This window comes from Mesorhizobium sp. C399B, assembly GCF_030323185.1.
Lineage (GTDB): Bacteria > Pseudomonadota > Alphaproteobacteria > Rhizobiales > Rhizobiaceae > Mesorhizobium.
The window spans coordinates 1,649,575-1,759,493 of sequence record NZ_CP100472.1 but is presented as its reverse complement, the minus strand read 5'-3'; the positions used below and the strand labels follow the sequence as shown (position 1 = coordinate 1,759,493).

The window sequence follows — 109,919 nt, the reverse complement described above, 5'->3', positions numbered from 1 at the left end:
GCCTGCGTTGGGCGCGCCGCATTGCGCTCAGGCCGGCAGGTCGGTGGGCGGATTTGATCCGTTTCCCTTGGCGCCACCCAGCGTGGACAGAGCGCTCAGCAGTTTCGTCCGGTCCTTGCCGATCATGAGCACGCCGCTGTCGGGCGCCAGCAGCGCCGAGAACGGAAGCATGGCAGCGCCGATCGAGGAGGCCTCAGGGCCGAATTGCCCCGACACGATCTCCGGCGCCACGATGCCGATTGCGCTGGCCTGGTTGAACTGGGTCTGCACCCTTGCCAGCAGTTCGAGATGGATCGGCCTGGGCAGGATCGAGTCGAGAACGATGGCCTCGATGTCGATGATGGAGGTGATGGCGATGATCGCCTCGACCAGCGCGCTCGCACAATCGTCGATCCATTCGAACAGCGGCACGCGCGCTTCGGCTGGCAACGGATCGAGTTCCCGCACACGATTGATCACCACGCCGCGCGACCTCAGGTGATTGACCAGCACATAGATCGAGGCGCGATGCAGCAGGCTCTGGTAGCGCGTAGGCTTCGCCGCCACCGAATCGAGGCTTGAGGGCGAGACCGGCAAGGGTCCGAGGGCAGCGCTGTTGCCATGCGGCCCGGTATGGACCCTGCCGCCTTGCACCAGGCCGCCGCCGACAAAAGTGTCGATCGAGATGTGCATGAAATCGCGAAAGCGGGCGCCGGCGCCCTGGACAAGTTCGGCCAGCGCCGCCGACGTGGCGTCGTTTTCCACGAACACCGGCGTCTTCGCCGGCGTGGCAAAGCATGTCGTCAGGTCGATCGCCTCCCAGCGGCTGCCGAGATCGTCGGGAAAGCCGAGTTCCTCGCTCCAGCCGCCGAGGAAATAGGGTGAGGCAATGCCGACGCCGACGATGCTGGCATCGCCAACCCCATCCACCAGCTTTTCGAAGGTGGCCAGCGCCATATTGCCGGCCTTCAGCACCAAATCAGGATCGGGGAAGCGGTATTCGTGCGACTCTCTTGCGCGGATTTCACCGGCGAAGTCGACCAGAACGGCTTCAAGCGCACGCCGGCCGATCTTGATGCCGACGCTGTAGATGCGCTCCGGCGTCAGCCGGTACAGCGTGGAGGGCGAACCGCGCTGCCCGAACCTTTTTCCCACTTGCTTTACGAATCCGGAAGATTCCAGGCCGTCGACGATGGCAGCGACGGCCGCCGGCGTCAGGCTTGCCGCGCGCGCCAGATCGGACTTGGAGGCTTCCTTGAGGCGACGGATGGCGTCGAGCACGAAACGCTCATTATAGTGCCGAACTTTGACAGAATTGCTGCCTTTCCCTGACAAAACCCGCACACTCCCCAAATGTCCCGTTCCCGGCGCGAAGCCCGCAAACCACCTGCGGCCGAGCGCACCCTGCGGTGCCTATGTTGGCGGCGACAGTGCGCGTCGGAACCATGGAAGTCAATTTTGCCGTTGCGCCTTTGCGCTATTTAATATAGCAAATTGAAAAAATAACTAGTCAGGGAGGAGACGTGCTGCACTCGGGCACACAAAGCGAAGCCGACGCTGCGGTGGTGCGGGCTGTTCCTGTTGCCCTGGTTCAGGCGACGAAGGCTTTCGGCGGCACGATTGCGCTCAAGGACGCCTCCTTCGAATTGCGCTCGGGCGAGGTGCTGGCGCTGCTTGGCGAAAACGGCGCCGGCAAGAGCACCTGCGTGAAGCTTCTGGCCGGTGTGCATTCTCCCACCAGCGGTGATGTCGAGGTTGACGGCAAATCAGCCGTCTTCCATTCGCCGCATGACGCGCAAGCGGCCGGCATTGCGGTTATGCACCAGCATCCGGGCCTGTTTCCCGATCTGTCGGTGGCGGAGAACATCTATCTCGGCCACATGCCGCGCGACCGCTTTGGCGGCATCGACAATGCCGCCATGCTGGCCGGCGCCCGCAAGGTGCTGGCTACCGTCGGGCTCGACGTGCCGGCGGCAACGCGGCTGGGAACACTGCGTACCTCTGAACAACAACTGGTCGAGATCGCCCGCGCGCTGTCGCTGGATGCCCGCGTGCTGATCATGGACGAGCCCACGGCGGCGCTGTCACAGCGCGAGGTCGAGCGGCTGTTTTCCGTCGTTGCCGATCTCAGGCTGCATGGCGTGGCGATGATGTTCGTCGGCCACCGCATGGATGAAATCTTCCGCATCGCCGACCGCATCGCCGTGCTGCGCGACGGGCGCCTGATCGGCGTCAAGCCGAAAGCCGAGCTTGGCCGCGCTGCCGCCATCAGCATGATGGTCGGGCGTGAAGTCACCGACCTCTATCCCGAACGGCGCCATGCCTCAGGCGCGCTGGTGCTGGAGGGGAAGGGACTTTCGCGCGCCGGCGGGTTTGCCGGTATCGACCTCAAGCTTCACGCCGGCGAGGTGCTGGGGCTTGGCGGCCTGGTCGGCAGCGGACGCACCGAGATTGCGCGCGTGCTGTTCGGTATCGACCGGCCCGACGCCGGCGAAATCCTGATCGACGGCAAGCCCGTGCAGTTCGCCTCGGCGCGCGACGCCATGGATGCGCGCATCGCCTATGTGTCGGAAGATCGCATGGGCCAGAGCCTGGTGATGGATTTCTCCATCCTCGACAATGCGGTGCTACCTGTTCTCGACAAGGCCGCACAACGCGGTCTCTACGGCACCGACCGCGCCATCGGTCTGGTGGCGGACTGGCTGAAGCGCATGAAGCTGCGCTTTTCCGGCTACGGGCAGCCGGTGAAAGAGTTATCCGGCGGCAACCAGCAGAAGGTGGTGCTGGCCAAATGGCTGCGCACCGAGCCGCGCGTGCTCATCCTCGACGAGCCGACGCAAGGCATCGATGTCGGCACCAAGGCGGAAGTGCATGCAATGATCGCTGACCTTGCCGCGCAAGGCATGGCGATCCTGCTGATCTCGTCAGAGATGCCCGAGCTGATCGGCATGTGCGACCGCATTATCGTGTTGCGCGAAGGCCGCCAGACTGCCGAGTTTTCGCGCGGGCAAGCCACGCAGGAAAAGGTACTGGAAGCGGCGACCAGGACCGATGAACGTGCCGGCCAGGCAGCGCAGATAGAACGCGCCGCCGAGGAGGAAAAGGCAAAAGGACCGTTCGATTTTCTGAAGCGGCGGGAATTCGGCCTGCTTGCGGCGATGCTCGCCGTCGCCATTCCGGTCACCATCATCAACCCGCGCATGGTGAGCGCGGCGAACCTCACCGCTGTGTCGATGGACGCGGCCTTGCTGATTGTCGCCGCACTGGCGCAGATGCTGGTGCTGATCACCCGCAACATCGACCTGTCGATCGCAGCTGTGATCGGCCTCTCCGCCTATATGGCGGCCAGCATGGTTCAGGCCTATCCCGGATTGGACATCGGCATCGGCCTGATCACCGCCTGCGCGGTCGGCGGCTTTGCCGGACTGCTCAACGGCCTTGTCGTTACCAGGGGAAAGATCCCGGCCATCGTCGTTACGCTGGCTTCGATGTCGATCTTCCGCGGCTTCAACTCGATCTGGGCGGCGGGCGACCAGGTCAGCGCCGACGAAGTCACGCAAGCCTGGCTCGACATGACCGGGCTGAAGATCGCCGGCGTGCCGCTGATCGTCGTCATCGCTATTGTCATCCTGTGCGCCGGCTATGTGCTGCTCTATCGCACCGCAACCGGACGCGAGCTGTTTGCCACCGGCTCCAACCCGGACGGCGCACGGCTGATCGGCATTCCGGTCGACCGGCGCATCCTGCTGGCCTTCGGCATGGCCGGCCTGCTTGGCGGCCTGTGCGGGGCGCTGTGGGCATCGCGTTACGCCACCATCGATGCCCGCGTCGCGCTCGGCTTCGAGCTCACCGTGATCGCCTCCGCCGTGGTCGGCGGCGTCGCCATCCGCGGCGGCTCGGGCACGCTGCTCGGCATCATCCTTGGCGCGCTCACGCTCTTGGTCATCAAGAACGGGCTGACGCTGGTGCGTGTCGACCCGCTCTGGCTGCAGGGCGTCTATGGCCTGGTGATCCTGGTTGCCATCGGCATCGACACCTTCATCGCGCGGCGTGCCGAACAGGCAAGACAGGCGAGGGCGAGATGAGAAAGTTTATCCGCTCGATCGACTTCTGGGATCTGCTGCTGGCGACCGCCTGCCTCGCTGTCTTCGTCTATGCGGCGGTCTTCGTGCCGAATTTCGTTTCCGGCTTTAACCTTTCTCAACTGGCGGCGAGCGCCTCGGAAAAGGCGTTGCTGATCCTGCCGATGACGCTGCTCATCATCACCCGCGAGATCGACCTGTCGATCGCCTCTGTGCTGGCGCTGACATCCGTGGTGTTTGGCCTGCTCGTCCAGGGCGGCGTGCCGACGCTCGCGGCCATTCCGCTGACGCTGGTCTTCGGCGGCCTGCTCGGCGCCTTCAATGGCTATCTGGTTTCAGGGCTGGGGCTGCAGTCGCTGGTGGTGACGCTCGGCACCATGGCGCTCTATCGGGGCATTGGCTACATCCTGCTCGGCACCGGTTCGGTCAACATATTGCCGCCGGCGGTCGTCGATTTCGGCATCAGCAATCTGCCGGGCACACAAATCCCGTGGACCATCGTGCCGTTCCTGCTGCTGGCGCCGATCTTCGCGGTGGTGCTGCAGAAGACGCCGACCGGCAAGCGCATCTATGCGCTCGGCGGCAGCCCCGAAGTGGCGCGCTATTCCGGCATCGATACGCGCAAAATGGTGCTGAAGCTGTTCGTCGTTTCGGGCATGGTCGCGGCCATCGCCGGCATCGTCTATACCGCGCGCCTCTCCAACGCCCGCGCCAACAATGCGCTCGGCATGGAGCTCGATGTCATCACCATCGTGCTGCTCGGCGGCGTCAGCGTCTTCGGTGGTAAGGGGCGGCTCACGGGGGTCATGCTGGCGCTGCTGTTGATCGCCATCATCCGAAATGTGCTGGCGCTCAACCAGATCGGCGGCGACGCTCAAGGCATGATCATCGGCCTGCTTCTGATCGGCTCGCTGCTGGTCGGCAATTACTGGCGCTCCCTGGAGGAGCGGCTGTCAAGATCGCGCGTCCTGCGCGAAACCAAGGGGTGATCTCGGGCCCCTTTCTTCAAGCCCGAATTCTGACGGAGGAGACACAATGAAAGCGTTTAGAATAGCCCTGCTCGCATCCGCGGTTCTGCTTGCGCCGGCCTCGCTGGCATACAGCCAGGAATGCGCCAAGGAACCTGTAACGGTCGGCTTCCTGCCCAAGCTCGACACCGATCCCTACTTCAAGGTGGCTTTCGGCGGCGCCGAGGAGGCTGCGAAGGAAATTGGCGGCACCGCCACCCAGGTCGCCCCGTCGCAGGCGACGGCCGAGGCACAGATCGAATTCATCAACAGCCTTGTGTCGCAGAAGGTCGGGGTCATCGCTATCGCCGGCAACGACGCCAATGCGGTTGCGCCTGCGCTGAAGCGCGCCGTTCAGCAAGGCGTCCGGGTGATATCGTACGATTCCGACGTCGCGGCCGATGCGCGCGCGGTGTTCGTGAACCAGGTGAAGGGCGACAGTCTGGCCGAAATGATGCTGGAAAGCGCATTCAACCTCAGCGGCGGCGAAGGCGAGTTCGCCATCCTGTCGTCGACGCCGACGGCGACCAACCAGAACGCCTGGATCGACTTCATGAAGGCGAAGATGGCGGCAGAGCCGAAATACGCCAAGATGAAACTGGTGCAGGTCGCCTATGGCGAGGAGAGCGAGCAGGTCAACCAGCAGCAGGCCTTGGCGCTGGTGCAGGCGTTTCCGGATCTCAAGGTGATCATCGTGCCGGCAGGCATTGGCCTTCCGGCGGCCGCGCGCGCACTCGAGGAAGCCGGTATGATCGGCAAGGTCAAGCTGACCGGCCTTGCGCCGGCCACTTTGATTTCGAAATACATCAAGGATGGCGCTGCCCAGGATATCTGGTGGAATGTCACCGATCTCGGCTACCTGTCCTATCAGGCGGCCCAGGCGCTAGCGCAGTGCAAGATCACCGGCAAGGAAGGTGAGAAGTTCACGGCGGGCAGGCTCGGCGAATACACGATCGGGGCCAGCGGCGAACTGATCCTTGGCCCGGCCAAGATCGTGACGCCGGAAAACCTGGCCGAGTTTAAGTTCTAAGCCTCCCAAGGCCCGGCGGGCGCCGGTTCAAGCCGGCGCCCGCTCGTTCAATTGTCAGTCGAAAAGCGTGAGGGCGACGATGAAACTCTTGCTGGCAGGCGAGACCTTCGCGGCGACGACGTCGGTCGCTGCCGGCGGCGACGTTCTGACAAGTGCGACATGGGTGAATGGCGCGACGGCCTTCAATGCCGCCCTTGCCGCAGAGGGCATAGCGGTGACGCAGATCGGTGGCGATCGCTGTGCGGCCGAATTTCCGTATGACCTCGACGCGCTGGCCGAATACCAGGCGGTGGTGATCTCCGATGTCGGCGCGCTGACCTTGCTGGTCACGCCGGAGGCCCGCGCCGGGCGCATCGGCGTCAACCGCCTCGACGTCCTCAAGGCCTATGTCGAAGGCGGCGGCGGGCTGATGCTGGCCGGCGGCTATATGGGGTTCCAAGGCATGTTCGGCACGGCGCGTTTCCACGACACCCCGGTCGAGGACGTGCTGCCCGTGCGCTGCCTGCCATTCTCGGACGGGCTGGAAGTGCCGCAAGGCCTGCAGCCGTCGATCCTTCAGGCGTCGCATCCGATCCTTGCCGGTGTCGCGGGTCCGTTGCCGCCGATCCTCGGCATGAACAAACTCGATTTTAGGCGCGACGGCTCGTCCCAGCTTCTGGCGACCTGCCATTATCGCGGCACGGACTGGCCGCTGCTTGCGGTTCGTGAGCATGGCCGTGGCCGCACCGTCGCGTGGGCGACCGACATCGGCCCACACTGGCTGTCGCAGGACTTTTTGGGATGGCCGCTCTACGGCAAGCTGATGGGCAACGTCGTGCGCTGGCTGGCCGGCAAGGATTAAGCCTGGCGTGTTTGTAGGGCAGCTAGTCCGGCTTGCTGCTCAACGCTTCGCGCAGCGCTTGGATCCGCCGATTCAAGGCATCGAGATCAGCCATCGTCATGCCCGAGCGTTCGATCAGGGTTTCGTTGAGGCAGTTGCACTGGACGAGCAGCGCGCGGCCGGCAGGCGTCAGGTCGACCTGCACTTGGCGCTCGTCCGTCTGGCTGCGCTGGCGGGTGACGAGACCGGCCTGTTCCATGCGCTTCACCAGCGGCGTGATGGTGCTCGATTCCAAAGCGAGCCTGTGCGCAATCGAGCCGACCGACATCCCGCGGGCTTCGGCAAGTGCGTTCAGCACGAGATATTGCGGATAAGTGATGCCCATCTCGTCCAGCATGGGCTTGTAGGTGCGATTGATTGCCATGCTGGTGGCGTAAAGCGTGAAGCAGAGCTGGTTGTCCAACGGGAGAGGCACGAGGCATTCCTTTAGCCGACTGAGCACATCAATATGTACCACGAAAAATGATATCGCGATACATATTTTCTGTAGACAAGGATTTGGACCTGCGCTAGTCGTATGGTTATCGCGATATTGATTATCGCGGAAGCAATCAATGGAGAGCGAGATGACCAAGCCCGGCAGCAGCACGATCACCACCAAGGACGGCACCGAAATTTTCTACAAGGATTGGGGAACGGGACAACCCATCGTCTTCCATCACGGCTGGCCGCTGAGCAGCGACGACTGGGACGCCCAGATGCTGTTCTTCCTGTCCAAGGGCTACCGCGTCATTGCCCATGACCGGCGCGGCCATGGCCGCTCGACCCAGACCGATACCGGCAACGAGATGGACACCTACGCCGCCGATGTCGCGGAGCTTGCAGCGCATCTCGACCTCAAGAACGCCATCCATGTCGGCCATTCCACCGGTGGCGGCGAAGTGGCCCGTTATGTCGCGAAGTACGGCTCCGGCGGCCGTGTCGCCAAGGCCGCATTGCTCGGCGCGGTGCCGCCGATCATGCTGAAGACGGCGTCCAATCCCGGCGGCCTGCCGATCGAGGTGTTCGACGGTTTCCGCTCCGCCCAGGCAGCCAACCGCGCCCAGTTTTTCCACGACGTCGCGGCCGGCCCGTTCTACGGCTTCAATCGCCCCGGCGCCCAGGTGTCGCAGGCTGTCGTCGAGAATTGGTGGCGCCAGGGCATGATGGGCGGCACCAAGGCGCACTATGATTGCATCAAGGCGTTCTCGGAAACCGACTTCACCGACGATCTGAAGGCCATCGACGTGCCGGTGCTGGTCATGCATGGCGACGACGACCAGATCGTTCCCATCGCCGACTCCGCCCTGCTCTCGGTCAAGCTGCTCAAGAAGGGCGAGCTCAAGATCTACAAGGGCTTCCCGCATGGCATGGCGACCACCCATGCCGATGTCATCAACGCCGACCTGCTGGCCTTCTTCCAGGCCTAGAATCGTCCACCTGGATAGGCAAAGCACCCGCCGTCAGGCGGGTGCTTTTGGTTTCGTCGAAATGTCAGCGGGACAGTGCCTACTTATCGAGAAAACCAGTGATCAGCTTGACGGTGTCTTCGGGGTTTTCCTCCATGATCCAGTGACCGGAGGCGGGCACGATGCCGCCCGTTACATCGGTCGCAACAAGCCGCAGGAGATCGGCCTGCGTAGTGCCAGCGGATTTTTCACCGCCGACAGCCAGTAGCGGCATGGTCAGTTTGCCGCCGGCGGCAAGCATCGCCTGGTTGTCGATCGCGTCCTGGTCAAACGCCTTGAACTGCTCGAAAGCGTCATGCATCGCATGCGGGCGGGCATAGAGTTTGGCGTAGTGCCTGCGCGTCGCCTCGTCGATCTTCTTGGGGTCAGCCGACAGCTCGTTGTAGAAGCGGTCGAGATAGATGCGCTCGCGTCCCGCGACCAGCCGCTCCATATCAGGGCCGCGGAAGTTGAAGTGCCAAAGCAGCGGGCTTTGCTTGATCTTTTCCCAGTCGCCTATGCCGGGCAGCGGCGCGTCGATGATGACCCATTTGGTGATGCGCTTGGGATACTGAGCGGCAAGCGCATAGCCGACCATGTTGCCGATGTCGTGCGTGACCAGGTCGGCCTTGTCGATCTGCAGCGCATCCAACACGCCGACGATGTCGACGGCCTGGTTCTTCTTGGTGTAGCCGGCTTCCGGGTGGGCGGACAGACCCATGCCGCGCAGATCCGGCACGATGACAGTATGGTCCTTTGCGAGCGCGACGGCCGCCGCGCCCCACATGTCTCCGGTATCGGCAAAGCCGTGCAGCAACACGACGGCGGGACCTTTGCCGCCGACGCGCACATAGAGTTTGGTGCCGTTGGTTTCGACGGACTGCGTCTTGAAACCCGGCGGAAAGGGAACGATGCGTGCCGTCGCCGGCAAGGTAACAAGAAGCACACCCAATACGGCCAATACGATCTTGCGCATGTCATCCCCCAGAGACGTCGAAGGCCCCAAGCCTTCGTTGATGACTATCTCTAGCAGGCTTTTCAACCAGCGCATGGTGAAAGAATCACAGAGGGCGCAGCAATGCCGCGCCCTGCGTCAAATCCGCAAAATCGACCGGTTTTATCTGGCCGCCGCTTGCGCCTTCCTGGCTTCCTTCATGTTGGGCAGGAACACCGTCAGCAGGCCGAGCAGCGGCAGATACGAGCAGATCTGGAAGACGAAATCGATGCCCTTCATGTCGGCGACGACGCCGAGCACGGCGGCTGCAATGCCGCCCATGCCGAAGGCGAAGCCGAAGAAGATCCCGGCGATGGTGCCGACACGTCCCGGCACCAACTCCTGCGCAAACACGACGATGTTGGAGAAGGCCGAGGACAGGATCAGGCCGATCAGCACCGTCAGCACCATCGTCCATTCGAAATTGGCGTAGGGCAGCGCCAGCGTGAACGGCAGCACGCCGACGATCGAGAACCAGATCATCGCCTTCTGGCCGTAGCGGTCGCCGAACGGTCCGCCGAGCAGGATGCCCAGCGCCGAGGCGCCGAGGAACAGGAACAGCATGACCTGGCTCATCTGCACCGACACGCCGAACTTATGGATGGAATAAAAGGTGTAGTAGCTGGAGAGCGAGGCGATGTAGGCGTTCTTGGTCAGCACCAGCAGCGTTAGCACCGCCAGCGCTCCCATCACCTTCTTGCGCGGGAAGGGGGAGACGAAGCTTGCCGCCTTGCGATTGCCCTGCGCGGCGCGCATCCGGCTGTACCAGCCGCCGACCCGCGACAAAACGATGATGCCGATCAGAGACCCGACGGCGAACCATGAAATGCTGGTCTGGCCGAAGGGCACGACGATGAAGGCAGCGAGCAGCGGCCCCATCGACTGGCCGAAATTGCCGCCGACCTGGAACAAAGATTGCGCCAGGCCAAAGCGGCCGCCGGAGGCAAAGCGGGCAATGCGCGAGGATTCCGGATGGAAGATCGCCGAGCCGATGCCGATCAGCGAGGCGCCGACCAGAAGCAGCGCATAGTGGCCGGCATAGGCGAGCACGATCAGGCCAATCAGCGAGGACGCCATTCCGTAGGGCAGCGAATAGGGCATTGGCCGCTTGTCGGTGATCATGCCGATGACCGGCTGCAGCAGCGACGCCGTGACCTGGAACGTGAAGGTCAAAAGACCGATCTGCCAGAAATCGAGACCGTAGTTCTCTTTCAGCAGCGGATAGATCGCCGGCAGCAGCGATTGCATGATGTCGTTGATGCCGTGGCAAAAGCTCACCGCCAGAATGACGGTGAAGGCGGTCGCCTGGGCTGAAGGGAGGCTGGCGCTTGGCTGCGGTGCAATGCTGGTGGCTGTCGTATCGGTCAAGGCAGGCTCCGAGGTCTTTTTGGCGGGTGTTTGCCCGCGGGCAGGCTTGGCGGCCGCTCCCGCGGACCGCCTTAAGGACGCTCGTCTGAAGCGCTTGGGCGACCTGCGGAGCGCCTTGGGGATGGCTGCCTTATAAGCCGCTTGCCAGGCGACTTCTTTCGTGGTTTGGTCCAATAGTTTCGCAAGTGGGCCATAGCCGATGCCACATGGCAGGGACATCTTCCGCGCCGGCAATGCCGATCTCGGCCGATTGCACGAAAGCCGCTGGCAGTGGCTGGAGGAGGTTTCCGGGCCGGCGGTGGCTTTGCCGACCGAATATCCCGACGGTTACCTCGTGCCGCAACACCGCCACAGCCGCAGCCAGCTGCTGCATGCGCTGGTCGGTGTCGTGCTGGTGACGACCAGGTACGGGCGCTGGATGGTGCCGCCCGACCACGCAATGTGGATACCGGCCGGCACCGAGCATTCTGTCGAAATGCTGGGCGACGTCTCGATGCGCTCGGTCTATGTCATGCCGGGCGCTATCCCCGGCCTGCCGGAAGGTTTGCGCGTCGTCGGCATCACCGAGCTGATGCACAGCCTGATCGTCGAATCGGAAAAGCTGCCGCAAGGCAGCGAACTGGAAGGCCGCGGCGGGCTGATCATGAACCTCTTGCTGCACGAGATCCCGACCTTGCCGGAACGGCCGCTCGGGCTGCCGTTCCCGTCCGACCCGAAGCTGGCGGCGCTCTGCCGACGCTTTGTCGCGGCACCTTCGCCGCACGCCACGATCGACGAGTGGGCGGATGCCGCAGGCATGAGCCGCCGTTCGTTCACCCGCGCCTTCCAGCGCCAGACCGGACTGTCCTTGTCGACTTGGCGCCAGCAGGCCTGCCTGTTTGCGGCCCTGCCCAGGCTCGCCGATGGCGAGCCGATCACCAGGGTGGCGCTCGACCTCGGTTATGACAGCGTGCCGGCATTCATAACCATGTTCAAGCGCATGCTTGGCGCCTCGCCGCGCGGCTATATGCGCGGCGCCCGCGACGAAGGCATGCGGCGGGCTCAGCCTCGACTTGAGGCCCCGGCGCTGTAGCGCCAGGAAAAGCCCGCAGTACTTTGCCGTAGGCCCTAGTCCAGCTGAACGCCGCTGGCCTTGACGATCGGTTCCCATTTGGCGAGTTCGGCCTTCACATGCACTCCAAGCTCTTCCGGGGTGGAGGCCACGATCGAGGCGCTGAACTGGGCCATGCGGGCGATCACATCAGGGTCTTTCAGGGCTTCAACTGCCGCCTTCTGAAGAACGGCGACGGCCTCCGGCGGCGTGCCTGCGGGCGCGAACAGAGCGTTCCAGCTGTAGGTTTCATAGCCGGGAATGGTTTCGGCAATGGCCGGTATGTCGGGGAAGGAGGGAACGCGCTCCTTGGTGGTGACGCCAAGCGCTCTCAGCGTCCCGCTCTTGATATGGCCCGATGAAGAGGGGAGGTTGTCGAACATCATCGGCACCTGATTGCCGATAACGTCGTTCAAGGCCGGTCCGGCGCCCTTGTAGGGAATGTGCTGCATGCTGACGCCGGCCATCGTCTTGAAAAGCTCGCCGGAGAGATGGAGCGGGGTGCCATTGCCTGATGAGGCGTAGGCATATTTGTCCGGGTCCTTCTTCAGCATCTCGATCAGTTCCTTGACGTCCTTGGCAGGGAATTCAGGGTTCACGACCAGGACGTTTGGCACCAGCACGAGCAACGATATCGGCGCAAAATCCTTCTCCGCATCGTAGGGCTTTGTCTTCAGGATCAGCGGGTTGAGCGCGTGGGTTGCGACCGTGCCCATCAGGATCGTGTAGCCGTCCGGTTCGGCTCGGGCGACCTGGGCAGCGCCGATGCTGCCCCCGGCGCCGCCGACATTTTCGACGACAATCTGCTGGCCCAGCTTTTCGGACATCTTGTTGGCGACTAGGCGCGCGACCAGATCCGTCGAGCCACCGGCGGAAAAGGGGACAACCATGGTGATGGTCCGGTCCGGAAAATCGGCGGCCCAGGCCGCCGGTACTGAAAGGGTGGCTGCAATGGAAACCGCGAGCCCGAGCAAAGTCCTACGCCGCATCTGCTACTCCTCCGTTGATTGGAGGGGCAGTATGGCCATGGTGAACTCCTCGCACAATGCAACCATGGACTGACTGCCCGCCTCAGGAGATCGGGCTTGACACCGATGCTTCGGTTGGCGTGCGCGAGAACGCCTCACCCCTCAGTTCAATCAGCCTTGGTCCAGCTGAAAACAAGCCATTTGTATCGTGACGTCTCTTCAGGCTCGGCCGTGTAGGTCATCTGCATGTCGCCGCCCTCGGTGTAGATGTCGAGCCTGGGTGCCGTGTCCAGTTCGAGCCACACGGAATCGTTCTTGAACGACCATGTCCCGCACCAGACGCAAGGCCCCGATGCCGGGTCACCCGGTTGGTGAAAATTGTAGCGGCCGTCCGCCGTGATCTCCAGATAGTCGAAGGCGCCATAAAAGGCGGTCACAGTCTGCTGAAATTCGGTTGCAGCCGCTTCCTGGTCGGGCTTCGCCGGCTCTTTCAGATCACGCGGTGGCCGGATTGCGGACCCTGCGATGCTCCATTTGCCGATGAAATCCTTTTCGGTGGGAAGATATTCCGTTTGCGCCTGCGCGGTCGAAACCGGAGCGATTGTCGGCGCATAGGCCGCGCTGGCGATGCCGATTGCGAGAAGCATTCCTGCGATGCCTGCAGCCTTGATTCGATTGCGCATCAGCTGGCTCCTTTCACGACGGTTTGGGGCAGATTCCAAAAACGAGATTACCCCCGAGCCAGGCCCGGGGGCACGCTTTTGGGCAACATGGATTAATCGAACAGGCTCGACACGGACTCTTCGGTCGCTGTGCGCGAAATCGCCTCGCCCATCAGGTCGGCGATGGAGATGACGCGGATATTCGGGGCGTCGAGCACGCCTTGCGTCGGCTGGATGGAATCGGTGATCACCAGTTCCTGCAGCTTCGAGCCGCTGATGCGGGCGACCGCACCGCCCGACAGCACGCCGTGGGTGATATAGGCGGTGACGCTGGTAGCGCCGTTGGCGAGCAGCGCATCGGCGGCGTTGCACAGCGTGCCGCCGGAATCGACGATGTCGTCGATCAGCAGGCAATCCTTGCCGGCGACCGCGCCGATGATGTTCATCACTTCGGATTCACCGGGACGTTCGCGGCGCTTGTCGACGATGGCCAGTTGTGCGTCGAAGCGTTTGGCGAGCGCGCGGGCGCGCACCACGCCGCCGATGTCGGGCGAGACGACGACGACATTGGCAAGCTGTTTGTATTTTGCCTTCACGTCACGGGCCATCACCGGCACCGAGAACAGATTGTCGGTCGGAATGTCGAAAAAACCCTGGATCTGGCCGGCATGGAGGTCGAGCGTCAAGACGCGGTCGACGCCGGCGCGGGTGATCATGTTGGCGACCAGCTTCGCCGAGATCGGTGTGCGGCCCGAGGCCCGGCGATCCTGCCTGGCGTAACCGAAATATGGGATGACCGCGGTGATGCGCTTGGCCGAGGAGCGCATGAAGGCATCGATCATGATGAGCAGTTCCATCAGATGATCGTTGGTCGGGAACGAGGTCGACTGCAGGATGAAGACATCCTCGCCGCGCACGTTTTCCTGGATTTCGACGAAGATTTCCTGATCGGCGAAGCGTCTGACGCTGGCCTTGCCCAGCGGGACATTGAGATAGCGGGCGACCGCTTCGGCCAGCACCCGGTTGGAATTGCCCGCGAAAAGCTTCATGCACCGTTCCTGGCGAAGGATGGGGAGGTCCTCTTAATCGGGCTTGTAGCGAGCCGTGCCGGTATTGCAAGCCTCGTTGACGGGAATCCGCCGGCTAATCTCAAAAACGTCAACAGTGAACGGAAGCCGGTAACAGGCGGATCAGCCGGCGCTGCCGCCGAGCCAGGCCGCGAACTGGTCGATCGTCTGGTCGGCGACCGCCTGCATGGTAGCGGGTGCAACCGCGGGCCAGCCTTCGGCGGCATTGACCGAGGGCGCCTTCTGCTGGCCATTGATGCGGTGTAGCCGGTTGCCGGCGGGGTCATAGACGTCCCAGACATAGATAACGGTGGTGTCCTTGCCTTCCGTCATCGTCGAGAAGTAGCCCTTCAGCACATGGGTGGCGGCTTGGTCGGCGCTGCCGGCAAGGGTGATGCCGCGCTGCTTGGCGCGTGTCTGCAGTTCGGCCGTCAGCGGCGTTGCCGCTTCCACCGAGGCGCCGACGATCGGCGCGATCTGCAGCCGGGTCTTCGACAAAGCGGCGGCGCTCTGCGCGGGGTTGGCGGGTGTCGTGGCGCCGACGGCCGGCGCTGGTGTGGCGGCGGGCGCAATGCCCGGGGCAGCCAAGGGCTGAGCCGAGGCTGCCGGCGGCGTGATGGCGGACGGCTCAAGGACGTCCTTGGCGTTGGTGCAAGCGGCTAGCACAAGCGCTGCGAGCAATGACACGGTCGTCACATGCGATCGTCTCATCTGCCCGAAAACTCCTTAGTCGTGAACGCCCCCGCGTGGACCAACCATTATGGATTCACTGTACGATCAAGTCGAGATCATGGCGTGAAAGCGGCTTCGGCTGGGATTCGGTGGTCAGGTAGGTGCGGCCAAGCGTCATCGCCGTCTCGGTTTCGGAGTCCATGATGATCATGTGCGCGAACAATGTCATGTTGGGCGCGATCGGCTCGGGATTGCCCTGGTAGAACATCGGCATGTCCATCCAGGACGGGGTGAAGCGGGCGCCGACGGAATAGCCGCAGGCATTCAACCGATGCTTGGTCAGGCTGTGCGCCTCCAGCGTGCGGGCATGCGCGTCGAAGACGTCGCCGAAGGTGTTGCCGGGCGTCATCGCCTTCTCGACCGCCAGAAGAGCCGCGCGGGCGGCGTCGAACAGCTCCTGATGACGCTTCGACGCCTTGCCGGTCAGCACGGTGCGCATCATCGGCGCGTGATAGTGATGGAACACGCCGGCCCATTCGAGCGTCAGCTGATCGTTCTTGGTCAGCTTGCGGCGCCCGGCCTTGTAGCGGCAGAGCAGCGCGTCGATGCCCGAGCCGATGATGAATTCATTGGCCGGATAGTCGCCGCCGCCGGCAAACACCGCGCCCTGCATGGCGGCAAGGATCAGCGCTTCGTCGCCGCCCTGCTTGATCAGCGGCAGGGCCGCTTCGAGCGCGTCGTCGGAAAGGTTGGCGGCCTTTTCGGCCTTGGCGATTTCAGCCGGGCTCTTGAACAGGCGCAGACGGCCGACAATACCGGAGGCGTCGGCGATCTGGCCGAAGGTCTGCAGCTGCTCGTCGACGCGGCGGCCATTGAAGGCGGTCAGGCCATGGGTGTCGTATTCGACGCCGATGCGAGCGCCGAGGAGATTGAGGTCGTTGAGCAGGTTGCGCAGGTCGACCGCCGGGTTGGCGCCGTCGCGGTCGGTCCACAGCACGATGTTGTCGATGATCGATGTGTGGCGCGCCTGGCGCAAATCGGCCGAGCGGGTGAGCAGCACCATAGAGCCGTCAGCCTTCATAACCAGGCACTGGAAGAAACAGAAGCCGAACGTGTCGTAGCCGGTTAGCCAGTACATGCTCTCCTGGGCGAAAAGCAGTACAGCATCGAGCTTCTTTTCCGTCATCTCGATCATCAACCGGTCACGCCGGGCGTCAAATTCCGACCGTTCGAAATGCAGCGCCATTATCCGTTCTCCAAAACAATTGCCGAAACCTGCCGACCGTAGTCCGGTTCCTTGCGATGCGTCGCGCGCCGGTAGGAAAAGAAGAGATCCTCCTCAGCATAGGTGCAGCGGCCAAGCCCCTGCGCGGTCACGCCAGCCTTCTTCAGCCGGTCGACCGTATAGAGGTTGAGATCGAACATTGCATGCGCCGGATTGGCCGAAGGCGCGAAATAGCCGATGTTTTCGGCATCGGCTTCGACGAAACGGGCGACGAATTCCGGCCCGACCTCGTAATTGTCGGGGCCGATCGAAGGACCGAGAACCGCAATGATGCGCTCACGGCGGGCGCCAAGGCTTTCCATCGCGGCAATGGTGTTTTCAAGCACGCCGGTAAAAGCGCCCTTCCAGCCGGCATGCGCTGCGCCAATGATGCGCGCTTGAGCATCGGCGAACAGCACGGGGCCGCAATCGGCCGTCGAGGCGCCGATGGCGATGCCCGGCCGGTCGGTGACGATGGCGTCGGCCTTGGGCCGCGGGCCGGGAAAGGGTTCCCTGGCAATAACGACATCGGGCGAGTGGACCTGATGCGCGGTCAGGAGATGGCTGGCCGGCACACCCATCCAGGCAGCGACGCGGCGGCGGTTCTCGGCGACCAGCATCTGATCGTCATCCGAGCCGGTGCCGATGTTAAGTCCCTGATAGATGCCGCCGGAGACGCCGCCGATACGGGTGAAATAGCCATGGCGTATACCTCGCGGCTTGGCCGCTTCCAGCAGCGGCGAGCGAACAGGATCCGGTTTGGTCTGATTCAGCATGGATGGGTTTGTTGTCCGCGCCGGCGTTTTCGTCAAGGCGAAGTTCGGCCGAGTGATTGCGACAGTGCTGCCGCGTCGACTTTGCATTGGCCAAAAGCAGGCATGCGACCATAGGCGGCGTCGCGGGACGGCTTGTAACGATCTCTGAGGGTCAGACTGGCTGATGCGGCAGGATTTTCAGGATTTTGAACAGCGTGCCCATGCCGTCGGATCCGGCCAGGCGCTCGACAGCATCGGCAATGGTTTGTCGTGCCTCTTGGCTTGCCTGGCTGCCCAACTGGCCAGCTCGCTCAAGCAATCCCATGCCAAGCAGAAAGTCGCCCTGCGTCGCCAATTCCACATCGAGGCCATGTGCCCGCACGACGGCGGCCAGTGCAGCGAAGTCGACATGGGCGGTGAGATCGGCTTCGCCGGGATTGGCCAGCACATCTTCGGGGGCGTGCCTGCGCACGGCCTGCAATGTGTCGCCGAAACCGGGCTGGAGATGGCCGTAATCGGGGAACAGCCCGGCGCCGCCGTGGTCGGCTATGCGTTCGGCAATGGTCGCCATCAGTGCCGCGCGGGCCGGTGCTATTTCGAAAATAGAGCCTTGTGGCGCCTCGGCGGCGTCTTCCGGCAGCAGCGTCGCCTCGACGGAGCCGGCGCCGGCGAAGAAGCTCAACTCGTCTGAGACGTCAAGGCCGATCACCCGTTCGCGCCAGCCGGCGCCGGCGCGGATGAACTGGCGGATCGGCACAGCGTCGAACAATTCGTTGCCGACAATCAGCAACGGCGCCTGCGGTAGTGTGGCGATGGTTTCGTGCCAGCCGAGCTCAACCGAAGTTTCGGCAAGCGTCTGCTTCTGGATTTCAGTCAGCCGCGGACTGGTCTCGACCAGGGCGAAGGAGGCTCCGGCGGCGATAGCCGGATCGAGCCGCGTCAGGGTGCGAAGCATGTCCTTCATCAGCGTGCCGCGGCCAGGCCCGATCTCCGCGATGGTGACCGGCAGGGGTCGGCCGATCGCCAGCCAGGCCTGATAGAGCCAGACGGCGACGAGTTCGCCGAACATCTGGCTGATCTCGGGTGCGGTGACGAAGTCGCCGGCGGCGCCGAACGGCTCGCGCGTGGTGTAGTAGCCGTCGCTGGGATCGAACAGGCAGAGCGCCATGTACTCGTTGACGGGGAGGGGGCCGAGCGCGCCGATCAGGTCGACGATGCGGGTCTTCAGCCGTGTCATGCCGGCTGTGGTTGCGGCGCCGGTTTGGCTGTGGCCATCGCCCAGATGCCGGCCAGCACCATCGGCAGCGACAGCACCATGCCCATGGTGAGCCAGCCGCCGAGGAGGTAGCCGAGCTGCTGGTCGGGCTCGCGGAAGAACTCTACGAAGATGCGTGACAGGCCGTAGCCGCAAATGAAGGCGCCGCCGACAAAGCGCGGCGTCTTCAGCTTCAGCCGCGAATGGGTGAGGAAGCGCAGGACCAGGAACAGCACCGCGCCCTCGAGCAGCGCTTCGTAGAGCTGGCTCGGATGGCGAGGCTCCAGGCCCGCGACACAACCCGCCACGGTCTGCTGGAGACGCTCGTTGCAGAAGACGACGCCCCACGACACGTCGGTCACGCGACCCCAGAGTTCGGCATTGACGAAGTTCGCGATGCGGACGAGGCCGAGCCCGACCGGCACGCCGGCTGCCACCACGTCGAACAGCGTCCAGGTGCGGATGCCGCGCTTGAGGGAAAACAGCGTCATGGCGAGGATGACGCCAAGCAGGCCGCCATGGAACGACATGCCGCCCTGCCAGACGGCGAAGATGTCGAGCGGGTGGTCGATATAGCGCTTTAAATCGTAGAAAAGCACATAGCCGGTGCGTCCGCCGAGCACGACGCCGACGGCGGCCCAGACGATGAAATCGTCGAGGTCGATCGGCTTCATCGGCAAGACGCCATCAGGCCACAGCCTTGTGTTGGTGACGAGCCGCTTGGCGTACCACCAGGCGAACAGGATGCCGACGATATAGCCGATGCCGTACCAGTGCACAGCCAGCGGGCCGATCTGAACCAGGATCGGGTCGATGTTGGGGAAGGACAGCGACGCCATCGGCAGCGGGAAATAGTCGTTCAACAGGATCTCCTGGGAGGGCTCGCGTTAGGGCGCGGACCATGCGGCAGGGTTTTGGCGGGGTCAAGGCAAGGTGACGACAGCCTGATCGTCAGAGATAATGGGCTCAACCCTGCGGCTTGCCGGCGACCAATTGCCTGAGCGCATCGTTGATCCTGTCTTGCCAGCCGGGGCCATCTTCCTGGAAATGGTCGAGCACGGCGCGATCGATCCTGATCGAGACAAGCTCGCGAACGTTTGGTGCGGCGGAGGGTTCGCGAATGGGAGGCGCGGGTTTCTTGACCGGCTTGAAGGCCGCTTCAGCGGCTTCCATCGGATTGGTCGGTCGGCGCGGGGGCGTTGCCATTGGTTGATCCTGAATGAGAGTGACTCTTGCCTGGAGCAAGTCGTGAGGAAAACTAGGCCGCTGGTCTGTGAAGACCAGTAACTTCACTTGGTTCTCTCTGCCATTGCCCTGTATTTGGCTTCAAGCCTGTCCAGCACCTCGTCGCCAGGCTAGACCCGGCCCGCACTGGCATCCGAAATGCCCTTTGCGAGTGCTGCATCGAGTGCTGCAAAGCGCTTCTCCAAGTCCGCACTGTCCGTCACGGCAACCGTCGTTCCAAGAATCCATTTGCGATAATAGCAATCTGTCGGCCGGACCGTGAGCCAAATCGCGTCCGACATGAAGCCGCACCAGCTTCAACGTTCTTGCATTCCGCAGGCAGTGCCACTACGTCAATTCCAGCAAGCGAGGATTTGCCATGTCGACCGGACCGAACCGCATTCTCGATGAATTCGCCAAGCTGATGACCGATGCCGCGGGTGCCGCACAAGGCGTGCGCCGCGAGGTGGAGACTGCCTTCAAGGGGCAGGCCGAGCGCATCCTCAACACCATGGATGTGGTGCAGCGCGAGGAGTTCGAGGCTGCCCGCGACATGGCTGCCAAGGCCCGCGAAGAAAACACCAGGCTGGCCGCCCGCATCGATGCGCTCGAGGCCAGGCTTGCCGAATTGACCGGACAGGCCGCACCTGTGGCTGCGGCAAAGCCCAAAGCAAAAAAATAAAATTTGAACTTTTCCACAAAGCACAATCCGAAAAAATGCTTTGCCGTGAATCGTTTACCGGCAATGCATGAATCTTTGTGACAGCGCCTTTCCACATGCTGATGACGCAGTGCGAAAAATTAGGCTGTTCACGCGACTCCCGATCAATAGACTGAATTTGTTGCATGATTCGGAGCAGGGTCATGCGGCCGGGCGGTGGGGTCCGGTCCGGGGTCTTTGTGTCGTGAAGTCCTGGCCGTCCGAGTTCAAGACAAGATTGTTCGTCGTGTGTGCCCCGCGGAGCGTGTGGCGCTCCCCTGAACACAGGAAGCATTCCATGGAACTTCTCGAACTCGAATTCTCCCGCGAAATCCATCCGGTGGATGTCATCGAGCAGGTCGCCCATAACAATGACTGGTCCTTCGAACGGGCCGGCGATGACGAAATCTCGATCTCGGTTGCCGGCAGCTGGACCGATTATCACGTCTCCTTCTCGTGGATGGAGGACTTCGAGGCGCTGCATCTGGCCTGTGCTTTCGACATCAAGGTGCCGGAAGCCCGCGCGCTGGAAGTGATGCGGCTTTTGTCGCTGATCAACGAGCAGATGCTGTTTGGCCATTTCGATCTCTGGGAGCAGGAGGGCGCGATCATGTTTCGCCAGTCGCTGCTGCTCGCCGGCGGGGTCGAACCGTCGAGCCAGCAGGTCGAGGTGCTTTTGTCGTCGGCGCTTGAAGCCTGCGAGTGCTATTTCCAGGCCTTCCAGTTCGTTGTCTGGTCGGGAACCTCGGCCAAGGATGCGCTGGCCGGCGTCCTGTTCGAGACCTATGGCAACGCTTGAGCTTCCATGAGTTCGAGCAGCGCGCGCAAGCCCGAGATCAGCTTTGCCGATTTTGATCGTGTCGACATCCGTGCCGGCACGATCGTCGAGGCCGAGCCTTTCCCCGAGGCGCGCAAACCCGCCTTCAAGCTGAAGATCGATTTCGGCCCTGAGATCGGCGTGAAGAAATCCTCGGCACAGATCACGAAATACTATGCGCCGGAAACGCTGGTGGGACGGCAGGTGTTTGCGGTGGTGAATTTCCCGCCGCGCCAGATCGGTCCGTTCATGTCGGAAGTGCTCACGCTCGGCTTCCCTGATGAGGAAGGCGCCGTGGTCCTTGGCGCCATCGAGCGCAAGGTGCCGGACGGCGGCAGGTTGTTTTAGGAAGATTGCGTCAGGCGGCCAGCTTGCGCCTTGTGCTCAGCGCCTCTTCGACCGTGTCCATGAACATTTCGGCGCAGGCTTTCCAGCTGTAGCGCATGGCGCGTTCGCGCGCCTCGGCGCGGTCGACATTGAGCGCGGCGAGCGAGGCCTCGCGCAGATCGGTCGACACCGCGCCGCCGATGCCGTCGCCGACAATGTCGATCGGTCCGGTGACCGGATAGGCGGCCACCGGCGTGCCGCTGGCCAGCGCCTCGATGATGACGTTGCCGAACGTGTCGGTGCGGCTGGGGAAAACGAAAACATCAGCCGAGGCGTAGATCTCGGCCAGCTCATCGTTCGGGCGATGGCCGAGGAAGTGCGCCTGCGGGTACTTCGCCCTGAGCCTAGCCAGTTCCGGTCCTTCGCCGACGATCACCTTGCTGCCGGGCAGGTCGAGATCGAGGAAGGCGCTCAGGTTCTTCTCGATGGCGACGCGGCCGACGCACAGGAATACCGGGCCGGGAAAGCCGAGGTCCTTCTTCTTGTCCGGGCGGAAGTGATCGGTGTCGACGCCCCGCGTCCACGGCCTGAGCTTGGTGAAGCCTCGCGACGCAAGGTCCTCCGCCAGCGACTGGGTGGCGACCAGCGTGCCTTGTCCCGAATTGTGGAAATCACGCAGCCAGCGATAGGCCCAGCTCTCCGGCACCGGCAGGCGGGCGCTGAGATATTCGGGAAAGCGGGTGTGATAGCTGGTGGTAAAGGGACGGCCAGCATTGCGGCAATAGCGCCGCGCCATGATGCCGAGCGGGCCTTCGGTGACGATATGGATATGGTCGGCCTTGCGAGCCTCGATCAGCCGCGCGACATGACCGGGCGTGGTCAGCGCCAGCCTGATGTCGGGGTAGGTCGGCAACGGCAAGGTGCGAAAGATATTCGGGGTCAGGAAGTCGACCGCAACGTCGAAGGTTTTCAGCGTTTCGGTGAGCCGCTCCAGCGTGTGGACGACGCCGTTGACTTGCGGCCGCCAGGCGTCGGTGACCATCAGGATGCGCATGGCGGTCCTTTGCTCGGGTCGACGGTTGCCTTGATGCGATAGCGGTACGGGCCGGCTGCCCTCGCTTCGCTCCACCGCACCCGGGCATGCACGAGGTCGAAGTAAGGCGGCTGAGCCGAATCAACTGAGGTCGCGCGCTTCATGCGCGCTCTTGACCATGGTTTCATGACGGGCGGATGAAGGTGGTTTTTGGCCGAGCCCGCCTTCCAGATCATGCTTTGGTCAGGCGGGCACCTTGATCACCGCCCGCAGGCCGCCGAGCGGGCTGTCTTCCAGCATGATGTCGCCGCCATGGCTGCGGGCAATATCGCGGGCGATAGAGAGACCAAGGCCGGTGCCGCTGGCGTCGAGGTTGCGCGCCTCGTCGAGCCGCACGAACGGTTTGAACACGTCCTCGCGCTTTTCCGGCGGGATGCCCGGACCGTCATCGTCGATGGTGACGACGAGTGAGCCGCGGCCGTGATCGGCGCTGATCTCCACCGTCTTGGCATAGCGCAAGGCATTGCCGGCGACATTGGACAACAGCCGGGCGAAAGCGTGCGGGCGCACATGCACGTCCGGATCACCGGCAAGCACGGTCGATAGCTTGCGCTTGTGCAGCGACGCCTCCTCGCCGAGCTTTTGGAAATAGGCCTCGAGATCGAAATGGCCGGCATCTTCCGACGCTTCGCCGCGGGCAAAGGCGATATAGCCTTCCAGCATCGACTGCATGTCGTCGATGTCCTGGTTGAGCGCGGCCTTGGTCTCGGGCTTGCCGCCAGCCAGCGCCAGCTGCAGCTTGAAGCGGGTGAGGATGGTTCTGAGATCGTGGCTGACGCCGGTCAGCATGGCGGTGCGCTGTTCCAGCTGGCGTTCGATGCGCTCGCGCATCTGGATGAAGGCAAAGCCGGCCCGTCGAACCTCCTCGGCGCCGCGTGGGCGGAAATCGCGCGGCATCGGCCGGCCCTTGCCGAAGCTTTCGGCGGCCTCGGCCAGAGACAGGATCGGCCGGATCTGGTTGCGAAGGAAGGGGATGGCAATCGTCAGCAGCACCAGTGACGTCCCGACCATCCAGATCAGGAAGATGTGGGTGTTGGAGGCATAGGCCTGGCTGCGGCGCACGAAGACGCGCAGCACCTTGCCCTCGAGCTGGATGCGGACCTCGACGATGTTGGAATTGCCGACCGTGTCGATCCAGAACGGGCGGTTGATCTGGCGGGTGATCTCGGTGGAAAGGACGTCGTCAAGGATCGAGAAGAAGGGCTTGGGTCCAGGCGCCGGCAACGGGTCGGGCGGCAAGAGGTCGACCTTCAACTGCATGCGGTCCTGGGCGATGCGGATGATGTTGGCGTAGTCGCCATCATGCGGATAGGTCTCGATCATGTCGATGATCGCGGCGATGTCGCGCACGGTGGCCTGCGACAGGCGCTGCGTCACGGTTGCCCAGTGGCGTTCCATGAAGTCGAAGGCGACGACCGACTGCAGAAGGATCATCGGCGCGATGACGATGATCAGCGAGCGGGCATAAAGCCGCTTGGGCATATAGAACGCAACCAGCCGCCAGAACCGCTTCCAGGCACGCGGCATTGCTTTCAGCGCGCGTGATACGCGCGCGCCAAAGCCGCCTTGTTCCGGCCGTTCCAGTTGCGTGGTCGCCATTTATCCTTCCGCTGGGTCAATGGCCGCTGGTCGATGGCCACATATCTATGGCCAAAGGGCGGCCGTCAGCGGCATTCTATTCCACGCTGAGCCGATACCCAATACCGCGCACCGTCTGCAGCCAGACCGGATTGGACGGATCGCGCTCGATCTTGCGGCGCAGCCGGTTGATCTGAACGTCGATGGTGCGCTCGCCGACTTCCGAATCGTCACCGACAAGCTCATGGCGCGGGATGGTTTCGCCGGCCCGCGCGGCAAAGATCGCCAGGATCTCCTGCTCGCGGTCGGTCAGCTTCAGAGCCTCGCCGCCCCGCTTCAGCTCGCGCCTGGCGATCTGGAAGGTGTAGGGGCCGAAGACCAGCTGCTCGACCTTGGGCGTCGTCGCCGGGCCGCCGCGGCGCAGGATGTTGTTGATGCGCAGGATCAGTTCGCGCGGGTCGAAGGGCTTGGGCAGATAGTCGTCGGCGCCGGCCTCGAGCCCGGTGATGCGGCTGTCGGTTTCCGATAGCGCGGTGAGCATCAGGATCGGTACGTTCTTCTCCGCCCGCAGCGCCTTGGTGAGGTCGACGCCGGTCTCTCCGGGCATCATGACGTCGAGGACAAGGAGGTCGAAGTCGAGCCCGGCGAGCTTGCGCCTGGCCTCGCCGGCATTTCCGGCGACAGTGACGCGAAAGCCATTTTCGGTCAGATACTGCTTGAGCAAATTGCGGATGCGGGTGTCGTCGTCGACCACAAGCAGATGCGGCGCGTCATCGTCCGGCGCCGTCGGCTGGTCCACCCTCTCAATGGTCTCCATGACTTTTCCCTGACATGTTTGCAGGCACAATGTCGATCTGCGCCCTTAGTTCCGGATTGACCATGGCTTCCAGGAATCGTTCGATCAAGGGACGCTCGCTGGCTCCGGAATCTTCCAATGCAGCACGGATGCGGCGTGACTGTGGCCGCGCCAGGGCCAGCGCCAAGGCGCGGCCCTTGGCTGTCGGATAGAGCTCCCGCTGGCGGCGGTCGCGCGGACCCTGCAATTGGACGACATGGTCGGTGTCGATCAGCTGCTTGAGCACCCGCGCCAGGCTCTGCTTGGTGATCTTGAGCACGTCGAGCAGTTCGGCGACCGTCAGTCCCGGCCGGCGGTTGACGAAATGCAGCACACGGTGATGGGCGCGGCCAAAGCCGTAATCGGCCAGGATTTGGTCCGGATCGGAAGTGAAATCGCGATACGCAAAGAAGAACAGTTCGATGATGGCGAAGTCGATGCCGTCCTCGTCGGTGATCGGTGTCTTGATCGGTTTTCCGGCAGCTGGGCTTCGATCCGTCATCATTTCTCCGTCCATAGAGGGAAATTATGTCAGTACTATTGACGTAATTTCCCCGCAATGGTAATTTTTGACAAGCTTTTCGGGTGAATGCGAACGAAAAGGCAAGGGAGTGCGGTTTTTCCGGAACTTCCTGAGTTTGCCAGAGTTCGATTCTCCGCTTACGCTTCAAGGGCCGCCCGACGCGGCTGTCGCGCAACAAAAAACAACACTAATGATGTGCGGGTCGCCGCCCGCGGGAGGTTTCCATGGCATCCGTTCCCTTCGACCAACTGGACGGCTTCATCTGGATCAACGGCGAGTTCGTCAAATGGGCCGACGCCAAGATCCACGTGCTGACCCACGGCCTGCACTATGCCAGCGCCGTCTTCGAGGGCGAGCGCGCCTATGGCGGCGCCATCTTCAAGCTCAATGAGCACACCGAGCGTCTGCATGAATCGGCGCGCCTGCTCGGCTTCAATATTCCCTATTCCGTGGCCGAGCTCAATGACGCCTCGACCACGCTTCTGAAGAAGCAGGGTTTCCAGGACGCCTATGTCAGGCCGATCGCCTGGCGCGGCAGCGAACAGATGGGGGTGTCGGCGCAGAACAGCCGCATCAACTGCGCCATCGCCATCTGGCAATGGCCGAGCTATTTCGACCCGGCGCAGAAGCTCAAGGGCATCCGTCTCGATCTGGCGGAATGGCGCCGGCCCGATCCGCGCACCGCGCCGTCGAAGTCGAAGGCCGCCGGCCTCTACATGATCTGCACCATGTCCAAGCATGCCGCCGAGGCCAAGGGCTATGCCGATGCCATGATGCTCGACTGGCGCGGCCAGGTCGCCGAAGCAACGGGCGCCAACATCTTCTTCGTCAAGGATGGCAAGATCCACACGCCGAAGCCCGATTGCTTCCTCGACGGCATCACCCGCCGCACCGTCATCGGCCTCGCCAAGGACCGCGGCCTTGAAGTCGTCGAGCGCGCCATCAGGCCTGAGGAACTCGAAGGCTTCGAACAGTGCTTCCTCACCGGAACGGCAGCGGAAGTGACGCCGGTCTCCGAGATCGGTCCGTACCGATTCGAGGTCGGCGAGATCGACAAGACTTTGATGAACGACTATTCTGCTGCGGTGCAACCTAAGCATGCGATAGCCGCAGAATAACGAAAGTCACAGCTTTTTTCGCAAGCAGGGGCGGTTTTGAGGCCGGCCCCTTTATTTCAGCATCTGTGCATTTGACTTTCGTACAATTCAGCGTCTCATGATGGTGTCGGCCCGGGAGGCTGGCAGCTATGGAGGGACTAGGTACATGGATACGAATACGCTCATTGCGCTCGTTGTACAGGTAATTGCAGGTGTTGTCGGTGGTCAGGCGGTCGGCGTTGCGCTGAAGAATGCGGCGATGGGCCAGTTGACCAAAATCCTCGGCGGCGCGGTTGGCGGCGTTGGCGGGGCGGCGATCCTCGGCAGCCTGCTCGGCGGCACGGCCGACCCGGCAGCGGCTGCAACGGCAGCGGGCGGATTGGGCGATACGCTGAACCTCAAAAACCTGCTCGGCGGCGCCGGCGGCGGCGCCATCCTGACCGGCATCATCGGTGCGGTCATGGGCGCGATGAAGAAGTAAGCCAACTAGATCATTCACCGTTTCACGGCGAATGATCTAGTTTGTTGTTTTACGCAATTCCGGACGGAAAACCGCTTTACACTTTTCCTGGAATTGCTTGAGACTGAGGCTTCGTCAAATGGGCGGCCGTTGGGCCGCCCATTTCTGTTTTAGGACGGACTGTTTGCCTTTCAGCAGTGGACGGCCTTCGCCCGCGCCTCTACATCACGCTGGAACAGCGAAAGGACAATCATGGGTCAGCTCAATGCCGGCATCGTGCCGGTCACGCCTTTCCAGCAGAACTGCACCATCCTGTTCGACATGGATGACAAGCATGGCGTCGTCGTCGATCCGGGCGGCGACATCGACAAGGTGCTGGCGGTGCTGAAGGACAATGCGATCACCGCCGCTGCGATCTGGATCACCCATGGCCACATCGATCACGCCGGCGGCGCCATGGAGCTGAAGGAAGCACTCGGCATCGAGATCATCGGCCCGCACGAAGCCGACAAGCTATTGCTCGACAATCTCGAGAACCAGGGCCAGCGCTACGGCATTGCCGGGGCGCGCAACTGCGTGCCCGACCGGTTTCTCGCAGAGGGCGAGACGGTTTCGTTCGGCTCACATATGTTCGAGGTGCTGCACTGCCCCGGCCATGCGCCCGGCCATGTCGTATACTACAATCGCGCGGCGAAGTTCGCTCATGTCGGCGACGTGCTGTTTCGCGGCTCGGTCGGGCGCACCGACCTGCCGGGCGGCGACCATGCGGCGCTGATCGCCTCGATTAAGAACAAGCTTTTGCCGCTCGGTGATGAGATCGGCTTCATCTGCGGCCACGGCCCGGGTGGCCGCTTTGGCGAGGAGAGGCGGACCAATCCCTTCCTGACTTAGCGATGTCTTTCTGCCAAAAAAAAGCGCTGGCCTTGCGGTCAGCGCTTTTTGTGGGACAGGGAAGCTCAATTCGCGACGCAGAAATGCTGCTCACCGTCATTGCCGGTGAACGTGCCGCTGCGGGCATTGAAGCTCCGGTAGCGGTCCGAGCAGTATTCGTACCAGTCGCGGGTCCACGGCTCGGCATAGCGGTCGGCATAGACGACCCGCGGTTCGGCATAGTAACGGCGCACCGGCGCCGGCCGCACTTCGCGGTAGTCGTAATCGTCATCATAGCTGCTGTAGCGCGGCTGCGGGTTGCTCAGCGCACCGGCGATCAGAGCGCCGGCCGCAAGGCCGACGACACCGGCCGCAAGCGCGTCGCCATTATGATGACGACCATGGCCATGATGCCAGCGGTTCCAGTCCTTGGCATTGGCGGCAGGCAAGGTGGCGAGGGTGGTCGCGGCGAGAGCGGCGCCCAGGATGGCGGTCTTGAAAATGCGATTCATTTTGGTCTCCTTCGTGCCGGCCCGGATAGTTTTCGGGGATGCGGTCCAGCCTAGGGGACGATTAATAGAAGACCGTGGCTGAACGGGGGCTGAACGGAATTGGCTGATACGATCCAGTTCTTGCGGCAAAACCAAGCGCGTACGCAAGGCGCTCCGCCTCGTCAATCTCCGTCCGAACTGTCTTGAGCCGGCTTAGCCGACCGACAGGTTGACGGCCTTTGGACCCTTGCCGCGCTTGTCCGGCTCGGTGTCGAATGTCACTTTTTGTCCATCCTCCAGACCGGAAAGACCCGAAGCCTGCACGGCCGAAATATGAACGAAGACATCCTTCTGCCCGTCGTCGGGCGTAATGAAGCCGAAGCCTTTGGCATGATTGAAGAATTTGACGGTGCCGGTCTGCGGCATGGGAAGCTCCCTTTGATCCCATAAAGTCCAGTTTCGGGCCGGCAAATGCCCGAAGGGAAATTTGTCCTTTATTTTAGCGCTATCGGCAAGAGAAAGTTTTGGCGACGGCGGCAACGCTGAAGGCTGGTCAAATAGATCGTGGCACCGAAGGCAATTCGCGCCAGACGATTGCTCCGGCGATCAGCCACGGCATTGACCGATAAAGCGTCCTTTGCCTCCGGCGACGGCGGTCATGAAAAAGGCGCAACGGGAAACGTCGCGCCTTCGAAACTCTGGACGGCTGACAAAGCCGGTTCAAACACGCTTTAGGTGCTTTTTCGAGCGCCCTGACGGGCGCGCGGGCACCGCCGGTTCAGGCCGCGCGGAGGTTGACCGCCTTCGGACCCTTGCCCATGCGGTCGGGTTCAACGTCGAAGGTGACCTTCTGGCCGTCGACGAGGGTACGCAGGCCCGAGGCCTCGATCGCGGAAATGTGAACGAACACATCCTTGGCGCCGCCGTCGGGCGTGATGAAGCCGAAGCCTTTGGTCGCGTTGAAGAATTTAACGGTGCCGGTCTGGGCCATTGGGGAAACTCCTTCACCCGTGTCAGTCTTATGGTTTGCCCGCCGCCTGGCATCGTGGGCAAGTCCCGGTGGTTGCTTCGGCAGTCCTGCATTTGCGCATGGTAAAACCCCCCGCCGAAAATGGGGCCGTCAGAGATTCACAGTATCGGGGAAAGGTCGTCCAAAACGTTCCGCTCTCCGGGTCGCAAATGCCCGAACACAAAATTTATCGCACGGAAACGTGATCGTTGCAAGATAGCGCCGCGGGCCGCGTCCATCGACGCATCCCAACGAAGGCGCTTCGATAAACCTGGGTTCTTAAGAGTTCATCAGCCAGAGCCCGGCCACGCATGGTCCAGCGGTTTGGTCCAGGGCCAAAGCAATGCGCGGGCCGGGCATCGCATGGCTCCCGCGCCGCAAACGGGGGTTGCATTTGGCAAGGGAATGGCGAGGATCGACAGGCGCGTTTTGCGCCGGGGACGGGGGTCTCGAGGGAGGCATATTCATGAGATTTCTTGCGACGATCTTCTCGCGCCAGGGTTTTACTATTCTCTTCCTGTCGGGTCTTCTTGCGGCCTGCACCGTCGTCGTCGATGACGGGCCGGGACCACGTCCGCGCCCGCCACGGCCGGAACCGGAATTCTGCACCAGGCAATACGAGCCGGTCTGCGCGCGGCGCGGCGGTGACCGCCAGACCTTCGCCAATGCCTGCCTTGCCGAACGGGAAGGCTACCGCATCGTGCGCGACGGCCCTTGCCGCGACGGCGGCGGTGGTGGCGGTGGTGGCGAAGAGCCGACATTCTGCACGCGCGAATACGCCCCGGTCTGCGCCCGCCGCCATGGCGAGCTGCGCACCTTTCCCAACGCCTGCGAGGCCCGTGCCGCCGACTACCGCGTCGTCGAGGACGGCCCCTGCTGATTTTTCCTTCTCCCCTGTCGGGTGAGTCCGCCGGAGGCGAATTCACCGTCCCACTGGCACGATAAAAAAGGCGGCGAATGCCGGGACCCTGCGAAGCAGCGGGGACCGGGCGGGTGGACCGGACCACCCTTGGTCCTTCGCAGGCTCAGGGCGTTCGAAACTCGAAAAGCCAACAATTGGCTTTTCGTCCGCTGCGCGGACCGCTTCTCACCTCCAAGGGAAGAAGGATACCTTGTCGAGCGTGGCTTCGTCGACGTCGCGCGAGCGGCTCGACGAAGAACGTCAAGCAAGCCTCCGTTGCAGAGTTTTGCGCGAGATCGTCAGTCCATTGCTGGCAGGTACGCCAGGCGCGCCCCTGCCTTGTCAGCCCTTCGACTTCGGCTTCAGGCTGCTCTCGGCTTGCTTGACCGAGGAACCGAACGGGGAGGCGGCCTTGGCCACCACCTTGTCTTTCTTGGGCTTGCGAGTTTCGCGATTGCTGCGCTGCTGACCCTTGGCCATCTGTCTGCTCCTTCGTACGTGCTGGGTGGGTGCGGTGTCAGACGGCCGGGCTGTCGGGGACAGCCGGGGCGTCCGCCACTTCGAGGTTGTCTTCCGTGGTGACCCGCTCATAGGTCTCCTGCTCGCTGCGGATGCGATATTGCGGCGAGCCATCCTTGACCGGCAATCTGCTCTTGATCTGAAACAGCTCGGCGGTCTTCTGGGCGAGCCCGCTGCGGCTCTTCATGCGCACGGTCTGGCCGACGGCGAAGAGGTGCGAGGGCGTGTCGGTGCGCGGACGCGCATTCTGCTGGAAGCGGATCATGCTGCGTTCTCCTGGTCGCGCCTCAGCGCTGTTTCGAGTTCGAGGTAGTCGATTGCGACAAGCTGGCTGGTGGCCGGGTTCTTCACCGCCCTTGCCGGCAAATGGATGAAGGTGGCGACGCGACGCCAGGCAAGCCGCGACATGCCCTCGATCAGCTCTTCGTCGTGATCGATGTCATAGTCGCCGGCCGGCAGTTGCCCTTCCAGCCCGCCAAGCACGAAGGGTGCCGCGAAATGGGCGATGGAACGGGTGGTGCGATCCGGCATTGGCTTGGCTCTGGTTCGTCGATGCTTTCCGGCATCAACCGGGAACTCAACCATCGGCGATTGGAATGAGTTTGGCGGGTCGAGTATCTCCGACGCCGCTATATGCCAAGCTTGACCCAAAAAACGATCTCAGATCAATAATCCGAAATTGTTGGCTATTCAAGCTGATTTCCGTCACGGCTCGACCGGTATAAAAAATTTCTCGTATAAACCCCTAATAAATCTGCTATCGTGGAACAATATCAGCCAATTTCTTATTTAGAGAGCATCGGAATAATTATTCCGGTGCCCCTAAGATTATTTTTGCGAAAGGCAAAAATATATGAGATTCATGAAAACGCCGGATCGTCCGACCGCAACAATCGAGCCAATCGTCCTCTTCCCCAAGGCAATATCAGTGCGCCTGACGATAAGAAGCGACGAAGCGGCACGGTGCAAGATTGCCGACACCGACGGCACGCAACGGCGGGAGCGCCGGCTCGCCGAGAGCAACCGGCTGATTTGAACGCTACATTTTCCTGGAATTCCTCTAGAGTTTCGAAGAGGTCCGCGCCCTTGGCGAGCCCACTCTTCCCTTGAACCTGCAGCGCCGATGGCCTAGATCGCGGCAAGCGGACAAAACACGGCAGGTTTCCCATCAACAGAGATCAGAGAAGAGCGGCGGGTGCTGGAGCTGGCGGACAGCCGCCGCTGGGCCTCGACCAATATGTGCAGCAGGCGCTGCAGCTGCATCAGGCCGGGCGCCGGCAGGAGGCCGAGACGCTGTACCGGCAGGTGCTGGCGCGCAAGGCCAATCACCCGGCAGCGGCGCATTTCCTGGGCCTGTTGCTGCACCAGACCGGGCGCAACCCCGAAGGGCTGGAGCTGATCGAGCAGTCTGTGCGTCTGCAGCCGAAGAATCCCGATTTCCTCAACAATCTCGGCACGGTGATGCGCGATCTCGGCCGCATCGCAGCGGCCGCCGATTTCTTCCGCGGCGCGGTAGATCTCAAGCCCGACCAACTCGCGGCACGCGACAATCTGGGTTCGGCGTTGAAACAGCTCGGCCAGTTCGAGGCTGCGGAGGACATCTATCGCGGCACAATCGGGCGCAATCCCTTCCATGTCCGCGCCCGCATCGGGCTTGCCGAAACGTTGCAGGAAGCCGGTCGTCTGGACGAGGCGCTGGCGACCTTTCGCGAGGCGCTGACGATCCGGCCCAGGGATGCCGACCTGTTGCACGGGCTCGGCGTCGGGCTGATGGAAAAAGGCAAGCTCGATGAGGCGGCCGACCTGTTCCGGCAGGCGCTGGCGATCACGCCAGGCATGGCAAAAGCCTGGCTGATGCTGACGCAGGTCAAGCGCCAGAAGGAGCGCGACGCCGAACTCGCCGGCATGGAGGCCCAGCATGCCAAGGCGCCGGCCGACAGCCTGGCACGCATGCAGCTGTCCTTCGGTCTCGGCAAGGCCAATGACGATTTGAAGGACTATAACAGGGCCTTCGACTATTTCGCTGAAGGCAATGCGATCCGCCGCAAGGGCATCGATTATGATCCGGTCAGGACGCGGGCCGAATTCGAGGCGATGAAGACGGTGTTCAACGCCGGCTTTTTCGAAAAGCACAAGCCAAGTGCAATCTCCGACGACACGCCGATTTTCGTCGTCGGCATGCCGCGCTCCGGCACCACGCTGGTCGAACAGATCATCGCCAGCCATCCACAAGTCTATGGCGCGGGCGAGCTCAGCATGTTGAAAACCGCGGTCGGCAAGCAATTTCCGCTGACCATGCCGGGAGGTTTCCCCTGGGGACTGGTCGATGTATCCGACGCGGAGTTTGCGGAGGCGGGCCAAGCCTATCTCGACATGCTGCATGAGCGCTATCCCAACTTCAGGCATGTCACCGACAAGATGCCCGGCAACTTCCTGCTCATCGGCTTCATCCATATGATGCTGCCGAAAGCCAAGATCATCCATTGCGCGCGCGATGCGGCGGCGACCTGCCTTTCGATCTACAAGCTGCATTTCCGCGGCGACAACCACCGCTACGGCTATGATCTGGGCGAGCTCGCCGACTTCCACAATATCTACACCGACATCATGGCGCATTGGCACGATGTTCTGCCGGGCGTCGTCCATGACGTGCGTTACGAGGATTTCGTGGCCGACCAAGAGGGACAGACGCGGGCGCTGATCGGGCATCTCGGCCTGTCCTGGGACGACAAGGCGCTGTCGTTCCACGAGACCGACCGTCCGGTGCGCACGGCCTCGGCCGCGCAGGTGCGCCAGCCGATGTATCAGGGCTCGGTCGATCTCTGGAAGCGCTATGGCAACAGGTTGAAGCCGCTGCTGGACAAGCTGGCCTGAGCAGCGGCTAAAGCTCGATGAAGGGCTGGAAACCGCCGAAGATCATGCGCTTCATATCGAAGGGCATAGGCCCCAAATCGGGTGTCAAACGCGGATCGGCCATCACCTTGGCCATTACCGCGTCGCGGCTTTGCCTGGATGAATAGACGGCCCATGCGAAGACCACGATCTCGTCGTCTTTTGCCTGAACGGCACGCGGAAACGAGGTCAACTCACCATAGGGCACGTCGTCGGCGATACATTCGACATAGGCGAGCGCTCCGTGTTCCTTCCATATCGGGCCTGCGAGGTTGGCCAGCTTCTTGTAGTCATCAATGTTTGCCTTCCGCACGGCGAGCACGAAACCATCGACATAGGACATTGGGTTTTCCTTGGAGTATCTCACAAAGCTCCTTACCGGCGTCAGCCGGTGAGGAGCTTTGTCAGCGGTGGTCAGTCTTTCTTCGCCGGCGCGTTCATCGCCCATTCGACCCCGAAGGGGTCGCGCATGTTGCCCCACTGGTCGCCCCAGAACATCAGCTGCAGCGGCACTGCGACTTCGCAGCCGGCACCGACCGCGCGCTTCCACCAGCCATCGATCTCGTCGGCGCCGAGATGGAGCTGCATGGTATAGCCCTGCGGCTTGACGGCAGGCATGCCGTTTTCGGGGTAGAAATCGGAAATCATCAGCGTCGAGCCGTTGATGTGGAGATGAATGTGCATCGTGCGGCCCTGCTCATCGGGCGGATAGAAGAACACCTGTTCGGCGCCGAAAGCCTTCTTGTAGAATTCGGCGGCCTTGAAGGCGCCGTCCAGCTGCAGATAGGGGGTCAATCCACCGAGAACTTTCGCGGCCGGCTGAATGGGGGTCTGGTCGGTCATGTCTTGTTCCTCTTTGGGTTTGGTCTGGGCGCTTGGTTGGCCTTGCGAACCCTAGGACGAACGAGGCGGCGGCGATCCTACATGTCTGATGCGATTTTCTGGGCCGATGCGATTTTCTGGCGAAACGAACTTGCGTCGGCGGCGCCCAATCAGAGCGCAATCCTCGCTGTCAGCAGGCTAGAACGGGGACCGCTTCTTCAACCCGCTGAGACGACAATGATCCTCTATTACCAGACCCATTCGCCCTTTGCGCGCAAAGCGCTCGTCTTCGCCCATGAGGTCGGGCTTGCCGACCGGCTCGAGGTCATTCATCACGAGACCAGCCCGACCTTGCGCAACGCCAGTGTCTACGCCGAAAACCCGCTCGGCAAGGTGCCGGTGCTGCTGCGGCCGGATGCGCCGCCGCTCTTCGATTCCGATGTCATCTGCGCCTATCTCGATACGCTGCATGACGGCCGCAAATTGCTGCCGCAGGACGGCGAAGCGCGCTGGCAGGCGTTGCGGTTGCAGGCGGTCGCCCAAGGCCTGGCGCAGACGGGCATAGGCCTGCGCTGGGAGACGGAAAGGCGGCCCGAACAGTTGCGCTATGCAGCGCTTGCCGAAGGCTACCGGGAAAAAATCGAGGCCAGCTATGACTGGATCGAAAGCGCGCTGGACGACGAGACACCGCTCCATGTCGGCCATATAGCGCTTGCCACCACGCTGTCCTGGATGGCGTTCCGCCAGCTGCCGTCCTTTCGCGCGCGGGCGCGGCTGACGCGCTGGTTCGAGGCGTTCGAAAAGCGTCGATCGATGCAGGCGACGCCGCTGTCGGGCGATACGCATGACTGAGCAACGGTCGCCCCGCGGCGGCCTGCATCGATCTTTCCCGACCGCATGGTCAGGGCGCCCTGCAGATCCGCGGGCCGTTTTGCGCGTCGATGAGGATTTCCGGCCAGCCGATATCCTTGCGCAGTTCGATCGGCAGGGCCAGAAGCTCGCGCTCGCTGCGATAGCGGGCGCGGTTCTGTGCGTAACGGGCGGCGACGCGGCCTATGGATGACAGGATGGACATGATGCGTTCTCCTCAGATGAAGCCGGCATCATCGTGTCGGCATCCCAAGGACGCAGCAGGTTCAGGCGATCCGACAGAGCGCTGAAAATATTCTGGGAGATGTGAAACCATGGGCCGCAACACAGTGCGGCCCATGGTGGTAGTTCCTCAGCCCGCCGTTTCAGCCACTGAGCGGAAGAAATCCTCGGGGTCTTCGACTTCGGTCAGCTTCCGCTTGTCGATCAGCCAGAAGCGGTTGCCGATGGCGCGGATGAAGGAACGGTCGTGCGAGGCGAGCACACAGCTCGCCTGGTGCTTGAGCAGTTCCTCCTCCAGCGCTTCCTGGCCGTCGATGTCGAGATGGTTGGTCGGCTCGTCGAGCAGGTAGAAGTTGGGGTTGGCGAGTCTCAGCGCCAGCATCATCAGCCGCGCCTTCTGGCCGCCGGACAGCACACCGATCTTTTTCTCCTGCATCTCAATGACCACGCCGGCGCCGGCAAGCAGCGAGCGGGCGCGTTGCTCGCCGACATCGTAGCGGTGCGAGACCAGGGCCAGCGGCGTGTCGTCGCCACTGATGCCGGCCAGCGCCTGGTCGCTGTAGCCAAGCACCGTCGACGGCGTCACCTTGACGTTCGGCACCGTGTCCGGCTCGGCGATGGCGTTGCGGATCAGATCGACGAAACGCGACTTGCCGACGCCGTTGCGGCCGAGCAGCACGATGCGGTCGCCCTGGCAGATGTGGCGCTTGCCGGTCTTGAACAGCAGCGTGCCGTCCGGCGTTTCCACTGCGGCGTCGTCCAGCGTAATCAGCACCTTGGCATGGGTGCCGCGGTTGGCCAGCCGGATCGCGCCGGCTGATTTCTCGCGATGCGCCGATACCGCGGCGTCTTCCAGCTTCTCCGCCCGTTCCCTGAGTTGCTTGGTCTTCACCGTCAAAAGGTCGCTGCCGGAATTGATGCCGATGTTGTTGAGCTTGGCGGCCTGCTTGCGCAGTTGCTGCGCCACCTTCATGTCGCGCTCGAACCGGCGCGCCGTCGAAGCGTCCAGGTCGTCGAGCGCTTGCCTCGCCCTAGAATAGGGCAGTGCAAACACCGGCGAGTCCTCCGGGCGCAAGAACAGCGTGCGGTTGGTGACGGCGTCGAGAAAGGCGCGGTCGTGACTGGCGATGACCACCGGCACCTCGCGCGGCAGGGCGTTCAGCCAGCTTTCCAGCTGGCTGATCTTGGCGAGGTCGAGATGGTTGGTGGGCTCGTCGAGCAAAAGCACATCGGGGTCGGTGACCCAGACGCGGGCAATCAGCGCCAGCCGCTGCCATCCGCCGCTCAGCGCCTGCATCGGCCGTTCGCGCATCGGCTCGGGCACGTCGAGCGAATCCAGCGCCACGTCGACCCGCCACATCTCGCTGTCGGCCTGCCCCGCCGGCAAGGCGTCGGCCACCACCTGGTGGAAGCTGCGGCCGAGAAGGGCAGGAGGAACGGATTGTTCGACATGGCCGACGCGCAGGCCGCGCGTGCGGGAAATGTCGCCGGAGGTCGGCTCCATTGCGCCGGTCAGGCACTTCAGCAAGGTCGACTTGCCACGGCCATTGGCGGCAACGATGCCGAGCCGGTCGCCGGTGCCGATGGTGAGGTCGAGGTTGGAAAACAGCGGCGCACTCATGGTGACGCCGAGGGATTTGAGGCTGATCAGGGCCATTGTGATTTCTCTGGTCTTGCCGGTGTCCGGCTCAATGCACTTTGACGGTGCGCGTGCCGGCCATCAGGCTCAGCTTTGCGCACCACGAAGGGCAGACCAAAAAAATCGAAGCGGGAAAAAACCCGTGATGTCCCTGGTCAGCCCTGCAAGCGAACTCGCAGGGCAGAAATCGGGCCACGCTGACGATGGTGATCGATAGACACGCAGCCCTCCTTTCAAGACAAAACTTTGAGTGTGTGGAGCGATTACACCAAAGGCGGGGGTGGAGGCAAGTGGGCGACGGATGCGGCGGTGGTGGAGCGCTCTTCCCTTCTCCCACAAGGGGAGAAGGGAAGAGGTGCTATTTCCCCGGCCGTCCCGTCTTGCCCGGCCGGCGCTTTTCGCGGCGGGCGTCGCCTGGGTCTTCGTAGGAGCCGATGCCGGCGCGCTGGCGAATCATTGGCTTGGCGTTGCGATCCTTCGCGCCTGTCCCGCCGGACATCTCCCCCAGCTGGGGGGAGATTGGCTGGGGCTTGGCCGGCATTTTTCCTTCGACCGGCTTTTCGGTCCGCCGAACCGTCATCTCGTCCAGTGAGTTCTTCTTGAACAGGGGCCTAGTCGCGTCGCCCGGAATGCCGAAGTCGGAGCCGTGCGCTTCCTGCGCCGACTGTTTCTTGAACAACGAGCGCGACACCGCGCCTGACGGTGTCGGCATGTCGGTACCAGGCCCCATATCGTCGATCGACGGCTTGGCAAACAGCGGTTTCTTCACCGGCACGGCGCCGTCGGCACCCATTTCGTCGAGCGCCGGCTTGCGGAAGAGGTTGGACCGGGCAGCCCTGGCCGCCTCTTCAGCCGCGCGTGCGTCGTCGAACTTGCGAAAACGCTCCTGTTCCTCAGCCGTACGGTGCTTGGCCACGCCCTTGTTGTGCTTGCCCTTCTCGCGGCCGGAGACCGGGCTTTCCATGTCGGCGTATTTGGCCAGAGGGTCTTCCGAGATGGACAGTTCCATCTCGCGCAGCCGCTTGATCTCGTCGCGGATGCGGGCGGCCTTTTCGAAGTCGAGATTGGCGGCGGCGTCGCGCATCTGCTTTTCCATGGCGTCGAGATGAGCCTTGAGATTGTTGCCCATCATCGCACCGGCGCCGTCGGTGAACTGCGAGATATCGGCGCGGACATGGTCCTTCTCGTAGACCGAATCCAGAATGTCGGAGATGCGCGACTTCACCGATTCCGGGGTGATGCCGTTGGCCGCGTTCCATTCCATCTGCTTTTCGCGGCGGCGGTTGGTCTCGGCCATCGCCCGCTCCATCGAGCCGGTGACCTGGTCGGCATAGAGGATGACCTTGCCGTCGACGTTGCGGGCGGCGCGACCGATGGTCTGGATCAGCGACGTCTCGGAGCGCAGGAAACCCTCCTTGTCGGCGTCGAGGATGGCGACGAAACCGCATTCGGGAATGTCGAGGCCTTCGCGCAGCAGGTTGATGCCGACCAGCACGTCGAAAGCGCCGAGGCGGAGATCGCGCAGAATCTCGATGCGCTCCAGCGTGTCGATGTCGGAGTGCATGTAGCGAACGCGCACGCCTTGCTCATGCAAATATTCGGTCAGGTCTTCGGCCATGCGCTTGGTCAAAACGGTGACCAGCGTGCGGTAGCCGGCGGCCGTGGTGTCGCGGATTTCGCCGACGACATCGTCGACCTGGCTTTTCGCCGGGCGGACTTCGACCGGCGGATCGATCAGGCCGGTCGGGCGGATGACCTGCTCGGCGAACACGCCGCCGGCCTGTTCCATCTCCCAGGCGCCGGGTGTCGCAGAAACCGCGACGGAGAGCGGTCGCATGGCGTCCCATTCCTCGAAGCGCAGCGGACGGTTGTCCATGCAGGAGGGCAGGCGAAAACCATACTCCGCCAGCGTCGCCTTGCGCCGAAAGTCGCCACGATACATGCCGCCGATCTGCGGCACGGTGACGTGGCTTTCGTCGATGAAGACCAGCGCATTGTCCGGGATATATTCGAACAATGTCGGCGGCGGATCGCCCGGCTGGCGTCCCGTGAGATAGCGCGAATAGTTCTCGATGCCGGCGCAGGAGCCGGTGGCTTCCAGCATCTCAAGATCGAAGCGGCAGCGCTGTTCGAGCCGCTGTGCCTCCAGCAGGCGGCCGGCGCGCTCGAGCTCGACCAGCCGGTGCTTGAGCTCCTCCTTGATCGACTTGATCGCCTGGTTGAGCGTTGGACGCGGCGTCACATAGTGCGAGTTGGCGTAGATCTTGACGCTCTTCAGCTCGCCGGTCTTCTGGCCGGTGAGCGGATCGAATTCGGTGATCGCCTCGATCTCGTCGCCGAACATCGAGATGCGCCAGGCGCGGTCCTCAAGGTGGGCCGGGAAGATTTCGATCGTGTCGCCGCGCACGCGGAACGAGCCGCGCACGAAATTGATGTCCTGGCGCTTGTACTGCTGGGCGACGAGGTCGGCGAGCAGCGCCCGTTGGTCGAGCCGATCGCCGATCTGCATCTGGAAGGTCATCGCCGTATAGGTCTCGACCGAGCCGATACCGTAGATGCAGGACACCGAAGCGACGATGATGACGTCGTCGCGCTCGAGCAGCGAGCGGGTCGCCGAATGCCGCATGCGGTCGATCTGCTCGTTGATCGAGGATTCCTTCTCGATGAAGGTGTCGGTACGCGGGACGTAGGCTTCGGGCTGGTAGTAGTCGTAATAGGAGACGAAATACTCGACCGCATTGTCGGGGAAGAATTTCTTGAACTCGGAATAGAGCTGCGCGGCCAGCGTTTTGTTGGGCGCCAGGATCAAAGCAGGGCGCTGCGTCTGCTCGATCACCTTGGCCATGGTGAAGGTTTTGCCGGAGCCGGTGACGCCGAGCAGCACCTGCGTGCGGTCATTGTTATCGACGCCCTCGACAAGATCCTTGATGGCGGTCGGCTGGTCGCCGGCCGGCTCGAAATCCGACACCATCTTGATGGCGATGCCGCCTTCGGATTTTTCCGGGCGGGCAGGGCGGTGCGGCGTCCACAGCACGCCGTCCTTGTGCAAGGGGTTGCCGGATTCGATCAGCGCCGACAGCGCCGCGACCGTGGCGGTGACGCTGCCCGAGGCCATGGTCTCGGCGTCTTCCAGCGAGATGTCGAGGCCGGCGACCGGATTGAGGCCGGCTGCGGTGCGTTCGCGGGCCGTGGCCGCGCCGCCCATCGAGGTGCCGCGCGAACTGCGGCCGGGCGCAGCGGACCGCTCCGGGATCTTTTTCGCGGACTTTGGCGATCTACCATCGCCCTTACCGGTGAGACGGCCTTCCTTCTCGGCCTCCTGCTCGATCTGCTCGGCCCAGTCGGCAATCGAGCCGCTCAGCGGCGCGCCGGTGAAGTCGGCCTGCGGCGCCTCGGCGAAGCCGCCTCTGTGCAGAGGCTCCGAGGCATCGAGGAAATCGGTCAGCGGGCTGCGCCGCTTCGGCGGCGAAGCGCCGTTGTCACCCGCCGGAGACGGTGTCTTTTTGTCAGGGAGTTTGGCCATGCCCCAAATATGGGCAGAGTCCGCCAAAATGGAAAGAGTGCAGTGGCGAAGGGCGCTAAGCGGGTCGAAGCTCCTGACACAAGGGTGTCAGGAGCTGTGTTACGCGAAGCCAGGCCGCCTGCTCAATTGAACCACAGCGCGAAGGTCAAAAACCCACCGCCACCGAACTGGCGCTGGATCTGGTCGAACTCGCCGCTGGTCACGATCTCACCGCTCTCGAGGTAGGGCGCGATGGCCGGGCCGGTAATCGACAGCACGAGGTCGAAAGGCTTCGGTTCTTCGAAGAAACGCTTCATGTTGATGCCCTGGCCGGTGCTGGCCGTGATGCGGAAATGCGGCAGCAGCTTGCGGCCTTCCAAAAGGTCTTCGGCCATGGTCAGAGTGGCGAGCCAGGCCTCGATCTGCTCCTCGCCGACTTCGAGCCCGGTGAGCGGGTTCTCGCCCTTCTGCTGCGGTCCCGGCAGCCATTCGCGGTCATTGTCGGTCTCGGCGCGGATCGCCTTCCAGTCCTCGCGCGACAGCCGGATGATTTCGAGCAGATGGCGGCGCGCCGCTTGACGGCGCTCGGGCTCGACCACCGGCCAGTTGACGAGGTGAACCATGGAGATGAAATCCGCGATGCGCCATTCCGATGAGAAGATGCTGCTGCCCATGTCGCCGGCGGGAGGCACGAGAATGTCCTGCAGCGGCAGTTTGGCGCGCGGAAACAGCATGTGGAACGAGCCGTCGAACATGGTCCTGAAATCATGCGCCAGCCAGAAATCGGCCTGCGCCATCAGGAATTCGGCATAGCCCTGCAGCCAGAAACCGTCGGCGCGGTCGAAGCGGAATGTGAGCGAGGAAGCGGCGCCGTCCGACGAGATACCGCCGCGCGACAGCGAGGCCATGATGGCGGCCATGCTTTCATCCGGCGCGATGGCGCCGTCTTCGTTGAGATCGATGCCGGCATGGGTGAGGTCGACGACCATGCCGATATCGGCATCGGCGGGTACCGAGCCCAGAGTGGCCGCGGATGTCTCCAGCCGGTCGCGGAAGGCGACCAGAATGGCACGGAACTGCTCATAGGTCAGCGGTTCGGGATCGGGATTGTCCGGAATCGGCAGCCGCATCAGCGGCAGCATGAAGGATTGCGGGCTTTCGAACCCGTGGCGGTGCAGACCGCCGGCGAGGATTTCCAGCGCGGTGAAGAATTCGCCGGCGCCGGCGGCATAGGCTGACGCCGGATCGCCTTTCGCTGCAGACTCAAGCGTTGTGAGCGCACGGTTGCGCTCGGTCACCGTTTTGGCCTCGAACAAAGCGGTTGCCGCTTCGGGCGCGGCGGCGCGGGCCGAAGATAGCGGCAGCAACAGGAGGAAGGCGGACGCCAGCAGGCCTGCAAAACGTGTCATCTCATCCCTCCACTATGTGATGCGCAGACATTACACGCATTTGGCGCCGTGTCTGCCGGCGGCAGTGTTTCAAGGACTGACGGTCGACACTCCCCGGGCAGACCGTCTACACAAGCTAACCGATTGGGCAAACGATTGGGCGTCGCGTGTCGAACTATCCGCTTTCCTACAAACTGTCATGGCTGCCGCGCTTCCTGAAGCCGTCGCTTGGCGGCGATGTCAGGGATTTTGCGCCGATCGCGGCAACGACACTCATTGATCCACCGCCAGGGCGGAAGGTGCGGCTGGCCTTTGTCGGCGATATTTCGGCGGTGGCCAACCATAGTGCGCCGGAGTGCGATCCGGCGATCGCAAAGCTCTTGGGCTCAGCCGATCTGGTGATCGGCAATTGCGAAAGTCCGGTCGTCGAGCGGCCGAGCGTGGCGTTTGGCACGCGGCTTGGCACTCACCATGCGATGAGCGAGCGGTTTCTTGCCGCGGCGCTTGCCGCCGTAGGCATCGCGCGTGAAAAGCTCGTGCTGTCGCTGGCCAACAACCATGTGCTCGACCAGGGCGTCGCCGGTTTCGACGAGACCGTTGCGGCGTTGAAGCGGCTTGGAATCCGCACCATCGGCACCGCGAAAAAAGGACCGGTCGAGCAGGTCAAGGCCGGGCCGCTGACGATCGGCTTTGCCGCCTTCACACTGTGGCGCAATGGTGACGCCGGGCCATTCACCGAGCTTGTCTCGATGCAAGGCGATCCGGCGGCATGGCCGAGAGGCGCGGCCGACAAGAACATCGATCTCACCTGTGCGGTGCCGCACTGGGACTGGGAGTTCCGGCATTTTCCGCAGCCGCAAACGCAAATGCTGGCGAGGTTGCTGGCCGGTCACGGCGTGGGGCTGATTGCCGGGCACCACGCCCATGTCGTGCAGCCGGTGCAATGGGTCGGCAAGACGCTCGTGGCTTACGGGCTTGGCGACTTCCTCGGCACGGCGCTGGCGCGGCAGCCCTGGCCCGGCCGCATCGCCGGCATTTTCGTCGTCGATGTCAGCGCAGATCTCGGCATGCGCGGTGCGATCGCCGGGTACCGGATGCATCCCTTCATGCGGCTGCGCGCAGGCGGGCATGAGCGGCTGGTTCCGGTCGAGGCGCTGACTGGCCGGGTGAAGGGCAAGGTCCAGGCCAGGCTGAAGGCGATCTTTGGCGACTGACAACTTTCCCGTTATCATAGGCATAATAGGACTTTGCGAGGGGGCGATGGAAGCAGCTGAGTTCATGCCTGATGAAGCGGTGGTCGCCGGCATCAGGAAGAATATCGAGATCTATGAGGCTGGACGGGCTTCGGCCTACCGCCAGGTGCGCTGGCGGGTGCCGGTGTTTCTGGGGCTGCTGCTGGTTTTTGTCGTGCTGGTGGCCTGGCTGTTCAACAAGGTCGCCGACTTGAACGAGCAATGGTTCTCGACGCCGCATGTGTTCCTCTATGTCGGCGGTTTCTTCGCGGCGCTGCTGCTGTACTTCCTGGCGATCAGGCCGGCGACGCGGCTGCAGCAATCGTTCCGTGACACGCTGCTGCCGATCATCTTCGGCTTCATCAGGGATGTGCGCTATCAGCACAGCGTGACGCCGAATTCCTTCGACCGGCTGCCGCGCGCCGTGGTCGGCGCCTTCAACCGGCAGAGCTTCGACGACATCGTGTCAGGCCGCTACGAGGATTTTCCGTTCGAGCTCTACGAGGCGGAGTTGCGCCAAGGGTCGGGCAAAGGCTCGTCGACGGTCTTCAAGGGCGTCATCGTTGCGTTCGAGACAATCGCGCCGTTCCCCGGCATATTGGTCGCGACGCGCCGCAGCAACGCGGTGGTCGGTTTCTTCCGCGGCATCTTCGCCGGCAAGATGCAGGAACTGTCCAGCGGCGATCCGCTGCTCGACGGCGACTACGAATTTCGCACCGACAATGTCGCCGCCGCGCAGCCGCTGGTGAGCGGCCGGCTGGCGCAGGCGCTGAAATGGCTGCACGAGACATGGCGCGATGATCCGGCGCGGGTGGCGCTTAATGGCAGCGATGGTTTCCTGCTCTTGCCGCAGCCGAAGAATTTCTTCGAACTGCCCGCCATTTCCGTGCCGCTCGATTACACCAAGCACATCGCGCCGATGATCGCCGATATGGGCGCGATCCTGGCGACCGCGGCGCTGGTGCGCAAGATCGGCGCGACGGATGGCGAGGCCTAAAGCGCCGCGCGTCGAAACGAATTCATGCGACGCGCTTCAGGTCTTGTTTTCATGCATATCGTTGCCCCAAAACGGCGGTCCTGTTTGGGCGCATGCATTAGCCAGGCTGCCGCGCGGCGCCAACGCCAGCACCAGGGACAGCATGGTTCGAACTGCATGCTTCATGAAATGGCGCTCCTGCGTGTCGATGCTGACACCATCATGCATCTATCTGGAGTTTTCCACGGCAGTGCGACAGCGTGGTACGGTCCGACCGGCAGGCCGCTCACAACCCGCTCGGCACCAGGCCTGCCAGCCAGTTCGCGGACCGCTTGGCCATGCCGACCGTTGCCGACGCGACGCGGCCGAGATCTGTCTTCACCACGGCGTAGCCGTTCCTGGTGCGGTAGAGCACGCCTGTTCCGCCATCGACCACTTGCTCGTAGGCGACCGGCCGTGCCGCTGCTGCCTCCATGGCCGTCGTCGGGGAGCCGACGGAAACGCTCGACCGATGGCTCAGTTCCGGCGGCAACGGGGTTTGGACATTCCGGCTGGCCGGCTTCAGTTCCGGGCGGGATGCGGCCGCCGCCAGTTGCGAAGAAGACGCCGACCCCTTGCTGCGGCATATGCCGGAGACCAGCGGATAGTCGAAGTTCTTCTGGTGCAGCATCTGGCTTTTCATCGCCGCTTCGCAGTCGGCGATGGTCGCCCACTTCGCCGGCGTCTCGCCGATATATTCGCAAAGCTTGGCGTCGCAGTCGCAGCCGACAATGGTCATGGCGACAAGGGCGGTCTTGAGCACGGTCTTGTCCTTCGGATTGCCCCCCGGCAGCCAGTCCTTCCATCGCGCGCGAACAAGGCGGGATTTTGGCCGCGATCACGCGATGAGCCGGGGGATGCGTTTTTGGGTACCGCTCACTACAGGTGGATTTCGAGACACCCGGTAGCAATAGGGCGGGGGCGTGATGCATTTGCAGTAAGAAGCCTGAATAAATCTTGTCGGCTATGGCCGCGACAACTGTTTCTTGGCCCGGTTTTCTACTACGATACTCACGGGGCGATACAACAATATAGGAGGGGTTTGTCATGGGAAGAATTGTCCGGTCCGCCGAGCCTGTGCCGAAAAGGGAATCAACGCTCGAGGGTATTCCAGGCGATGCTCCGCTCGGCGTCGACGATGACAAGCAAGAAGATCAAGGATCGAAAGGCGGCGATGGCTATCTCGACCGGGTTGCGAAGTACGTGCCTGCCGAAGTCGTGGCATTTTTCATCTTCGTCAACTCCATCCTGGTCAATGCCACTGAGCAGCCGGTTGCCAAGGCGTTGACCGATGCGGTGGCGGAAGAGACCAAAGGCAATCCGGGGGACATTCCGGGTAAGGTGCAGGCAGCCATCTATAAGATTGAAATGGCCGGTATCAGCGTCTGGACCATTTCATGGATCATGTTGATCGTCGCGCTGGCGATGACGCCGGTGTATCTGAAATCGGTCAGCGATTCAGCCGACAATGCGGAGGCTCCGGGAGCCAACATGGTCATGTCGATGCTCGCCTTCCCATTCTGGGCCTATGCCGTCAACGCGCTGGCCCTCAGGCCATGGCATGACGGTGCGCTGGCCAGCATCATGCTCGCCACCTTCACGCTCATCAGCGGCGCCATACGGCCGGAATATATAAACGCTGGCCTCAATTTGATCCCGGGCATCGGCCCGAAGAAGTAGCTTGGCCCGCCGGGCAGGCCGCGGTGCAGGGCGCGGCTTCAGTTGTAGACGCGCTCCAGCCTCGCGCCTGCTTCGAACAGCGCCGGCAGCACGATGTGCAGCTTGCGCACGGCGACGATCAGCCCGGTGCGACGGGTGGCCGGATCGATCGGAACGGTTGGCTGAACGGCGCCCGGGCGCCTTCGGGCGGAGCGAAGTCTGCCGCCGAAAGCACGGTGAGCATGATCGCGTCGTTGCCACCGATCTCGACGAAGGACACGCCTCTGTCGATCAGGCGCGGGATCATGTCGGTGAATTGCTGACCGCGCCTGGTGATGAAGATGGTTCCGTCAGCGCCGAAATCTCGTTCCAGCAAAGTATCGGCTTCTTACGCGTCGCTTCGCCGACCGGACCTTGGCCCAAAAGACAGTCGGCGCCGGGATTTCTCCCAGCGCCTCCCTGTCAGATCAGGACACGGTCGCGGCAGCAACTTCCGCAAAGTCGTCGCGCCATGCCGGCCTTGATTTTGACGGTCCTGCCAGTCACCGCCCGAAGGCAGTGCCCGTTCCAGACCACGCCGTTCTCCACCCTTGCGAGCTTCGTTCGGCGCGCCATCGAAGGTTTTCGCCGTCCTTCATGGCAGCATCGGTCCGCCGTTGGCGTTCGCACGCTTTCCGCGGCCCCGTAGGTCTCGGCATCCGTCCCTCGAACAAGCAAGCCTGCTCTCGCTTCGGGCCGTACGGGCCTCAGGAAATCCGCCTTTTCGCTTTGCCTTTCGGCGTGGCGATCGGTAGCCGCCTGAGATGGTTAAACTTACGCCGGGTAAGGGTTTTGGGGAATGGGCGTGAGCCTGTGGATAACGGGATTATCGGGGATCGTTTGCCACAAAGCTCGGAATTTCGACTCCAGCTGCATTAGACAGCCCGCCGGCTTTTTGGCGCCTGATCGGCTGTGCCCCTTGCTCCGCCGGCTGGCGCGGGCTTCAATGCAGGCAAAGCATCGAGCCTATCGGCTCGGTGCGGGGAGGGTGCGCATTGAAAGTCGGGGTGGTGCTCAATCCGATTGCCGGCGGCGGCCGGCTGAAACGGCATTGGCCGGAGGTCTTCGCATCGCTGAAAAAGCATTTCGGCGAATTCGAGCTGCGCGAGACGCAGGCCGAGGGCGACGCCGAAAGGCTGGCGCTCGACCTCGCGGCAAGCGGCTTCGGGCTGGTGATCGCGGCCGGCGGCGACGGCACCGCCAGCGAGGTGGCCGACGGATTGCTGCAGGCATTCGATGAGAGCGGCCGGACAACCGAACTTGCCTTGCTGCCTTGCGGCACCGGCATCGATTTCGCGCGCGGACTTGGCCTGCCGAAAGAGGTGGATGCGGCGTTGAAGCGGATCGCCGAAGCCAAGGCGCGCAAGGTCGATGCCGGGCGCATCTGCTACATCGACGACCATGGCGCGCTGGCCAGCCGGCACTTCATCAATATCGCCAGCCTCGGCCTGTCCGGCGCCACGGACCGTGCGGTCAATGCCGACAAGCGCAAGGGCAGGATGTCGGCCAAGGCGCTGTTTTTCTGGCGCACCGTGGTCGAGTTCATCCGCTACCGCTTCCAGGACGTCAGGATCACCGTCGACGATGGCACCCCGGTCGAGGCGCGCATGGCGCTGGTGGCGGTTGCCAACGGAAAGTTCTTCGGCGGCGGCATGATGATCGCCCCGGACGCCGAACTCGCCGACGGCCAGTTCGACATCGTCATCCTGCGCGCGGCCGGCAAGCTGAAGCTGATCTGGGATATTCGGCTGCTCTATGGCGGCCGGCACCGCAACCATCCGGCCATCACCATATTGCGTGGCCGGAAAGTGGTGGTCGAACCTAGCGGCGATGTCGAGAAGAACGGCGCGCTGGTCGACATAGATGGCGAGTCGCCGGGGCGTATACCCGCGACGTTTGAGATCCTGCCCGGAGCGCTGACGCTGAGATATTGAATCAAGGCGTTGAGGGATTGATTCAGGTGGTTTGAGCGGCGATTCCGGCGAACCGGCCAAGGGCCTGAAATGGCAGGACATATTTACCCGGCTTAGCTTTCCAGCTTGGCTGGGAAACCGGGCGCGCGCAGATCCATGTCGACGGCATCCTCGAGCAGTTTGACGATCTGGGTCGACCAGGCGCCGCCGCCATATTCCTGTTTGCCCATCAGGAAAATCTCACTCACAAGCGGCGCCAGTTGGAGTGGCAGTCTGAACTCCCTGCCCATCGCAAGCGCAAAGCCGAGGTCCTTCAGTGCCAGGTCCATGGTGAAGCCAATGTCGTAGGAGCCGTTGAGGATGAGCTGGCTTTCGGTCTCATGGACGAAGCTGTTGCCGGAGGAGGCGACGATGGCGTGGTAGGATTGCGCGAGGTCGAGGCCGCCTTGCTTGGCCAACATCAGCGCCTCGCCGGCGGCGACGAGATGGATGAAGGCCAGCATGTTGGTGATCACCTTGATCACCGCCGCCGAGCCGACCGGACCCATCAGGAACGATTTTGCGCACATCGCTTCGATGGCGGGACGATGGCGCTCGTAAAGCGCAGCATCGCCGCCGACAAGCGCGGTGATCTTTCCGACCGCGGCCAGATGCACGCCGCCGGTGACCGGGCACTCCAGCGTCTCGATGCCTTTGGCCGCGGCGAGGGCGGCGAGGCGCAGGATCTCGTCGCGGCCGTTGGTCGACATCTCGATCCAGGAGCCGCCCCTGGGCAGACCCTCGAGCAGGCCGCCGGCATTCGCCAGCACCGCTTCGCTGACCTTGGGCGAGGGCAGGCAAGTAATGGCATTGCCGGCCTGTGCCGCCGCTTCGGCCGGGCTGGTCGCGGCCGTGGCGCCGAGCGCCACGAGGCGCTCGACGGCGGCGGGGTCGCGGTCGAAGACGATGACGACAAAACCGTTGCGCAACAGGCTGGCGGCAAGGTTGCCGCCGAGATGGCCAAGGCCGATGAAGGCGTAGCGTTCGCTCACGGCATCAGCGGCATTTGCATCATCTGCAAATGCAGGTCCTTGCCGGTGTAGGGATGCGCCTCGCAGACCGCTTCGTTGAGCTCGACGCCGAGGCCGGGCTCCTTCGACGGAATGACATTGCCGTCCTGCCACTCGATCTTCTTCTTCAAGAGCGTGGCGTGGAAACCGTCCCACTGCTTCAGCGATTCCAGGATGAGGAAATTGGGCAGCGTCACCGCCAGCTGGATGTTGGCGGCGCCAACGATCGGCCCGCAATAGCAGTGCGGCGCGATCTGGATGTGGTAGGCCTCGGCCATGGCGGCGATCTTCTTGGTTTCGAGAATGCCGCCTGAGCGGCCAAGGTCCGGTTGCAGGATGGTGGCGGCGCGGTTCTCGATCACGCGAGCGAATTCGAACTTCGTGGTCAACCGCTCGCCGGTGGCGATCGGGATCGAGGTGCCGCGGGCGACATGCGCCATCACTTCGGGCATGTCCGGCGGGACCGGCTCTTCGAACCACAAGGGATCGTAGGGCTCGATGGCTCGTGCCATGCGCAGCGCACCCGACGCGGTGAACTGGCCATGCGTGCCGAACAGAATATCGGCGCGGGTGCCGACCGCTTCGCGGATCGCCTTGACCATGCGGGTGGAGACATCGATGTCGATCAGGCGCGGCTGGTGGCCGTCGAAGGCGGTGTAGGGGCCTGCCGGGTCGAGCTTGACGGCGTTGAACCCCTGCTCGACATATTCGAGCGCGCAGGCGGCCGCCAATTCGGGGTCATTGTAGACGTTCCGGCCGTCCGGCGCGTCCTCCGAATGGACGCTGCCGGTGTGCGGATAGAGATAGGTGTAGGAGCGCAGCGTCTCGTGCACCTGGCCGCCGAGCAGTTTGTAGACCGGCTTGTCGGCTTCCTTGCCGACAATGTCCCAGCAGGCCATTTCCAGCGCCGAGAAACAGCCCATGCCGGTAACGTCGGGGCGCTGGGTAAATCCTGAGGAATAGGCGCGGCGGAAGAAGGTCTCGATGTCATGCGGATCGTGGCCGATCAGGTAACGCTCGGCCATGTCCTCGACCAGCTTCGCTGTTATGTGAGCCGAGAAGGTGGCGTTGTAGGCCTCGCCGTAACCGACGACGCCGCCATCGGTGGTCAGCTTGACGAAGATGAAATACTTGCCGCCGATGCCGGGCGGCGGGTTGCCGACTACCCAGGTCTTGACGTCGGTGATCTTCATTTTTGGTCCTCCAGAACCAGTTCGGCGCCCTTCCATCCGGTCATGACCGAGGCGGCGTTGGTGTTGCCGGTGATGTTGGCGGGAAAGATCGAGGCGTCGATGACACGCAGACCTGCGAGCCCGTGCACTTTCAGGCGCGGGTCGACGACGGCGACCCCGGCGCCCGGCCCCATGCGGCACGTCGAGACCGGGTGATAGACGGTGCCTGAGCGCTTCCTGAAATCCTGGATCAGATCGGCATCCGATTGGATCGATGGGCCCGGCAAAACCTCCTCAGTGATGATCTCGGCCATGGCGGGCATCGAGGCTATCTTGCGCACGAATTTCACCGCCGCCAGCATCTCGTCGACATCGGCGTTGGTGGAATAGGCGTTGGCGACGATCCTGGGATAGTCCAGCGGATTGCTGGAGCGGATCATGATCTCGCCGCGGCTGGACGGGCGGCAGTTGGAGAGGCCGATGGAAAAGCCCGGCCACGGATCCGGCGTCAGGATCGGCCGCTCGCCGCTCTTCGGAATGACGGTCGAGAAAGCCTGGAAATAAAGCTGCATGTTGGGGCGCGAAAACGCCAGGTCGGTTCGGAAGAAGCCGCCGCCATGGTTCATCGACAGCGACAGCGGGCCGGAGCGGGTGAGGATGTACCGCATGCCGACCAGCAGCTTGCCCCACCAGGGCCGCAGGATTTGGTTGAGCGTCGGCACGTTTCCCTTGAAGGTATAGTTGATGCCGACATGGTCCTGCAGATGCGCGCCGACATTTTCGTTGCCGTGGACGACCGGGATGCCAAGCCCCTTGAGCAGTGACGAGGGGCCGACGCCGGACAGTTGCAGCAGCTGCGGCGAGTTGATCGAACCGGCGGACAGGATCACCTCGCGGCCGGCCCGCGCCGTCTTGGTCTCGCCGTTCTGCAGATATTCGATGCCGACGGCTCGCTTGCCCTCGAACAGGATTCTGGTCGCCAGCGCATTGGCTTCGACGCGCACATTCGCGCGCTTCATCGCCGGGCGCAGGAAGGCGCGCGCGGCCGACATGCGGCGGCCATTCCTGGTCGAGATCTGGTAGACGCCGACGCCTTCCTGGGCGGCGCCGTTGAAGTCAGGGTTGAGCGGCAGCCCAGCCTGCTGGCCGGCTGCGAGGTAGCGCCTGGTCAGCGGATGGACGGCGTTCGTCGTGTCGGTGATATGCAGCGGCCCGCCGGTGCCGCGCCATCTGTCGGCGCCGGCCTCATTGTCCTCAAGCGCCTTGAAGCCCGGCAACAGATCGTCATAGCCCCAACCGGGATTTCCGGCATCGCGCCAGTCGTCAAAGTCCTCGCGCGCGCCACGGATCCAGACCATGGCGTTGATCGAGCTGGAGCCGCCAAGCAGCTTGCCGCGCGGCCAATGGTCGACATTGCCGGCAAGGCCGGGGTCCGGCTCGGGCTTGTAGTTCCAGTTGACCGCCGGATCGAAGAAGGTCTTGCCGTAGCCGAGCGGCATCTGGACATAAAAGCGGCGGTCGCTGCCGCCGGCCTCCAGCACCAGCACGGAGAAGCGGCCCGAAATCGACAGCCTGTCGGCCAGAACCGAGCCGGCCGAGCCGGAGCCGACGATGATGAAGTCATAAGTCTGCATGATTGGTGTTGGCGGCTCCGCAAAACTGAGCGCAGCCTATCCGCGACGGCTTGGCCGCGCCCCTGCGGCTTCCGGCATGGCTTGTGAAAAAAGCGACCGTGAGACGCCTGGTCGGAAAAGCCACCATGGAACCGACATTGCGCCGGGAGCCTCGCCCGTCGCGTTGACCTCTTGGGCCCGTGACGCTACGGGATCAAGGGCTATCGCTTTAGGGGAATCTCGGATGGTGCATTACGCGGACGGACGGCCGATCGGCGATCTGACCTTGCGTACGCTCGCCATGCCGGCCGATGCAAATGCGGCCGGCGACATCTTTGGCGGCTGGGTGATGGCGCAGATGGATCTTGCCTGCGGCATCCGTGCGGCCGAGCGGGCCAAGGGCCGCGTGGTGACGGCGGCGGTCAAGGAAATGTCCTTCGCCAAGGCGATGAAGATCGGCGACACGCTGTGCATCTACACCCATGTCGAGCGCGTCGGCCGCACCTCCATGACGCTCAAGGTCGAGGCCTGGGCGCAACGCTACCTCTCCGACCTGATGGAGAAGGTCACCCACGCCGATTTCGTCATGGTGGCGCTGGATAGCGACGGCAAGCCGAAGCCGATTCCAACCGAAAGTTGACATCGTCGATTCTGCCAAGCTTGCGCTTATGTAACATCCCCCGCGCGGGCGATGCGCTGCGCGACATCCAATGGTTGCCTTCACATCCGATTCTGCGGGCGGCGGAGGAAGACAATGCGTCAACACATGCTGAACGGCTGGCTCGTGGCGGCCCTCGTCGCGGTGATCTGCCTGCTTGGCACGACCGCTTATACCGAGATCAGGAAAGAGCTTCCAAGCGTTGCCTGCACGCACGACCGGACCGTTGGCAACGAGCGGACTGCCCAGCGGTCTGCAAGGGTAGAGACGTGCGGCGCAGTGTGTTGCAGCAACCCTGCGTCAAAGGCCTGAGGGCCCGTCGGCGGAAGACCTCGTCAGCCTCAAAATGATCATGCGCCGGCGAACGAAACGCTGCAGCTATGTCGCGATGGCGCGACCAACGATGCCAGGGCGGATCCAGTTAAACCCGGGTACGCGTCGTCGACGGCAAAATCCGTAAACTATTGCTGGGCAACGGTTTTCAGGCGTGCACGCCATCGAATCTTTCACGCGCCGCCTGGACCCGCGAGGTGTTCTTCCGCGCCCATTCGCCGAGCGCGCCGACCGGCACCAGCAGCTCATGGCCGAGCTCCGTCAGCTCATAGTCGACGCGTGGCGGGATGGTCGGGAACACGGTTCGGGTGACGAAGCCGTCGCGCTCAAGACCGCGCAAGGTGGTGGTCAGCATCTTCTGCGAAATGCCGCCGACAGCGGCGCGCAACTCATTGAAACGCAGCGGTCCGCCGCCCAGCTTGCCGACGACCAGAACGGTCCATTTGTCGCCGACGCGCTGCAGGATTTCCGAGACGGCGCGGCAGTCTTCGGTGTTGTGCGGGTGCCTCAGTAACATAACGGTGCCTCCTTGCGCTGCCATTTGTCAGTATCTCATATAGCGCCGGTATCCAAACGATACCAGCTTTTGCATATATGGAGAGCCCCATGTCCAAGCCCAAAATCGCCATCGTCGTCGGTTCGACACGCGCCGCGCGTTTCGCCGATGTGCCCGCCCAGTGGATCGCCAAGATCGCGAAATCTCATGCCGACATCGACGTCGAGACCGTCGACCTGCGCGACTGGCCGCTGCCCTTCTTCGACGAGGTCGCCTCGTCCGCCTGGGCGCCGTCGCAGAACGAAGTTGCCCAGCGCTGGCAAAAGAAGGTCGCCGAATTCGACGGCTTCATCTTCACCGCCGCCGAATACAATCATGGCCCGACGGCCGTGCTGAAGAACGCCATCGATTACGCCGCCAATGAATGGAACAAGAAGCCGGCCGGTTTCGTCGGCTATGGCAGCGTCGGCGGCTCGCGCGCTGTCGAACATTTGCGTCTTGCCGCGGTCGAATTGCAGATGGCGCCGGTCAAATCCGCCGTTCACATTGCCTGGAGCGATTTCCTGGCGGTGCGCCAGGGCGAGAAGAAGCTCGAGGAGATCGAGCATCTGAACCAGGCTGCCACGGCGCTGGTCAACGACGTTGCCTGGTGGGCCCGCGTGCTCAAGGCAGCGCGTCAGGCCGACGCGATTGCCGGCGAAGCCCAGGCGGCCTGAGCCTTATCGTCCCAAGGACCGATGATTTTTCCAAAGGGCGGCGTTTGCGCCGCCCTTTTTCATTCACGTGAAGAGGCGCTCTCGGCTCCCTTGGCCGGATGGTGGAGTCGGACCGGCAAGGTCGCGCTGATGCCTTGACGATCCCGCGCGAAGGATCGCCGCCTGTCACAGCCAACCGTCGGAAAACCCGGCCCGGCGCAGTCCTGTGGTGATGGCCGGCACGCGGCGCATCAATCGCCACAGGAAGTCGGACCGGTAGTTCTCGATCATCAGGGCGATCGGCCCCTGGTTGATGCCGACATGGTCCGGCGATACCCAACCGCAGGCGCGGCCGTCGTCGGCAGCGATCGTCGGGTTGAAGCTCGCGGTGAAGCCGTAAGGGTTGCCGTCGCGCAGGTCCATCTCGTGGAAATGGCGCAGCGCCGGCAGCACGATTTCCGGCGCAAAAGGCAAGGAGGCGATTGCCGCCCATGGCGACAGCGTGCCGTCATCGGGGCCAAACGGTGCGCCGCGGGCGAGATAACCGAAGAAGCGGCGTCCATCGGCTCGCCGCGCGATCGGACCTGGGCCGTCGCTGGCGGTGACGCCCCAGCAATTCTCGCCATAGCCCGCGAACCCCCTCGGATTGCGGATTGCGTAATCGCGCTGCAGATACGTCGCCTGGCGGCTGTTTTCGAAATAGTCCCGGTCGTGATCGCGCATGAAGGCATCGCGGATGTCGCGAAAATCGATCCAGATATGCGAGAACTGGTGGATGAAAAGCGGGCCGGCATAGACCATCTCGCGGCCGTAGATGGTCTTCCATTTGTAAGTGGACGGCCAGGCCGCGTAGCTCTCGGGAGTTAGCGAGTGGGTCGGCGAACCGAGACCCAGGACGTACAGGATCAGCGCCTCGTCAAATCCTTCCCAGCGGTAGCGGAGAAAGCCTTTTCCAGGCCGCCAGCCATGGGTGACGGTGGCGCCGCCGTTCTGCGCCCAGCGCCAGTCGGCACGGCGGTAGAGCGCATCGGCAAGCTGGCGGATTTCCAGTTCGAGCTCATCGTCCTCGTCGAAATAAGCGCCGGCGGCCAGAACACCGGCAAGCAAAAGGGCGGTATCGATCGTGGACAGTTCGCAATTCCAGACGCGGCGGCCGGTCTTCATGTCGAGGAAATGATAGTAGAAACCTTTGTAGCCGGTGGCATCGGGCTCCGGCCCGTGCGGGGCGTTCCAGAAGAAGCGAAGCGTGGCGAGCGTCCGCTCGATTGCGGCATCGCGCGTCATGAAACCGCGCTCGACACCGACGGGATAGGACGACAAAGCGAGCCCGACGGCGGCTATGCTGGCAGGCGACGCCTGTGTGTTGCGGTCGGCGACCAGGCCGTTGGCAGGGTTGGCCTCGTTGAGAAAATACTCGAAGGACAGGCGCTGGATATCTTGGAGAAGCTCGTCGTTTAGCGCGTGTTCGTTCGATGCATCCATGACAATCGATATAGAGGCTTTGGCTGCTTTTGCCATTCGCCCAGCGGATCAATCATGGGTGAGGGCAGGCTGGGGCCGATAGCGAAAGGCGCTGCCGACGCACCGAATTCAAATCGAGGGGCTGCGAAGATCGGTTGGACCGCCATATGCACGGCCCTGCCATCTGGCCTGGCCGTCCTCCCCTGATATATCCGGCTGCGATCCATCACATGAGCATGCCCCGTGAAGTCACCCAGCCTGTCAGGCGTCGTTTCCCCCATGACCCCGGTGCTGGTCTGTGCACTTGCGATCTTCCTTCTGTCCGCCATGGATGCGGCGATGAAAATCCTGGTGATCGCCGTCGGTGTCTACAACACGGTGCTGTGGCGAAGCATGCTTGCGAGCGTGGTCGCGGGCACGGCCTGGGCGGCGGGGCCGCGTTCCCTTCCCACGCCTTCCGTGCTGCGGCTACACGCGCTGCGCGCCGTGATCGTGGGCATCGTTCTGCTGTCGTTCTTCTGGGGCCTTGCCAGATTGCCGCTAGCGGATGGGATCGGGCTTAGTTTCGTCGCGCCGCTGTTCGCTCTCCTGCTGGCGGCGCTGCTTTTGGGCGAACGCATACAGCGCCAGGCGATCTGGGCGTCGCTGGCGGGCATCGCCGGCGTCGTCATCATCATGGCCGGACAGTTCGGGCAAGGGAACTATACCGGGGATGCCCTGCTTGGCACGGTGGCGGTGCTCGCATCGACGGTGTTCTACGCCTACAATCTGATCCTCTCGCGGCGGCAGGCGCTGGTGGCCAAACCAGTCGAGATCATGCTGTTCCAGAACCTTTGCGTTGCCGCCGTCCTTCTCCCCGCCGCTCCATGGCTCGCGGTTGCCCTGCCGGGCAATCTCTGGCTTCCATTGGCCGGGGTGACGGCGCTGTCGCTCTCCGGCCAGTTCCTGATGAGCTGGTCCTACGCGCGGGCCGAAGCGCAATATTTGATCCCGACGGAGTATTCTGCCTTCATCTGGGCGATCGTGTTTGGCTGGCTGTTCTTCGACGAGGCGGCGACCTGGACCACGCTGGCTGGAGCGGCCCTGATCGTGGCCAGTTGCCTGATCGCCTCGCGCTCCAATCCGAAGCTTGCCGAACCGATCGAAGCCGCGGTCTGAGCGCGCTATTCGCTTTGACGGCAGAGCGTCAACGCACCACTTCGCGATGGCCGCTGGGCAGCCGGGTGGCGATCAGCTTGTCGATGCGGCGGCCGTCGAGGTCGACGACCTCGAAACGCCAGCCTTGCGCGTCGACGCATTCGCCGGTCGCCGGCAGATGGTGCATGTGCGACAGCACATAACCGGCGACGGTCTCGTAATCGCGATTTTCCGGCAGGTCGATACCGAGAACGTCAGCCATCTCGTCGGCTTGCATGTATCCCGCGAGCAGCCATGAGCCGTCCTCGCGCTTGACGGCGTTTTCCTCGTCGCCGGCGTCGGTATCGGCCCGGAAGACGCCGGTGATGGCCTCGAGGATGTCGGCAGGTGTGACGATCCCTTCGAAATGGCCGTATTCGTCATGCACCAGCGCCATCGGCACGTCGGATTCCTTCAGCTTCTGCAGCACATCCAGCGCGTCGGCCTGGTCGTAGACGATGGGGGCGGCGCGCACATGCTTGCGCGGATCGAGTGCGCGGCCGGCGAGCAGGGCGGCCAGCACGTCGCGCGTCTGAACAACGCCAACCATGACGTCGACGCCGCCATCGCCGGCCGGGAGGCGCGAATGCTGGGTCTCCATCAAGAGCTTGCGGATGGCGCCCTCATCGGACTGCAAATTGATCCAGTCGACCTCGGTGCGCGGCGTCATCACGGCGCGCACGGCGCGATCGCCGAGCCGCATGACGCCGGCGATCATGCGCCGCTCGTCGGATTCGATGGTGCCGTGGTGCTCGGCCTCGGCGACCAGCATCTTGATCTCTTCGTCGGTGACCTTCTCCTCGCTCTCGCCGCGCTGGCCAAGCAGCCACAATATGGCGCGGCCGGAAATGTCGAGCAGGAACACCAGCGGCGCCGAGACGGTGGCGAGGATGGTCATCGCAGGCGCTGCGCGGGCCGCAACACGCTCGGGATCGCGCAGCGCGATCTGCTTGGGCACCAGCTCGCCCACGATCAGCGAGAAATAGGTGATGATCGCAACGACAATGCCGACGCCGAGCGGATCGGCGATGTTTTCGCGCATGCCGGTCGAGGCCAGGTACACCGACAGCCTGTTGCCCAGCGTGGCGCCGGAGAAGGCGCCCGACAGCACGCCGACCAGAGTGATGCCGATCTGCACTGACGACAGGAATTTGCCGGGATTGGAGCCGAGCGTCAGCGCACGCCCGGCGCCATTGACGCCGCGGTCGATCATCGCCTTGAGCCGCGCCGGGCGCGACGACACGATGGCGAGCTCGGACATCGACAGAAGGCCGTTCACACAGATGAGGACGACCACGGTGGCGATTTCGACGTATAGCATCAGGGCTCAATAGCATTGCGGCGGGCCGCAGGAAAATAGTCCGCGATGATTTTTGGAAAATGACAGTGGTTCAGGGGAATTGCCTGAGCACCCCGACAACAGCCTTGCCGTCGGTGAAATAGGGATCGCCGCCGCCGTTGCGTCCGGTCCTGGTGGCGCCGATGCCCGGGATGTCGCTCACCGAGATCACCATGCCGGCCGCCGACAGGTCGTGGATCACGAGATCGCGCTCGGCGTCGATGTCAGGGGCGATATGGTGGGTGATGGCGCCGGTATCGTGGCTGAGACCAACGCCGCGGTCGAAGCTGGCCGAGCCCATCCAGAGCGTTCGGCCGTCGTCGCCGGTCGCATCGCTGCGCCAGAAGCGGACATGATGGCGCCGGTCGGCGCTCCCGCCGACCGGCTTTTCGAAGGCGAGATCCTGGGCGCGGCCTTCGAACAGCAGCCGGCTGACCGGGGCGTCAGGATAGGGATGGTCGAACAGCACGCTCTCACCGATTTCGATCGCGGTCTTTAGCGTCACGCCATCGGCCGTATCCCATCCGGTCATGGCGAAGGCATGGACCATCTCTTTTTCGGTACCGACAAGGCCGATATTGATCGGGTCGCCGGGAATGCCTTGCGGCGTGTGTGTCACCATCTCGAAAGTCTGCGTGCGAAAGCCGCGGTCGCGAACCGTCCAGAATTCCGGCGCAGCGACATAGGCGAGGGCCAGCCAGACCGCCAGAAGAGCGGCGAGCCAGGTCAATGCGCGTCGTTGCAGGCTTCGTCGGCTCATGAAAGCGGCTCGATCCGTGCGGTATCTGTGCCTGACGGACCCTGGAAATCAATGGCCAGCGGCGAGCAGCCGTTCTATCGTCGGCCATCGTTTTTGCGGGGGGTGAGCAGGAATGGATAAGAAGCCGGTGGGTCGCAGCTCGATGGCATTGACCGCGGACCTTGTCGCAAGGGTCGAGCGTGTCGAACCGGATCCGGGTCCCGAGCCCGGAACAACCGAGCATACAGACGCGGAGTTCGATAGTCTTGTCGAGCAACTTCTGTCGGAGCATCGGCCTGAAGCGCTATGGGTCTTTGCCTACGGGTCGCTGATCTGGAACCCCGAATTTGCCCATGTCGAGCAGCGCCCGGCCACGGCGCCAGGATGGCACCGCTCGTTCTGCCTGACGCTGACCCGTTGGCGCGGAACCCGTGATTTGCCGGCGCTGATGCTGGCGCTCGATCGAGGCGGCAGCTGCAACGGCATCGTCTATCGGCTGCCCGCGGAAGACCATGTCGGGCAACTTGGCCAGTTGATGCGCCGCGAGATCGATGCCAATCCGCCGACTAACGTGCCATGCTGGATCAAGGTCAAGACCAAGGATGGGCCGTTGCGGGCCTTGGCTTTCGTCGCCGCGCCAGGCGGCAGGGCCTATGCCGGCCGGCTGCCATTGGAGCAGGTTGCCGACACGCTGGCGCGGGCTGCCGGGCATTGGGGCTCGTCGGCTCAATACCTGTTCCGAACCGTCAGCAAGTTGGAAGAGAGCGGTATCCGCGACAGGAACCTTTGGCGCATCCAGGATCTGGTGGCCCAGCAAATCATCGCTTCCATAGGGAACGCCAATCCGACTGATTTCTGAACGGTGAAACGCCTTAGCGGCAGGCGCGGTAGCCGCTTTTGCGGTTCTTGATGTCGAAATGGAAATGGTTGCGGTGATCGTAATTGTAGCCGGGACCGAGCACGGTGGTGAAATACTGGCAGCCGTCGGCACGCACATTGTTGAGGAAGCCGCGGGTGCGGAAGGCAAACAGGCCGGGCTTGCGCACGTCGATGTCGTCGCCGTTGTTGAGCTCGATGCTCATGACGTCGAGGGCGTTGCCCTTGCCGTGCTCGGACAGGACACCTTCGCCGGCGATGTTGCGGCAGGAATAGCTTGAGCCCTGGTGGATGGTCTTGACGCCCGAGAAATAGCGCCAGCGGGCGGAGGGAACCAGTTCGTTGCTGGTCCAGGCGGCGAAACTTGCGGCCATGTCGCAGGTCAATGTTGCGGCGGGCTTCATCTGGATGCCGCCGATGGCGGAGACCTTGACCGGCCAGTCTATGCCGCACTGTCCCTCATGGATCGGCTGGACATCGGTGTAGACGACGCGAAGGCGCTTCAGCTCGCCACGGCAATCGGTTTCGCTGGCCGGCATCTGCTGCGGCTCCGACTCCGACATCGGCTCGTCCATGTGCGGATAGGCGGCAGTCATGTAGGGATTGGATGGGACGAGCTTCTGCATGCCTTCATATTGCGGCACGGCCGCGGTCTGCGAGCCAACATCGACGGCCGGCTGCAGCGACAGCACGCTGCCAGTGTTGCAAGCCGAAACGGCGGCCAGCGCAAGACCGGCGGCCAGTATCGCTGCGCTTTTTGCCTTCGCGGCGCGAAATATTGCGGCCATGGGCGGAATCCTGTCCTTGATCGGTGGAATTTTAACGATCAAGGGTAAAGGAAAACTCAGCGTTCCCGTTCATGCCTGCGGCCGAAATGCGGCAGCCAGACCATCACCGGCATGGCGATCACTGGAGGGCCATCACTGGCAGAAAGTGCCACCATTCCGGCGCGGTTCGAGATCGAGATGGAAATGCAGGGAATGGTCCGGGTCCGCGCCCGGTCCAAGCACGGTCTTGAACGGTCCGCAGGCGGCCTTGCGCACCGCATTGAGGAATTTGCCGTCCTTCTCGGGCGGCGTTGGACCGACTTCGACCTTTCTGCCATCCGACAACGTGAAGCTGGCAATATCGAGCGCATTGCCGAAGGCATGTTCCGACAGATGGCGCGTGCCGTTGCGCGGCCGGCAGACAAAGGCCGATGCCTGGTTGATCGATTTCAGGTCGGCTCCGAACTCGGCTTTCGCCGCCGGCTGTATGATTTCGGCGGCAAAGCGGGCTGCCGCCTCGGCCATCGGGCAGTTGAGTTCGGTCGTGGGTCCGATGGCGATGGATTTTCCGAGCGACTTCAGCACCAGGGGATAGGGGATCGAGCAGCCGATGTCGGGATTGCTTTCCGCCTTATGCTCCTCGAATTCGACACCAAGGGCCGTCAGCCGCTCGCGACAGGCGACTTCCGCCGCCGGCATTTTTGCATCGGGCAAATCGGCCGAGCGCGGATCAGGCAGCATCTTCTTGTCGCCGGCATCGGGTTTTTCAGGTGGCTGCGGAGCAACGGCCGGCGGCTGAGCTTCAGGTTCCGGAGTGTCTGGCTTTTGTGTCGGAATCGGCACCGCGGCCGGCGGCTCGGGCTCGCTTTGCCTATCGATCGACGGCTTCGGGGCTGACGGTCCGGGCCGCGCCTGCTTTTTAAAATGGGACTTTTCTTCGTTGAATCGATCGTCATTGGACCGGTTGGGCGCGCCAAGGGGGTTCGGACCTTCGGCCTTTTGCTTTTCGATCGGTGCCGCGCCGGTCTTCGGCGCCTCTGAAGGACGCGCCTCGGGCAGCGGGACAACGCGCGAGGGCTGCACCGGAACATCGGCGGGCGAGGGCTCTTTATCCGGGGTCTTTTGTTCCACCTGCTTTGGCGTGATGTGCCGCTGTGGCCTGGGCTTCTGGCGGTGTTTGCTGCGCGGCTTAGGATGCGAGTCGACCCGCGGTGAAAACAGCTGCTCCAACCGCTGTGACAGCGGCGTGTAATGCTTTTTGCGCTGTTTGGCGTCAGCTTGCGTCAGCAGGGGCGCCAGCAGCAGAGCCGTGACGACCATGACCAGTGCAACCCTGCATGTTCGGGAAAGTACAACAGACCCCATCGTCCTCAACGGCGCGAGCGCCCGGAGGTTGCCTGCGGCCCATCACGAACGGTAACGACGTCGTTACGCGCCAATCGCTTCCAGCCCTTCTTCCAGCCAGTCGGCCAAAAGCGGCATGCCGAGCAGGTATTTCGCCGTGCGCTTGTTGGCGCGGTCGCGCGCGGCGGCAACCGCATCGGACCATTCCGCTGCGTCATAGTCGCCGCGGCCGACCCAGGCCAGCGCGATCAACTCGGCCGCTTCGTCGACGTTGAGGTCGTTGATCAGCTCGCGCAGCTCTTCCTCGGTGAGGTCTTCCGCGCTTTCCTCCGCCAGACCGTCATGGTGGTGATTGGCATGTGATTCACCATCGAGCTCGACCTCATGCTCGGCACCGTCGGCATAGTCTTCGTTGACGGCAGCACTCAGTCCCTTTGCCTTGAGAATGAACAGGCGCACGGTGTCCGGGCCGATCGATAGCTCCCATTCCCGCTCACGGCGCTGTTGCACTCTCGGGCACCCCCGCTGATCATTCCCCGATGATAGCGGATTTGCAGCGCGCGTCACGTCATGTTCTGATCCCTGACTCCCGCCTTTGACCGAATTCAGGTCAGGCACGGCCGCACAAATAGTTTCGGCGGCTGCGGGTTTCCGGGATGAAAAGTCTGCATCCCGGCGTTAGCTTTTCATTATCGTCATTTTCCCTCAAGCTTGTCATTATCCCTCAAGGAGGCTCCGATGCATAAAAGAGTGTTGATCCAGGCGGCTGCGGCGCTTGTCGCGCTGCAGTTCTTTGCGGTTCCGGTGTTTGCGGCCGGCGGCGGTGGCGGTGGTACCGAAACCACCACCCAGTGCAAGAAGGGGCAGGTCTGGGACAAGAAAAAGCAGAAATGCGTCGCGCCGAAGTACGGCATGCTGGACGACGACAACATCTACGATGCTGGTCACGACCTGGCCATGGCCGGGCGTTATGACGAGGCGATCGCCGTGCTCAGCCTTGCCGCCAACAAGCAGGATCCGCGCATCCTCAACTATCTCGGCTATTCGCATCGCCATTCCGGCCGTGTCACCGTCGGCCTCGGCTATTACGAGGAAGCGCTGCGCATCAACCCGGATTACACGCTGGTGCGCGAATATCTCGGCGAGGCCCATCTGCAGATCGGCGACCTGGCCGGCGCCCAGGAGCAGCTGGCCGAGATCGAGAAGCGGACGGGCAAAGGTTCCCGCGAATACGGCATGCTGGCCGAACAGATCTACCATTTCATGAGAAGCTGACCCCACCCCAACGGCTTCTCTGGGCCGGCTGCGAGCAATCGCAGCCGGTTTTTGTTGTCGCAACTGCAACACGCTGCACATGCCGTGACGGCAATTGCGCAAGTCGGCTCATGATTTTTCAAAAAGCCTGCTTTTTCAGCGTGAAAAACGCGCGAGGATCGCTATATTGGGGAAAATTGCGGTGAAACGGTTCCGTTAGCCCGAGGCTGCCGGACCCGTTTTCTTTTTATACCCATCGACAAGGCTTTCCCCGAAATGCGGGGGTGGCGGCAGGAAAGGTCAGGCATCATGAACAAGGTCCCGATGACAGGCGAGGGGTTCGCGTCATTGAAGGAAGAGCTGCGTTGGCGCCAGCAGGAGGAGCGGCCGCGCATCATCGAGGCGATCTCCGAAGCGCGCTCGCATGGCGACCTGTCCGAAAATGCCGAATATCATGCCGCCAAAGAGGCGCAGAGCCTCAATGAGGGCCGTGTCAACGAACTGGAAGACTATATTGCTCGGGCCGAGGTGATCGACGTCACCAAGCTTAGCGGCGACAAGGTCAAGTTCGGCGCCACGGTGGTGCTGGTCGACGAGGACACCGAGGAAAAGAAGACCTACCAGATTGTCGGCGACCAGGAAGCGGATGTGAAATCGGGCCGTATTTCGATCTCCTCGCCGATCGCGCGCGCGCTGATCGGCAAGGAAGTCGGCGACGCCATCGAGGTCAACGCCCCTGGCGGCGCCAGGGGTTACGAGATCGTCCAGGTGCAGTTCATCTAGCACCTCAGATCCTTTTGAAAGGCTCTAGGTTGGTGCTCGTGATTTGAGCGCCAGCTGCTTCTCAGCTTCCGCCACCACCTTCGCCGGCGTTAGGTGCTCCCCCGATGCGGCCAGCAGCGTTGAGGCATATTGCCCGCGCGGGCCGGTCAAACCCGGCTCGGTCGCCAGGAACACCGCGACTGTCGGCAGGCCGAAGGCGCTGGCGAGGTGGGTCAGACCGGTGTCGGCGCCGATAACCAGCGTCGAGCGGCCAAGGATCGCGGCAATGTCTGCCAGCGGCGATCTCGGCACCACGATCGTTGACGGCACGGCTTTCGAGATCGCCTTGGCCACCGCCTTCTCACGCTCGTTCGACCAGGTGGTGACCGGCGTCATTCCGCTACCAACCAGCAGGCGAGCCGTTTCGATCCAGTCTTCGGCGGGCCATTTCTTGTCCTCGCGGCTGGTGCCGTGCAGCAGGAAGGCCGTCTTGCCGTCAATGCCGGCCAGGCCGCCGGGAGGCGGCACAATCCCGGATGCGAGCGCCGAAAGATCGGGCTCGTAGCCGAGCGCCAGCCCGAACAGCCGGCGCGTGCGTTCGATGGCGTGCAGGTTGCGCGGCACGGCGTATTTGCGCTGGTAAAACAACGTTGCCGAGGGCTCCCGCGCGCTTGCGCGGTCGAAACCTGCGATTGGTGCCGCTGCCTGTTTCGCAACCAGGGCCGATTTCAGCAGCCCCTGCGCATCGATGACGAGGTCGTACTCGCCTGCTTGCAGAGCGCGGCGCAAGCTTGTCGCCTCCCGCCATGTGCCGGCGTTGAACAGATGCTTGCGCCAGCGCCGGATGGCGACGGTATGGATCTTTGCTATCGCCGGATGCAGCGCGACGATGCCGGCAAAGGCCTCTTCGACGCACCAGTCGAAGGCGATATCGGGGCGCTTGCGGCGTGCATCTTCGACGGCGGGGAAGGTGTGGATGACGTCGCCCATCGAGGAGGTCTTGACGATCAACACCTTCATGCGGCGGCCGGGAGTTCCAGCAACCTGTCCGCCGCCGCTGCCACTCGGGCAACGTCCAGCGTCTTCAGGCAGTTGAGGTGGCCGAGCGGACAGACCTTCCGGTGGCAGGGCGAACAGGACAGATGCAACCAGATCAGTTCGCGCTGTTCAGCCAACGGCGGCGTGTTTTCCGGCGAGGTCGAACCGTAGACGGCAACGACCGGCGTGCCGACGGCGGCCGCGACATGCATCAGCCCGCTGTCGTTGGACACCGCCAGCCTGGCCGCGGCGATCAGGTCGATGGCGTCCTCCAGCCGTGTCTTTCCTGCCAGATCGACGACACCGGGCGCGAGTGCTGCGATCTCGGCGGTGACGTCGCGATCGTTCTTCGAGCCGAACAACGCGACCTTGAATCCTTTCGCCATCATCTCTCCGGCGAGGCCGGCATAGCTTTCGCTAGGCCAGCGTTTGGCCGGACCGAATTCGGCGCCGGGCATCATGGCGACGAATTTTCCCGGCTGCACTGCGAAGCGAGCGAGCAGATCTTTCTGATTGCCGGCGTCGACGGTGAGCCGCGGCGGCCGGAAATGTCCGCCTTGGGCGAGGCCAAAATAGGCCTGCGCGGTGCGCCGTTTGACGGCATCGGGCAGCGGCACGATGTCGGTCAGCAGGCCGTAGCGCATTTCCCGGAGATTGCCGAAGCGGCGGGGGATGCGGGCAAAGAACGGGATCAGCGCCGATTTCCAGCTGCCCGGCAGGACGTAGGCCATGTCGTAGCGGCCGCGCAGCAGGCGGCCGAAGCGGCGGCGAATGGTGAATTCGAGCGCGCCCGGTTGCAGCGGGAAATCGATCTGCTGGCGAATCTCGGGCATGCGCTTGACCAGCGGGGCCGCCCAGGCCGGGGCCAGCACGTCGATGGCGGCGTTGGGATGGACGTCCTTCAGCGCTGAAAACAGGCACTGCGCCATGACCATATCGCCCACCCAGCGTGGGCCGATCACGAGGATCGTTGGGCTTTCAGCCATTCGACATAGTCTCTGACGCCGGTTTCCACGCTGCGGAATTGCCCATTATAGCCGGCTGCGCGCAAGCGGGACATATCAGCTTGGGTAAAACTCTGGTAGCTGCCCTTGAGGTGATCGGGGAATTCGATGAACTCGATCTCGCCCTGGCCCAGCGTATCGATCACGGTCTCGGCAATGGCGCGGAACGGCTGGGCGCGGCCGGTGCCGCAGTTGAAGATGCCGCTCGAGCCGCGCTTCCACAGCCACAGATTGACGTCGGCGACATCGCCGACGTGAATGAAGTCGCGGCTTTGTTCGCCGGGGCCGAAGCCGTCATGGGCGCCGAACAGCTTTGGGTTTTCGCCGCGCCCGACCTGATTGAACAGATGGAAGGCGACCGAGGCCATGGCGCCCTTGTGCGCCTCGCGCGGGCCATAGACGTTGAAGTAGCGCAGGCCCGCGACCTGCGAATGATCGGTGTCGAACACGGTGCGCCTGACATAGTCGTCGAATAGTTTCTTCGAATAGGCGTAGACGTTGAGCGGCCGCTCAAGTGCGGGATCCTCGCGAAACTCCGAACCGCCGCCGTAGACGGAAGCCGAGGAGGCATAGAGGAACGGTATGCGCAGCGAAAGACAGCCATGCAGCAAGCGCTTTGAGAAGGCGTAGTTCACGTCCATCATGAACTTGCCGTTCCATTCCGTGGTGGTCGAGCAGGCGCCCTGGTGGAAGACGGCCTCGACGCGGCCTAGGTCGCCGGCTTCCAAGGTGGCCAAGAATTCGTCCTTGTCGAGATAGTCGGCTATCTGCAAATCGGCCAGGTTGGCGATCTTGTGGCCGTCGGTGAGGTCGTCGACGACGAGGATGTCATCATGGCCTTCGGCATTGAGTGCGGCGACGATGTTGGAGCCGATCATGCCGGCCCCGCCCGTGACGATGATCATGAAGGCCTCTGGTTGCTTGCGATTCCGGTCCTTATAAGGGAGGCCAAGCGTACTGTCGATGAAGCACCACGACGCCACAGTGAGACCGCGAAGCGGCCCGCTTTATTCGAGGCCCGCAAGCTAGGGGACAAAAAATGCCGTCGACCGAACTGCTCATTGCGTTTTTCGCCACCACGGCGATCTTTGCCTATATTCCAGGACCGGCGATGCTCTATGCCGCCGCGCAGACCATGGCGCGCGGGCGCTGGTCGGGGCTGACGGCGGCACTTGGCATCCATCTTGGCGGTTATTTCCATGTCTTTGCGGCTGCCGCCGGGCTGTCGGTGCTCTTCCATGCGGTGCCGCCGCTCTACATGGCGGTCAAGCTCATCGGCGCGCTCTATCTGATCTGGCTTGGCGTGTCCTTGTTCCGCAAGCGCGGGGACGGTGACACGGCGCTGCCGGCGATCGAGCGCAAATCGGCGCGCCGGGCATTTTTCGAGAGCATCACCGTCGAAGTGCTCAATCCGAAGACGGCGATCTTCTTCATGGCGTTCCTGCCACAGTTCATCGATGCCTCGGCGGGTTTCCCGGTGTGGCTGCAATTCGTCGTGCTGGGCACCATCGTCAATTTAATGTTCTCTTCGGCAGATATTGTCTGCGTGTTGCTGGCAGGCATGGTGATCGCCCGGCTGAAGCGCTCCAGCCGTGCGCAGCGCATCATGCAGAGGGCGGGCGGGGCGGTGCTGGTCGGACTGGGCGTCCACGTCGCGTTGCAGAAGAGCTGACGGCCGCCCTGACGTTGCGCTGCGCGGATTTGCGGTATATCGGCTTCGCCATGAACGATCCGGCCCGTAAATTGACAATTTTCAGCGTGATTGAGGTCGGCCTTTCCCTCGCATTGCCAGTGACATGATCAAGCACAATCCGCCTTCGCCCGAACCTTTGCACCGCGCCATTGCCCGCTTTGGCGACGTTGCCGTGCTGGTGGTCGGCGACTTCATCCTCGACCGTTTCGTCAACGGCGTCATCGAGCGCATCTCGCCGGAAGCGCCGATCCCGGTGCTGCACGGGCGCGGCGAGACCTCGACGATGGGCGGCGCAGGCAACGTTGTCGCCAACATCGTCTCGCTGGGTGCCAGCGCTATTCCCATATCGGTGATCGGCACCGATGTGGCCGGCGACAATCTGGTGCGCATGCTGCGCGAACTCGGCGCCGATACGGCTGATATGGCGCAGGAGCGCGGTCGCATGACGTCGTCGAAGAGCCGCTTCAGCGCGCTCAATCAGCAGGTGCTGCGCTTCGATGAGGAAGAGATCAAGCCGCTCGACGACAAGGAACGGGCGGACCTGGTCCGGCATTTTCGCGCCGCACTCACGCGCGCCGACATCGTCATTCTGTCCGACTATGGCAAGGGCATCTTGCTCGACGGCGTCGCCGCCGACCTGATCGCCATCTGCCGCGAGGCGGGAAAACCGGTGCTGGTCGATCCCAAGGGCCGCGACTATGCGCGCTATGCCGGCGCGACCGCCATCACGCCCAACCGCAAGGAGCTTGGCGAAGCTGTCGGTCGCCCGGTTTTCGCCGACGACGAGATCGTCGCGGCGGCACGCCAGCTGATTTCGGCACATGGCTTCGACTTCGTCGTCGCCACCCGCAGCGAAAAGGGCATGAGCGTCGTCGGCGCGGATGAGGCGCGCCACATCGCCACCCAGGCGCGCGAAGTGTTCGACGTTTCGGGCGCCGGCGATACGGTAATCGCGAGCTTCGCGCTGGCTCTGGCCGCGGGCGCCGATCGCGTCATGGCCGCCTCCATCGCCAATGCCGCCGGCGGTGTGGTGGTGGGCAAACGCGGCACCGCGCGGCTGACCGTGGAGGAACTCACCGGCGCGCTGTTCCGCTCGCACGGCCCCACCGCCCATAAGGACGCCATCCTCGATGCCGCATCGGCCGCGCGCATGGTGGCGGCGTGGAAGGACGAGGGCCTGAGCGTCGGCTTCACCAATGGCTGCTTCGATATATTGCATGCCGGCCATGTCAGTCTTCTCCACGCGGCGCGCAGCCAGTGCGACCGGCTGGTGCTCGGCCTCAACAGCGATGCCTCGGTGCGTCGGCTGAAAGGCGCAGGGCGCCCGGTCAACGATCAGCATGATCGTGCCTGCGTGCTCGCCGCCCTGGCCTCGGTCGATGCGGTCGTGGTGTTCGAAGAGGATACGCCGCTGGCGCTGATCGAGGCGCTTCTGCCCGACATTCTGGTCAAGGGCGCCGACTACACGGTCGAAACCGTTGTCGGCGCCGATGTGGTGCAGAAGGCGGGCGGGCGCGTCGTCCTGGTCGACCTTGTCGCCGGCAAGAGCACCACCGGCACGATCGGCAAATTGCGCGCCGGCGGCGGTACCAACTGAGGGATTTCATGTCCGGACTGAATGACTATCTGGTCCGCTCGGCGGCCGCGATCACCGCGACAGTCGAGCGTGACCTGACCGCCGAGATGGAACGTGCTGTGAGTGCGGTCGTCGCCGCGCTTTCCTCGGGCAAGGCGCTGCTGGTCTGCGGCAATGGCGGCTCGGCCAGCGACGCCATCCACATTGCCACCGAACTGGTCGGCCGCTTCCTTAAGGAGCGCAAGGCCTACAATGTGATTGCGCTGCCGGCCAACGCGGGCATGCTGACCGCCTGGGGCAATGACTATGGCTTCGACACCGTGTTTTCGCGCCAGGTCGAGGCGCATGGCGCGCCCGGCGGCGTGCTGCTTGCCATCTCGACCAGCGGCAATTCGCCGAGCATTCTGGCTGCCGCCGAACAGGCTCGGATGATGGGCATGACGGTGGTCAGCCTCACCGGCGACAGCGGTGGCAAACTCAAGCCGCTCACCGACATACTGCTCAACGTGCCCTCGACCTCGACGCCGATCATCCAGCAGGGACATCTCTGCCTCTACCACTATCTCTGCGAGGTGGTGGAAGACCGTCTGTCGAATGGCTGACACCGGGGCCTACGGTCCATACCCGCTGGCTGAGCCCGGCCTGTGGGTTGAGCGGGTGGGTTCGCGGGTGTTTCCAGCCAACGCGCCGGCGCTGTTCCTCGACCGCGACGGCACCATCAATGTCGACACCGGCTATCCCGACGATCCAGCCAAAATGGCGCTGCGCGACGGCATCGTGCCGGTCATCGCGGCGGCCAACCGGGGCAACATCCCGGTGGTCATCGTCACCAACCAGTCCGGCATCGCGCGCGGCTATTTCGGCTGGAAGGAATTTGCCGCGGTCAACGGCCGGGTTCTCAAGCTGCTTGCCGCCGGCGATGCCTTCGTCGACATGGTTCTGGCCTGCGCCTACCACGAGGCGGGCAGCGGGCCACTGGCGGTCGCCGACCATCCAATGCGCAAGCCCAATCCGGGCATGCTGCTACAGGCCCGGCAGCGTCTCGGCCTCGATCTCAAGCGCTCGCTGATAGTCGGCGACAAGGCCGCGGATATGCAGGCCGGACAACGTGCCGGCCTGCCGCGCGGCTGGCTGGTGGATGGCGAGGGAAGTAATGAGCCGGGCTTCGAGGTTCTGCCGCTGCGCAACCCCGATGATCTGGAACGGCTTTTGAGAGCTGTCGAGTCGCTCGGATCGAGACTGATTTAGCTTTCCGGATCTGTTGCGACGCAATCTCAATGGGTTAGCTTGAGCGTTTCACCGTTTCGCAGAAACGGCGAGCCGATCCATTTCTTTGCTTTGACGCTATTCCCCAGGAAAGCACCACGCTCTTTTGCGGAAAAACTGCAGAGATCAGACATCATTCAAGCAAGAAATTTGCAGATGTCATTCCATCGAAGAACGAGGGGAATTCATTGAAGAAAGCAATCTCTGTTGCCGTTGTCTTGTTGATATTGGCTGTGCTTTCAGCCGTGGGGTATGTCTGGCAAAAACACGGCGTGTATGGGCTCAATGCACTTCTTCGCCGCGGCGGAAGCTACTGGATCGCCGTTGCACCCGACGATGCGCGTCTCTCGCCTGCCATGCAGCTTGCGTTGAAATCGGAAATTCCTGATTTGACCGCTGGAGCCAGCTCATGGAATGAAACCGAGCCTGGATTCCAGGTCAGAGAAATCCCCGTCATGGCGGGCGACCGTGAAATTGACCGGCTCTATCTCAACCGTTTCGATCCAGCCAAATTCCGTTTCGTTGCCCGTAACGAGCCCAGTGGTGCCAAGGACATCGACCAGTGGGAAGCGGCACTCAATCCACAAGGCACAGGCGGCACCGTTCTGATCGTCAATGGCAGTTATTTCGGACTGAAGGGCGAAGCCGACACGCCCTTTGTCAGCATGGGTGCGAGGCTCGGGCCGGATGAATACGATGCGAAGGCCGGCGCCTGGTTCGTGAATGCCTCCGGCACGCATGTGGTCGATCTCAATTCACGTGACTGGCGCGCAGTCACGGAGAATGCCGAAAACGCTATGGTTTCCTATCCATTGCTTGTCGGTGAGGACGGCCGCAACAATGTACGCGCCAAGAGCAACTGGTTGGCCAACCGCACCTTTATCGCGGAAGATCGTCAGGGCTGGATCATCGTCGGTTCGACCAAGGACGCTTTCTTCTCGCTGGACCGGCTAGCAAACTTCCTGTTGCAGACCGACCTCGATCTCAAGACGGCGCTAAACCTCGATGGCGGGCCTGTTGCCTGCCTCAGCGTCCGCTCCGGGAACTACCGGTTGAAACACTATGCCAAGTGGGAAGCCCAGGTCGCGGATGGCGACGTCTCACTGCTTCAAGCACCGCTAGATGTGCCCTGGGGATTGCCTGTTGTTCTCACGGTGGAGCGCAGGTAGCAGATCCTGCCCTTGGCAGGGTGGGTCAAAGTACTCCCGATTCCGTAGCTGAAACCGGATGGCATATTCAACCTTGGCCGCTCATGTTCACGCAATCTGACCCGGAATACCCTACGATTTCGGCGCCAGAATTCGCTTTCTGGCTCATATTCGTCGTCAAAATGATTGTGATCGGCGCGGCGTTCTCGCGTCAAAAAACATTTTCCGTCTCAAATGGTTGCCGCATGTCATCACATTCGTCTGGCTTGCTTGCTCACCTATTTTGCTAGCCTTTTTAGCTTTGCCGGAGATGTCCCCTGGTGAGAGCCCCGGCCCTGGGGACGGCTTCATTCTTTTGCCAGTTGTCGGAGAGGTAGCAGTGTGTCTGTTGGGGTATGTCTTGGTCGGCGTCGCACATGCTTTTTCGAAGTTAATCTCGCTTATCAGGCGCTGAACGCCACCAGCCCTTCGTCCTTGACGCGGCGGATGGTCAGCGCGGTGCGCACCGTGTCGACATTCGGCGCCGAAGCCAGTTCTTCGATGACGAAGGTCTGGAAGGTGCCGAGATCACTCGCCACGCAATGCAGCAGGAAGTCGGATTCGCCCGAGACCATCCAGGCGTCGCGCACGATCGGCCAGCCGCGAGTGCGCTCGGCGAAAGCTTTGAGCTCCGCGTCGGCTTGGTGATGCAGGCCGATCAGGCAGAAGGCGACGACATCCATGCCGAGCGCCGGCGCGTTGAGCAAGGCGCGATAGCCTCTGATGATGCCGGTTTCCTCCAGCCGCCGGACACGGCGCAGGCAGGGCGGGGCGGAAATGCCGACACGGCTCGACAGTTCGACATTGGTCATGCGCCCGTCGGCCTGAAGCTCGCGCAGAATCTTCCAGTCGATGGCATCGAGGTCGGCTTTCAGGGGCATGGCGGTCTCGGCTTAGCGCAAGAATCTTTCGCGCTCTCGTCCTTAAACGACTTTTGTGTCGATGCCAGCCCTTTGGTCGGGCGATTTCGCAACCGTAACGAAAGCGGCCATTGCGCGAATAAGCCTGTAGGCCGAAGCTTTCCGGGGACGACGGCCTGATCGTCTTGCTGGTGTGGTTGGCAACCCTTACATTACCAGCAACATTTCACGTCGTTTTCCAAGGCACACTCGATTGTCTGCCCCGCAGAGGCTTTAGATGACCACCAAGCACGCGCCTGTCCTTATCATCGGTTCCGGCCCGGCCGGCTATACCGCCGCAGTCTACGCCGCGCGCGCCATGCTCAAGCCGATGCTCGTAGCAGGCTTGCAGCAGGGCGGGCAGCTGATGATCACCACCGATGTCGAAAACTATCCGGGCTTCGCCGATCCGATCCAGGGCCCGTGGCTGATGGAGCAGATGCTGAAGCAGGCCGAGCATGTCGGCACTGACATCGTCAACGACATCATCACCGAGGTTGACCTCAATGTGCGGCCGTTCCGCGCCACGGGCGATTCCGGCACCACCTACACGGCCGACGCGCTGATCATTGCCACCGGCGCGCAGGCGAAATGGCTGGGCATCCCCACCGAACAGACCTTCATGGGCTTCGGCGTGTCGGCCTGCGCCACCTGCGATGGTTTTTTCTATCGCGGCAAGGATGTCGCTGTCATCGGCGGCGGCAATTCGGCGGTGGAGGAGGCGCTCTATCTCTCCAATCTGGCGAAGAGCGTGACCGTCATCCACCGGCGCAACGATTTCCGCGCCGAGCGCATCCTGCGTGAGCGGCTGTTGAAAAAGGACAATGTCCGAGTCATCTGGGACACGATCGTCGACGAGATCACCGGCCGGCCCGGCAAGACGCCGCTGCCGCCTTCGGTCGAAGGGCTGAAGCTCAGAAATGCGGTGACCGGCGAGGTCACCCATCTCCAGGTGGACGGCGTGTTCGTGGCGATCGGCCATGCGCCGGCGGTGGAATTGTTTGTCGGCAAGCTGAAGCAGAAGCCGAACGGCTATCTGTGGACGGCGCCGAATTCGACCCGCACCGATGTGCCCGGCGTGTTCGCCGCCGGTGACGTAACCGACGACATCTACCGTCAGGCGGTGACCGCCGCCGGGCTCGGCTGCATGGCCGCGCTCGAGGCGGAAAAATACCTGGCCGGCATCGAGGTGCACCGCGAAGCGGCGGAATAAAATCTATCAAGACGGCGTCGCAAGCCGTTCAAAAGCCTGATTTTTCATTCAGACGCCAAGAACAGAACGAGGGGAATTCAATGGCGTTGGACTGGGACAAGCTTCGCGTGTTTCACGCAGCGGCGGAGGCTGGGTCGTTTACCCATGCCGCCGAGACTTTGCACCTGTCGCAATCGGCGATTTCACGCCAGGTCAGCGCGCTCGAACATGATGTCGGGGTGCCGCTGTTCAATCGCCATGCCCGCGGCCTGGTGCTGACCGAGCAGGGCGAAATGCTGTTCCGCACGGCGCATGACGTGCTGATGAAGCTCGAGACCATCAAGTCGAAGCTGACCGAGGCCAAGGACCGTCCCTCAGGCGTGCTGAGGGTAACGACCACGGTCGGGCTCGGCGCCGGCTGGCTGACCGAGCGGGTGCAGGAATTCATCGAGCTCTATCCGGAAATCAGCCTGCAGCTGATCCTGGCCAATGAGGAACTCGACCTCACCATGCGCCAGGCCGACTGCGCGATACGGCTGCGCCAGCCGCAGCAGCCCGACCTTATCCAGCGCCGCCTGTTCACCGTGCATTTCCACCTCTATGCCTCGCCGTCCTATGTCGGCAAGCATGGCAAGCCGACCTCGGTCGCCGATCTGAAGAACCATCGCATCGTCACTTTCGGTGTGCCGGTGCCGTCGCATCTGTCGGAGCTGAACTGGCTGGAAACGATCGGCGATTTCGACGGTGGGCAAAGGGTGCCGACGCTGCAGATCAACGACATCTTGTCGATCAAGCGCGCCGTGCAGGGCGGCGCCGGCATCGCCATGCTGCCCGACTACGTGATCTCCAAGGAATCGGATCTGGTGCAGCTTTTGCCGGAGACCGAGGTGCCGTCCTTCGACACCTATTTCGCCTATCCCGATGCAATGAAGAACCAGGCCAAGCTGCACGTCTTCCGCGACTTCATCATCGCCAAAGCGCGCAGCTGGTCATTTTAAACATGGCCTTGGGAGGTGCTGGTCACCCCCCGCCACGGCGTCAGCCGTGGCAGCCAGCCGGGAACATTGCGGCGGTAGGTCTCGTATTCGCCACCGTAGCGGCGGGCGAGAGTCGGCTCCTCATAGAACCTGACGAAAGAGCCCATGACGATCGCGCCGATGGCGGCATAGGCAGCGACGCTCCAGCTTGAAAACAGCAACGCCTGGCCCAGGATGATCGACAGTACTGCGACATACATCGGGTTGCGGACATGGCGGTACACGCCGCCGATCACCAGTCTCTCGGTGGGCGCGACAGGCGCCGGCGTGCCGAGGCCTTCGAGCGCGAAGCGGGCAAAGGAATGGACGAGCAGGGCGATGGCCGTGACAATCAGGATGGAGCCGGCCGGCACGAAGCCGGGCACCGTCGACAGCGGCAGACGGTAGCGGTCCGTGAGCAGCCAGGGCACCAGCCCGGCGACGACACAAGGTGCGGCGATGAAGAAGACCGCGCTGCCGGCGATCGCCTGGGGTGTCCGCATGTCAGGTCTCCCTTCTTCCGGCCGACCCTTCCCATCCCGCTGCCGCAAAAATAAACGCCTGTTGCCCGATTCAACGTCATTCGGCTTTTTGCCCGCGAGCGCGAGAATCAGCCCGACTTGCGGTTCTGCGAAGGCAACAGCACGGTCGCGCCATTCATTTGGCAACTTTTCGTGGTCTTATGGCCCCTAGACATGGGTTAGTCCACAGCCTGTACCTTTTTGCATGCGTGTGTTGCAAAATAGATGCTTGTTTCTTGGGCATGAACAGCACATATATAGATCATCTCCTGGGCGCGTTCTCCTCCCATTAGCGCCCTCGAGTGTTCCCCTCTGGAGGTTAGCCTTAACAGGCACTTCCAATCAAACTCAGCCGGATCTTCATTGATCCGGCTTTTTTGTTTCCGGGCCTGCCGTAGCCAGCGAAAAATCGAGCAAAATCGCCGCGTAACAGTGACATGTAACCTCAGGTAACATGCCGCAGGCGCGATTCATCGTTTAAGCAGATCATAGGACGCGGTGTGGTTCGACCGGGAGATGGGGGCATCACTCGGAAGATCCGGGCTCAGGCAGCTACCGCGTCCGAACCTATTCGTCTGTCAGTGCCGTATGGCGCGGCGGATACGTGCGGCGGACCTGCCGTTTTCCTCCCAAGAAGACGGTCCGCAATAAGAGCGGCGTCCGGGTCACCCGGGCGCCGTTTTTTGTGCGGATCATCCTTCGGCCTGTCAGGCAGCCTTGCCGTTGGCGTTCATCGCCTCGTCGGCCAACCGTCCGGTCAGCTCGGCCATGTGATCGAAGGCGCAACGATAGCTGGCGACGCCGGAGGTCGCCGAGCGCAGTTCGATGATCAGGTCGCCGATCTCGGCCTGCGGCATGGTCGCCTCCACGACATCCCATCCCGGCCAGTCAGGCCGCGCGTCGTAGCCAAGGATCTGCCCGCGCCGTTGCGGGATCAGCGCGATGATCTTCGAAGTGGCTTCGGACGGCGTGACGATCTCGACCTTCATGACCGGCTCGAGTAGCACCGGCGAGCAGGCCGCCATGCCTTCCTTCATGGCCAGCTTGGCCGCCATCTGGAAAGCCATGTCGGAGGAATCGACGGCGTGGTAGGAGCCGTCGGAGAGGTTGACGGCGACATCGACGACAGGGAAGCCGAGCGGGCCGGATTTCAGATAATCGCGCACGCCGGTTTCGACCGACTGGATGTAGGTCTTGGGCACGACGCCGCCGGTGATGGTGTCCGAGAACTGAAAGCCGGAGCCGCGCGGCAGCGGCTTGATCTCGATCACCACATCGCCGAACTGGCCATGGCCGCCGGACTGCTTCTTGTGGCGGCCGCGCTGCTGCACCGTCTTTCGGATCGTCTCGCGATAGGGGACGGCAGGCGCATGGCCTTCGACCGGAATCTGATTCTTGCCTTCCAGCCGCTCGCGCACGACCCGCAGATGCATCTCGCCATGGCCGGACAGCACGGTCTCGGCCGAGTCCTGGTTGTGGCGCAAGGTGAGCGAGGGATCTTCCTCGGCCAGGCGCTGGATGGCCGCCGACATTTTGACCTCGTCCTTGCGCTCCTTCGGCCGCAGGGCAAAGGCAAAGACCGGCTGCGGCGGCGTCAGCGTGACCAGCGGCTTGATACCGCCCTTCGTGGAGCTCAACGTCTGGCCGGTCTTGACCTCGTCCAGCTTGCCCAACGCCACCGTGTCGCCGGCCTTGGCAGCGGTGAGCTTGGACTGGTCCTTGCCGAGCATCTTGTAGATGCCGGAGACCTTCGCCGTCTCGCCATTCGACAAATAGAGTTCGGCTGCATCGGCGATCTGGCCGGAGAGTACGCGCGACACGGACAGCTTGCCGCCATGCGCGGTGTGGATGGTCTTCATCACCTGGACCACGGTGTGATTGCCGTCGGGGACGCCGAGCCGTTTGCGCGTCGCCTCGACATCCGGTGCATCATGGCGGATCGCCTTCAAAAGGCGCAGCACGCCGTTGCCTTTTTCGGCGGTGCCGATCAGCACCGGCGTTATGGCGCCGGCGCGCAGGTCGGCGGACAGATCGTCGAAGACCGCGTCTTTCGGCGGCTCGATCTCCTCCAGTAGCTGCTCCATCAACTGGTCGTCATGGTCGGCAAGCGTCTCCAGCATGGAGAAGCGAGCCTCCAGTTCGCGCGCCTTGTCGTCAGTTGGAATTTCGGCAACCTGGCTTTCGGCATATTCGCGGTAGATGTAGGCGCGCTCCAGCGCCAGGTCGATCGAACCGATCACCACATTGTCCTTGCGCAGCGGGATCTGGCGCAGCAACAGCGGCGCCGCGCTCGTCGGCTGCAGCATCTTCAGCGTATCGCGTACGCCGGCAATTGCCTTGTCGACCTTGTTGAGGAACAGGATGCGCGGCACGCCGAGATCGTCGAGCTTGCGCATGATGAGCTGCAAGGCTGGGATCTTCTTCTCGTCGGCCTCGGCGACGACCACCGCGAGATCGCAGGCTGCCAGCACCGGCTCGGCCTCGAAGGAGAATTCGATCGATCCGGGACAGTCGACGAAGGTGATCCGCTCGCCCATGAATTCGGTGGTGGCAAAGGTCGCCTCGACGCTCATGGCGTGCGCCCGCGCCTCGGGCGAATGATCGGAAACGGTGCTTCCCGATGAAACGGGATTTTGGCGGGGGATGGCGCCCGTACGGGCGAGGATGGCTTCGAGAAGTGTCGTCTTACCGCTTGCAAAGGGACCGACTATGGCAATGCATTTCGGTCCCGTGCGTCGTCCTCCGGCGCGAGTACCCATGGCTGACCTCCACTCAGGCGTTGCCCTTGGAGTGCGATCAGCAAAAGTGGAAACGGTTTTGCGCCGATCGCACCCTGTCGTGAGCGGCGGCCGGCCTGTTCGACCGTCGCGGGCGGGGTTGTTTTCATTTAGCCACCTGCCCAACCCATCGTCCCACGGGTTAGCCGGGAGGGCAAGGAAAATAGAAATCGCGCCGCCGTCAGGCGGCCGAGGCAAGACCCGGGGATCAGAACCGTCGGGCGATTTCAGCTTGCCTGAGTGCGGCGCGTGGGCGTGGCGGCTGCACTCTGCTTCACCACCATCTCGGCGTAGCGCGACAGCAACGGGTTGAACAGGTCCGGACGTTCCCAGAAGGGCGCATGGCCGGCGCTTGGTATGACATGGCATTGTTCCCACAGCGAGCCATAGGCCACCGTCTCGAAGTAACTCAGCCGCACCAGCGGATCATGCTCTCCATTGATCACCGCAACCGGGAACGGGGCGTGCTCGACCACCTGTTTCTGGTCGGCGCCCTTGCCCGCAAACATGGAGCGCGCCACGCCGGCGCGAAGCCGGCCGTCGGTGCGCCTGATGGCTTCGCGGAAAGACGGACTGGCGGTGTCGCCGTAGCACAGAGCCTCAAAACGCTCGATGTCGCGTTCGGAGTAGACCTTCTTGGAGGCGAGCAGCATGTCCCAGTTGGCGTGAAAGCCGCGCAGCATGCCAAGCGGCCCCCGCGACACCGGCGGCGCTCCGGTCAGCACCAGGCCGCTGACCGCATGGTGAAAGCTGGCCAGTTCGACCGCCACATGGCCGCCGAGCGACCAGCCGAAGATGATGGCGTGGCCGATGCCCAAAGCGTCGAGAAGCCGGGCTGTGGTCTGGGCAAGGCCGGTAATCGTATAGGCGGTCGCCGGGTCGCGGGCATCGGAGGACTCGCCGTGGCCGGGAAGGTCGAAGGCGATCAGCCGATGGGCGTCGGCAAGCGGGCTATCGAACTGACGGGCAAACACGGCGCGCGAACTGCCCGAGCCATGGATCATGACGATGGGCATGCCGGACCCAGACGACTGGCTGAGGCGCAAGTCGGCCTGCGGCGTGCGGATGGTGCGGTGAGTGATGCTCATGCTGGATTAGACCTTGAGATTTGCCTGACCGCCAACATCGCATCGCTGGCTCTATATGTTCTTTAAACATGTGGTTAAGAAACGATTTCTAAAGAGATAGCCGGCACGAACCTCCGGCTCCATGGCAACCACCCGCGGAATCCCGACAATGGAACCAGTCCTCGATCTTCTTGTCTCGATCTGCAGCATCGCGACGCTTGGCCAGTATGTCTGGTCGATGCGGGCGCATTTCCAATCGCAGGCGATGTCTCCAGGCGCCATGGTGATTTCGGCGGCGGTCATCGCCACGGCGCTGTTCTTTCTCGCCATCCTTTGGATCCAATCGCAGCCGGGTTCGGCAAAGCTCACCGGACTTGCCGTCGAACTGGCGAGCTCTGCCCTGTTCTGGTGGGCGATTGTCACGTCGCGCAAGGCGCGGTTGCGCTTCGCCTTCGCACCCGACGATCCGCACAGCCTGCTGACCGACGGCCCCTACGGCCATGTCCGCCACCCCTTCTATACGTCCTACATCGTCTTCTGGATCGGGTGGGGGATCGCGATCTGGTCGGTCTGGGCGGTGGTGCCGGTCGCCGGGATCGCTATCCTCTATGTGTTTGCGGCGCTGGACGAAGAGAAGAAATTTTCGCGCACGCCGCTGGCCGGAGCCTACGCGGACTATCGCGTACGTGCCGGCCTGTTCTGGCCCCGGCTGGGGTGGTAGCCGGCACCGGGGCAGGGTAGGTTCTGCCAAACTTAGGGGTCACCAGAGATGAAGATCATTGCCTGCGGCAGCGTGCCGACCCTCATCGCACCGGAGAAGTATTTCACTGGCCGCGTGCTGCAGACGCCCATCATCGAGAAGGAAGCGCCGGCGCGGCTGCGGGCCACGCTGGTCAGCTTCGAGCCTGGCGCGCGTACCCACTGGCACACGCATCCGCTCGGCCAAACGCTCTATGTCACGTCGGGCGCCGGCCTTGCGCAGACATGGGGCGGGCCGATCCAGCAGATCAAGGCGGGCGACGTGATCTCGTTCGAGCCGGGCGAGAAGCACTGGCACGGCGCGGGTCCAAAGACGACAATGACCCACGTCGCCATGCAGGAAGCGCTGGACGGCGTCCACGCAGATTGGATGGAAGCGGTCACCAGCGAGCAGTATGGCGGCTGAGGTCTGCTCCTGACAAAAACCCGGCTCGAAGCCGGGTTTCATGTCTCGGTGCCGCCAGTTCAGGTCAGCGATGCCGTGAACCGCTGGATGCGGGTGCAGGCTTCCTCCAGCAGCGTCTCCGACGTGGCGTAGGAGATCCGGAAGTTGGGGCCGAGGCCGAAGGCCGAGCCGAACACCACTGCGACACCCTCGCCTTCGAGCAATTCGGAGCAGAAAGTCTCGTCGGTGTCGATTATCTTGCCGGCTTTGGTCTTCTTGCCAATCAGCTGGGCACAGGACGGGTAGACATAGAAGGCGCCTTCCGGCGACGGGCAGGTTATGCCGCGCGCCTGGTTGAGCATCGACACGACGAGGTCGCGACGGCCCTGAAAGATCGCCTTGTTCCTGGCGACGAAATCCTGGGGGCCGTTGAGCGCCTCGACCGAGGCCCATTGCGCGATGGTGCAGGCGCCCGAGGTCTGCTGGCCCTGGATCATGTCCATCGCCTTGATCAGCTGGACGGGACCCGCGGCATAGCCGATGCGCCAGCCGGTCATGGCGTAGGCTTTCGAGACGCCGTTCATGGTCAGCGTGCGCTCGTAGAGTTTCGGCTCGACCTCGGCGATCGTCCTGAAGACGAAGTCGCCATAGGTCAGGTGTTCGTACATGTCGTCGGTCAGTGTCCAGACATGCGGATGCTTCAAGAGCACGTCGGCCAGCGCGCGCAGCTCGGCTTCCGTGTATGCGGCGCCGGACGGGTTCGACGGCGAGTTCATCAACAGCCATTTGGTCTTCGGCGTGATCGCCTTTTCCAGCACGGCGGGAGTCAGCTTGAAACCATTGTCGATCGAAGTATCGGCGAACACCGAGGTGCCGCCGCAGATCGCCACCATTTCGGGATAGCTGACCCAATAGGGGCGGGGGATGATGACCTCGTCGCCTGGGTTCAGCGTCGCCATGAAGGCGTTGAACAGGATCTGCTTGCCGCCGGTGCCGACAATGGTCTGCTCGAGCTTGTAGTCGAGATTGTTCTCGCGCTTGAATTTTTTCGCGATCGCCTCGCGCAGCGGCGCGATGCCCGAAACCGGCGGGTATTTGGTCTCGCCGCGGCGGATCGCCTCGATCGCCGCATTCTTGATGTTGTCGGGCGTGTCGAAATCCGGTTCGCCAGCGCCGAGGCCGATAATGTCGCGGCCGGCATTTTTCAGCTCGCGGGCTTTCTGCGTCACCGCGATGGTGGCGGAAGGCTTTACGCGGGCAAGGGCGTCGGCAAGAAAGGCCATGACCAGATATCTCCAGAGGGGTCGGCGCAACCGCAAACAGCTGCGGCGCTTCTCATGTCGCATCGACTCGGCAAGTGCAAGCATTGTCGGATGAGCCAGGGCTCAAGGACCTGTGAAGATGCCTTTTTGGAGCGCGTGCATGACGGTTTCACTCTGAGTTGCGGGCTCTGCAATCGACGGCTTATCCCCGGCAAGACTAAATTCATCAACGGCCGCTAAAACCTTTGACGGCAGGATCGCCAGCCATTTCGCCTGTCTCGCGGAGCGAGGGACCCTTGTCGCGCAGCACCGGGCTTGCCCACATCATCCGTCACGATGACGGCACCGCTTCAGGTGTCTGGGGTCCCTACACGCTGCAGAGCGCCTTTCAGCCGATCTTCGCCTTCAAGGACGGCAAGCTCTCGATCGCAGCGTTCGAGGGGCTGATCCGGCCGTTTCGTGACGGCGAGCCGCAATCGCCGATGAACTTCTTCCGCACCTGTCCGGCCGGCGACCGCCTGCATATCGAGGCGCTGACGCGCACGCTGCATTTGCTCAATGCCGGCGCCTGCCTGCCGCAAGAGGCTTCGATCTTCGTCAATTTCGATCCGTCGGTGTTTACCGAGCGCTCCATCGCCGATAACGCGCTGCGCGACATGCGGCTGGTGCTGCACGAAGCCGGGATCGATCCGCGCCGCATCGTGTGCGAGGTGACCGAGCAGAAGTCGGCGTCGCAGGAAACGCTCTACAGCTTTGTCGAGGCGCTGCGGGCCAATGGCTTTCGCATTGCCGTCGACGATTACGGCGCCGATGAATCCGACATCAACCGCATCAAGGAGCTCAAGCCCGACATCGTCAAATTCGATGCGCACTGGATCACGCAGCTCATGGAATCCGGCGCCGGCTTTGCCCTGCTGACTGCCATGGTGACGAACTTCGAACTACAGGGCATCCGCACGGTGTTCGAAGGCATCGAGGAAGGCTGGCAGCTTGAATTGGCCGAGAAATCCGGCGCATCGATGGTGCAGGGCTTCGTGCTGGCGAAGCCGGAACTGGCGCCGACCAGCTTTCGCGCTTTCGGCAAGGATGGGCAGCCGTCTGTCGCGGCGGCCGAGCCTGGCAAGACGCCTGCCGGCCCGACTGCAGCGCCTCCGGCGCGGCCGGGCAGGGTGTTCGGGCGCAGGACCGGGCCATGACCGGGCAGCGCGAGAGGCGTCGCGATATCGGCGAAGCGATCTTTGCCGACGAGGTCGGCATCGAATACGGCGTCTACGGCGCGTTCCGGCTGAAGAGCGCCTACCAGCCGATCTTTGCGCCACGCGGCGGCGCGTTGGCCGCGGTTGCCGTCGAGGCGCTGATCGAACCGCAGCGCGCTTCCATGCCGGTTGCACCGGCCATGTTCTTCGACAGTGTTGCGCCGGGCGACCGCCTGTTTGTCGAGACGATGTGCCGGATGCTGCATCTGAAAAACTTCCGCAACATCGGCGTCGACGGGCTCGACCTGTTCTTCAATTACAACCCGATGATCAACGATCATCTCGGGCGGGCGCTGGCCGAGATCCGGCTGATGACGCGGCATCTCGGCGATCTCGACCTGCATGCCGCCATGCTGGTCTGCGAGATCACCGAACAGGCGGCCGACGATCGTGTGCTGGCCCGGCTCGCGCGCGAGATGCGGCGCCACGGCATCCGCATCGCCATCGACGATTTCGGCACCGGCCACTCGACCGCGGAGCGGATGAACCTGCTCCAGCCGGATATCGTGAAGATCGACGGCGGCTGGTTCGCCGAATTCTGCCGCCACGCTGCCGCCGAGCGCTTCTTCCGGCCGCTCGTCTCGTCGCTACACGATCGCGGCGCCAAGGTGCTGGTCGAAGGCATCGAGCAATCCGTGCATCTGCGCGTCGCGCTGGATGGCGGCGTCGACCTGCTACAGGGGTTCCATCTCGGCCGCCCGGCGCTGGCCGGCACGATCTTCAACCGGGAGCCGCTGTCGATCGAGGCGCTGCTTGGCGCCGACAACAAGGTGGTGCCGCTGCATCTGCGGCGCTGATTTGTGCTCGCGCTTGCCGCCGCTTCGCGGCTCGTTCCGGACCGGACGCCAACGGGCGCGATGCCCGGTTGGGCTTGCGGCCTTCGGCCGTAGCGCGCATTCAAAGAGGGCGAACTCGGCCCGCGTGAAGTTCAGCCAAAGCCTGCTCGGCAAACTTATCCAGCCGGCCAGCCTTGGCGTCCGCCTCGATCTGCATATCCCACACCTCTGCCTGATACGCTGCGAACCATTTGGTAAAGGCCTTTAGTTCTTTGGTGTTCAGGGCTGCGATGGATCTTTCAATCTGTTCGAGCTTGGTCATGGGGCGAAACTAGCATGGCCATCGTCCAATTCCAGACAAACAAAAAGGCGGGATAAATCCCGCCTTCCCATTTTCGGTAGCCTGATCGGAGCTTTAAGTCCGGGCCGGCAGCTATCTGCTGATCCAGCTTGTCGGGTCTTTCCGCTCCAGCGCGCTTCTCGCGCGACCGTCAGTACATCCGTGACTTGCCGCGCGCCCCGAACTCTCGTCCGGCGCGCGCTATCGCAAAATCAGGCTGCCTTGCTCAGAGAACCAGCGGACGACTTGCCTGTGCGGCGGTCCTGCTCGATCTCGAAGTTGATTTTCTGGCCTTCGACCAGGGTCGACAGTCCAGCGCGCTCGACAGCGGAGATGTGAACGAAAACGTCCGCACCGCCCGAATCAGGCTGAATGAAGCCGAAGCCCTTGGTGGCATTGAACCACTTGACCGTACCAGTTGCCATATGAATAGTCCTCGCATTTGCTTTGGTTTGACCGAACCGAGGTTCAGCCGGTTTGTATCGAGATTTTGGAGATAGACGTCAGCAAACGCGAAGATCGCGAGGCCCGGATCGATCGGCCGAAATATCAATGGAGCTGATATAGGCGGGTTTCGCACCAAAAACAAGATGGCTCGAAAAATGGCGTTGCGGTGGCGCCGCCCAAAGGCCGCCCCAATCGCATGAAAGCGTCGAGCAATCGGGAATATCGGGACGCCCGACGGCGTTAGTCCGGTTTTGGGAGACTGTCATGAAAACGGTTGTGAAAACCATTCTGCTTGCCGCCTGCCTGACGCTGGCGGCCGCCGAGGCGCAGGCGATCTCGCGCTACGACCCCACTCGTATGAGCTGCGACAGGGTGCAAGGCACGATCGCCCGCCAGGGCGCGGTCATCCTGCGCTATCAGTCCAGGCGTGTGCCGGGGCTGCCGCTCTTCGACCGCTATGTGCAGAGCCAGCAATTCTGCAATGTCGGCGAGGTCAGAAAGCGCGCCTATGTACCGAGCGCCGATACCGAATCCTGCCCGGTCTATCTCTGCAAGCGGGTCGAGAACGACCATTTTCACCGCCGCTTCCTGCGCCGTCATTAGGCATATTGATATTCAGGTGAGGCCGGCCTGCGAACGATGGTCTTCTGCGCTTCCGGCGCCCACGTACATTAAGTACGCTCCGCTCCGGTTCTCGAAGACCATAGTTCTCGGTGCGGCCTGACCTGAATCTCAACATACCCAGCCGGCATACCATTCAAGCTCTTAGAACCCGAACGAGACCTGCGCCGCCGGCGGCGGGCCGACGCGCACGCCTTCCATGGCCAGCATCTTTTCCTTGGTGGCCGAGCCGCCGGGCGCCGAGAAGCCGCCGATCTTGCCGCCCGCGGCTAGAATCCGATGGCAGGGGATGACCAGCGGCACCGGGTTGGCGCCCAGCGCTGCCCCGGTTTCGCGCGGCAGGCCGGCTTGGCCGGCGCGCTTGGCCAGTTCGCCATAGGTGGTGGTTTCGCCGTAATGCAGTTTCCGCGCCGCGTCGTAGATGGCGAGACGGAAGTCGTCGACGCCGTCGAGATCGACCGGCACGCCGGAGAAATCGACGTCCTCGCCTGTGGCATACGCCTTGATCGAGGCGATCAGCTCGACCACCCATTGCGGCTGCCCAGTGTTCGCAGTCGTATTGGCGGCAGCACCGGCATGCCGCATCAGCCGGCGTTCCACCGCTTCGCGGCTCCTTTCGGGCAGGCAGAGCCGGATCAGGCCCTTTTCGCTCCAGGCGATGCCCATGAAGCCGATCACTGTTTCTAACACTGCGTGGCCGGCTGTGATCGAAGATGCCGTTTCCATGATGCGCTCCTTTCCGCAAAGTGGCGAAAACCGGGATACCGACCGGTACATATGCAGAACAATATGGCATCTGAGCCCGGCTCTCGCCACCCGAAAACCACCAGATGGTCCCGATTGCCCACCAGGAATCGCTGGTGTAAGGACTTCTTAACAACCGACAAATCGGACCCGCGCGGCTTGCCAGCAAAATTCAACCTTTTCGCGATCTGTGTGATCGTCGGCGCAGCTGCCCTCAGCGGCTGCCAATCGACCTCGCAGATGAAGGCTACGCCTGCGCTGACCGAAACCGCGACCGCCGCCGGCAGCGATGCCGGCTTCACCTTGCCGCTGCCCGATACGGTTTCGGTGCTGCCGCAATCCTCGGGCATAACACCCGTTCAGTCGGCCGAAGCGACGCCGGCCACGCCAGCGCTCGATGCCGCTGCGCAGCCGGTTGCCGCGACGGCGGCCTTTGCCGGCGCGACGCCCACGGCCCCGGCCGTGCCTGCGGTGATGGCCGCCAATGCTTGGCAGGCGCCTGCGCCCGCCAAGGCCGGACAGCCGGTCGCGGCGCAATATACGACCGCCAGCCTTGTCATGCCGGCGACCGCCAAGGGCGGCCAGAACGCCATGCCCGGCGTGCAGCAGGTGGCCTATGTCGTGCCGCAGAATCCGGCTTCCCTGGGCCAGTTTCCCGCCGCGCCGCTCGGTCTCCCGGAAGAAGAGCATGCGACCGGCATGCGCGGCGACGTCGACCGGCTGATCCAGAAATACGCTGCTCTCTACGAGGTGCCGGTCGATCTGGTGCGCCACGTCGTCAACCGCGAAAGCACCTACAATCCCAAGGCTTACAATAACGGCCATTGGGGGCTGATGCAGATCAAGCACGCGACGGCGCGCGGCATGGGCTATGACGGGCCGGCCAAGGGCTTGTTCGACGCCGAAACCAATCTGAAATACGCGGTCAAATATCTGCGTGGCGCCTGGGTGGTGGCGGGTGGCAACGCCAAGAAGGCCGATTGGCTCTACCAGACCGGCTATTATTTCGACGCCAAGCGCAAAGGCCTGCTCGAGGCGACCGGCCTCGGTGTCGACCGCAAGCGCCGCCGGCTGCAGCCCGACGCCTGAGCGCGATGCCTGAACCGCGCCCGCCGGCTCCAAACGACATCCGGCTGCGCAAGATCCTCGACGAGACGCTCGTTGCACCGCACTGGCCGGACGGCTTTACCATGCGCTGCTACGAACATGGTGACGCGCAGCCCTTGCATGCGCTTTTGACCGAGGTGTTCGAGGACGGCGCTGACGGCCCGTTCGACGAATGGTGGCCGCGCATATCCAGCGATGCCGAATTCGACCCGGCGCTGTGTTTCCTCGTCATCGACGCCAAGGGACGGCTGGCGGCGGCAGCGCTGTGCTGGACGACGGCCTTCGTCAAGGACCTCGCGGTCCATCCCGAAGCGCGCGGCAAAGGCATTGGCGAAGCGCTGATGTGGCAGGCTTTCAACGCCTTTCGGGATCGGGGCGCGGCCCATGTCGACCTCAAGACCAACACGGTCGAGAACGCCGCCGCGCTCCGGCTCTACGAGCGGCTGGGAATGATGCCTGTCGCCTGGGAAGGGTAAGGGCTTTTTTCTTGCCGCAATTCCCTGGGGAAAACGCTACGCGCTTTTCCCGGGAAAACCGGTTCCCACCTTTCCTGGAATTGCTCGAGCGCTGTTGAAAACCTCCGGATTGTGAACTGCTTCACATTGGCCGCCGCAACCGGATGCTACCTCACCATCCATGCCTTTCGACCGATGGCGGATCGACGACTGGCAGATGTGGGGCGGCTGCACCGGCATGTGTTCAGCCACTCCTTGGCGGGTCCCAGGCGGGGGTTTGGGGCCCGCCAGTCGTTTTACGGCAGCCCTCAGATATCGGGCGCATTGCCGATCTTCTTTTTGAGCTCAAGCGCCCAGGCGCGGCCCTCGTCGCCGCCCCACAGCAGCCAGGCGATATGGCCGGCCGATGGATTGTCTTCATTGCCGTAATTCTTGCCGCGCTTGTCGACCTCGTGGCGGGCGAAGTAGCTGACCATGCGGCGGATAGTGGATGGCGCCAGCTTTTCGCGGTTCTTGAGTTCCGTCGCCCGCGCCACGCCGATCTCGGTGCCGCCCCGGCCGAATTCTCTTCGCAGCCTCAACCCCTTGGCGGCATTGTCGGCCACCACTTGCGGGCAGCGCAGATCGATCTCTTCATCCTCTTGCATGTGTCTCCCCAGCTCCGGAAATCTAACCTGCAGACGCAATACAGGGAAGTGCAACCGGCTCCCAATGCAGCGCCGTCCATTAGGATCAGCGCGCCCTCGGCATCTGCGAGATCCTGTGGAACCTTATGGATTTCACGCCTGAGGGTCGGCCGAACTGGAACGAACAGCTGCAATATGGCGAGGCGTGCTGTCCTGAGGTTTGTCCGCCAGGGGCTCGGGACGGCTCTTCGGCAGATGGTCGCTGACGAATAGTTCTCCGGACGCAACCCTGCCGCCAATGCCGCGTTTGATTAGCCGAGGGAAATTTTCAAATCGGAGACCTCAGATGAAAACGCTTCTCACCATTGCCGCCGTCGCCTTGTTCGCCGGTGCCCCTGCCGCCTTTGCGGCCAACTCGACTGCGGTCGCGCCTGCCATGGCCGCCAGCAAGGTCGACACCCGAACCTTCGTCAAGACGGTGCCTAGCTCCAACGAATTCGAAATCCAGTCGAGCAAGCTCGCCGAGGAGAAATCCAAGGCGGCTGACGTCAGGAAATTCGCCAAGCAGATGGTCAAGGACCACACCAAAGCCGGCAAGGAGTTCAAGGCGGCGCTGAGCCAGGGCCAGACCACCGGTTCGACCAAAGCCGCGGGGCCGGCCCTGCAGCCGAAGGAGCAGGCAATGCTCGACGAGTTGAAGAGCGCAAGCGGCAAGGATTTTGACGCCAAGTACATCCAGATGCAGACGGACGCGCACAAGGAGGCCGTAGCCCTTTTCAGCAGCTATGCCAACTCGGGCGACGACCCGGCGATGAAGGAATTCGCCAAGAAGACGCTGCCGACGCTGCAGATGCACGAGAAGCACGTGAAGGAACTCGCGGCCGCGCATCAGGGTTGAGGGTTGGTGACTGGCCAGCAATAGCATTCTACGGCGCCCCCTCTGTCTTGCCGGAGATGTCCCCCACGAGTGGGGAGATCAGCAGCGTCGGCGCCGTGCTTTTCTAGCGACGGTGAAAATTGGCGAAGGCTGAGGCGACAGCCAATCTCCCTCCTTGTGGGGGGAGATGTCCGGCAGGACAGAGGGGGCGCCGTAGAGTGCGACGGCCGATGCCTGCCGTTGGCAAGGCATTGCGGCAAAGTGGCTCTGTGGCTGCGCCGGCAGTGACATACATTGCCGCCACCAATTCAATGGAGCTCCCATGCCCAAGATCGACCTGTCCACCGTGCCTGTCCGCAAGGGCTCCGGCTACCCCGCACCCTTCGACGCCCCTTGCGCCGAGCGCACACGCCACCGCCTCGGCGATGCCGGCGGCCTCACCGATTTCGGCGTCAACCTGATGACATTGCCATCAGGCGGCTGGTCCAGCCAGCGCCACTGGCACAGCCATGAGGACGAGCTTGTCTATGTGCTGGAAGGCGAACTGGTGCTGGTCGAGGATGGCGGCGAGACGCTGCTCAAGGCCGGCGATTGCGCGACCTTCGCCAAGAACAGCGGCAACGGCCACCACATGATCAACCGCTCGTCCACAACGGCGCGCTATCTCGAGGTCGGGTCGCGCAATCCGGATGATCTCATCACTTGCTCCGACATCGACATGATGAGCCCGAGTTCGGACGGCAGGTTTCTGCACAAGGACGGCATGCCCTATCCGGGGCAGGGGTGACGGCTGGACCATGGTCCGGCGCTGGTGTTCGCTGGGCGGGGGGATAAGCTCCTCACAATCAAAGGTGGCGCAGGCCCCCTCATCCGACCGCTTCGCGGCCACCTTCTCCCCACTGGGGAGAAGAGGGAAGCGCTGGCGCTGACCGGCTCCTCTCCCCTCGGGGAGAGGTCAGCAGCCGAGCGAAGCGGAGGCTGGGTGAGGGGGCCTTGGCGCCAGCTTGGCAAACAAGGGGAAGATCACCATGAAAAAAGAAGTCATCGAAGTGCCCGTGATGTCGGCCAAGGTGCGGGCGCTCGGGCTGCCTTGCTCGACGGCGGTAAGGGCCAACGGCTTCGTGTTCATATCGGCGACGCCGCCGGTGGACATGGTGACCGGCGAGATGGTGCGCGGCGACATCGAGGTGCAGACCGAGGCGTCGCTGAAGGCGTTGAAGCACTGCCTGGAAGCGGCCGGCACCTCGCTGGAAAACGTGGTGATGGTGCGCATCTACGCCGTCAATTCCGGTTTCTACAACGCCATTAACCGGGTCTATTCCAGGTATTTCAGCGTGAACCCTCCGGCGCGGAGTTTCGTGCCGGTGGCGTCATGGCCGATGGAGTTCGATATCGAGATCGAGTGCGTGGCGGTGGGGTAAGGGGTGCGAAAGGCGCACCGACAGAATTGCTCGCGGGAGAGCAAATGCGCCCCACTACACCATGAGCTCCCGCCTGCCCACAGCGGGAACAGGAGTTTAGCAGTCCCCAATCGTCATATGGAATTAAACCTTTTCCAATTCACCAAGCAGTTTCTTTGCTTTATGTATCCTCTCTTGCGTTGATTTATCTTCCTTCCTCTTAATGGTCTCTCTCCATGGGTCGTTCTCAAACCCATTTTTAGACAAGAAATCTGCAGTTGCAGCCAACTCTATAGAAATAGAATCATACCTTGAGAGTGTGTCCAATATAGCCTTTCTTTTACCGTCGGCCCCCTCTTCCTCTATTTTAAGGTCCGACATAAATACAGCGTACTTGGCACCATCCTTCGTTGATTTCCAATCAATGTTAAGATAGCCAAGAGCTTTTGCGTCATCAGTTCCTATGGAAATTTCTTCACTATAAGGCCCATAGTAGTAATATTCAAAAATAGAATCATTCCCGACGCCTAGTTCTTCAAGAAAGTAAGCCGACTTTTGTAATCTTGTCTTTCCAACGATTGATCCGCCGTTCAATGCTACAATCTTTGCGACATAAGAGGCGATGTCACTCATCCTTCCATCCTCCGAATAAGGTCTTCTATTTTTGCTTTTGCTTTCTCATCGCGCACATATACGCGATAGATCGATTTCTCTTGTAATGCCCTTACGACATCTGAGCGGTCGCTAAGATCGTCGGGCCTCGATCCGTCTGCGCGCATGATGTGGATCTTAGAGAGCGCATCAGGAGAGCCGTAACCTCGCCGTTTGTAGGGATTTCTCGACGGTTGATCTTCGAAATTTCAACCTCATCGAAGTCGCCATTCTCTTTCGCCTTAGTCAGCTGAGCGCGAAAGTGGGCAACTGCATTGGCATCGCCGCGACCTTCAAAATGGTCAGAAATGTCGATAGCCTTGTACAATTTTCTGGAGAGCAATCGCTGGGAGAGTTCACTTAAAATGGCATCCTTAGACTCTGCCATGACGGAAAGGCTGCCCCACACAACGAAATCGTCGGCCTTCAGATATGAATCAAGGTCGCGATTCTGGACAAAAGTCAGTATCGGATTTCCTTCACTCAACGCAGTCAACGGGGCGTTTCCTTCAGCACGTAGTGTCCCAACCCTACGTAGGACAGCCGACAGAATTTTCTCGGCTGAGCGAGTCGCTTTATGGAAGTATACAGCAAAATAGAGATGGAACAAACCAAGAACGTACGATTCTGCCGCTTGAAATGCCTTGTGGCCTAAAACCAGGCTATCGACGGTCGAATATGTCTCATCGTCAATGGCAAGGGGGATCGATCCAACCTCCAGATTGGCCAATATCCACGAATAATCAAAGCCGCCATGCTTGGCGCCCGTCATAAGTCGGTCGCGGCGAACGTAGTCCAACCTGTCCGCATCAAATTGACTCGAAACCACTGCGGCGTAGATATCGCCGGGCGTATCGGCGATTAAGAGCTTCGACACGGCTTCTTGAAAATCAACGCCGCGGGATCTGAGGGCACTGCCGACTTCGGTATCTCCCAGGATAATGTCAGAGGTCCATTGCTCGTGCTTCTTAAGCTTCGGGGGGCCTTTCTCTCCTTTACGCTTGGCATTGTCCTTATTAAGAAGCTTTATGGCCTCCTCGAATGCATGGCTGAACGGACCATGTCCCAGGTCGTGAACTAATGAGGCGGCTAGAGCGATCTCAGCCTTCTCGGGTTCAAATTTTTCGCCAATTCTATCCGAGATTAATGTTACAAGCTCGCGCGCAGTGTGAAATACTCCAATACTGTGGGCGAAGCGGGTGTGAGTTGCGCCGGGGTAGACAAGCTCCGAAAAGCCAAGCTGTTTCACGCGCCGGAGACGCTGGAATTCTCTTGTGTCGATCAAATTCCAAAGAAATTGATCGAACTCACCTATGCCAAACTCGATGAGATCGTGTAGGGGATCTCGAATTCGTTGAGTTTTGGGCATAGCGCGGCGAATCACCCGGAGGCATTTCAGCAGAACATAACAAAGACGCGGAGAAAGTTAAAACTTATAAAATATTTACTTTCATGGCCGCTGGGACCAGGACTTAGTCTGATGCCGTCAGGCGAAATACTCCTGCAACGGCCTGACCTCGAGGCTCCCCGCCTTCAGCGCCGCAATCGCCTCGGCCACCGCCGCCGCCCCCGACAGCGTGGTGTAATACGGCACTTTCTGCATCAGCGTCGCCCTGCGCAGCGACTTCGAGTCCGACACCGCTTTCTGGCCGTCCGTCGTGTTGAAGACGATCTGAACCTGGCGGTTGCGAATGGCGTCTTCGATGTGGGGGCGGCCTTCCAGGACCTTGTTGATCTTCTGCGCGTCGACGCCGTGTTCGGCGAGGAAGCGGGCGGTTCCCGATGTGGCGAGCACCTTGAAACCCTGGCCGGCGAGGCGCTTGACCGCCGGCAGGATGCCGGCCTTGTCCTCGTCGCGCACCGAGACGAACAGCGTGCCGGAGCGGGGGAGATCAACGCCGGCGCCGAGCTGGCTCTTGGCGAAGGCCAGCGCAAAGTCGCGGTCGAGGCCCATGACCTCGCCGGTCGAGCGCATTTCCGGGCCGAGCAATATGTCGACGCCGGGGAAGCGGGCGAAGGGGAAGACGGCTTCCTTGACCGCGATGTGGCCGGGGTTTCTCGGATCGGGCATGGCGCCGTAGTGGGCGAAGGCGTCTTCCAGCTTTTCGCCGGCCATGATGCGGGCGGCGATCTTGGCGATCGGCCGGCCGATGGTCTTGGCGACGAAGGGCACGGTGCGCGATGCCCGCGGGTTGACCTCCAGCACATAGACCGTGCCGTCCTTGATCGCATACTGCACGTTCATCAGCCCGCCGACATTGAGCGCGCGGGCGAGCGCCGCTGTCTGGCGCTCCAATTCGTCGACAAGCTCCGAGGGCAACGAGTGCACCGGCAGCGAACAGGCGCTGTCGCCCGAATGAATGCCTGCCTCCTCGATGTGCTCGAGAATGCCGGAGACGAAGGTCGACTTGCCGTCGCACAGGCAATCGACATCGACCTCGATAGCGCCCGAGAGATAGGTGTCGAACAGCAGCGGGTTCTTGCCCAGCAGCGTGTTGATCTGGCCGGTCTTGTCGTTGGGGTATTTCTGCTTGATGTCCTCCGGCACCAGGCCGGGCACGGTGTCGAGCAGGTAGCTCTGCAGCATGCCCTCGTCATGGATGATCTGCATGGCGCGGCCGCCGAGCACATAGGAGGGGCGCACCACCAGCGGGAAGCCGAGTTCGCCGGCCACAAGGCGGGCCTGCTCGACAGAATAGGCGATGCCGTTCTTCGGCTGGCTGAGGTTGAGCTTGTGAAGCAGCTTCTGGAAGCGGTCGCGGTCTTCGGCGAGATCGATCATGTCGGGTGACGTGCCGAGGATCGGGATGCCGGCCTTCTCCAGCGCGTCGGCCAGCTTCAGCGGCGTCTGGCCGCCGAACTGGACGATGACGCCGACCAGTTCGCCCGAGGCCTGTTCGGCGCGCAGGATCTCCAGCACGTCCTCCGCCGTCAGCGGTTCGAAGTACAGCCGGTCGGAGGTGTCGTAGTCGGTCGAAACCGTCTCCGGGTTGCAGTTGATCATGATCGCTTCATAGCCGGCGTCGCGCAGGGCGAAGGCGGCATGGCAGCAGCAATAGTCGAACTCGATGCCCTGCCCGATGCGGTTCGGACCGCCTCCGAGGATGACGACTTTTTTTCGCGACGACACTTGCGCTTCATTGGCCAGCGCGCCGGCGAAGGGCACTTCATAGGTCGAGTACATGTAGGCGGTGGGCGAGGCGAACTCGGCGGCGCACGTGTCGATGCGCTTATAAACCGGATGAACGTCGAGCTTTTCACGAATCTTCGCAATCACTTCGGCGTCGTTCTTCGTCAGCGAGGCGAGGCGGGCATCGGAGAAGCCCATCGCCTTCAGCATGCGCAGATTGACGGCGTCCTGCGGGATGCCGTGCTCGCGGATGCGGGCTTCCATGGATACGATGCCGGCGATCTGTTCGAGGAACCACGGGTCGATCTTGCACATTGCGTGCACGTCTTCCAGCGAGGTGCCCATGCGGATCGCCTGCGCCACCATGCGCAGCCGGTCGGGCGTCGGCGTGCCGAGTGCGGCGCGAATGGCGTTGCGGTCGTCGGCGTGGTTGGCAGCTACGGCGCCGTGGCCGAGGCCGGGGATCTCGATTTCGTCGAGACCAGTCAGGCCGGTTTCCAGCCCACGCAGCGCCTTTTGCAAGGACTCCTGGAACGTGCGGCCGATGGCCATGACTTCACCGACCGACTTCATGGCGGTGGTCAGCACCGGCTCCGCGCCGGGGAATTTCTCGAAGGCAAAGCGCGGGATTTTTGTGACGACGTAATCGATGCTTGGCTCGAAGGAGGCGGGCGTGGCGCCGCCGGTGATGTCGTTCTCCAGCTCGTCCAGCGTGTAGCCGACGGCGAGCTTGGCCGCGATCTTGGCGATCGGGAAGCCGGTCGCCTTCGAAGCCAAAGCGGAACTGCGCGAGACGCGCGGGTTCATCTCGATGACGACCAGCCGACCATCGGCCGGGTTGACGGCGAACTGCACGTTGGAGCCGCCGGTCTCGACGCCGATCTCGCGCAGCACCGCGATCGAGGCGTTGCGCATCATCTGGTATTCCTTGTCGGTCAAGGTCAGCGCGGGGGCAACGGTGATCGAGTCACCGGTGTGTACGCCCATCGGGTCGATGTTCTCGATCGAGCAGACGATGATGCAATTGTCCGCCTTGTCGCGGACGACCTCCATCTCATACTCCTTCCAGCCGAGCACGCTTTCCTCGATCAGCACTTCGGTGGTCGGCGAGGCGTCGAGCCCGGACTGGACGATGTCGTAGAATTCGGCGCGGTTGTAGGCGATGCCGCCGCCGGTGCCGCCCATGGTGAAGGACGGGCGGATGATGGCGGGCAGGCCGACATGGTCGAGCGCCTGGGCGGCAATCGCCATGCCATGGCTGATGTAGCGCTGCTTGCGGTCGCCTTCGCCGAGGTTCCAGCGGGTTTCCAGCGCGTCGAGCGCGGCATCGAGGTCGGCAGGCGCCTCGGCCTTGACGGCGGCGCGCTCGGCCTCATGGGTCTTGCGGTCGGCGTTCTTGACGTCGGTGGCATTGGCCAGCATCGACTTCGGCGTTTCCAGGCCGATCTTCTTCATCGCCTCGCGAAACAGCGCCCGGTCCTCAGCCTTGTCGATCGCCGTGGCGTCGGCGCCGATCATCTCGACATTGTAGCGCTCGAGCACGCCCATGCGGCGCAGCGACAGAGCGGTATTGAGCGCGGTCTGGCCGCCCATGGTCGGCAGCAGCGCGTCGGGCCGCTCCTTGGCGATGATCTTGGCGACGACTTCAGGCGTGATCGGCTCGATATAGGTGGCGTCGGCCAGTTCCGGGTCGGTCATTATGGTGGCCGGGTTGGAATTGACCAGGATGACGCGAAAGCCCTCTTCCTTCAGCGCCTTGCAGGCCTGTGTGCCGGAATAATCGAACTCACAGGCCTGGCCGATGACGATGGGGCCGGCCCCGATGATCAGGATCGACTTGATGTCGGTGCGTCTTGGCATCGTTGTGAGTTCCGTTCGGCGAGCGGCTTGCACGAAAAACCGGGACGGGAAGACCCGGCCGGTTGTGCTTGCGATTCTGGTATCAGGCTAGGAGGGCCTTATAGGGAAGAGTTTTGGGAGATGTAACCCCGAAAATGAGGCTAGGCAGTAGGGATTAGGCAGTAGGGATCAGGCAGTGGGGATTAGGCAGGAGCGAGGTTAAGGCGCCTATTGCCCATTCCCTACTGCCTGACACCTAATCCCCCAGCGCGAGCTGATCCGTAATCTCAAACCGCTCGGATACCCCGACGCGGATCATGTTGAGGCTGCCTTCCCTTGTGAAGCGGAAGTCCTTGCCCAAATCCGAGTTGGCCGGCATGCCGGCAGAGAAGGAGATGACGCGGGTGCCGCCGTCGGGCCAGGTCACGGTGATGTCTGCCTTGTCGGCGCCATTGTGGACGATGTTGACGGCGCAGCGGGTCATCGGTTGTCCGACATAGCGGGCGCAGGGGATCTCGGCGGTGGCGCCGAGGGCGGGCGGGGGTTCCAGCCGTGCAACGGTTTGCGTAGCGGTCGCAGCTTTGGCCTGGTCTGGCCGTGGCGTCGGGGATAGTACCCCCGGCGCGGACGCTGTATCCGGCGCTGCTCCCGCAGACGCGGCGGCGGCGAGTTCCGGCGTCCCTGTGGCCTCCGTTGCCGGAGCCTCCGTCGCAGGGATTTCATCCGTCGGCGGACTTTCATTCGCTGCGAAGGCAAGGCCGTAAGCATCCTGCATGGCGGTCCTGCCGATCTCGGCGGCGGACTTCGGCGCGCCTGGATTCGTGCCGCCAAGGCGCTCCGTCAGGTCGAGTGGAGCCGGCGCGGGTGCAGCCGGGGTGGGTGGAGCCTGAGTGGGTGCAGCCGGAGCGGCAGAGGCGGCAGGTGCAGTCGTCCGGGGCGCTGCGGCCACGTCGGCCGGCTGCGTCGGCATGTCGGGCGCGAGCGTCGGGCCGCCGGCTTCAGCGCTGGCGGTCACCTGGGGCGGCGCGGCCTCAACTTCGACCACGGTCGGATTGTCGGGGATAAGATAGCGCGCGGGCGCCCAGCCTTTGACCAGTGGATTGTCAATCTCCTCGACCTTGCACCAGCGGTGGCCGTCCACTTCGTTGCAGCCGAAATTCCTGACGCTCGAGCCGATCGGCAGACGCGCTTGGGTTCTGCCGACCGGCGACGGCGTGGCGCGGATGTTGAGGAGATCGCCTGGGCCGAGCTCGGTCACTATGGAAACGATGTCGGCAGGCGCGTCCTCGGCATTGGCCGGCAAGCTCACCAACAACGGGCCCACCACCAACGGACCCGCCAACAACCGGGCTGCCCGCAGGAGCGGAGCGCCAGTCACTCGATGCAAAATGGTTCGGATTGTGCGCCTCATCATTTGGCCGTGCGCCGATTACCCTTGCGGCAGCAGTCCTGCCGTATGCCAAGGCGGTTTTATAAGGGACGATACGCGGCCATGTAAGTCTGAAAATGCGTCCGATGTTTGGTGCCGCGAGGCGGAAGCAGGGCGCAGCCGTGCGGTCAAGCGGAGCCTTGCCAAGAGGGTTTGGGCATGAAGCCGGTCCTCAGCGCATGCGCCCATTCCGGTCGGCCCGCCTGTGCGGCCTGTCTCGCCGCCGCTTCGTGGTCGTAGTCGACGGCGATGGTCTCAAAACGGTCTGGACCATCGCCATCCAAGGTGAGGATGCCGTAGCGCGCATGCGGGCTGCCTTGCTCCGAAACATGCGCCGGGGGCGTGTCATCTTCATAGGCGGGGGCGCCGACGCTGCCGGGATTGAAGAGCAAGGGGCCGCCGGGGATACGGACCAGTTCCGCGCGGTGGCTGTGGCCGCACAGCACGATGCGGCAGGCCGCGTCCAGCGCCTGCAACCGCCGCTGAATAGCGGCAAGCGGCGCGCGCACCAGTTGGCCATCGACGATCGCGTCGAGCAGGTATTTCTCGTCATGGTCGGGCCGCGCATGGAAAGCGACCACGCCGGGAACAATCTCCAGCGTGAAGGGCAGGGCGAGCAGGGCTTCGCGCTGCGCTGATGTCAGCCGTTCCTGCGCATAGCGGTCTGAAGCCCACATCATATCGTCGGCCGGATCGACCGCGACGCGGCGGTCATGGTTGCCGCGCACCGTCGGCAGGTCGAGCGCTTCGAGCCGCTCGAATGTCTCGCGCGGCCAGAGCGGGCCGGAGACACAGTCGCCAAGGTTGACGGTGAGATCGGCGCCGCCGCGCCGCGCTAGATCGGCGAGCACGGCATCCAGCGCCAGCACATTGCCATGGATGTCGGCGAGAACGGCAATGCGCATGCGGCGGGCTCCTTGGTGCAGCCCGTTGAGGCTTGCGGCCCGTCTTCGTTATCAAGCCCCTGCCTTCATTATCAAGCCCTTGAGATCGTTCGAGACAGCCGGGAGCCCCGCCTATCGCGGAAGCACTCCATCTGCTAGCGTCCACGCCGCTCCAGAGTTCATCCGGGGGAGGACAGGCGATGACCCGCGACCAGATGGTTGCCCACCTTCGCGCCGCCAATGACGTCGCGCGCGAGACTGCCGCGCACGGGCACCATCCTTTCGGCTGCGTGCTCGTCGGCCCCGACGATCGCATCCTGATGCGGCAAGGCAACATCAACACCGTGCGCCACGCCGAAACCGAGCTCTCCCGGCGTGCCGCCGACACCTATCCGCCGGATTTCCTCTGGTCTTGCACGCTGGTCACAACCGGCGAGCCCTGTGCGATGTGCACGGGAACGCTGTACTGGGCGAATATCGGCCGGCTGGTCTACGGCTTCGAGGAAACCAAGCTTCTCGCGCTGACCGGCAATCACGCAGAGAACCCGACGATGAACCTCTCGTCGCGCACAGTCCTCGGCTCCGGGCAGAAGCCGGTCGAGGTCCACGGCCCTTTCCCCGAGATGGACGAGGAACTCCTCGCCCCGCATATCGGTTTTTGGCAGCGCTAGGAGCGGCCTGACTTCGGCACCAGCTACGCCGGAATTTCGATGTCGTGGCCGCCGACGATGGGTAGAGCCGGGTCATCTCCGGCCGCCGCAATCACGCTGTCGAGCAGGCCGGGGAAGCGGGCGTCGAGGTCGGCGCGGCGCAGCGTGATCATCCGGTTGGTGCCGGCCACTTCGGCGCGGGTGACGCCGGCCTCGCGCAGTTTGGCCAGGTGATAGCTGAGATTGGTCTTGGAGCCGAGGTCGAGGAACCGGCTGCAGTTCAGCGGCACGCCTTCCTTGCTGGCGAGATAGCGCACGATGGCGAGCCGGGTCGGGTCGCCAAGGACGCCGAGCACAACCGGCAGGCTGATCTGGTCTGTATTGGGGTGCGGCAAAGTCATGGCCCGAAACTAAGCACAGTCGGTGGCGATTTCAACGCGTCGATCTTTCGCGGGCATGCACAGTCCGTTTCGCGATTGGCCCAACGGCTGTCCTGACACAGGGATGTCAGCAGGCTTCAGCTATTTTCACCTGGCTTCATTGACATCATGTCCTGTTATGTCCAATTGTTCAATAAGTTTTGAACTAAGGACACGCCCTATGGACAAGCGCCTCTTTTGGCTTGCGCTCGGATCGTTCACGATCTCGACCGAAGGCTTCGTCATCTCCAGCCTGCTGCCTGACATCGCCACCGACGCCCGCATTTCCATTCCGCTCGCCGGCACGCTGATCACCGCCTTCGCGCTGGCTTACGCCATCGGCACGCCGATCCTGGCAACGCTGACCGGCGAATGGGACCGGCGCCGCGTCATCTTGTGGACGCTGGCGTTCTTCGTCATCGGCAATGTGGTGGCGGCGCTGAGCTCGTCCTTCGAACTGCTGCTCATTGCCCGCATCATCATGGCGCTGTCGTCAGGCTTGTTTGCCGCGACCGCTCAAGGCACGGCGGTGGCGCTGGTCGATGACCACCACCGGGCGCGGGCCATTGCCGTCGTCGTCGGCGGAACCACGGTGGCGGTTGCGCTCGGTGCACCGCTCGGCGCGCTGGTTGCCACGATAGCCGGCTGGCGCGGGACCTTCTTTGCCATTGCCGGGCTCGGCGCGCTGGTCGGCGCCATCCTGTGGTACCGGCTGCCGCGCGGCATTGTCGGTACCAAGCTGCCGCTCAGGCGGCGGCTGGCTGCGGCGCTGCGCCCCGGCGTCATGCCGATCCTGCTGACCACCGCTCTTGCCCTGATCGGCGCCTTCTCGGTGTTTTCCTATATCGCGCCGCTGGCCATCCAGAGCGGCGGCCTCAGCCCGATTGCGCTGCCCGGCATGCTGCTCGCCTTCGGTGTCGGCGCCGTCATCGGCAACATAGCCGGCGGCCAGGCGGCCGACCGTTTTGGTGCGACGCGCACCGTCGGCTGGTCTCTGGCGCTGAGCGCCGTCATGCTGGTGATGCTCTCGGTCATCCCGACCTTCCTGCCGCAGCATCTCGCCGGGCCGGCATTGATGGCCATGATGGTGCCGTGGGGCATGGTCGGCTGGGCATTTCCGCCGGCGCAGGCCAGCCGCATCATCAAGCTGGCGCCCGACGCCGCCCCGATCGTGCTGTCGCTCAACGCTTCGGCCCTCTATCTCGGCGTGGCGCTGGGTGCTGTGGTCGGCGGCGCCGTGCTGCGCTACGGCGTGCCGGCCGATCTCGGCCTGGTCGCCGCCATCTTCCCGCTGATCGGGCTTGGCGTGGTGCTGGCCGGCCGCTGGGCGGCCCGGCCGGTCGCCATGCCGGCCGAATAGATCTTTGCAAAGGACCGGCGGCCGCTCTTTCAGCTTGAAGGGGCGGCCGCCGGCACGTCGTACTCCAGCGCCGCGACTTCATCCAGCATAGCGCGCAGATCTGCCGCTCGCTGCTGGCCGACCAGCGCCTCGAAGCGCTGCTGGGCAATGGTCCACAATTTCGTCGTCTCCTCGAGCTTGGCCTGGCCTTGCGGCGTCAGCCGCACCCGCTTGACGCGGCGGTCGTCCTTGTCGGCGAAGGTGTCGACATAGCCGTCGCGGATCAGCGGCTTCAGCGTATGGCCGAGCGCCGACAGGTCCATGACCATCGCTTCGGCTATCGTGCCCATCGCCGGCTCGTTGCTGACATGGATCTGGTAGAGCAGGCCGTACTGTGTGCCCTTCAGACCCGAAGGCGAGATTACATCGTCATAAAAGCGGCCGAGCTTGCGCGCGGCGCGCCGCAGCGTGGCGTTGTTGCAAAGGCTGAATCCCGGCAGCGCGGTCTTGCTCATCACGACTCCTTGCCGGCAAAACCGCTGCCGGCCTGTCGCAGAAATAGTTTCTGCCGCCTCCGTTGACAAGATGGTGGTATATGCCTACTTCCCGGAAAGTGGTATATGCCACTAATTGGAGATCAGGGCGGGACAAGGGTTCATCGACCTGTCTCGCCGGGCAGAAAAAAGGAACAGGACAATGAGTGGACAGGACAACAAGGGTACCGCAGTCGTCACCGGCGCATCGGCCGGCATCGGCGCGGTCTATGCCGACCGGCTGGCCGGGCAAGGCTACGATCTGGTGCTGGTAGCGCGGCGCGCCGACCGGCTGGAGGAACTGGCTGAAAAGCTGCGATATGCTTACAAGCGCAAGGTCAGCGTGATATCAGCCGATCTTGCCGACGACAATGATGTGCGCCGCGTCGAGCAGGCGATCGCAGCCGACGACAGCGTCACGCTGCTGGTCAACAATGCCGGCATTGGTGGCCAGGCCGTGGTGGCAACGGCCGACGCCGACGAGGCCGAGCGCATGATCAAGGTCAACGTCATCGCCTTGACCCGCCTGACCCGCGCCGTTCTGCCGGGGCTTCTTGCGCGCAACCGCGGCGCCATCGTCAACATCGCCTCTGTGCTCGCCTATGATACCTCGTTCGGCGGCATCTACAGCGGCACCAAGGCCTATGTCGTCAACTTCACCGAGGCCCTGCACCGCGAAGTCGCCGGCACCAATGTGAAGGTCCAGGCGGTGCTGCCGGGCGCGACCCGCACCGATTTCTGGGAGCTCGCCGGTGGCGATATCGACAATCTGCCGAAGGAGATCATCATGTCCGCCGACGATATGGTCGATGCCGCGCTTGTGGGCCTATCCAGGGGCGAAGCCGTCACCGTGCCGGCACTTGCCGATGCGACCAAGCTCGACGCCTTCCTCGGCGCAAGGCAAGTCTTCTACGGCAGCCTGCACGCCGACAAGCCTGCTGCCCGCTACGCGGTCTGAGGAGAGAGCTGGTTCGCTTCGCGAACCAGGACCCCCACCCCGCTCACTTCGTTCGCGGCCCTCCCCACAAGGGGGAGGGTAAAGTGCGCGCTCCCCTACCTCCCCTTTGTGGGGAGGTCGGACCGCAGGTCCGGGTGGGGGTACTGGCGCCGACCTCTGCGTTTACGCTCCCCGCCACATAGGTATGATCGATGCAGCCAGCACCAGCGCCAGCACGATGTTGAGCGCGCGCCATTGCCATTCGGTCTCGAGCAGCCGTGCCAGCACCATGCCCGCCACGCACCAGATCGACAGCGAGACGGCTGCAGTGAGGCCGAAGGTCGAGCCGAGCAGCAGCGCGAGTTGTCCCGGCCCGTCGGCAAGGGCCGCGAACGAGGCCGCCGCCCCCAGTCCCATCGCCCAGCCCTTCGGGTTCATCCATTGAATGCCGGCGCCGCCGAAGAAGCTGTTGGGTTTTGCCATCGCCACATCGAGATTGGGCGGCCCGGCGCGGCCGATCTTGATTGCCAGCCAGATGAGATAGAGCGAGCCGATGATTTTCATCGCCAGTTGCAGCGAAGGCATGGCCAGCAGCAGACCGGCGAGCCCGGCGGCGGCAGCAGCGGTCACGGTGGCGAGACCGGCGGCGCTGCCGACCAATAGGGGAACGGAACGGCGAAAACCGAACTGTGCACCTGAGGCAGTCGACAGGGTGGTGGCGATGCCGGGCGTGACGGTGGCCACGAAGGCAAACAGGATGAGCGGAAAGATGGGCTGCAACATGAGGCGTCCTTCATCAAAAGCCCAATGGTAGACTTCCGCATACTTCAGTAAATGCAATGTTTGCGATGGTTGGCATTAGCAGATATAATGCCATCCATGATCCGCAACCTCGACACAGCGCTGATCCGCACCTTCGTCACTGTCGCCGACAAGGCCAGCATGACGGCGGCGGCGAACGCGCTGCATCTGACGCAAGGCGCCGTAAGCCAGCAGATCAAGCGGCTGGAAGAAGCGCTCGGCTGCAGCCTGTTCGAGCGCGACCGGCGTGGCTTGCGGCTGACGCGGCCCGGCGAGCGGCTGTTCGGCAAGGGCAAACGGTTGCTTGGCCTCAATGACGAGATCTGGGCCGAGATGGCGGGCACCGAGGTCGCCGGCCAGGTGCGGCTCGGTGTTCCCTATGACCTTGTCGGCACTTTGCTGGCGCCGGTGCTGAAGGCCTATGCCGAGACCTATCCGCAGGTCGAGATTTCACTGCTCTGTGCGGCTTCGCCGGACCTTGCCGCGGCCCTCGCGGCCGGCACCATCGACCTTGCCGTCATCGAGGAACGGGTCGGCCCGTCGGCCGGTGAGTGCCTGGCCATTGACCGGCTGGTCTGGGTGGGGGCCAAGGGCGGCGTCGCCCGCGCCAAGCGGCCGCTGCCGGTGTCGATCGTCGCCGACACCTGCGCCTTCCGCCCGGTGGTGCTGTCGGCGCTGAACGAGCACGGGCTGGAATGGCGCACCGTGTTCGAGAACGGCAACATCGACGCGACGACCGCGACAGTGCGCTCCGACCTTGCCGTCACCGCCTGGCTGGCCTCCACCGTGCCTGCCGATCTTGACATCCTGGCTTTTGATGCCGGGCTGCCGCCGCTGCCGAATTTTTCCATCAATCTGCATTTGCCGAAGTACGGCACGGCGCCGGCAGCGCAGGAGTTCGCGCGGTATATCCGGGGTGGGTTGGCACGGCGGGCTGTGGCGGCTTGACAGAACTTGCATTTCCTCTCCCCCGTCGATCGGGGGAGAGGAAAGGTGCCAAGCCTGTCCCTGTTACTTCCAGTTCTTACGCCGCTCGAGCTCGGCCTCTGACGGCTTCTGCGTAGCGAACGACCCGACCTTGACCTCACCCCCGCGTTCGTAGGTCGCCATGATGACGCCTGTGGTAGTGGCCTGCGACTTGACCAGCTTGAAAGCGGCGGGCATCGCACCACCATCGAACAGCCGCTTGCCCTTGCCCAGCAGCAGCGGGAAGATCATCAACCGGATCTCGTCGATCAGACCGTTGGCGAGCAAAGTCTGGATCAGCTCGCTCGAACCCTGGATGAGCAGGTCAGCTCCATCTTCCTTTTTGAGGTTGCGCAACGTGGCGACGATATCGTCCCCAAGCCATTGCGTGTTCTCCCAGGTCAGGCTGTCCGGCCGATGCGTGGCCACATATTTGGTCGCAGGGTTGAAGACGTCTCCGATCGGATCTTTCTGGTAAGGCCAGTACGCGGCGAAGATGTCGTAGGTTCTGCGGCCGAGCAGCAGGGCGAAGGGTTTGGAGAACATTTCCTCCATGGCCACCCCCGCCACCTCGTCGAAGTAGTGGAACGTCCAGCCGCCGAATTCGAAGCCGCCAACCGGGTCTTCTTCCGGGCCGCCTGGCGCCTGCATGACGCCGTCGAGGCTGACGAAGGTGGAAGCGATGATCTTTCGCATTGGATTTTCCTTTTCCAGGATCCGCGCCGTCAGGGCCGGATTTCGATCTAAGGACGGACAGGCCGGCGGCCGCCCGACAGGCGTTGGCAGAAAAACGCTGCCGGCCGACAAGGGTACCTACCGCCGTCGCCCGCCGCCAAGCGCCTGCGACGAAAACCAGACGTCGCCGATGATGGCGGTGGCGGTTCGGTCCGGCGCCCTGTCTGACGTCAGCCAGATCGAACGGCTGCGCGCGGCCTTCTGGAGGTCGGGGATTTTGGCCGCCGAACCGGCGACCGAGGCGCCGACGCAGGGGATGAACCACGAGCGCATGAAGGGGTCGCAGGCAAAACCTTGTTTGGTGCGGGTCACCATCACGGCCAGGCCGACGCTCTGGGACGGGCGCCAGGGAAAGATCATGCGGCCACCGGGTTTCAGCGCCCGCAGCCAGGCAGCCGGCGGTGCGACGACACCGGCATTGACATAGATGATGTCGGACGGCGGCAGATCGCCGGTGACGGCATCGCCGTGGACGACGCTTACATTGCCGTAGGTCTCGAGATTCTTTGTCGCTCTGGCAGCAAGATCGCCCTCCATTTCGAAGGCGGTCACCGGGCCGGGCGCAACCAGCCGCGCCAGCAAGGCGGTGTAGTAGCCTGTGCCGGCGCCGACATGGGTGACGGCCTCGTCCGGTCTGGGGGCGATCCTGCCGATCCACATGGCGTGCAGGGAGGGTTCGCCATTGTTGATGCCCTTGTCGGCATCGAGCGCCACCAGTACGTCCTGATAGATGTGAACAGGATCGGCGCTCGGCGTCATGATCTTGCCGTTGCCGGTGGTGAGCGCCCTGCCGGCGACGACCGCCCAGGGTCCAGGACCGAGAAAGGCCTCGCGCGGCACGGTGGCGAACGCCTCTTCGAGGCGCGGATCGGCCGAGCCGGCATTGGCCGCCATCAGTTGCGCGTAAAATTTCCTGGCGTCTTCGACACTTGTCATGATGGCGATCAAGATAGCGCAAGCGGCCGGTTTGTCGCGGTCGGGAATGAAACTCAGCCGACGCCGAAGACGGTGTCGTAGAGCAGCTTGAAGTTGAGCACCAGGATGACCGCCGCGACGACCCAGGCGAGGGCCGCCACGCCGCGGGGAATGGCAAGGTTGCCCATCTTCTTCTTGTCGGAGACGAACTGCACCAGCGGGATGACTGCGAAGGGCAGCTGCATCGACAGCACCACCTGGCTGAAGACCAGCAACTGGCCGGTGCCCTTTTCACCATAGAGCGCGGTGACGACCACCACCGGGACGATGGCGATGCCGCGCGTCAGCAGCCGGCGCGCCCATTGCGGAATGCGCAGGCGCAAAAAGCCTTCCATGACGATCTGGCCGGCAAGCGTAGCCGTAACCGTCGAGTTGAGGCCGGAGGCCAGCAGCGCCACCGCAAACAGGATGGAGGCGATGCCGAGGCCAAGCAGTGGCGACAAGAGCTCGAAGGCCTGGCCGATCTCGGCGACATCCTGATGGCCGGTGCCATGGAAGGCCACCGCCGAGACGATCAGGATCGAGGCGTTGACGAACAGCGCCAGGACGAGCGCGATGGTCGAGTCCGTCGTCGCCCATTTAATGGCGTCGCGCTTGCCTTTTTCGGTCCGTTCATAGGCGCGTGTCTGTACGATCGAGGAGTGCAGGTAGAGATTGTGCGGCATCACCGTGGCGCCGATGATGCCGATGGCGATGTAGAGCATCGCCGGATTGGTGACGATCTCCGTCGACGGCACGAACATCGAATGCAGGATCGAGCCGACCGGAGGGGCAGCGGCAAAGATCTGGATGGCGAAACAGCCGAAGATGATGATCAAAAGCGCGATGACGAAGGCTTCGAGATAGCGGAAACCCTTGTTCATCAAGAGCAGCACGATGAAGGCGTCGAGCGCCGTCAGCAACGCGCCGCCGATCAGCGGAATGCCGAACAGAAGCTGCAGCGCGATCGCCGTGCCGATCACCTCGGCGAGGTCGCAGGCGATGATGGCGAGTTCGCAGGCGATCCACAGCACGAAACTGACGGGACGCGGATAATAGGCGCGGCAGGCCTGGGCGAGGTCGCGGCCGGTGGCGATGCCAAGCCGGGCGGCAAGCGCCTGCAGCAGGATCGCCATCAGGTTGGACAGCATGATGATGAACAATAGCGTGTAGCCGAACTGGGCGCCGCCGGCGAGGTCGGTGGCCCAGTTGCCCGGATCCATATAGCCGACCGAGACCATGTAGCCCGGTCCCATGAAGGCGAACAGGCGACGGAACCAGACGCCGGACTGCGGCACCGCGATCGTGGAGTTCACCTCGCGCAGGCTGGGAGGATTGTCCTCCGGCCTGTCAAATCGCCAGGATGATCCCAAGGTAGCGTCAGCTTCGGACATGGAGGGCTTTCCACTGGGTGGATCGGTTGACGTCATCCTATCTATGCCAGGGCTCAACATTATGCAATAGGCTATATTTCATTGTATGTGCTTCCTGTTGCGCCGACCGGCAGGCCGGCAGGGGATCGCAAACGCCGGTTGCGCCTACCATGGAATGGAAATAAACGGCTGGAACAGTTAAGCCCGTGCTATGAATGGCAAAGGGCGATTGCTTTGCCCAAAGCCGATTCTTGTCAAAAGATAGGAAGGAGCGCGTGTTGGCGCTGAAGCACAGACCGGTTGGACGCGAGGAGCCGCTGCCTGACGCCGAGATTCATTCGAAAGGGTTCCGGCAGCAGCGCGAAGCGCGCCGCGGCGCGCTGGTCGAGGATTATGTCGAGCTGATCGCCGACCTGATCGAGGACGGCAATGAGGCGCGTCAGGTCGATATTGCTGCGCGGCTGGGTGTCGCCCAGCCGACGGTGGCCAAGATGCTGACCAGGCTGTGCGCCGACGGGCTCGTTTCCAGAAAACCCTATCGCGGTGTGTTCCTGACCGACGCCGGGCGCAAGGTGGCGGAAGAGAGCCGCATCCGCCACCAGACGGTAGAAGCGTTTTTGCGTTCGCTCGGTGTCAGCGCCGAGACGGCGCGCATCGATGCCGAGGGCATCGAGCATCATGTCAGCGCCGAGACGCTGGAAGCCTTTCGCAAGGCGATGATCGCGCCGCGCTGAGGGGTGCCGGGGCCGCACCACTGGAACCTCCGCACGTCAGGCTCGTTGCTCCTGACGTTGCGCGTGGTTGTCGCGCGCCAAGGAGGAAAACATGGGCGTCGAACAGGCACCGACCGCGAAGGGCAAGCAGGCGGCCGAGGGTTTGAGGCAGGCAGCGGCAAAGGACGAACGCAAGACCGAGGTCGAAACCGGCCATGCGCTGAAAAAGGGCGCCGCGCGTTTCGAGGAACGCTCCAAAAGCTCGGACGGCAAAAGCGCCGGCACCAAGCAGAAGATCTGAGTTCTGTTCGCAAGCGGCAACCTGCCGCTCATTCCTCGGTGTCCTGCACCCAACTGCGCGGATGGCCGTCGACGCGGAACTGGAATATGAAATAGGGCGGAATGCAGGAGCCCTTGCCAGGCTTGGCTGCGGCCAGATCGTCGTAGCCGGCGGTGCAGATATAGTCCTCGCGGCAGGGATGCGCCTTGTCGCAGGCGCGCAGGCCGGCGGTCTTGGTGAATTCCTTGGTGCAGAATTTGTGGTCCTTGCCCGACGCGATGCAGTCGTTGAAACCGGTCTTGGCGAGGCGGCCGCAAGTCGCCTCGTCGGGAAGCTTGTCGCAGCTTGCCTTGCGCAGCATGCCCCCGGGAAAGCCACCGGTCTTCTGCTCGGGGTTGTCGTAGCGTTGGCGCGCCGCGCCATAGCCGGCGAGCTTGATTACCGGTTTCTTGTCGCGCGCCGGATCGATGGCGCAGGCTTTTGCGGTGGCCGGCGACAGGCGGCAATATTTGTCGCTGCCCCAGCTCGACATCTTAATCTCGCCGAACTCGACGGGGTCGCCGACTGCGGTGGCCGCCTCGCTGACGCAGGTGCCGAAGCCCGGATGGATGTCGCTTTCATGGACGCCGGCGCAGCGCAGGCTTTCGCCGCAGCTCCAGTCCTTGAAGCTGGCATCCTTGCCGCTGTAGCAGATCGAGCCCCAGCCATTGTAGAGATCAGTGCCTTTCAGCGCTTCGGCGAGTTTGGCGTCCGGACGGGCGGCGAAGCCGCGTGAGAAATCCGGATGGCCGCCGGCGGCGAAGTCCTCGACGATGGCGCGGCGGCGAGGCAGGTCGGCGAAGAACACCGCCGAGCCGGGGACGAAGACGGCGTTGCGGCGCGGCTCGCTGGCCGGATCGGCGCCGGTGTAATGGAAGCCGGCAACGCCGTGCGTCTGGTGGCAGCCGGTGCAGGTCATTTCGTTGAGACGCAGATTGAAGCCGGCCACCGATTTCACGCTGCGCAGCTCGTTGCCCTTGGCGACATAGTCCTGCAGTGCCTTGTCGATGTCGGCATCGTCGAGCAGCCCATAGGCGATGTTGTTTTGCGATCTGGCCATGCCGCCGGGTGCGACCGAGACGGCGCTGGTCGCCAGGAATTTGTCGTCGATGACCAGCCGGCCGCGGTCGAGATCGTAGATGTTGCGGTCGGTGAGCAGCCATTTGGCGAAGGCCGGCCGGTCGGCCAGAACCACTTTCCGGTCGATCTGGTTCTCCATCTTCGATTCCTGGAAGGTGGACGTCGTTGGGTCCCATTTGAAAATCTTGAGGAGATATTCGGCGTGGCCACCGAAGTCGCGGCGGCTCGAGGCCGACAGCCGGAGAACCTGCATGTTCAGCTCAAGCCGCATGATCTGCGACGAATTCAGCATGGCGTTGGAGAGCGGCCCTTCGTCGGAGCGCAGCCAGGCTGCCAGTTGCTCGGGCGCAAGGTTCTTCTGGCCGGCGGCGAGCCAGCGCTTGGCGATTTCGGCACAGGAAACGGCGGTGGCGCTTGGACGGTCTCTCGAAGCGCGGGGGCGAGCCTCGCCGGGCCTGGCGTTGAAGACCAGACCCATGGTCAGCGGCAGCCGCGACGAGATGCGTTGCGCTGTCTTTCCCTTCGTGGGCTTCTCCGCCACCGAATAGTGGAAGCGGTAGATCAGCCTGATCTCGCCGCATTCGGTGTGGCCGAGATAGCCGCGGTCCATGCGGTTGACGACGCCGGTCAGGTCGAGCGTCGAGCCGTCATCGTCGATGTATTTCGGGTTGAATTTCTGGCTGGTGTCCTTCGACTTGACCATGGCCGCGACGTAAGGATCGGGGCTATTGGCAGGCTCGTCGGCGATCTCCTGCTTGACGGCGTTGCGCACAGGGGTCAGCGCGCGCACCGAAAACAGGCCCCGATTGTCGACCTCGCGCGTGAGACCCAGCGCCGGGCCGAGCAGGCGGCTGATCGAGAGGCCGCCACGCTCAAGCGCCTGCAATGTCTCGGGATCGGTTACGGCGACGCTGGAATCGAGCGTCACGGCGCGCGCCGGCGACGGGCCGAGGCATAGCACCACCGCCAGCAGCAGAAATCGACCGATCGTCCGCAAGTCCCCGA

Annotated in this window: 115 protein-coding genes and 1 pseudogene; 50 read left to right on the top strand and 66 right to left on the bottom strand. The window is 63.0% G+C overall.

Annotation, left to right across the window (positions count from 1 at the left end):
- Positions 1-27: 27 nt before the first annotated feature.
- A complete protein-coding gene (locus NLY36_RS08280; RefSeq protein WP_245260171.1) occupies positions 28-1,260 on the bottom strand; it encodes an ROK family transcriptional regulator in 1,233 nt (410 codons plus the stop codon).
- 242 nt (positions 1,261-1,502) lie between these two features.
- Between NLY36_RS08280 and NLY36_RS08275 the strand changes: the two genes are divergently transcribed.
- The 4 genes from NLY36_RS08275 (at position 1,503) to NLY36_RS08260 (ending at position 6,939) form a co-directional block, all read left to right on the top strand.
- Positions 1,503-4,064: an ATP-binding cassette domain-containing protein gene (locus NLY36_RS08275; protein WP_023734976.1), complete on the top strand. Its 2,562-nt coding sequence runs from the start codon at positions 1,503-1,505 to the stop codon at positions 4,062-4,064.
- A complete protein-coding gene (locus NLY36_RS08270; protein WP_023695803.1) occupies positions 4,061-5,050 on the top strand; it encodes an ABC transporter permease in 990 nt (329 codons plus the stop codon). Before NLY36_RS08275 ends, NLY36_RS08270 begins: the two co-directional genes overlap by 4 nt.
- A 46-nt stretch (positions 5,051-5,096) precedes the next feature.
- Positions 5,097-6,098 (top strand): rhamnose ABC transporter substrate-binding protein, encoded by a 1,002-nt coding sequence (locus NLY36_RS08265; protein WP_023695802.1) that lies wholly within the window; start codon positions 5,097-5,099, stop codon positions 6,096-6,098.
- Positions 6,099-6,177: 79 nt separating this feature from the next.
- The gene (locus tag NLY36_RS08260; RefSeq protein ID WP_023695801.1) at positions 6,178-6,939 is read left to right on the top strand and encodes a glutamine amidotransferase; all 762 of its coding nucleotides are present in this window, start codon (positions 6,178-6,180) and stop codon (positions 6,937-6,939) included.
- 22 nt (positions 6,940-6,961) lie between these two features.
- Here the strand turns inward: NLY36_RS08260 and NLY36_RS08255 are convergent, their stop codons facing one another.
- Positions 6,962-7,393, bottom strand: coding sequence for a MarR family winged helix-turn-helix transcriptional regulator (locus tag NLY36_RS08255; protein WP_023695800.1), 432 nt, complete (start codon positions 7,391-7,393; stop codon positions 6,962-6,964).
- Positions 7,394-7,544: 151 nt separating this feature from the next.
- On the opposite strand from NLY36_RS08255, the gene NLY36_RS08250 reads away from it, so the two are divergent.
- Positions 7,545-8,387 carry an alpha/beta fold hydrolase gene (locus NLY36_RS08250; RefSeq protein WP_156933159.1) on the top strand — a complete coding sequence of 281 codons (843 nt, stop codon included), beginning with the start codon at positions 7,545-7,547 and terminating at the stop codon, positions 8,385-8,387.
- 79 nt (positions 8,388-8,466) lie between these two features.
- Here NLY36_RS08250 and NLY36_RS08245 read toward each other — a convergent pair whose 3' ends face one another.
- Entirely contained in the window at positions 8,467-9,381 is a 915-nt protein-coding gene (locus tag NLY36_RS08245; protein ID WP_023695798.1) for an alpha/beta fold hydrolase, read from the bottom strand.
- Between the two features lie 141 nt (positions 9,382-9,522).
- Entirely contained in the window at positions 9,523-10,767 is a 1,245-nt protein-coding gene (locus NLY36_RS08240; protein WP_023670046.1) for an MFS transporter, read from the bottom strand.
- A gap of 199 nt (positions 10,768-10,966) precedes the next feature.
- On the opposite strand from NLY36_RS08240, the gene NLY36_RS08235 reads away from it, so the two are divergent.
- Complete coding sequence (locus NLY36_RS08235; RefSeq protein ID WP_023695797.1) at positions 10,967-11,839, top strand: AraC family transcriptional regulator; 873 nt, start codon at positions 10,967-10,969, stop codon at positions 11,837-11,839.
- A 35-nt stretch (positions 11,840-11,874) separates the two neighbouring features.
- Here NLY36_RS08235 and NLY36_RS08230 read toward each other — a convergent pair whose 3' ends face one another.
- The 9 genes from NLY36_RS08230 to NLY36_RS08190 all read right to left on the bottom strand — a co-directional run bounded on the left by NLY36_RS08230 (position 11,875) and on the right by NLY36_RS08190 (position 19,706).
- Positions 11,875-12,846: a Bug family tripartite tricarboxylate transporter substrate binding protein gene (locus tag NLY36_RS08230; RefSeq protein ID WP_023695796.1), complete on the bottom strand. Its 972-nt coding sequence runs from the start codon at positions 12,844-12,846 to the stop codon at positions 11,875-11,877.
- A gap of 146 nt (positions 12,847-12,992) precedes the next feature.
- The gene (locus NLY36_RS08225) at positions 12,993-13,508 is read right to left on the bottom strand and encodes a hypothetical protein (RefSeq protein ID WP_023670049.1); all 516 of its coding nucleotides are present in this window, start codon (positions 13,506-13,508) and stop codon (positions 12,993-12,995) included.
- 92 nt (positions 13,509-13,600) lie between these two features.
- The gene (locus NLY36_RS08220; RefSeq protein ID WP_023686119.1) at positions 13,601-14,536 is read right to left on the bottom strand and encodes a ribose-phosphate pyrophosphokinase; all 936 of its coding nucleotides are present in this window, start codon (positions 14,534-14,536) and stop codon (positions 13,601-13,603) included.
- Between the two features lie 141 nt (positions 14,537-14,677).
- Positions 14,678-15,265, bottom strand: a complete 588-nt coding sequence (locus tag NLY36_RS08215; RefSeq protein WP_023695795.1) for a hypothetical protein — start codon at positions 15,263-15,265, stop codon at positions 14,678-14,680.
- Between the two features lie 55 nt (positions 15,266-15,320).
- Positions 15,321-16,472, bottom strand: a complete 1,152-nt coding sequence (locus NLY36_RS08210; protein WP_023695794.1) for a M24 family metallopeptidase — start codon at positions 16,470-16,472, stop codon at positions 15,321-15,323.
- Positions 16,472-17,266 (bottom strand): peptidoglycan editing factor PgeF, encoded by a 795-nt coding sequence (gene pgeF, locus NLY36_RS08205; protein ID WP_023695793.1) that lies wholly within the window; start codon positions 17,264-17,266, stop codon positions 16,472-16,474. Before pgeF ends, NLY36_RS08210 begins: the two co-directional genes overlap by 1 nt.
- 151 nt (positions 17,267-17,417) lie before the next feature.
- Complete coding sequence (locus tag NLY36_RS08200) at positions 17,418-18,482, bottom strand: class I SAM-dependent methyltransferase (protein WP_031201313.1); 1,065 nt, start codon at positions 18,480-18,482, stop codon at positions 17,418-17,420.
- Positions 18,479-19,363 (bottom strand): prolipoprotein diacylglyceryl transferase, encoded by an 885-nt coding sequence (gene lgt, locus NLY36_RS08195; protein WP_023672032.1) that lies wholly within the window; start codon positions 19,361-19,363, stop codon positions 18,479-18,481. The genes NLY36_RS08200 and lgt overlap by 4 nt, the downstream gene beginning before the upstream one ends.
- Positions 19,364-19,466: 103 nt before the next feature.
- Positions 19,467-19,706 carry a BrnA antitoxin family protein gene (locus tag NLY36_RS08190; RefSeq protein ID WP_023683720.1) on the bottom strand — a complete coding sequence of 80 codons (240 nt, stop codon included), beginning with the start codon at positions 19,704-19,706 and terminating at the stop codon, positions 19,467-19,469.
- A gap of 397 nt (positions 19,707-20,103) precedes the next feature.
- Here NLY36_RS08190 and NLY36_RS08185 point away from each other — a divergent pair, with 397 nt between their 5' ends.
- From NLY36_RS08185 to NLY36_RS08175, 3 genes are all read left to right on the top strand, one after another.
- On the top strand, positions 20,104-20,406 hold the full coding sequence (locus tag NLY36_RS08185) for an accessory factor UbiK family protein (protein WP_023672029.1): 303 nt from the start codon (positions 20,104-20,106) through the stop codon (positions 20,404-20,406).
- 316 nt (positions 20,407-20,722) lie between these two features.
- Complete coding sequence (locus NLY36_RS08180; RefSeq protein ID WP_006202532.1) at positions 20,723-21,223, top strand: type III secretion system chaperone family protein; 501 nt, start codon at positions 20,723-20,725, stop codon at positions 21,221-21,223.
- A 6-nt stretch (positions 21,224-21,229) separates the two neighbouring features.
- Positions 21,230-21,589 (top strand): tRNA-binding protein, encoded by a 360-nt coding sequence (locus NLY36_RS08175; RefSeq protein ID WP_023672028.1) that lies wholly within the window; start codon positions 21,230-21,232, stop codon positions 21,587-21,589.
- Positions 21,590-21,599: 10 nt separating this feature from the next.
- Here the strand turns inward: NLY36_RS08175 and NLY36_RS08170 are convergent, their stop codons facing one another.
- From NLY36_RS08170 to NLY36_RS08155, 4 genes are all read right to left on the bottom strand, one after another.
- Entirely contained in the window at positions 21,600-22,622 is a 1,023-nt protein-coding gene (locus tag NLY36_RS08170; RefSeq protein ID WP_023683722.1) for a glycosyltransferase family 4 protein, read from the bottom strand.
- Between the two features lie 222 nt (positions 22,623-22,844).
- Positions 22,845-24,260, bottom strand: coding sequence for an ATP-binding protein (locus NLY36_RS08165; RefSeq protein WP_023672026.1), 1,416 nt, complete (start codon positions 24,258-24,260; stop codon positions 22,845-22,847).
- A 76-nt stretch (positions 24,261-24,336) separates the two neighbouring features.
- Positions 24,337-25,056 (bottom strand): response regulator, encoded by a 720-nt coding sequence (locus NLY36_RS08160; protein WP_023672025.1) that lies wholly within the window; start codon positions 25,054-25,056, stop codon positions 24,337-24,339.
- Positions 25,043-25,576: a MarR family winged helix-turn-helix transcriptional regulator gene (locus tag NLY36_RS08155; protein ID WP_023734975.1), complete on the bottom strand. Its 534-nt coding sequence runs from the start codon at positions 25,574-25,576 to the stop codon at positions 25,043-25,045. Before NLY36_RS08155 ends, NLY36_RS08160 begins: the two co-directional genes overlap by 14 nt.
- Before the next feature lie 245 nt (positions 25,577-25,821).
- Here NLY36_RS08155 and NLY36_RS08150 point away from each other — a divergent pair, with 245 nt between their 5' ends.
- The 3 genes from NLY36_RS08150 (at position 25,822) to NLY36_RS08140 (ending at position 28,045) form a co-directional block, all read left to right on the top strand.
- The gene (locus NLY36_RS08150; protein WP_023734974.1) at positions 25,822-26,715 is read left to right on the top strand and encodes a branched-chain amino acid aminotransferase; all 894 of its coding nucleotides are present in this window, start codon (positions 25,822-25,824) and stop codon (positions 26,713-26,715) included.
- A gap of 145 nt (positions 26,716-26,860) precedes the next feature.
- Entirely contained in the window at positions 26,861-27,175 is a 315-nt protein-coding gene (locus NLY36_RS08145) for a hypothetical protein (protein WP_023672022.1), read from the top strand.
- A gap of 231 nt (positions 27,176-27,406) precedes the next feature.
- Positions 27,407-28,045, top strand: a complete 639-nt coding sequence (locus NLY36_RS08140) for an MBL fold metallo-hydrolase (RefSeq protein WP_023695789.1) — start codon at positions 27,407-27,409, stop codon at positions 28,043-28,045.
- Positions 28,046-28,110: 65 nt separating this feature from the next.
- On the opposite strand, the gene NLY36_RS08135 is transcribed toward NLY36_RS08140, so the two are convergent.
- The 3 genes from NLY36_RS08135 to NLY36_RS08125 form a co-directional block, all read right to left on the bottom strand.
- Entirely contained in the window at positions 28,111-28,536 is a 426-nt protein-coding gene (locus NLY36_RS08135) for a BA14K family protein (protein WP_023672020.1), read from the bottom strand.
- A 192-nt stretch (positions 28,537-28,728) separates the two neighbouring features.
- Entirely contained in the window at positions 28,729-28,941 is a 213-nt protein-coding gene (locus NLY36_RS08130) for a cold-shock protein (protein WP_023672019.1), read from the bottom strand.
- 352 nt (positions 28,942-29,293) lie between these two features.
- Positions 29,294-29,506: a cold-shock protein gene (locus NLY36_RS08125; RefSeq protein WP_006202520.1), complete on the bottom strand. Its 213-nt coding sequence runs from the start codon at positions 29,504-29,506 to the stop codon at positions 29,294-29,296.
- A gap of 484 nt (positions 29,507-29,990) precedes the next feature.
- Here NLY36_RS08125 and NLY36_RS08120 point away from each other — a divergent pair, with 484 nt between their 5' ends.
- Positions 29,991-30,404, top strand: coding sequence for a Kazal-type serine protease inhibitor domain-containing protein (locus NLY36_RS08120; RefSeq protein ID WP_023672018.1), 414 nt, complete (start codon positions 29,991-29,993; stop codon positions 30,402-30,404).
- Positions 30,405-30,767: 363 nt separating this feature from the next.
- Here NLY36_RS08120 and NLY36_RS08115 read toward each other — a convergent pair whose 3' ends face one another.
- From NLY36_RS08115 to NLY36_RS08105, 3 genes are read right to left on the bottom strand one after another with little or no spacing between them, the layout of a single operon-like run.
- Positions 30,768-30,905 (bottom strand): hypothetical protein, encoded by a 138-nt coding sequence (locus NLY36_RS08115; RefSeq protein WP_023683725.1) that lies wholly within the window; start codon positions 30,903-30,905, stop codon positions 30,768-30,770.
- 37 nt (positions 30,906-30,942) lie between these two features.
- Positions 30,943-31,209: a hypothetical protein gene (locus NLY36_RS08110; RefSeq protein ID WP_023683726.1), complete on the bottom strand. Its 267-nt coding sequence runs from the start codon at positions 31,207-31,209 to the stop codon at positions 30,943-30,945.
- Entirely contained in the window at positions 31,206-31,475 is a 270-nt protein-coding gene (locus tag NLY36_RS08105) for a hypothetical protein (protein WP_023672014.1), read from the bottom strand. Before NLY36_RS08105 ends, NLY36_RS08110 begins: the two co-directional genes overlap by 4 nt.
- A gap of 322 nt (positions 31,476-31,797) precedes the next feature.
- Here NLY36_RS08105 and NLY36_RS08100 point away from each other — a divergent pair, with 322 nt between their 5' ends.
- Together NLY36_RS08100 and NLY36_RS08095 are read left to right on the top strand one after the other, a co-directional pair.
- Positions 31,798-31,980: a hypothetical protein gene (locus NLY36_RS08100; RefSeq protein WP_023734973.1), complete on the top strand. Its 183-nt coding sequence runs from the start codon at positions 31,798-31,800 to the stop codon at positions 31,978-31,980.
- A gap of 203 nt (positions 31,981-32,183) precedes the next feature.
- Positions 32,184-33,818, top strand: coding sequence for a tetratricopeptide repeat-containing sulfotransferase family protein (locus tag NLY36_RS08095; RefSeq protein ID WP_023734972.1), 1,635 nt, complete (start codon positions 32,184-32,186; stop codon positions 33,816-33,818).
- A 7-nt stretch (positions 33,819-33,825) separates the two neighbouring features.
- Here the strand turns inward: NLY36_RS08095 and NLY36_RS08090 are convergent, their stop codons facing one another.
- Positions 33,826-34,149 carry a DUF1428 domain-containing protein gene (locus NLY36_RS08090; RefSeq protein ID WP_353620212.1) on the bottom strand — a complete coding sequence of 108 codons (324 nt, stop codon included), beginning with the start codon at positions 34,147-34,149 and terminating at the stop codon, positions 33,826-33,828.
- Here NLY36_RS08090 and NLY36_RS31530 point away from each other — a divergent pair.
- A pseudogene (locus NLY36_RS31530) lies at positions 34,066-34,248 on the top strand (hypothetical protein); the annotation flags it as partial. The gene NLY36_RS08090 and the pseudogene NLY36_RS31530 sit on opposite strands and share 84 nt — an antisense overlap.
- A gap of 2 nt (positions 34,249-34,250) precedes the next feature.
- Here NLY36_RS31530 and NLY36_RS08085 read toward each other — a convergent pair.
- Positions 34,251-34,679 carry a VOC family protein gene (locus NLY36_RS08085; protein WP_023691563.1) on the bottom strand — a complete coding sequence of 143 codons (429 nt, stop codon included), beginning with the start codon at positions 34,677-34,679 and terminating at the stop codon, positions 34,251-34,253.
- Between the two features lie 216 nt (positions 34,680-34,895).
- On the opposite strand from NLY36_RS08085, the gene NLY36_RS08080 reads away from it, so the two are divergent.
- Positions 34,896-35,510 (top strand): glutathione S-transferase family protein, encoded by a 615-nt coding sequence (locus NLY36_RS08080; protein WP_023672010.1) that lies wholly within the window; start codon positions 34,896-34,898, stop codon positions 35,508-35,510.
- Between the two features lie 49 nt (positions 35,511-35,559).
- Here the strand turns inward: NLY36_RS08080 and NLY36_RS08075 are convergent, their stop codons facing one another.
- From NLY36_RS08075 to NLY36_RS08060, 4 genes are all read right to left on the bottom strand, one after another.
- Positions 35,560-35,733 carry a hypothetical protein gene (locus NLY36_RS08075; RefSeq protein WP_023672009.1) on the bottom strand — a complete coding sequence of 58 codons (174 nt, stop codon included), beginning with the start codon at positions 35,731-35,733 and terminating at the stop codon, positions 35,560-35,562.
- Between the two features lie 147 nt (positions 35,734-35,880).
- Positions 35,881-37,407 (bottom strand): ABC-F family ATP-binding cassette domain-containing protein, encoded by a 1,527-nt coding sequence (locus NLY36_RS08070; RefSeq protein WP_023734970.1) that lies wholly within the window; start codon positions 37,405-37,407, stop codon positions 35,881-35,883.
- A 340-nt stretch (positions 37,408-37,747) separates the two neighbouring features.
- On the bottom strand, positions 37,748-40,912 hold the full coding sequence (gene uvrB, locus NLY36_RS08065; protein ID WP_023734969.1) for an excinuclease ABC subunit UvrB: 3,165 nt from the start codon (positions 40,910-40,912) through the stop codon (positions 37,748-37,750).
- Between the two features lie 122 nt (positions 40,913-41,034).
- Positions 41,035-42,300, bottom strand: coding sequence for a hypothetical protein (locus NLY36_RS08060; protein WP_023695779.1), 1,266 nt, complete (start codon positions 42,298-42,300; stop codon positions 41,035-41,037).
- Positions 42,301-42,446: 146 nt separating this feature from the next.
- On the opposite strand from NLY36_RS08060, the gene NLY36_RS08055 reads away from it, so the two are divergent.
- Both NLY36_RS08055 and NLY36_RS08050 read left to right on the top strand, forming a co-directional pair.
- Complete coding sequence (locus NLY36_RS08055) at positions 42,447-43,493, top strand: CapA family protein (RefSeq protein WP_031197561.1); 1,047 nt, start codon at positions 42,447-42,449, stop codon at positions 43,491-43,493.
- Positions 43,494-43,539: 46 nt separating this feature from the next.
- Complete coding sequence (locus NLY36_RS08050) at positions 43,540-44,508, top strand: DUF3137 domain-containing protein (protein WP_023683735.1); 969 nt, start codon at positions 43,540-43,542, stop codon at positions 44,506-44,508.
- Positions 44,509-44,544: 36 nt separating this feature from the next.
- On the opposite strand, the gene NLY36_RS08045 is transcribed toward NLY36_RS08050, so the two are convergent.
- Together NLY36_RS08045 and NLY36_RS08040 are read right to left on the bottom strand one after the other, a co-directional pair.
- Positions 44,545-44,715, bottom strand: a complete 171-nt coding sequence (locus NLY36_RS08045) for a hypothetical protein (protein ID WP_023695778.1) — start codon at positions 44,713-44,715, stop codon at positions 44,545-44,547.
- A gap of 58 nt (positions 44,716-44,773) precedes the next feature.
- On the bottom strand, positions 44,774-45,289 hold the full coding sequence (locus tag NLY36_RS08040; RefSeq protein ID WP_023695777.1) for a hypothetical protein: 516 nt from the start codon (positions 45,287-45,289) through the stop codon (positions 44,774-44,776).
- A 284-nt stretch (positions 45,290-45,573) separates the two neighbouring features.
- Between NLY36_RS08040 and NLY36_RS08035 the strand changes: the two genes are divergently transcribed.
- The gene (locus tag NLY36_RS08035; protein ID WP_031215742.1) at positions 45,574-46,206 is read left to right on the top strand and encodes a hypothetical protein; all 633 of its coding nucleotides are present in this window, start codon (positions 45,574-45,576) and stop codon (positions 46,204-46,206) included.
- A gap of 118 nt (positions 46,207-46,324) precedes the next feature.
- Here NLY36_RS08035 and NLY36_RS08030 read toward each other — a convergent pair whose 3' ends face one another.
- On the bottom strand, positions 46,325-46,561 hold the full coding sequence (locus NLY36_RS08030) for a hypothetical protein (protein ID WP_023695775.1): 237 nt from the start codon (positions 46,559-46,561) through the stop codon (positions 46,325-46,327).
- Between the two features lie 658 nt (positions 46,562-47,219).
- On the opposite strand from NLY36_RS08030, the gene NLY36_RS08025 reads away from it, so the two are divergent.
- Complete coding sequence (locus NLY36_RS08025) at positions 47,220-48,158, top strand: diacylglycerol/lipid kinase family protein (RefSeq protein ID WP_023695774.1); 939 nt, start codon at positions 47,220-47,222, stop codon at positions 48,156-48,158.
- Positions 48,159-48,250: 92 nt separating this feature from the next.
- Here the strand turns inward: NLY36_RS08025 and NLY36_RS08020 are convergent, their stop codons facing one another.
- Genes NLY36_RS08020 through NLY36_RS08010 form a run of 3 tightly spaced genes read right to left on the bottom strand, consistent with a single transcriptional unit; the run spans position 48,251 to position 51,992 of the window.
- On the bottom strand, positions 48,251-49,168 hold the full coding sequence (locus NLY36_RS08020) for an NAD(P)-dependent oxidoreductase (protein WP_023683741.1): 918 nt from the start codon (positions 49,166-49,168) through the stop codon (positions 48,251-48,253).
- The gene (locus NLY36_RS08015) at positions 49,165-50,379 is read right to left on the bottom strand and encodes a mandelate racemase/muconate lactonizing enzyme family protein (protein ID WP_023695773.1); all 1,215 of its coding nucleotides are present in this window, start codon (positions 50,377-50,379) and stop codon (positions 49,165-49,167) included. Before NLY36_RS08015 ends, NLY36_RS08020 begins: the two co-directional genes overlap by 4 nt.
- A complete protein-coding gene (locus tag NLY36_RS08010; protein WP_023695772.1) occupies positions 50,376-51,992 on the bottom strand; it encodes a GMC family oxidoreductase in 1,617 nt (538 codons plus the stop codon). The genes NLY36_RS08015 and NLY36_RS08010 overlap by 4 nt, the downstream gene beginning before the upstream one ends.
- A gap of 223 nt (positions 51,993-52,215) precedes the next feature.
- Between NLY36_RS08010 and NLY36_RS08005 the strand changes: the two genes are divergently transcribed.
- On the top strand, positions 52,216-52,611 hold the full coding sequence (locus NLY36_RS08005) for an acyl-CoA thioesterase (protein WP_023671995.1): 396 nt from the start codon (positions 52,216-52,218) through the stop codon (positions 52,609-52,611).
- 499 nt (positions 52,612-53,110) lie between these two features.
- On the opposite strand, the gene NLY36_RS08000 is transcribed toward NLY36_RS08005, so the two are convergent.
- Positions 53,111-53,479 (bottom strand): winged helix-turn-helix transcriptional regulator, encoded by a 369-nt coding sequence (locus NLY36_RS08000; RefSeq protein ID WP_023683744.1) that lies wholly within the window; start codon positions 53,477-53,479, stop codon positions 53,111-53,113.
- 89 nt (positions 53,480-53,568) lie between these two features.
- Here NLY36_RS08000 and NLY36_RS07995 point away from each other — a divergent pair, with 89 nt between their 5' ends.
- Positions 53,569-54,174 carry an NADPH-dependent FMN reductase gene (locus NLY36_RS07995; protein WP_023671992.1) on the top strand — a complete coding sequence of 202 codons (606 nt, stop codon included), beginning with the start codon at positions 53,569-53,571 and terminating at the stop codon, positions 54,172-54,174.
- Between the two features lie 165 nt (positions 54,175-54,339).
- On the opposite strand, the gene NLY36_RS07990 is transcribed toward NLY36_RS07995, so the two are convergent.
- The gene (locus NLY36_RS07990; RefSeq protein WP_023734968.1) at positions 54,340-55,635 is read right to left on the bottom strand and encodes a glucoamylase family protein; all 1,296 of its coding nucleotides are present in this window, start codon (positions 55,633-55,635) and stop codon (positions 54,340-54,342) included.
- 258 nt (positions 55,636-55,893) lie between these two features.
- On the opposite strand from NLY36_RS07990, the gene NLY36_RS07985 reads away from it, so the two are divergent.
- On the top strand, positions 55,894-56,772 hold the full coding sequence (locus tag NLY36_RS07985) for a DMT family transporter (protein ID WP_023701605.1): 879 nt from the start codon (positions 55,894-55,896) through the stop codon (positions 56,770-56,772).
- 28 nt (positions 56,773-56,800) lie between these two features.
- Here the strand turns inward: NLY36_RS07985 and NLY36_RS07980 are convergent, their stop codons facing one another.
- On the bottom strand, positions 56,801-58,111 hold the full coding sequence (locus tag NLY36_RS07980) for a hemolysin family protein (protein WP_023734967.1): 1,311 nt from the start codon (positions 58,109-58,111) through the stop codon (positions 56,801-56,803).
- A 70-nt stretch (positions 58,112-58,181) separates the two neighbouring features.
- On the bottom strand, positions 58,182-58,889 hold the full coding sequence (locus tag NLY36_RS07975; protein ID WP_023705876.1) for an LssY C-terminal domain-containing protein: 708 nt from the start codon (positions 58,887-58,889) through the stop codon (positions 58,182-58,184).
- A 112-nt stretch (positions 58,890-59,001) separates the two neighbouring features.
- Here NLY36_RS07975 and NLY36_RS07970 point away from each other — a divergent pair, with 112 nt between their 5' ends.
- Positions 59,002-59,727, top strand: a complete 726-nt coding sequence (locus tag NLY36_RS07970) for a gamma-glutamylcyclotransferase (protein WP_023695767.1) — start codon at positions 59,002-59,004, stop codon at positions 59,725-59,727.
- 13 nt (positions 59,728-59,740) lie between these two features.
- Here the strand turns inward: NLY36_RS07970 and NLY36_RS07965 are convergent, their stop codons facing one another.
- The 3 genes from NLY36_RS07965 to NLY36_RS07955 form a co-directional block, all read right to left on the bottom strand.
- Entirely contained in the window at positions 59,741-60,532 is a 792-nt protein-coding gene (locus tag NLY36_RS07965) for an extensin-like domain-containing protein (RefSeq protein ID WP_023695766.1), read from the bottom strand.
- A gap of 132 nt (positions 60,533-60,664) precedes the next feature.
- The gene (locus tag NLY36_RS07960) at positions 60,665-61,741 is read right to left on the bottom strand and encodes an extensin-like domain-containing protein (RefSeq protein WP_023734965.1); all 1,077 of its coding nucleotides are present in this window, start codon (positions 61,739-61,741) and stop codon (positions 60,665-60,667) included.
- 198 nt (positions 61,742-61,939) lie between these two features.
- Positions 61,940-62,365 (bottom strand): DUF3775 domain-containing protein, encoded by a 426-nt coding sequence (locus NLY36_RS07955; RefSeq protein WP_023683751.1) that lies wholly within the window; start codon positions 62,363-62,365, stop codon positions 61,940-61,942.
- 228 nt (positions 62,366-62,593) lie between these two features.
- Between NLY36_RS07955 and NLY36_RS07950 the strand changes: the two genes are divergently transcribed.
- Together NLY36_RS07950 and greA are read left to right on the top strand one after the other, a co-directional pair.
- A complete protein-coding gene (locus NLY36_RS07950; RefSeq protein ID WP_023695764.1) occupies positions 62,594-63,130 on the top strand; it encodes a tetratricopeptide repeat protein in 537 nt (178 codons plus the stop codon).
- 288 nt (positions 63,131-63,418) lie between these two features.
- A complete protein-coding gene (gene greA, locus NLY36_RS07945; protein WP_023671981.1) occupies positions 63,419-63,892 on the top strand; it encodes a transcription elongation factor GreA in 474 nt (157 codons plus the stop codon).
- 24 nt (positions 63,893-63,916) lie between these two features.
- Here the strand turns inward: greA and waaC are convergent, their stop codons facing one another.
- From waaC to rfaD, 3 genes are read right to left on the bottom strand one after another with little or no spacing between them, the layout of a single operon-like run.
- Positions 63,917-64,891, bottom strand: coding sequence for a lipopolysaccharide heptosyltransferase I (gene waaC, locus NLY36_RS07940; RefSeq protein ID WP_023734964.1), 975 nt, complete (start codon positions 64,889-64,891; stop codon positions 63,917-63,919).
- The gene (waaF, locus tag NLY36_RS07935) at positions 64,888-65,895 is read right to left on the bottom strand and encodes a lipopolysaccharide heptosyltransferase II (protein WP_023695762.1); all 1,008 of its coding nucleotides are present in this window, start codon (positions 65,893-65,895) and stop codon (positions 64,888-64,890) included. Before waaF ends, waaC begins: the two co-directional genes overlap by 4 nt.
- On the bottom strand, positions 65,868-66,818 hold the full coding sequence (gene rfaD, locus NLY36_RS07930; protein ID WP_023683756.1) for an ADP-glyceromanno-heptose 6-epimerase: 951 nt from the start codon (positions 66,816-66,818) through the stop codon (positions 65,868-65,870). The genes waaF and rfaD overlap by 28 nt, the downstream gene beginning before the upstream one ends.
- A 134-nt stretch (positions 66,819-66,952) precedes the next feature.
- On the opposite strand from rfaD, the gene NLY36_RS07925 reads away from it, so the two are divergent.
- The 5 genes from NLY36_RS07925 to NLY36_RS07905 all read left to right on the top strand — a co-directional run bounded on the left by NLY36_RS07925 (position 66,953) and on the right by NLY36_RS07905 (position 71,617).
- Complete coding sequence (locus tag NLY36_RS07925; protein ID WP_023671977.1) at positions 66,953-67,585, top strand: LysE family translocator; 633 nt, start codon at positions 66,953-66,955, stop codon at positions 67,583-67,585.
- A 124-nt stretch (positions 67,586-67,709) separates the two neighbouring features.
- Positions 67,710-69,203, top strand: a complete 1,494-nt coding sequence (rfaE1, locus tag NLY36_RS07920) for a D-glycero-beta-D-manno-heptose-7-phosphate kinase (protein ID WP_023671976.1) — start codon at positions 67,710-67,712, stop codon at positions 69,201-69,203.
- Positions 69,204-69,211: 8 nt separating this feature from the next.
- Positions 69,212-69,784: a D-sedoheptulose-7-phosphate isomerase gene (locus NLY36_RS07915; RefSeq protein WP_023671975.1), complete on the top strand. Its 573-nt coding sequence runs from the start codon at positions 69,212-69,214 to the stop codon at positions 69,782-69,784.
- Entirely contained in the window at positions 69,777-70,430 is a 654-nt protein-coding gene (locus NLY36_RS07910) for a D-glycero-alpha-D-manno-heptose-1,7-bisphosphate 7-phosphatase (RefSeq protein ID WP_023671974.1), read from the top strand. The genes NLY36_RS07915 and NLY36_RS07910 overlap by 8 nt, the downstream gene beginning before the upstream one ends.
- Positions 70,431-70,636: 206 nt before the next feature.
- Positions 70,637-71,617, top strand: a complete 981-nt coding sequence (locus NLY36_RS07905; protein ID WP_245260169.1) for a phosphodiester glycosidase family protein — start codon at positions 70,637-70,639, stop codon at positions 71,615-71,617.
- Between the two features lie 422 nt (positions 71,618-72,039).
- Here NLY36_RS07905 and NLY36_RS07900 read toward each other — a convergent pair whose 3' ends face one another.
- On the bottom strand, positions 72,040-72,516 hold the full coding sequence (locus NLY36_RS07900) for an Lrp/AsnC family transcriptional regulator (protein ID WP_023689719.1): 477 nt from the start codon (positions 72,514-72,516) through the stop codon (positions 72,040-72,042).
- 256 nt (positions 72,517-72,772) lie between these two features.
- Between NLY36_RS07900 and trxB the strand changes: the two genes are divergently transcribed.
- Positions 72,773-73,747, top strand: a complete 975-nt coding sequence (trxB, locus tag NLY36_RS07895; protein WP_023689720.1) for a thioredoxin-disulfide reductase — start codon at positions 72,773-72,775, stop codon at positions 73,745-73,747.
- A gap of 80 nt (positions 73,748-73,827) precedes the next feature.
- Positions 73,828-74,724, top strand: a complete 897-nt coding sequence (locus NLY36_RS07890) for a LysR family transcriptional regulator (protein ID WP_023671970.1) — start codon at positions 73,828-73,830, stop codon at positions 74,722-74,724.
- On the opposite strand, the gene NLY36_RS07885 is transcribed toward NLY36_RS07890, so the two are convergent.
- The 3 genes from NLY36_RS07885 to NLY36_RS07875 form a co-directional block, all read right to left on the bottom strand.
- Complete coding sequence (locus NLY36_RS07885) at positions 74,721-75,245, bottom strand: methyltransferase family protein (protein ID WP_023734962.1); 525 nt, start codon at positions 75,243-75,245, stop codon at positions 74,721-74,723. The two genes, NLY36_RS07890 and NLY36_RS07885, sit on opposite strands and share 4 nt — an antisense overlap.
- A gap of 725 nt (positions 75,246-75,970) precedes the next feature.
- On the bottom strand, positions 75,971-78,022 hold the full coding sequence (locus NLY36_RS07880) for an elongation factor G (RefSeq protein WP_023734961.1): 2,052 nt from the start codon (positions 78,020-78,022) through the stop codon (positions 75,971-75,973).
- A 245-nt stretch (positions 78,023-78,267) separates the two neighbouring features.
- The gene (locus NLY36_RS07875) at positions 78,268-79,128 is read right to left on the bottom strand and encodes an alpha/beta fold hydrolase (protein WP_023695760.1); all 861 of its coding nucleotides are present in this window, start codon (positions 79,126-79,128) and stop codon (positions 78,268-78,270) included.
- Positions 79,129-79,276: 148 nt separating this feature from the next.
- Here NLY36_RS07875 and NLY36_RS07870 point away from each other — a divergent pair, with 148 nt between their 5' ends.
- Complete coding sequence (locus tag NLY36_RS07870) at positions 79,277-79,828, top strand: methyltransferase family protein (protein ID WP_023695759.1); 552 nt, start codon at positions 79,277-79,279, stop codon at positions 79,826-79,828.
- 48 nt (positions 79,829-79,876) lie between these two features.
- A complete protein-coding gene (locus tag NLY36_RS07865) occupies positions 79,877-80,272 on the top strand; it encodes a (R)-mandelonitrile lyase (protein ID WP_023695758.1) in 396 nt (131 codons plus the stop codon).
- Between the two features lie 59 nt (positions 80,273-80,331).
- Here the strand turns inward: NLY36_RS07865 and NLY36_RS07860 are convergent, their stop codons facing one another.
- The gene (locus tag NLY36_RS07860; RefSeq protein ID WP_023695757.1) at positions 80,332-81,534 is read right to left on the bottom strand and encodes a pyridoxal phosphate-dependent aminotransferase; all 1,203 of its coding nucleotides are present in this window, start codon (positions 81,532-81,534) and stop codon (positions 80,332-80,334) included.
- Positions 81,535-81,809: 275 nt separating this feature from the next.
- On the opposite strand from NLY36_RS07860, the gene NLY36_RS07855 reads away from it, so the two are divergent.
- Entirely contained in the window at positions 81,810-82,709 is a 900-nt protein-coding gene (locus tag NLY36_RS07855; RefSeq protein WP_023728195.1) for an EAL domain-containing protein, read from the top strand.
- Positions 82,706-83,566 carry an EAL domain-containing protein gene (locus tag NLY36_RS07850; protein WP_023695755.1) on the top strand — a complete coding sequence of 287 codons (861 nt, stop codon included), beginning with the start codon at positions 82,706-82,708 and terminating at the stop codon, positions 83,564-83,566. The genes NLY36_RS07855 and NLY36_RS07850 overlap by 4 nt, the downstream gene beginning before the upstream one ends.
- A 100-nt stretch (positions 83,567-83,666) precedes the next feature.
- Here the strand turns inward: NLY36_RS07850 and NLY36_RS07845 are convergent, their stop codons facing one another.
- Positions 83,667-83,867 carry a hypothetical protein gene (locus NLY36_RS07845; protein ID WP_023671961.1) on the bottom strand — a complete coding sequence of 67 codons (201 nt, stop codon included), beginning with the start codon at positions 83,865-83,867 and terminating at the stop codon, positions 83,667-83,669.
- 230 nt (positions 83,868-84,097) lie between these two features.
- Positions 84,098-84,310 carry a cold-shock protein gene (locus tag NLY36_RS07840; RefSeq protein ID WP_015316174.1) on the bottom strand — a complete coding sequence of 71 codons (213 nt, stop codon included), beginning with the start codon at positions 84,308-84,310 and terminating at the stop codon, positions 84,098-84,100.
- Positions 84,311-84,608: 298 nt separating this feature from the next.
- On the opposite strand from NLY36_RS07840, the gene NLY36_RS07835 reads away from it, so the two are divergent.
- The gene (locus tag NLY36_RS07835; RefSeq protein ID WP_023695754.1) at positions 84,609-84,935 is read left to right on the top strand and encodes a hypothetical protein; all 327 of its coding nucleotides are present in this window, start codon (positions 84,609-84,611) and stop codon (positions 84,933-84,935) included.
- Positions 84,936-85,097: 162 nt separating this feature from the next.
- Here the strand turns inward: NLY36_RS07835 and NLY36_RS07830 are convergent, their stop codons facing one another.
- Positions 85,098-85,679, bottom strand: a complete 582-nt coding sequence (locus NLY36_RS07830) for a methylated-DNA--[protein]-cysteine S-methyltransferase (RefSeq protein ID WP_023695753.1) — start codon at positions 85,677-85,679, stop codon at positions 85,098-85,100.
- Positions 85,680-85,856: 177 nt separating this feature from the next.
- Here NLY36_RS07830 and NLY36_RS07825 point away from each other — a divergent pair, with 177 nt between their 5' ends.
- Positions 85,857-86,786 (top strand): lytic transglycosylase domain-containing protein, encoded by a 930-nt coding sequence (locus NLY36_RS07825; protein WP_023734960.1) that lies wholly within the window; start codon positions 85,857-85,859, stop codon positions 86,784-86,786.
- Positions 86,787-86,791: 5 nt separating this feature from the next.
- On the top strand, positions 86,792-87,280 hold the full coding sequence (locus NLY36_RS07820) for a GNAT family N-acetyltransferase (protein ID WP_023697060.1): 489 nt from the start codon (positions 86,792-86,794) through the stop codon (positions 87,278-87,280).
- A 287-nt stretch (positions 87,281-87,567) separates the two neighbouring features.
- On the opposite strand, the gene NLY36_RS07815 is transcribed toward NLY36_RS07820, so the two are convergent.
- A complete protein-coding gene (locus tag NLY36_RS07815; RefSeq protein WP_023697061.1) occupies positions 87,568-87,906 on the bottom strand; it encodes a hypothetical protein in 339 nt (112 codons plus the stop codon).
- 325 nt (positions 87,907-88,231) lie between these two features.
- On the opposite strand from NLY36_RS07815, the gene NLY36_RS07810 reads away from it, so the two are divergent.
- The 3 genes from NLY36_RS07810 (at position 88,232) to NLY36_RS07800 (ending at position 90,183) form a co-directional block, all read left to right on the top strand.
- Positions 88,232-88,783, top strand: coding sequence for a DUF4142 domain-containing protein (locus NLY36_RS07810; RefSeq protein WP_023734959.1), 552 nt, complete (start codon positions 88,232-88,234; stop codon positions 88,781-88,783).
- Between the two features lie 301 nt (positions 88,784-89,084).
- The gene (locus NLY36_RS07805; RefSeq protein ID WP_023672418.1) at positions 89,085-89,549 is read left to right on the top strand and encodes a cupin domain-containing protein; all 465 of its coding nucleotides are present in this window, start codon (positions 89,085-89,087) and stop codon (positions 89,547-89,549) included.
- 241 nt (positions 89,550-89,790) lie between these two features.
- Complete coding sequence (locus NLY36_RS07800; protein ID WP_023697062.1) at positions 89,791-90,183, top strand: Rid family hydrolase; 393 nt, start codon at positions 89,791-89,793, stop codon at positions 90,181-90,183.
- Between the two features lie 123 nt (positions 90,184-90,306).
- Here NLY36_RS07800 and NLY36_RS07795 read toward each other — a convergent pair whose 3' ends face one another.
- From NLY36_RS07795 to NLY36_RS07775, 5 genes are all read right to left on the bottom strand, one after another.
- Positions 90,307-90,795, bottom strand: coding sequence for a hypothetical protein (locus NLY36_RS07795; protein ID WP_023697063.1), 489 nt, complete (start codon positions 90,793-90,795; stop codon positions 90,307-90,309).
- 91 nt (positions 90,796-90,886) lie between these two features.
- On the bottom strand, positions 90,887-92,182 hold the full coding sequence (locus NLY36_RS07790; protein ID WP_023734958.1) for an HD domain-containing protein: 1,296 nt from the start codon (positions 92,180-92,182) through the stop codon (positions 90,887-90,889).
- 117 nt (positions 92,183-92,299) lie between these two features.
- Entirely contained in the window at positions 92,300-95,803 is a 3,504-nt protein-coding gene (carB, locus tag NLY36_RS07785) for a carbamoyl-phosphate synthase large subunit (RefSeq protein WP_023697065.1), read from the bottom strand.
- Between the two features lie 235 nt (positions 95,804-96,038).
- Positions 96,039-97,097, bottom strand: a complete 1,059-nt coding sequence (locus NLY36_RS07780) for an SH3 domain-containing protein (protein WP_286461799.1) — start codon at positions 97,095-97,097, stop codon at positions 96,039-96,041.
- A gap of 242 nt (positions 97,098-97,339) precedes the next feature.
- Entirely contained in the window at positions 97,340-98,116 is a 777-nt protein-coding gene (locus tag NLY36_RS07775) for a metallophosphoesterase family protein (RefSeq protein ID WP_023697067.1), read from the bottom strand.
- 179 nt (positions 98,117-98,295) lie between these two features.
- Between NLY36_RS07775 and NLY36_RS07770 the strand changes: the two genes are divergently transcribed.
- On the top strand, positions 98,296-98,766 hold the full coding sequence (locus NLY36_RS07770; protein WP_023672423.1) for a nucleoside deaminase: 471 nt from the start codon (positions 98,296-98,298) through the stop codon (positions 98,764-98,766).
- A 23-nt stretch (positions 98,767-98,789) separates the two neighbouring features.
- Here NLY36_RS07770 and NLY36_RS07765 read toward each other — a convergent pair whose 3' ends face one another.
- A complete protein-coding gene (locus tag NLY36_RS07765) occupies positions 98,790-99,146 on the bottom strand; it encodes an ArsR/SmtB family transcription factor (RefSeq protein WP_023672424.1) in 357 nt (118 codons plus the stop codon).
- A 199-nt stretch (positions 99,147-99,345) separates the two neighbouring features.
- On the opposite strand from NLY36_RS07765, the gene NLY36_RS07760 reads away from it, so the two are divergent.
- Positions 99,346-100,524, top strand: coding sequence for an MFS transporter (locus tag NLY36_RS07760; protein WP_023683782.1), 1,179 nt, complete (start codon positions 99,346-99,348; stop codon positions 100,522-100,524).
- A 29-nt stretch (positions 100,525-100,553) separates the two neighbouring features.
- On the opposite strand, the gene NLY36_RS07755 is transcribed toward NLY36_RS07760, so the two are convergent.
- A complete protein-coding gene (locus NLY36_RS07755; RefSeq protein ID WP_023689742.1) occupies positions 100,554-101,018 on the bottom strand; it encodes a MarR family winged helix-turn-helix transcriptional regulator in 465 nt (154 codons plus the stop codon).
- 181 nt (positions 101,019-101,199) lie between these two features.
- On the opposite strand from NLY36_RS07755, the gene NLY36_RS07750 reads away from it, so the two are divergent.
- Positions 101,200-101,994: an SDR family NAD(P)-dependent oxidoreductase gene (locus tag NLY36_RS07750; RefSeq protein WP_023689743.1), complete on the top strand. Its 795-nt coding sequence runs from the start codon at positions 101,200-101,202 to the stop codon at positions 101,992-101,994.
- A gap of 162 nt (positions 101,995-102,156) precedes the next feature.
- Here the strand turns inward: NLY36_RS07750 and NLY36_RS07745 are convergent, their stop codons facing one another.
- Positions 102,157-102,756: a LysE family translocator gene (locus NLY36_RS07745; protein ID WP_023689744.1), complete on the bottom strand. Its 600-nt coding sequence runs from the start codon at positions 102,754-102,756 to the stop codon at positions 102,157-102,159.
- Between the two features lie 87 nt (positions 102,757-102,843).
- On the opposite strand from NLY36_RS07745, the gene NLY36_RS07740 reads away from it, so the two are divergent.
- The gene (locus NLY36_RS07740) at positions 102,844-103,722 is read left to right on the top strand and encodes a LysR family transcriptional regulator (RefSeq protein ID WP_444848984.1); all 879 of its coding nucleotides are present in this window, start codon (positions 102,844-102,846) and stop codon (positions 103,720-103,722) included.
- 63 nt (positions 103,723-103,785) lie between these two features.
- Here NLY36_RS07740 and NLY36_RS07735 read toward each other — a convergent pair whose 3' ends face one another.
- The 3 genes from NLY36_RS07735 to NLY36_RS07725 form a co-directional block, all read right to left on the bottom strand.
- The gene (locus tag NLY36_RS07735) at positions 103,786-104,436 is read right to left on the bottom strand and encodes a dihydrofolate reductase family protein (protein ID WP_023697069.1); all 651 of its coding nucleotides are present in this window, start codon (positions 104,434-104,436) and stop codon (positions 103,786-103,788) included.
- Positions 104,437-104,553: 117 nt separating this feature from the next.
- The gene (locus tag NLY36_RS07730) at positions 104,554-105,411 is read right to left on the bottom strand and encodes a protein-L-isoaspartate O-methyltransferase family protein (RefSeq protein ID WP_023697070.1); all 858 of its coding nucleotides are present in this window, start codon (positions 105,409-105,411) and stop codon (positions 104,554-104,556) included.
- A 53-nt stretch (positions 105,412-105,464) separates the two neighbouring features.
- Positions 105,465-106,823 carry an Nramp family divalent metal transporter gene (locus NLY36_RS07725; protein ID WP_023697071.1) on the bottom strand — a complete coding sequence of 453 codons (1,359 nt, stop codon included), beginning with the start codon at positions 106,821-106,823 and terminating at the stop codon, positions 105,465-105,467.
- A gap of 257 nt (positions 106,824-107,080) precedes the next feature.
- Here NLY36_RS07725 and mntR point away from each other — a divergent pair, with 257 nt between their 5' ends.
- Both mntR and NLY36_RS07715 read left to right on the top strand, forming a co-directional pair.
- Positions 107,081-107,536: a manganese-binding transcriptional regulator MntR gene (mntR, locus tag NLY36_RS07720; RefSeq protein ID WP_023672433.1), complete on the top strand. Its 456-nt coding sequence runs from the start codon at positions 107,081-107,083 to the stop codon at positions 107,534-107,536.
- Between the two features lie 91 nt (positions 107,537-107,627).
- The gene (locus NLY36_RS07715) at positions 107,628-107,816 is read left to right on the top strand and encodes a hypothetical protein (protein WP_023672434.1); all 189 of its coding nucleotides are present in this window, start codon (positions 107,628-107,630) and stop codon (positions 107,814-107,816) included.
- Between the two features lie 28 nt (positions 107,817-107,844).
- Here the strand turns inward: NLY36_RS07715 and NLY36_RS07710 are convergent, their stop codons facing one another.
- Entirely contained in the window at positions 107,845-109,911 is a 2,067-nt protein-coding gene (locus tag NLY36_RS07710) for a hypothetical protein (RefSeq protein WP_031249009.1), read from the bottom strand.
- Positions 109,912-109,919 lie beyond the last annotated feature (8 nt).

Excerpts from the sequence above, each read along its gene's own strand:
- NLY36_RS08270 (WP_023695803.1), top strand. The coding sequence starts at position 4,061 with ATGAGAAAGTTTATCCGCTCGATCGACTTCTGGGATCTGCTGCTGGCG.
- NLY36_RS08265 (WP_023695802.1), top strand. The coding sequence starts at position 5,097 with ATGAAAGCGTTTAGAATAGCCCTGCTCGCATCCGCGGTTCTGCTTGCG.
- NLY36_RS08260 (WP_023695801.1), top strand. The coding sequence starts at position 6,178 with ATGAAACTCTTGCTGGCAGGCGAGACCTTCGCGGCGACGACGTCGGTC.
- NLY36_RS08250 (WP_156933159.1), top strand. The coding sequence starts at position 7,545 with ATGACCAAGCCCGGCAGCAGCACGATCACCACCAAGGACGGCACCGAA.
- NLY36_RS08245 (WP_023695798.1), bottom strand. The coding sequence starts at position 9,381 with ATGCGCAAGATCGTATTGGCCGTATTGGGTGTGCTTCTTGTTACCTTG.
- NLY36_RS08235 (WP_023695797.1), top strand. The coding sequence starts at position 10,967 with ATGCCACATGGCAGGGACATCTTCCGCGCCGGCAATGCCGATCTCGGC.
- NLY36_RS08230 (WP_023695796.1), bottom strand. The coding sequence starts at position 12,846 with ATGCGGCGTAGGACTTTGCTCGGGCTCGCGGTTTCCATTGCAGCCACC.
- NLY36_RS08225 (WP_023670049.1), bottom strand. The coding sequence starts at position 13,508 with ATGCGCAATCGAATCAAGGCTGCAGGCATCGCAGGAATGCTTCTCGCA.
- NLY36_RS08220 (WP_023686119.1), bottom strand. The coding sequence starts at position 14,536 with ATGAAGCTTTTCGCGGGCAATTCCAACCGGGTGCTGGCCGAAGCGGTC.
- NLY36_RS08215 (WP_023695795.1), bottom strand. The coding sequence starts at position 15,265 with ATGAGACGATCGCATGTGACGACCGTGTCATTGCTCGCAGCGCTTGTG.
- NLY36_RS08210 (WP_023695794.1), bottom strand. The coding sequence starts at position 16,472 with ATGGCGCTGCATTTCGAACGGTCGGAATTTGACGCCCGGCGTGACCGG.
- pgeF (WP_023695793.1), bottom strand. The coding sequence starts at position 17,266 with ATGCTGAATCAGACCAAACCGGATCCTGTTCGCTCGCCGCTGCTGGAA.
- NLY36_RS08200 (WP_031201313.1), bottom strand. The coding sequence starts at position 18,482 with ATGACACGGCTGAAGACCCGCATCGTCGACCTGATCGGCGCGCTCGGC.
- NLY36_RS08190 (WP_023683720.1), bottom strand. The coding sequence starts at position 19,706 with ATGGCAACGCCCCCGCGCCGACCGACCAATCCGATGGAAGCCGCTGAA.
- NLY36_RS08185 (WP_023672029.1), top strand. The coding sequence starts at position 20,104 with ATGTCGACCGGACCGAACCGCATTCTCGATGAATTCGCCAAGCTGATG.
- NLY36_RS08180 (WP_006202532.1), top strand. The coding sequence starts at position 20,723 with ATGGAACTTCTCGAACTCGAATTCTCCCGCGAAATCCATCCGGTGGAT.
- NLY36_RS08175 (WP_023672028.1), top strand. The coding sequence starts at position 21,230 with ATGAGTTCGAGCAGCGCGCGCAAGCCCGAGATCAGCTTTGCCGATTTT.
- NLY36_RS08170 (WP_023683722.1), bottom strand. The coding sequence starts at position 22,622 with ATGCGCATCCTGATGGTCACCGACGCCTGGCGGCCGCAAGTCAACGGC.
- NLY36_RS08165 (WP_023672026.1), bottom strand. The coding sequence starts at position 24,260 with ATGGCGACCACGCAACTGGAACGGCCGGAACAAGGCGGCTTTGGCGCG.
- NLY36_RS08160 (WP_023672025.1), bottom strand. The coding sequence starts at position 25,056 with ATGGAGACCATTGAGAGGGTGGACCAGCCGACGGCGCCGGACGATGAC.
- NLY36_RS08155 (WP_023734975.1), bottom strand. The coding sequence starts at position 25,576 with ATGACGGATCGAAGCCCAGCTGCCGGAAAACCGATCAAGACACCGATC.
- NLY36_RS08150 (WP_023734974.1), top strand. The coding sequence starts at position 25,822 with ATGGCATCCGTTCCCTTCGACCAACTGGACGGCTTCATCTGGATCAAC.
- NLY36_RS08145 (WP_023672022.1), top strand. The coding sequence starts at position 26,861 with ATGGATACGAATACGCTCATTGCGCTCGTTGTACAGGTAATTGCAGGT.
- NLY36_RS08140 (WP_023695789.1), top strand. The coding sequence starts at position 27,407 with ATGGGTCAGCTCAATGCCGGCATCGTGCCGGTCACGCCTTTCCAGCAG.
- NLY36_RS08135 (WP_023672020.1), bottom strand. The coding sequence starts at position 28,536 with ATGAATCGCATTTTCAAGACCGCCATCCTGGGCGCCGCTCTCGCCGCG.
- NLY36_RS08130 (WP_023672019.1), bottom strand. The coding sequence starts at position 28,941 with ATGCCGCAGACCGGCACCGTCAAATTCTTCAATCATGCCAAAGGCTTC.
- NLY36_RS08125 (WP_006202520.1), bottom strand. The coding sequence starts at position 29,506 with ATGGCCCAGACCGGCACCGTTAAATTCTTCAACGCGACCAAAGGCTTC.
- NLY36_RS08120 (WP_023672018.1), top strand. The coding sequence starts at position 29,991 with ATGAGATTTCTTGCGACGATCTTCTCGCGCCAGGGTTTTACTATTCTC.
- NLY36_RS08115 (WP_023683725.1), bottom strand. The coding sequence starts at position 30,905 with ATGGCCAAGGGTCAGCAGCGCAGCAATCGCGAAACTCGCAAGCCCAAG.
- NLY36_RS08110 (WP_023683726.1), bottom strand. The coding sequence starts at position 31,209 with ATGATCCGCTTCCAGCAGAATGCGCGTCCGCGCACCGACACGCCCTCG.
- NLY36_RS08105 (WP_023672014.1), bottom strand. The coding sequence starts at position 31,475 with ATGCCGGATCGCACCACCCGTTCCATCGCCCATTTCGCGGCACCCTTC.
- NLY36_RS08100 (WP_023734973.1), top strand. The coding sequence starts at position 31,798 with ATGAGATTCATGAAAACGCCGGATCGTCCGACCGCAACAATCGAGCCA.
- NLY36_RS08085 (WP_023691563.1), bottom strand. The coding sequence starts at position 34,679 with ATGACCGACCAGACCCCCATTCAGCCGGCCGCGAAAGTTCTCGGTGGA.
- NLY36_RS08080 (WP_023672010.1), top strand. The coding sequence starts at position 34,896 with ATGATCCTCTATTACCAGACCCATTCGCCCTTTGCGCGCAAAGCGCTC.
- NLY36_RS08075 (WP_023672009.1), bottom strand. The coding sequence starts at position 35,733 with ATGTCCATCCTGTCATCCATAGGCCGCGTCGCCGCCCGTTACGCACAG.
- NLY36_RS08070 (WP_023734970.1), bottom strand. The coding sequence starts at position 37,407 with ATGGCCCTGATCAGCCTCAAATCCCTCGGCGTCACCATGAGTGCGCCG.
- uvrB (WP_023734969.1), bottom strand. The coding sequence starts at position 40,912 with ATGGCCAAACTCCCTGACAAAAAGACACCGTCTCCGGCGGGTGACAAC.
- NLY36_RS08060 (WP_023695779.1), bottom strand. The coding sequence starts at position 42,300 with ATGACACGTTTTGCAGGCCTGCTGGCGTCCGCCTTCCTCCTGTTGCTG.
- NLY36_RS08050 (WP_023683735.1), top strand. The coding sequence starts at position 43,540 with ATGGAAGCAGCTGAGTTCATGCCTGATGAAGCGGTGGTCGCCGGCATC.
- NLY36_RS08045 (WP_023695778.1), bottom strand. The coding sequence starts at position 44,715 with ATGCATGATGGTGTCAGCATCGACACGCAGGAGCGCCATTTCATGAAG.
- NLY36_RS08035 (WP_031215742.1), top strand. The coding sequence starts at position 45,574 with ATGGGAAGAATTGTCCGGTCCGCCGAGCCTGTGCCGAAAAGGGAATCA.
- NLY36_RS08015 (WP_023695773.1), bottom strand. The coding sequence starts at position 50,379 with ATGAAGATCACCGACGTCAAGACCTGGGTAGTCGGCAACCCGCCGCCC.
- NLY36_RS08010 (WP_023695772.1), bottom strand. The coding sequence starts at position 51,992 with ATGCAGACTTATGACTTCATCATCGTCGGCTCCGGCTCGGCCGGCTCG.
- NLY36_RS08005 (WP_023671995.1), top strand. The coding sequence starts at position 52,216 with ATGGTGCATTACGCGGACGGACGGCCGATCGGCGATCTGACCTTGCGT.
- NLY36_RS08000 (WP_023683744.1), bottom strand. The coding sequence starts at position 53,479 with ATGTTACTGAGGCACCCGCACAACACCGAAGACTGCCGCGCCGTCTCG.
- NLY36_RS07995 (WP_023671992.1), top strand. The coding sequence starts at position 53,569 with ATGTCCAAGCCCAAAATCGCCATCGTCGTCGGTTCGACACGCGCCGCG.
- NLY36_RS07990 (WP_023734968.1), bottom strand. The coding sequence starts at position 55,635 with ATGGATGCATCGAACGAACACGCGCTAAACGACGAGCTTCTCCAAGAT.
- NLY36_RS07985 (WP_023701605.1), top strand. The coding sequence starts at position 55,894 with ATGACCCCGGTGCTGGTCTGTGCACTTGCGATCTTCCTTCTGTCCGCC.
- NLY36_RS07980 (WP_023734967.1), bottom strand. The coding sequence starts at position 58,111 with ATGCTATACGTCGAAATCGCCACCGTGGTCGTCCTCATCTGTGTGAAC.
- NLY36_RS07975 (WP_023705876.1), bottom strand. The coding sequence starts at position 58,889 with ATGAGCCGACGAAGCCTGCAACGACGCGCATTGACCTGGCTCGCCGCT.
- NLY36_RS07970 (WP_023695767.1), top strand. The coding sequence starts at position 59,002 with ATGGATAAGAAGCCGGTGGGTCGCAGCTCGATGGCATTGACCGCGGAC.
- NLY36_RS07965 (WP_023695766.1), bottom strand. The coding sequence starts at position 60,532 with ATGGCCGCAATATTTCGCGCCGCGAAGGCAAAAAGCGCAGCGATACTG.
- NLY36_RS07950 (WP_023695764.1), top strand. The coding sequence starts at position 62,594 with ATGCATAAAAGAGTGTTGATCCAGGCGGCTGCGGCGCTTGTCGCGCTG.
- greA (WP_023671981.1), top strand. The coding sequence starts at position 63,419 with ATGAACAAGGTCCCGATGACAGGCGAGGGGTTCGCGTCATTGAAGGAA.
- waaC (WP_023734964.1), bottom strand. The coding sequence starts at position 64,891 with ATGAAGGTGTTGATCGTCAAGACCTCCTCGATGGGCGACGTCATCCAC.
- waaF (WP_023695762.1), bottom strand. The coding sequence starts at position 65,895 with ATGGCTGAAAGCCCAACGATCCTCGTGATCGGCCCACGCTGGGTGGGC.
- rfaD (WP_023683756.1), bottom strand. The coding sequence starts at position 66,818 with ATGATCATCGTCACGGGCGGGGCCGGCATGATCGGCTCCAACATCGTC.
- NLY36_RS07925 (WP_023671977.1), top strand. The coding sequence starts at position 66,953 with ATGCCGTCGACCGAACTGCTCATTGCGTTTTTCGCCACCACGGCGATC.
- rfaE1 (WP_023671976.1), top strand. The coding sequence starts at position 67,710 with ATGATCAAGCACAATCCGCCTTCGCCCGAACCTTTGCACCGCGCCATT.
- NLY36_RS07915 (WP_023671975.1), top strand. The coding sequence starts at position 69,212 with ATGTCCGGACTGAATGACTATCTGGTCCGCTCGGCGGCCGCGATCACC.
- NLY36_RS07910 (WP_023671974.1), top strand. The coding sequence starts at position 69,777 with ATGGCTGACACCGGGGCCTACGGTCCATACCCGCTGGCTGAGCCCGGC.
- NLY36_RS07900 (WP_023689719.1), bottom strand. The coding sequence starts at position 72,516 with ATGCCCCTGAAAGCCGACCTCGATGCCATCGACTGGAAGATTCTGCGC.
- trxB (WP_023689720.1), top strand. The coding sequence starts at position 72,773 with ATGACCACCAAGCACGCGCCTGTCCTTATCATCGGTTCCGGCCCGGCC.
- NLY36_RS07890 (WP_023671970.1), top strand. The coding sequence starts at position 73,828 with ATGGCGTTGGACTGGGACAAGCTTCGCGTGTTTCACGCAGCGGCGGAG.
- NLY36_RS07885 (WP_023734962.1), bottom strand. The coding sequence starts at position 75,245 with ATGCGGACACCCCAGGCGATCGCCGGCAGCGCGGTCTTCTTCATCGCC.
- NLY36_RS07880 (WP_023734961.1), bottom strand. The coding sequence starts at position 78,022 with ATGGGTACTCGCGCCGGAGGACGACGCACGGGACCGAAATGCATTGCC.
- NLY36_RS07875 (WP_023695760.1), bottom strand. The coding sequence starts at position 79,128 with ATGAGCATCACTCACCGCACCATCCGCACGCCGCAGGCCGACTTGCGC.
- NLY36_RS07870 (WP_023695759.1), top strand. The coding sequence starts at position 79,277 with ATGGAACCAGTCCTCGATCTTCTTGTCTCGATCTGCAGCATCGCGACG.
- NLY36_RS07865 (WP_023695758.1), top strand. The coding sequence starts at position 79,877 with ATGAAGATCATTGCCTGCGGCAGCGTGCCGACCCTCATCGCACCGGAG.
- NLY36_RS07860 (WP_023695757.1), bottom strand. The coding sequence starts at position 81,534 with ATGGCCTTTCTTGCCGACGCCCTTGCCCGCGTAAAGCCTTCCGCCACC.
- NLY36_RS07850 (WP_023695755.1), top strand. The coding sequence starts at position 82,706 with ATGACCGGGCAGCGCGAGAGGCGTCGCGATATCGGCGAAGCGATCTTT.
- NLY36_RS07845 (WP_023671961.1), bottom strand. The coding sequence starts at position 83,867 with ATGACCAAGCTCGAACAGATTGAAAGATCCATCGCAGCCCTGAACACC.
- NLY36_RS07840 (WP_015316174.1), bottom strand. The coding sequence starts at position 84,310 with ATGGCAACTGGTACGGTCAAGTGGTTCAATGCCACCAAGGGCTTCGGC.
- NLY36_RS07830 (WP_023695753.1), bottom strand. The coding sequence starts at position 85,679 with ATGGAAACGGCATCTTCGATCACAGCCGGCCACGCAGTGTTAGAAACA.
- NLY36_RS07820 (WP_023697060.1), top strand. The coding sequence starts at position 86,792 with ATGCCTGAACCGCGCCCGCCGGCTCCAAACGACATCCGGCTGCGCAAG.
- NLY36_RS07815 (WP_023697061.1), bottom strand. The coding sequence starts at position 87,906 with ATGCAAGAGGATGAAGAGATCGATCTGCGCTGCCCGCAAGTGGTGGCC.
- NLY36_RS07810 (WP_023734959.1), top strand. The coding sequence starts at position 88,232 with ATGAAAACGCTTCTCACCATTGCCGCCGTCGCCTTGTTCGCCGGTGCC.
- NLY36_RS07805 (WP_023672418.1), top strand. The coding sequence starts at position 89,085 with ATGCCCAAGATCGACCTGTCCACCGTGCCTGTCCGCAAGGGCTCCGGC.
- NLY36_RS07800 (WP_023697062.1), top strand. The coding sequence starts at position 89,791 with ATGAAAAAAGAAGTCATCGAAGTGCCCGTGATGTCGGCCAAGGTGCGG.
- NLY36_RS07795 (WP_023697063.1), bottom strand. The coding sequence starts at position 90,795 with ATGAGTGACATCGCCTCTTATGTCGCAAAGATTGTAGCATTGAACGGC.
- NLY36_RS07790 (WP_023734958.1), bottom strand. The coding sequence starts at position 92,182 with ATGCCCAAAACTCAACGAATTCGAGATCCCCTACACGATCTCATCGAG.
- carB (WP_023697065.1), bottom strand. The coding sequence starts at position 95,803 with ATGCCAAGACGCACCGACATCAAGTCGATCCTGATCATCGGGGCCGGC.
- NLY36_RS07775 (WP_023697067.1), bottom strand. The coding sequence starts at position 98,116 with ATGCGCATTGCCGTTCTCGCCGACATCCATGGCAATGTGCTGGCGCTG.
- NLY36_RS07770 (WP_023672423.1), top strand. The coding sequence starts at position 98,296 with ATGACCCGCGACCAGATGGTTGCCCACCTTCGCGCCGCCAATGACGTC.
- NLY36_RS07765 (WP_023672424.1), bottom strand. The coding sequence starts at position 99,146 with ATGACTTTGCCGCACCCCAATACAGACCAGATCAGCCTGCCGGTTGTG.
- NLY36_RS07760 (WP_023683782.1), top strand. The coding sequence starts at position 99,346 with ATGGACAAGCGCCTCTTTTGGCTTGCGCTCGGATCGTTCACGATCTCG.
- NLY36_RS07755 (WP_023689742.1), bottom strand. The coding sequence starts at position 101,018 with ATGAGCAAGACCGCGCTGCCGGGATTCAGCCTTTGCAACAACGCCACG.
- NLY36_RS07750 (WP_023689743.1), top strand. The coding sequence starts at position 101,200 with ATGAGTGGACAGGACAACAAGGGTACCGCAGTCGTCACCGGCGCATCG.
- NLY36_RS07745 (WP_023689744.1), bottom strand. The coding sequence starts at position 102,756 with ATGTTGCAGCCCATCTTTCCGCTCATCCTGTTTGCCTTCGTGGCCACC.
- NLY36_RS07740 (WP_444848984.1), top strand. The coding sequence starts at position 102,844 with ATGCCATCCATGATCCGCAACCTCGACACAGCGCTGATCCGCACCTTC.
- NLY36_RS07735 (WP_023697069.1), bottom strand. The coding sequence starts at position 104,436 with ATGCGAAAGATCATCGCTTCCACCTTCGTCAGCCTCGACGGCGTCATG.
- NLY36_RS07730 (WP_023697070.1), bottom strand. The coding sequence starts at position 105,411 with ATGACAAGTGTCGAAGACGCCAGGAAATTTTACGCGCAACTGATGGCG.
- NLY36_RS07725 (WP_023697071.1), bottom strand. The coding sequence starts at position 106,823 with ATGTCCGAAGCTGACGCTACCTTGGGATCATCCTGGCGATTTGACAGG.
- NLY36_RS07715 (WP_023672434.1), top strand. The coding sequence starts at position 107,628 with ATGGGCGTCGAACAGGCACCGACCGCGAAGGGCAAGCAGGCGGCCGAG.